This window comes from Mesorhizobium loti CJ3sym (assembly GCF_000472785.1).
Classification (GTDB): domain Bacteria; phylum Pseudomonadota; class Alphaproteobacteria; order Rhizobiales; family Rhizobiaceae; genus Mesorhizobium; species Mesorhizobium loti_E.
Genome location: NZ_AXAL01000015.1, coordinates 57,672 through 169,759 on the forward strand (window position 1 = coordinate 57,672; position 112,088 = coordinate 169,759).

General features: G+C 62.0%; 108 protein-coding genes and 1 tRNA gene (2 of these 109 cut by a window edge). 58 read left to right on the top strand and 51 right to left on the bottom strand.

Translation table 11 applies throughout. The features are described 5' to 3' along the window. The 9 genes from A3A9_RS44140 to A3A9_RS39210 all read left to right on the top strand — a co-directional run. Positions 1-70: the final stretch of a hypothetical protein gene (locus A3A9_RS44140; protein WP_152536149.1), read on the top strand. It extends 197 nt beyond the left edge of the window; 70 of the gene's 267 nt are visible here — the last part of the coding sequence; its start codon lies beyond the left edge, outside the window; the stop codon is at positions 68-70. Between the two features lie 7 nt (positions 71-77). Beyond that, complete coding sequence (locus A3A9_RS0121050; protein WP_152536150.1) at positions 78-350, top strand: hypothetical protein; 273 nt, start codon at positions 78-80, stop codon at positions 348-350. Positions 351-665: 315 nt separating this feature from the next. Further along, the gene (locus A3A9_RS0121055; RefSeq protein ID WP_343286135.1) at positions 666-1,151 is read left to right on the top strand and encodes a toll/interleukin-1 receptor domain-containing protein; all 486 of its coding nucleotides are present in this window, start codon (positions 666-668) and stop codon (positions 1,149-1,151) included. Between the two features lie 202 nt (positions 1,152-1,353). Next, positions 1,354-1,680 carry a hypothetical protein gene (locus A3A9_RS0121060; RefSeq protein WP_027060537.1) on the top strand — a complete coding sequence of 109 codons (327 nt, stop codon included), beginning with the start codon at positions 1,354-1,356 and terminating at the stop codon, positions 1,678-1,680. A gap of 207 nt (positions 1,681-1,887) precedes the next feature. Next, the gene (locus A3A9_RS0121065; RefSeq protein WP_152536151.1) at positions 1,888-3,066 is read left to right on the top strand and encodes a hypothetical protein; all 1,179 of its coding nucleotides are present in this window, start codon (positions 1,888-1,890) and stop codon (positions 3,064-3,066) included. A gap of 242 nt (positions 3,067-3,308) precedes the next feature. After that, positions 3,309-3,833, top strand: coding sequence for a hypothetical protein (locus A3A9_RS0121070; RefSeq protein ID WP_027060539.1), 525 nt, complete (start codon positions 3,309-3,311; stop codon positions 3,831-3,833). Between the two features lie 3 nt (positions 3,834-3,836). Further along, positions 3,837-4,418: a hypothetical protein gene (locus tag A3A9_RS0121075; protein ID WP_027060540.1), complete on the top strand. Its 582-nt coding sequence runs from the start codon at positions 3,837-3,839 to the stop codon at positions 4,416-4,418. Then, positions 4,411-4,608, top strand: a complete 198-nt coding sequence (locus A3A9_RS44145) for a hypothetical protein (protein WP_152536152.1) — start codon at positions 4,411-4,413, stop codon at positions 4,606-4,608. The genes A3A9_RS0121075 and A3A9_RS44145 overlap by 8 nt, the downstream gene beginning before the upstream one ends. Next, on the top strand, positions 4,559-5,155 hold the full coding sequence (locus A3A9_RS39210) for an HK97 family phage prohead protease (RefSeq protein WP_275451174.1): 597 nt from the start codon (positions 4,559-4,561) through the stop codon (positions 5,153-5,155). The genes A3A9_RS44145 and A3A9_RS39210 overlap by 50 nt, the downstream gene beginning before the upstream one ends. A gap of 77 nt (positions 5,156-5,232) precedes the next feature. On the opposite strand, the gene A3A9_RS0121085 is transcribed toward A3A9_RS39210, so the two are convergent. Further along, positions 5,233-5,838 (bottom strand): hypothetical protein, encoded by a 606-nt coding sequence (locus tag A3A9_RS0121085; RefSeq protein WP_027060541.1) that lies wholly within the window; start codon positions 5,836-5,838, stop codon positions 5,233-5,235. 355 nt (positions 5,839-6,193) lie between these two features. On the opposite strand from A3A9_RS0121085, the gene A3A9_RS0121095 reads away from it, so the two are divergent. The 5 genes from A3A9_RS0121095 to A3A9_RS0121115 all read left to right on the top strand — a co-directional run bounded on the left by A3A9_RS0121095 (position 6,194) and on the right by A3A9_RS0121115 (position 12,007). Next, on the top strand, positions 6,194-6,457 hold the full coding sequence (locus A3A9_RS0121095) for a hypothetical protein (RefSeq protein WP_027060542.1): 264 nt from the start codon (positions 6,194-6,196) through the stop codon (positions 6,455-6,457). Beyond that, positions 6,450-8,300: a hypothetical protein gene (locus A3A9_RS0121100; RefSeq protein ID WP_027060543.1), complete on the top strand. Its 1,851-nt coding sequence runs from the start codon at positions 6,450-6,452 to the stop codon at positions 8,298-8,300. The genes A3A9_RS0121095 and A3A9_RS0121100 overlap by 8 nt, the downstream gene beginning before the upstream one ends. Continuing rightward, positions 8,297-9,067, top strand: coding sequence for a hypothetical protein (locus A3A9_RS0121105; protein ID WP_027060544.1), 771 nt, complete (start codon positions 8,297-8,299; stop codon positions 9,065-9,067). Before A3A9_RS0121100 ends, A3A9_RS0121105 begins: the two co-directional genes overlap by 4 nt. 42 nt (positions 9,068-9,109) lie before the next feature. Next, the gene (locus tag A3A9_RS45265) at positions 9,110-11,011 is read left to right on the top strand and encodes a hypothetical protein (RefSeq protein WP_027060545.1); all 1,902 of its coding nucleotides are present in this window, start codon (positions 9,110-9,112) and stop codon (positions 11,009-11,011) included. Between the two features lie 690 nt (positions 11,012-11,701). Further along, complete coding sequence (locus tag A3A9_RS0121115; protein WP_027060546.1) at positions 11,702-12,007, top strand: hypothetical protein; 306 nt, start codon at positions 11,702-11,704, stop codon at positions 12,005-12,007. A 406-nt stretch (positions 12,008-12,413) separates the two neighbouring features. Here A3A9_RS0121115 and A3A9_RS0121120 read toward each other — a convergent pair whose 3' ends face one another. Together A3A9_RS0121120 and A3A9_RS0121125 are read right to left on the bottom strand one after the other, a co-directional pair. Next, on the bottom strand, positions 12,414-12,602 hold the full coding sequence (locus A3A9_RS0121120) for a hypothetical protein (protein ID WP_027060547.1): 189 nt from the start codon (positions 12,600-12,602) through the stop codon (positions 12,414-12,416). A 309-nt stretch (positions 12,603-12,911) separates the two neighbouring features. Then, complete coding sequence (locus tag A3A9_RS0121125) at positions 12,912-13,139, bottom strand: helix-turn-helix domain-containing protein (protein WP_027060548.1); 228 nt, start codon at positions 13,137-13,139, stop codon at positions 12,912-12,914. Between the two features lie 108 nt (positions 13,140-13,247). Here A3A9_RS0121125 and A3A9_RS0121130 point away from each other — a divergent pair, with 108 nt between their 5' ends. Both A3A9_RS0121130 and A3A9_RS0121135 read left to right on the top strand, forming a co-directional pair. Further along, positions 13,248-13,514 (top strand): hypothetical protein, encoded by a 267-nt coding sequence (locus A3A9_RS0121130; protein WP_027060549.1) that lies wholly within the window; start codon positions 13,248-13,250, stop codon positions 13,512-13,514. Between the two features lie 373 nt (positions 13,515-13,887). After that, positions 13,888-14,997, top strand: a complete 1,110-nt coding sequence (locus A3A9_RS0121135) for an integrase (RefSeq protein WP_027060550.1) — start codon at positions 13,888-13,890, stop codon at positions 14,995-14,997. A 65-nt stretch (positions 14,998-15,062) separates the two neighbouring features. Here the strand turns inward: A3A9_RS0121135 and A3A9_RS0121140 are convergent. Further along, positions 15,063-15,139: transfer RNA gene (locus A3A9_RS0121140), tRNA-Pro, on the bottom strand. A gap of 190 nt (positions 15,140-15,329) precedes the next feature. Here A3A9_RS0121140 and A3A9_RS0121145 point away from each other — a divergent pair. Then, complete coding sequence (locus tag A3A9_RS0121145) at positions 15,330-17,567, top strand: AGE family epimerase/isomerase (protein WP_027060551.1); 2,238 nt, start codon at positions 15,330-15,332, stop codon at positions 17,565-17,567. A 196-nt stretch (positions 17,568-17,763) separates the two neighbouring features. Here A3A9_RS0121145 and betB read toward each other — a convergent pair whose 3' ends face one another. From betB to betI, 5 genes are read right to left on the bottom strand one after another with little or no spacing between them, the layout of a single operon-like run. After that, positions 17,764-19,227, bottom strand: a complete 1,464-nt coding sequence (gene betB / locus A3A9_RS0121150) for a betaine-aldehyde dehydrogenase (protein ID WP_027060552.1) — start codon at positions 19,225-19,227, stop codon at positions 17,764-17,766. A 59-nt stretch (positions 19,228-19,286) separates the two neighbouring features. Continuing rightward, positions 19,287-20,939 carry a choline dehydrogenase gene (gene betA / locus A3A9_RS0121155; RefSeq protein ID WP_027060553.1) on the bottom strand — a complete coding sequence of 551 codons (1,653 nt, stop codon included), beginning with the start codon at positions 20,937-20,939 and terminating at the stop codon, positions 19,287-19,289. Further along, positions 20,932-21,936, bottom strand: coding sequence for a threonine/serine dehydratase (locus tag A3A9_RS0121160; protein WP_032926103.1), 1,005 nt, complete (start codon positions 21,934-21,936; stop codon positions 20,932-20,934). Before A3A9_RS0121160 ends, betA begins: the two co-directional genes overlap by 8 nt. Then, positions 21,933-23,462 carry a choline-sulfatase gene (gene betC, locus A3A9_RS0121165; RefSeq protein ID WP_027060554.1) on the bottom strand — a complete coding sequence of 510 codons (1,530 nt, stop codon included), beginning with the start codon at positions 23,460-23,462 and terminating at the stop codon, positions 21,933-21,935. Before betC ends, A3A9_RS0121160 begins: the two co-directional genes overlap by 4 nt. After that, a complete protein-coding gene (gene betI, locus A3A9_RS0121170; RefSeq protein WP_027034321.1) occupies positions 23,459-24,049 on the bottom strand; it encodes a choline-binding transcriptional repressor BetI in 591 nt (196 codons plus the stop codon). Before betI ends, betC begins: the two co-directional genes overlap by 4 nt. A gap of 192 nt (positions 24,050-24,241) precedes the next feature. On the opposite strand from betI, the gene A3A9_RS0121175 reads away from it, so the two are divergent. Together A3A9_RS0121175 and A3A9_RS0121180 are read left to right on the top strand one after the other, a co-directional pair. Next, a complete protein-coding gene (locus A3A9_RS0121175) occupies positions 24,242-25,408 on the top strand; it encodes an acetyl-CoA acetyltransferase (RefSeq protein WP_027060555.1) in 1,167 nt (388 codons plus the stop codon). A 28-nt stretch (positions 25,409-25,436) separates the two neighbouring features. Beyond that, positions 25,437-26,441: an asparaginase gene (locus tag A3A9_RS0121180; protein WP_027060556.1), complete on the top strand. Its 1,005-nt coding sequence runs from the start codon at positions 25,437-25,439 to the stop codon at positions 26,439-26,441. 10 nt (positions 26,442-26,451) lie between these two features. Here the strand turns inward: A3A9_RS0121180 and A3A9_RS0121185 are convergent, their stop codons facing one another. The 3 genes from A3A9_RS0121185 to A3A9_RS0121195 are packed head-to-tail and all read right to left on the bottom strand — an operon-like array spanning position 26,452 to position 28,573. Next, the gene (locus A3A9_RS0121185) at positions 26,452-27,075 is read right to left on the bottom strand and encodes an HD domain-containing protein (protein WP_027060557.1); all 624 of its coding nucleotides are present in this window, start codon (positions 27,073-27,075) and stop codon (positions 26,452-26,454) included. Positions 27,076-27,101: 26 nt separating this feature from the next. Further along, positions 27,102-27,488, bottom strand: coding sequence for a Rieske (2Fe-2S) protein (locus A3A9_RS0121190; protein ID WP_051371065.1), 387 nt, complete (start codon positions 27,486-27,488; stop codon positions 27,102-27,104). Next, positions 27,488-28,573, bottom strand: coding sequence for an amidohydrolase family protein (locus A3A9_RS0121195; RefSeq protein WP_027060559.1), 1,086 nt, complete (start codon positions 28,571-28,573; stop codon positions 27,488-27,490). Before A3A9_RS0121195 ends, A3A9_RS0121190 begins: the two co-directional genes overlap by 1 nt. Before the next feature lie 172 nt (positions 28,574-28,745). Between A3A9_RS0121195 and A3A9_RS0121200 the strand changes: the two genes are divergently transcribed. Then, positions 28,746-29,591, top strand: coding sequence for a LysR family transcriptional regulator (locus A3A9_RS0121200; RefSeq protein ID WP_027060560.1), 846 nt, complete (start codon positions 28,746-28,748; stop codon positions 29,589-29,591). Positions 29,592-29,718: 127 nt separating this feature from the next. On the opposite strand, the gene A3A9_RS0121205 is transcribed toward A3A9_RS0121200, so the two are convergent. After that, entirely contained in the window at positions 29,719-31,095 is a 1,377-nt protein-coding gene (locus A3A9_RS0121205; RefSeq protein ID WP_027060561.1) for a TIGR03808 family TAT-translocated repetitive protein, read from the bottom strand. Positions 31,096-31,235: 140 nt separating this feature from the next. Between A3A9_RS0121205 and greA the strand changes: the two genes are divergently transcribed. Then, positions 31,236-31,709: a transcription elongation factor GreA gene (gene greA, locus A3A9_RS0121210; protein WP_027060562.1), complete on the top strand. Its 474-nt coding sequence runs from the start codon at positions 31,236-31,238 to the stop codon at positions 31,707-31,709. A gap of 16 nt (positions 31,710-31,725) precedes the next feature. On the opposite strand, the gene A3A9_RS0121215 is transcribed toward greA, so the two are convergent. The 3 genes from A3A9_RS0121215 to A3A9_RS0121225 form a co-directional block, all read right to left on the bottom strand. Beyond that, on the bottom strand, positions 31,726-31,953 hold the full coding sequence (locus tag A3A9_RS0121215) for an AbrB/MazE/SpoVT family DNA-binding domain-containing protein (protein WP_027060563.1): 228 nt from the start codon (positions 31,951-31,953) through the stop codon (positions 31,726-31,728). A gap of 67 nt (positions 31,954-32,020) precedes the next feature. Then, positions 32,021-34,141 carry a methylmalonyl-CoA mutase gene (scpA, locus tag A3A9_RS0121220; RefSeq protein WP_027060564.1) on the bottom strand — a complete coding sequence of 707 codons (2,121 nt, stop codon included), beginning with the start codon at positions 34,139-34,141 and terminating at the stop codon, positions 32,021-32,023. Next, on the bottom strand, positions 34,138-35,580 hold the full coding sequence (locus tag A3A9_RS0121225) for a methylmalonyl-CoA mutase subunit beta (protein ID WP_027060565.1): 1,443 nt from the start codon (positions 35,578-35,580) through the stop codon (positions 34,138-34,140). Before A3A9_RS0121225 ends, scpA begins: the two co-directional genes overlap by 4 nt. A gap of 397 nt (positions 35,581-35,977) precedes the next feature. On the opposite strand from A3A9_RS0121225, the gene A3A9_RS0121230 reads away from it, so the two are divergent. Both A3A9_RS0121230 and A3A9_RS0121235 read left to right on the top strand, forming a co-directional pair. Continuing rightward, a complete protein-coding gene (locus A3A9_RS0121230; RefSeq protein WP_027060566.1) occupies positions 35,978-37,525 on the top strand; it encodes a helicase HerA-like C-terminal domain-containing protein in 1,548 nt (515 codons plus the stop codon). 137 nt (positions 37,526-37,662) lie between these two features. Continuing rightward, positions 37,663-38,445, top strand: a complete 783-nt coding sequence (locus A3A9_RS0121235; protein WP_027060567.1) for a hydroxypyruvate isomerase family protein — start codon at positions 37,663-37,665, stop codon at positions 38,443-38,445. Positions 38,446-38,500: 55 nt separating this feature from the next. Here the strand turns inward: A3A9_RS0121235 and A3A9_RS0121240 are convergent, their stop codons facing one another. Together A3A9_RS0121240 and A3A9_RS0121245 are read right to left on the bottom strand one after the other, a co-directional pair. Further along, positions 38,501-39,325, bottom strand: coding sequence for a L,D-transpeptidase (locus A3A9_RS0121240; protein WP_027060568.1), 825 nt, complete (start codon positions 39,323-39,325; stop codon positions 38,501-38,503). Positions 39,326-39,599: 274 nt separating this feature from the next. Further along, positions 39,600-40,262 (bottom strand): haloacid dehalogenase type II, encoded by a 663-nt coding sequence (locus tag A3A9_RS0121245; RefSeq protein WP_027060569.1) that lies wholly within the window; start codon positions 40,260-40,262, stop codon positions 39,600-39,602. A gap of 155 nt (positions 40,263-40,417) precedes the next feature. Here A3A9_RS0121245 and A3A9_RS0121250 point away from each other — a divergent pair, with 155 nt between their 5' ends. The 4 genes from A3A9_RS0121250 to A3A9_RS0121265 all read left to right on the top strand — a co-directional run bounded on the left by A3A9_RS0121250 (position 40,418) and on the right by A3A9_RS0121265 (position 43,560). Then, a complete protein-coding gene (locus A3A9_RS0121250; protein WP_027060570.1) occupies positions 40,418-41,296 on the top strand; it encodes a branched-chain amino acid aminotransferase in 879 nt (292 codons plus the stop codon). 107 nt (positions 41,297-41,403) lie between these two features. Beyond that, entirely contained in the window at positions 41,404-42,003 is a 600-nt protein-coding gene (locus A3A9_RS0121255) for a superoxide dismutase (protein WP_027060571.1), read from the top strand. Positions 42,004-42,166: 163 nt separating this feature from the next. Beyond that, entirely contained in the window at positions 42,167-42,604 is a 438-nt protein-coding gene (locus tag A3A9_RS0121260) for a c-type cytochrome (RefSeq protein ID WP_027060572.1), read from the top strand. 8 nt (positions 42,605-42,612) lie between these two features. After that, on the top strand, positions 42,613-43,560 hold the full coding sequence (locus A3A9_RS0121265) for a cytochrome c (RefSeq protein ID WP_027060573.1): 948 nt from the start codon (positions 42,613-42,615) through the stop codon (positions 43,558-43,560). 7 nt (positions 43,561-43,567) lie between these two features. Here the strand turns inward: A3A9_RS0121265 and A3A9_RS0121270 are convergent, their stop codons facing one another. From A3A9_RS0121270 to A3A9_RS0121280, 3 genes are all read right to left on the bottom strand, one after another. Beyond that, entirely contained in the window at positions 43,568-43,957 is a 390-nt protein-coding gene (locus A3A9_RS0121270; RefSeq protein ID WP_027060574.1) for an SET domain-containing protein, read from the bottom strand. A 165-nt stretch (positions 43,958-44,122) separates the two neighbouring features. Then, positions 44,123-44,749, bottom strand: coding sequence for a LysE family translocator (locus A3A9_RS0121275; protein ID WP_027060575.1), 627 nt, complete (start codon positions 44,747-44,749; stop codon positions 44,123-44,125). Beyond that, positions 44,746-46,869: a S9 family peptidase gene (locus tag A3A9_RS0121280; protein WP_027060576.1), complete on the bottom strand. Its 2,124-nt coding sequence runs from the start codon at positions 46,867-46,869 to the stop codon at positions 44,746-44,748. Before A3A9_RS0121280 ends, A3A9_RS0121275 begins: the two co-directional genes overlap by 4 nt. Positions 46,870-46,969: 100 nt before the next feature. Between A3A9_RS0121280 and A3A9_RS45270 the strand changes: the two genes are divergently transcribed. Both A3A9_RS45270 and A3A9_RS0121285 read left to right on the top strand, forming a co-directional pair. After that, on the top strand, positions 46,970-47,269 hold the full coding sequence (locus tag A3A9_RS45270; RefSeq protein ID WP_082222163.1) for a hypothetical protein: 300 nt from the start codon (positions 46,970-46,972) through the stop codon (positions 47,267-47,269). A gap of 206 nt (positions 47,270-47,475) precedes the next feature. Next, positions 47,476-47,901, top strand: coding sequence for a MucR family transcriptional regulator (locus tag A3A9_RS0121285; protein ID WP_027060577.1), 426 nt, complete (start codon positions 47,476-47,478; stop codon positions 47,899-47,901). Positions 47,902-47,987: 86 nt separating this feature from the next. Here A3A9_RS0121285 and A3A9_RS0121290 read toward each other — a convergent pair whose 3' ends face one another. Both A3A9_RS0121290 and A3A9_RS0121295 read right to left on the bottom strand, forming a co-directional pair. Beyond that, on the bottom strand, positions 47,988-48,416 hold the full coding sequence (locus tag A3A9_RS0121290; RefSeq protein WP_027060578.1) for a SufE family protein: 429 nt from the start codon (positions 48,414-48,416) through the stop codon (positions 47,988-47,990). 101 nt (positions 48,417-48,517) lie between these two features. Then, positions 48,518-48,868 (bottom strand): DUF5330 domain-containing protein, encoded by a 351-nt coding sequence (locus A3A9_RS0121295; RefSeq protein WP_027060579.1) that lies wholly within the window; start codon positions 48,866-48,868, stop codon positions 48,518-48,520. 533 nt (positions 48,869-49,401) lie between these two features. Between A3A9_RS0121295 and A3A9_RS0121300 the strand changes: the two genes are divergently transcribed. The 3 genes from A3A9_RS0121300 to A3A9_RS0121310 all read left to right on the top strand — a co-directional run bounded on the left by A3A9_RS0121300 (position 49,402) and on the right by A3A9_RS0121310 (position 52,358). After that, on the top strand, positions 49,402-51,150 hold the full coding sequence (locus tag A3A9_RS0121300; RefSeq protein WP_027060580.1) for a PAS domain-containing sensor histidine kinase: 1,749 nt from the start codon (positions 49,402-49,404) through the stop codon (positions 51,148-51,150). Then, the gene (locus tag A3A9_RS0121305) at positions 51,125-51,940 is read left to right on the top strand and encodes a peptidoglycan-binding domain-containing protein (RefSeq protein ID WP_027060581.1); all 816 of its coding nucleotides are present in this window, start codon (positions 51,125-51,127) and stop codon (positions 51,938-51,940) included. Before A3A9_RS0121300 ends, A3A9_RS0121305 begins: the two co-directional genes overlap by 26 nt. Positions 51,941-52,010: 70 nt before the next feature. After that, positions 52,011-52,358, top strand: coding sequence for a DUF1491 family protein (locus A3A9_RS0121310; protein ID WP_027060582.1), 348 nt, complete (start codon positions 52,011-52,013; stop codon positions 52,356-52,358). Here A3A9_RS0121310 and A3A9_RS0121315 read toward each other — a convergent pair. From A3A9_RS0121315 to A3A9_RS0121340, 6 genes are all read right to left on the bottom strand, one after another. After that, a complete protein-coding gene (locus A3A9_RS0121315) occupies positions 52,336-53,370 on the bottom strand; it encodes a hypothetical protein (protein WP_027060583.1) in 1,035 nt (344 codons plus the stop codon). The genes A3A9_RS0121310 and A3A9_RS0121315 overlap by 23 nt on opposite strands. Before the next feature lie 438 nt (positions 53,371-53,808). After that, complete coding sequence (locus A3A9_RS0121320) at positions 53,809-54,378, bottom strand: DUF1254 domain-containing protein (RefSeq protein WP_027060584.1); 570 nt, start codon at positions 54,376-54,378, stop codon at positions 53,809-53,811. Next, positions 54,371-54,955, bottom strand: a complete 585-nt coding sequence (locus A3A9_RS0121325) for a DUF1214 domain-containing protein (RefSeq protein WP_027060585.1) — start codon at positions 54,953-54,955, stop codon at positions 54,371-54,373. The genes A3A9_RS0121320 and A3A9_RS0121325 overlap by 8 nt, the downstream gene beginning before the upstream one ends. Before the next feature lie 103 nt (positions 54,956-55,058). After that, positions 55,059-57,212 carry a transglycosylase domain-containing protein gene (locus A3A9_RS0121330; RefSeq protein WP_027060586.1) on the bottom strand — a complete coding sequence of 718 codons (2,154 nt, stop codon included), beginning with the start codon at positions 57,210-57,212 and terminating at the stop codon, positions 55,059-55,061. Between the two features lie 221 nt (positions 57,213-57,433). Further along, on the bottom strand, positions 57,434-58,366 hold the full coding sequence (locus tag A3A9_RS0121335) for a dimethylarginine dimethylaminohydrolase family protein (RefSeq protein WP_027060587.1): 933 nt from the start codon (positions 58,364-58,366) through the stop codon (positions 57,434-57,436). A 39-nt stretch (positions 58,367-58,405) separates the two neighbouring features. Then, positions 58,406-59,992, bottom strand: a complete 1,587-nt coding sequence (locus A3A9_RS0121340) for a peptidase M20 (RefSeq protein WP_027060588.1) — start codon at positions 59,990-59,992, stop codon at positions 58,406-58,408. A 75-nt stretch (positions 59,993-60,067) separates the two neighbouring features. On the opposite strand from A3A9_RS0121340, the gene A3A9_RS0121345 reads away from it, so the two are divergent. The 5 genes from A3A9_RS0121345 to A3A9_RS0121365 all read left to right on the top strand — a co-directional run bounded on the left by A3A9_RS0121345 (position 60,068) and on the right by A3A9_RS0121365 (position 65,014). After that, complete coding sequence (locus A3A9_RS0121345; RefSeq protein WP_027060589.1) at positions 60,068-60,964, top strand: LysR substrate-binding domain-containing protein; 897 nt, start codon at positions 60,068-60,070, stop codon at positions 60,962-60,964. Between the two features lie 121 nt (positions 60,965-61,085). Then, complete coding sequence (locus A3A9_RS0121350) at positions 61,086-62,180, top strand: ABC transporter ATP-binding protein (RefSeq protein WP_027060590.1); 1,095 nt, start codon at positions 61,086-61,088, stop codon at positions 62,178-62,180. Positions 62,181-62,247: 67 nt separating this feature from the next. Continuing rightward, positions 62,248-63,363, top strand: coding sequence for an ABC transporter substrate-binding protein (locus tag A3A9_RS0121355; protein ID WP_027060591.1), 1,116 nt, complete (start codon positions 62,248-62,250; stop codon positions 63,361-63,363). A gap of 11 nt (positions 63,364-63,374) precedes the next feature. Beyond that, positions 63,375-64,208, top strand: a complete 834-nt coding sequence (locus A3A9_RS0121360) for an ABC transporter permease (RefSeq protein ID WP_027060592.1) — start codon at positions 63,375-63,377, stop codon at positions 64,206-64,208. Continuing rightward, entirely contained in the window at positions 64,208-65,014 is an 807-nt protein-coding gene (locus tag A3A9_RS0121365) for an ABC transporter permease (RefSeq protein WP_027060593.1), read from the top strand. Before A3A9_RS0121360 ends, A3A9_RS0121365 begins: the two co-directional genes overlap by 1 nt. A gap of 34 nt (positions 65,015-65,048) precedes the next feature. On the opposite strand, the gene A3A9_RS0121370 is transcribed toward A3A9_RS0121365, so the two are convergent. From A3A9_RS0121370 to A3A9_RS0121395, 6 genes are all read right to left on the bottom strand, one after another. Beyond that, complete coding sequence (locus A3A9_RS0121370) at positions 65,049-65,837, bottom strand: 2-keto-4-pentenoate hydratase (protein WP_027060594.1); 789 nt, start codon at positions 65,835-65,837, stop codon at positions 65,049-65,051. Between the two features lie 173 nt (positions 65,838-66,010). Continuing rightward, entirely contained in the window at positions 66,011-67,468 is a 1,458-nt protein-coding gene (locus A3A9_RS0121375; protein ID WP_033838708.1) for an aldehyde dehydrogenase family protein, read from the bottom strand. A 5-nt stretch (positions 67,469-67,473) separates the two neighbouring features. Then, entirely contained in the window at positions 67,474-68,454 is a 981-nt protein-coding gene (locus tag A3A9_RS0121380; protein ID WP_027060596.1) for an ABC transporter permease, read from the bottom strand. Further along, positions 68,451-69,983: a sugar ABC transporter ATP-binding protein gene (locus tag A3A9_RS0121385; RefSeq protein WP_027060597.1), complete on the bottom strand. Its 1,533-nt coding sequence runs from the start codon at positions 69,981-69,983 to the stop codon at positions 68,451-68,453. The genes A3A9_RS0121380 and A3A9_RS0121385 overlap by 4 nt, the downstream gene beginning before the upstream one ends. A 58-nt stretch (positions 69,984-70,041) precedes the next feature. Beyond that, complete coding sequence (locus A3A9_RS39215; RefSeq protein WP_161634522.1) at positions 70,042-71,190, bottom strand: substrate-binding domain-containing protein; 1,149 nt, start codon at positions 71,188-71,190, stop codon at positions 70,042-70,044. Between the two features lie 49 nt (positions 71,191-71,239). Further along, positions 71,240-71,974, bottom strand: coding sequence for a GntR family transcriptional regulator (locus tag A3A9_RS0121395; protein ID WP_027060598.1), 735 nt, complete (start codon positions 71,972-71,974; stop codon positions 71,240-71,242). A 263-nt stretch (positions 71,975-72,237) separates the two neighbouring features. Between A3A9_RS0121395 and A3A9_RS0121400 the strand changes: the two genes are divergently transcribed. The 10 genes from A3A9_RS0121400 to A3A9_RS0121445 all read left to right on the top strand — a co-directional run bounded on the left by A3A9_RS0121400 (position 72,238) and on the right by A3A9_RS0121445 (position 81,674). Beyond that, on the top strand, positions 72,238-73,431 hold the full coding sequence (locus A3A9_RS0121400) for an amidase (protein WP_027060599.1): 1,194 nt from the start codon (positions 72,238-72,240) through the stop codon (positions 73,429-73,431). Positions 73,432-73,731: 300 nt separating this feature from the next. Continuing rightward, positions 73,732-74,139: a DUF3168 domain-containing protein gene (locus A3A9_RS0121405; RefSeq protein ID WP_027060600.1), complete on the top strand. Its 408-nt coding sequence runs from the start codon at positions 73,732-73,734 to the stop codon at positions 74,137-74,139. A gap of 170 nt (positions 74,140-74,309) precedes the next feature. Then, positions 74,310-74,609 carry a hypothetical protein gene (locus A3A9_RS0121410; protein ID WP_027060601.1) on the top strand — a complete coding sequence of 100 codons (300 nt, stop codon included), beginning with the start codon at positions 74,310-74,312 and terminating at the stop codon, positions 74,607-74,609. A 124-nt stretch (positions 74,610-74,733) separates the two neighbouring features. After that, positions 74,734-75,399 carry a response regulator transcription factor gene (locus tag A3A9_RS0121415; RefSeq protein ID WP_019857144.1) on the top strand — a complete coding sequence of 222 codons (666 nt, stop codon included), beginning with the start codon at positions 74,734-74,736 and terminating at the stop codon, positions 75,397-75,399. Next, positions 75,383-76,810 carry an ATP-binding protein gene (locus A3A9_RS0121420; protein ID WP_027060602.1) on the top strand — a complete coding sequence of 476 codons (1,428 nt, stop codon included), beginning with the start codon at positions 75,383-75,385 and terminating at the stop codon, positions 76,808-76,810. The genes A3A9_RS0121415 and A3A9_RS0121420 overlap by 17 nt, the downstream gene beginning before the upstream one ends. Positions 76,811-77,018: 208 nt before the next feature. Continuing rightward, positions 77,019-77,471, top strand: a complete 453-nt coding sequence (locus tag A3A9_RS0121425; protein WP_027060603.1) for a hypothetical protein — start codon at positions 77,019-77,021, stop codon at positions 77,469-77,471. A 117-nt stretch (positions 77,472-77,588) separates the two neighbouring features. Next, positions 77,589-78,740: a c-type cytochrome biogenesis protein CcmI gene (gene ccmI / locus A3A9_RS0121430; RefSeq protein WP_027060604.1), complete on the top strand. Its 1,152-nt coding sequence runs from the start codon at positions 77,589-77,591 to the stop codon at positions 78,738-78,740. A gap of 8 nt (positions 78,741-78,748) precedes the next feature. After that, the gene (ccmE, locus tag A3A9_RS0121435; RefSeq protein ID WP_027060605.1) at positions 78,749-79,192 is read left to right on the top strand and encodes a cytochrome c maturation protein CcmE; all 444 of its coding nucleotides are present in this window, start codon (positions 78,749-78,751) and stop codon (positions 79,190-79,192) included. Positions 79,193-79,224: 32 nt separating this feature from the next. Continuing rightward, positions 79,225-81,216: a heme lyase CcmF/NrfE family subunit gene (locus tag A3A9_RS0121440; RefSeq protein WP_027060606.1), complete on the top strand. Its 1,992-nt coding sequence runs from the start codon at positions 79,225-79,227 to the stop codon at positions 81,214-81,216. Next, entirely contained in the window at positions 81,213-81,674 is a 462-nt protein-coding gene (locus tag A3A9_RS0121445; RefSeq protein WP_027060607.1) for a cytochrome c-type biogenesis protein, read from the top strand. The genes A3A9_RS0121440 and A3A9_RS0121445 overlap by 4 nt, the downstream gene beginning before the upstream one ends. Here the strand turns inward: A3A9_RS0121445 and A3A9_RS0121450 are convergent. Both A3A9_RS0121450 and A3A9_RS0121455 read right to left on the bottom strand, forming a co-directional pair. Beyond that, the gene (locus tag A3A9_RS0121450; RefSeq protein ID WP_027060608.1) at positions 81,671-81,979 is read right to left on the bottom strand and encodes a type II toxin-antitoxin system RelE/ParE family toxin; all 309 of its coding nucleotides are present in this window, start codon (positions 81,977-81,979) and stop codon (positions 81,671-81,673) included. The two genes, A3A9_RS0121445 and A3A9_RS0121450, sit on opposite strands and share 4 nt — an antisense overlap. Then, positions 81,976-82,245, bottom strand: a complete 270-nt coding sequence (locus A3A9_RS0121455) for a CopG family ribbon-helix-helix protein (protein ID WP_027060609.1) — start codon at positions 82,243-82,245, stop codon at positions 81,976-81,978. The genes A3A9_RS0121450 and A3A9_RS0121455 overlap by 4 nt, the downstream gene beginning before the upstream one ends. A 196-nt stretch (positions 82,246-82,441) precedes the next feature. On the opposite strand from A3A9_RS0121455, the gene A3A9_RS0121460 reads away from it, so the two are divergent. From A3A9_RS0121460 to A3A9_RS0121480, 5 genes are all read left to right on the top strand, one after another. After that, positions 82,442-84,001 (top strand): Do family serine endopeptidase, encoded by a 1,560-nt coding sequence (locus A3A9_RS0121460; RefSeq protein ID WP_027060610.1) that lies wholly within the window; start codon positions 82,442-82,444, stop codon positions 83,999-84,001. 330 nt (positions 84,002-84,331) lie between these two features. Further along, positions 84,332-85,006 carry a response regulator transcription factor gene (locus tag A3A9_RS0121465; protein ID WP_027060611.1) on the top strand — a complete coding sequence of 225 codons (675 nt, stop codon included), beginning with the start codon at positions 84,332-84,334 and terminating at the stop codon, positions 85,004-85,006. A gap of 7 nt (positions 85,007-85,013) precedes the next feature. Next, positions 85,014-86,486, top strand: a complete 1,473-nt coding sequence (locus tag A3A9_RS0121470) for a sensor histidine kinase (RefSeq protein ID WP_027060612.1) — start codon at positions 85,014-85,016, stop codon at positions 86,484-86,486. Continuing rightward, positions 86,486-89,446 carry a bifunctional [glutamine synthetase] adenylyltransferase/[glutamine synthetase]-adenylyl-L-tyrosine phosphorylase gene (locus A3A9_RS0121475; protein WP_027060613.1) on the top strand — a complete coding sequence of 987 codons (2,961 nt, stop codon included), beginning with the start codon at positions 86,486-86,488 and terminating at the stop codon, positions 89,444-89,446. Before A3A9_RS0121470 ends, A3A9_RS0121475 begins: the two co-directional genes overlap by 1 nt. Positions 89,447-89,495: 49 nt before the next feature. Beyond that, positions 89,496-89,966, top strand: coding sequence for a hypothetical protein (locus A3A9_RS0121480; protein ID WP_033838710.1), 471 nt, complete (start codon positions 89,496-89,498; stop codon positions 89,964-89,966). A 48-nt stretch (positions 89,967-90,014) separates the two neighbouring features. Here A3A9_RS0121480 and A3A9_RS0121485 read toward each other — a convergent pair whose 3' ends face one another. Both A3A9_RS0121485 and pepN read right to left on the bottom strand, forming a co-directional pair. After that, complete coding sequence (locus A3A9_RS0121485; RefSeq protein ID WP_027060615.1) at positions 90,015-92,336, bottom strand: PAS domain-containing sensor histidine kinase; 2,322 nt, start codon at positions 92,334-92,336, stop codon at positions 90,015-90,017. Positions 92,337-92,533: 197 nt separating this feature from the next. Beyond that, positions 92,534-95,179 (bottom strand): aminopeptidase N, encoded by a 2,646-nt coding sequence (gene pepN / locus A3A9_RS0121490; RefSeq protein WP_027060616.1) that lies wholly within the window; start codon positions 95,177-95,179, stop codon positions 92,534-92,536. Positions 95,180-95,327: 148 nt separating this feature from the next. Between pepN and A3A9_RS0121495 the strand changes: the two genes are divergently transcribed. Then, positions 95,328-96,350, top strand: a complete 1,023-nt coding sequence (locus A3A9_RS0121495) for a DMT family transporter (protein WP_245279091.1) — start codon at positions 95,328-95,330, stop codon at positions 96,348-96,350. A 39-nt stretch (positions 96,351-96,389) separates the two neighbouring features. On the opposite strand, the gene maiA is transcribed toward A3A9_RS0121495, so the two are convergent. From maiA to A3A9_RS0121515, 4 genes are all read right to left on the bottom strand, one after another. Beyond that, positions 96,390-97,001, bottom strand: a complete 612-nt coding sequence (maiA, locus tag A3A9_RS0121500) for a maleylacetoacetate isomerase (RefSeq protein ID WP_027060618.1) — start codon at positions 96,999-97,001, stop codon at positions 96,390-96,392. Positions 97,002-97,056: 55 nt separating this feature from the next. Further along, on the bottom strand, positions 97,057-97,863 hold the full coding sequence (locus A3A9_RS0121505; protein ID WP_027060619.1) for a helix-turn-helix domain-containing protein: 807 nt from the start codon (positions 97,861-97,863) through the stop codon (positions 97,057-97,059). A gap of 117 nt (positions 97,864-97,980) precedes the next feature. Then, the gene (locus tag A3A9_RS0121510) at positions 97,981-98,844 is read right to left on the bottom strand and encodes a uracil-DNA glycosylase (protein WP_027060620.1); all 864 of its coding nucleotides are present in this window, start codon (positions 98,842-98,844) and stop codon (positions 97,981-97,983) included. Between the two features lie 51 nt (positions 98,845-98,895). Beyond that, positions 98,896-99,540, bottom strand: coding sequence for a hypothetical protein (locus A3A9_RS0121515; protein ID WP_027060621.1), 645 nt, complete (start codon positions 99,538-99,540; stop codon positions 98,896-98,898). Here A3A9_RS0121515 and A3A9_RS44860 point away from each other — a divergent pair. From A3A9_RS44860 to A3A9_RS0121525, 3 genes are all read left to right on the top strand, one after another. After that, entirely contained in the window at positions 99,539-99,697 is a 159-nt protein-coding gene (locus A3A9_RS44860) for a hypothetical protein (protein WP_161634523.1), read from the top strand. The two genes, A3A9_RS0121515 and A3A9_RS44860, sit on opposite strands and share 2 nt — an antisense overlap. A 63-nt stretch (positions 99,698-99,760) precedes the next feature. Beyond that, entirely contained in the window at positions 99,761-101,440 is a 1,680-nt protein-coding gene (locus A3A9_RS0121520; RefSeq protein ID WP_027060622.1) for an electron transfer flavoprotein-ubiquinone oxidoreductase, read from the top strand. Positions 101,441-101,590: 150 nt separating this feature from the next. Then, positions 101,591-102,103 (top strand): DUF922 domain-containing protein, encoded by a 513-nt coding sequence (locus tag A3A9_RS0121525; protein WP_343286136.1) that lies wholly within the window; start codon positions 101,591-101,593, stop codon positions 102,101-102,103. 59 nt (positions 102,104-102,162) lie between these two features. Here the strand turns inward: A3A9_RS0121525 and A3A9_RS0121530 are convergent, their stop codons facing one another. The 5 genes from A3A9_RS0121530 to A3A9_RS0121550 all read right to left on the bottom strand — a co-directional run bounded on the left by A3A9_RS0121530 (position 102,163) and on the right by A3A9_RS0121550 (position 105,827). After that, entirely contained in the window at positions 102,163-103,197 is a 1,035-nt protein-coding gene (locus A3A9_RS0121530) for an endonuclease/exonuclease/phosphatase family protein (protein WP_082222172.1), read from the bottom strand. 102 nt (positions 103,198-103,299) lie between these two features. After that, complete coding sequence (locus A3A9_RS0121535) at positions 103,300-104,763, bottom strand: AMP nucleosidase (RefSeq protein WP_245279092.1); 1,464 nt, start codon at positions 104,761-104,763, stop codon at positions 103,300-103,302. 116 nt (positions 104,764-104,879) lie between these two features. Continuing rightward, on the bottom strand, positions 104,880-105,074 hold the full coding sequence (locus A3A9_RS0121540; protein ID WP_027060626.1) for a hypothetical protein: 195 nt from the start codon (positions 105,072-105,074) through the stop codon (positions 104,880-104,882). 39 nt (positions 105,075-105,113) lie between these two features. Beyond that, entirely contained in the window at positions 105,114-105,266 is a 153-nt protein-coding gene (locus tag A3A9_RS45275) for a hypothetical protein (protein ID WP_202596399.1), read from the bottom strand. Positions 105,267-105,485: 219 nt separating this feature from the next. Next, positions 105,486-105,827 carry a DUF2147 domain-containing protein gene (locus tag A3A9_RS0121550; RefSeq protein WP_027060627.1) on the bottom strand — a complete coding sequence of 114 codons (342 nt, stop codon included), beginning with the start codon at positions 105,825-105,827 and terminating at the stop codon, positions 105,486-105,488. 450 nt (positions 105,828-106,277) lie between these two features. On the opposite strand from A3A9_RS0121550, the gene A3A9_RS0121555 reads away from it, so the two are divergent. Beyond that, positions 106,278-106,544: a sel1 repeat family protein gene (locus A3A9_RS0121555; RefSeq protein ID WP_027060628.1), complete on the top strand. Its 267-nt coding sequence runs from the start codon at positions 106,278-106,280 to the stop codon at positions 106,542-106,544. A gap of 423 nt (positions 106,545-106,967) precedes the next feature. Next, entirely contained in the window at positions 106,968-108,089 is a 1,122-nt protein-coding gene (locus tag A3A9_RS0121565) for a branched-chain amino acid ABC transporter substrate-binding protein (RefSeq protein ID WP_027060629.1), read from the top strand. Between the two features lie 78 nt (positions 108,090-108,167). On the opposite strand, the gene A3A9_RS0121570 is transcribed toward A3A9_RS0121565, so the two are convergent. The 3 genes from A3A9_RS0121570 to A3A9_RS0121580 form a co-directional block, all read right to left on the bottom strand. Beyond that, the gene (locus A3A9_RS0121570) at positions 108,168-110,150 is read right to left on the bottom strand and encodes an acetyl/propionyl/methylcrotonyl-CoA carboxylase subunit alpha (RefSeq protein WP_027060630.1); all 1,983 of its coding nucleotides are present in this window, start codon (positions 110,148-110,150) and stop codon (positions 108,168-108,170) included. A 49-nt stretch (positions 110,151-110,199) separates the two neighbouring features. Next, positions 110,200-110,574, bottom strand: coding sequence for a hypothetical protein (locus A3A9_RS0121575; protein ID WP_027060631.1), 375 nt, complete (start codon positions 110,572-110,574; stop codon positions 110,200-110,202). A gap of 131 nt (positions 110,575-110,705) precedes the next feature. Further along, on the bottom strand, positions 110,706-112,088 hold the 3' portion of the coding sequence (locus A3A9_RS0121580) for a carboxyl transferase domain-containing protein (protein WP_027060632.1). 225 nt of this gene lie beyond the right edge of the window; only the last 1,383 of its 1,608 coding nucleotides appear in the window; the start codon falls outside the window, past its right edge; it ends in the stop codon at positions 110,706-110,708.

Sequence of the window (112,088 nt, forward strand, 5' to 3'; positions counted from 1 at the left end):
GGCCAGCGCCGACGAGCCGTGGGCACTAGGCGAGTATGGCCTGCCAGGGAGGACCAAGCATGCCCGTTAGGAGACGCTTGGATAGACGCAGAAAAAGCAACATCCCGATCGTGGACGCCGACTTGCTCATGCGCGCCGGCCGCGATTACTTCGAGTGCTTGGCAAGCCACGGCTTCGATCCAGCGCCGCGGCCCGGCCTGATTGAAGACTCGACGATGCTGGCCATTTGGGCTGACTACGCCCGCGAACTTGAAGCCGAATGGTGCGATCGACGGTCGAAGTTTTACATGTGGCCAGAGCAAGGTACTCCGTATATTTACGAAGTACTGTCGCGGGCAGATACAAAATAGTTGTGGGAAACCTCTTGCGGCGACAAGTCAGAACAGCCATTTCAGGGTAATTTGGGATTGTGGTTCATTTGCGAGGGGAATTGAATGGCTAGATGCACAGCACCGGTAAGAGGCCATATACGCGGAGGCGGAGCGGATTGCCCGGCATGCGGTAGCCGCTATGGGCGCAGTTATGGTGGCTACAGCAGCTATAGTAGCCACTCATCTTATTCGCCGCCGCCCTACTCTTCGTCCGGTGGTAGTGGCGGCGGGAGCAGCGGTGGCGGGTCGGGGCGCCGCACCTCAAAGCCTCGCTGGTCAGGAGCCAGTTCGTCCGTGTGGTATACGCCTGAACAAGTGCAGGCGCTCACCCCGGTTCGGGAAAACGTGGAGAACCTAGCGGCCTCGCAGCCGGACCTTCGCGACGTGTTCCTTTGTCACGCATGGGACGACAGACAGGGCTCCGCCAAAGAACTGCATGACCTATTGGAAGCGCGCGGTGTTCGCGTGTGGTTCAGCGAGAAGGATCTTGGGCTCGGTGTGCCGATGATGCGGGCGATCGACAAGGGTCTGGTGAATTCGCGCGTCGGCATCGTTTTGGTAACTCCTGCTATGTTGGCACGTCTGCCGGCCGAAGGCATCGCAGACAAAGAGCTTTCGGCGCTCCTCCGGCGTGAGCGGCTCGTCCCGGTCGTTCATGGAACGACCTATGAAGCCCTTGAGAAGGTCAGCCTCTTGCTAGCCTCCAGAGCCGGGCTGAACACCGCCGAAGAGTCGATGGCAAGCGTAGCTTCTAAAATTGCCGAGCTAGTCGCCATCTAATCCGGCAAGGTTGGAAAAACGCGGTTGGCCCACACGGCTTCAACCCAATTACAGAATTTCCCCTCGCGCGTGCGCAAGTGCGCGCGATCGAGCGTAACGCGCGCGAGGGACGATGAAAAAAATGGTACCTAGGCTGCCGGAAGAACTATCTGCTACTTTAGCCGGAGATGCTGGAAGTAAGAACTCGATGAGGAGTGGTTCAATGCGCGCTTTTCTAGCAATCTCAATCTTGCTGGCGACAACCATGTTCGCCTCCTCTGACGACTTCAGCGACAGCATAAAGGCATTTGATCGCTGTTACGTTCAGCAGCTTGACATGTTCCGCCACCTTTGCGATCCGGCGGACAAAGTGGCGACCAACATAGTCAACGGTTGTCCGAAAGAGATGCGCGATTTTATCGACGCCGCCTCGAAAACCTGGGGCGCGCCGAGAGCCTACGAGTTAGCTGCCCAACTCGGCAAAAAACGGCAGGACCAAGCGATCGCTGCCTTGATGCGGGAACGGCTGCAGCACCCGTGCCCGAAGTAACGCGCCCTTGACGGATGCCAACGCGCCTCCTCTTATGACCCTGTGCCGACTGGAATAAGTTAGCCTGGAACACTATATTTAGTGTTTTCAGGGCGTTTCGGCGCTAGATAGTGTGAATGCCGCCTGAAAGCGGCCAGGCCGCCGGCAATGCCGGTAAACACGGGAATACCGGACTGGCATCCGGAAAATCTGGGGAAACTTCAACAAATGGCAACCTTCAACCGCAGCGCGGCGATTTCGCGCGGCCATCAACTTTACACGTCATCTAGGACCCTGAAGGATTTGGCCGCCACTCATGCGGCAAACAACAGTTACTCTTCCCGCGGGAAGCCATGCACCTGGCCCGCTGAGCCTGGCAATTGGCTCACATCGAACAGCATCCGATTGGCCAAGGTCGACAAGGAACAGCCTGCAGATTGGGACATCTGGATTGGAGCGCGACTGGCGGCGGCCAACGACAACGCACCTCCGCGGCGCTCTGTGCCGCAAGAGAATGATGGCCCGGACGCGGACTATCACGAGCGGCAAGCAAGCCCTGGCACGTCGCGCGATTACGAGGGCGATATTCCTTCGCGACTGCTTGCTGAGAATGACCTTGAGTCGTACTTCGTGCTTCGCGCTGTCCGAGCGCTGATGTCACCTGCCGGGTTGCTGGCTGCCAATGACAACTCTGCAGAAGATGCAGACGTCGAGATGGACGACGGCTTCGGGCTGGACTATGCGCTTGACCAAGACGAAGCCGGCGATGTGGTTGAGCAGTATTGCGCCACCGGTCGTCTACCGAACGGAACCTTCAAATTCCGACAGCGCAGCGGCGCAGGTGGATGCAAACTTGCGGCCGAGCATCGGAAGCGGGAAAAGGAAGGGCGCCACGTCGACCGGTACCTCATGCTTAGGGGCGTGGCCACTCTGCCTCCGCAGGAATACACCAGTGACGGAGAAACGCCGTGGTGGCGCTCGCATGCGCCGAAGAATGCAAAAGCACTGGTCGACTTGGCTGAAGCGTGCGACCGAACCGATTGGAGCAGGGTCACATGGACGCGCTACGCTGCACTGCCGGCACGCGTGTACGGTGCGCTTGGCATCTGTTCCGAGATGACGGGAAGCGGAGAGGGCAAGACCACAGCCTCCGCGCACGATACCACCCATGAACTCTGCCGGCGGGCAGCCGAGAAGGAGTTTCGCGCGCGACTGCCAGAGCGATTCCTGCGCATCATTGACGCTGCATTGGAGCGGAAAGGATACGGGGCCATTGGCGAAGCGGAACGTATTTCGGGCAATGGCGCCAAGAACGCCGTCAAGACGGCGCTTCGCGAGGCGTGGCATGTGCTTTCCGACATAACGGAAGAAAAACTTCCGGAATTCGAGAAAAAGTTGGCTGCGTAGTGCGATTTTCGCCATCGCCATTCCGGTAGACATAGGAAGACAACTCAATGGGCGCTCCGGCGCCCTTTTCCTTGCGCCGCGCCTCCCCAGACGCTGCGCCGCCGCCATGTCGCCAGCCTTGGCGGCAACCCGTCATTGCGGAAGACCGCAGGCGGGACCAATTAGCCGCCACTTCCGTTGCGCATTTCGGAGGTGGCGGCTCTTTTTGATCTCAACAATCCAAAAATCTAGGAGTTACCTGAATGGCCAATCTCGCCGCGACTACCGCGGCTATCGAAAAATATTGCGGATTTTCCGCCGGCCGCATCCGGACTGTCGCTGAGCGCTTGCTTGAGGCGAAGCTACTTGAGCCTGGCGCGCCTGGCGTTGCCGTTGCGATCAAACAGGCTGACTTAGCGCTGCTACTTCTTGCGCTGGCATCTGGCGCGCCGTTGCGCGCTGTGGCGGATGCTACAGCAAACTTGGCATCCTGCATTCCGGATGGCGCAGACGTCAGTGTAATGCCGGAGGCAATTAAGCCGGTGCAACGCACCGCGTTTGACGTGCTGCACGACATTATCTGGTCGCCGGATGCTTTGTCCGTAACCGCTATCGAAATTTGCGAGACTTGGCCTGAGGTCACCTTTCGCACACCAGACGGTGTCGCACGCTTTGTGTCAGCCGGAACGCTTGCGAGCCATTGGCAAGGTGGAAAGCAACGCCGCGCCACGACCATACCCACCAGCGCCATCTCGCTCGCGGCACGCAACCTATTTGGAGAAAGATAACCCATGGCTTCCATCTTTAAGAAAACCGTCGCCGCACCAGCCGCCGAACCATTCCGCGTACCTAACCTGGCCGAGGCTGATCCAGAAACCTATGGCGCTCTGGTGCAAAAGCGCGATGACCTGACCGTGCGACTACGGGCATTGAAAGCCGAAGCGGCCAATCTGACTCAATTGATTGAGGCGGATACGTCTCGGGACGTTCGGCCTGCTCTTGCGGCGTTGCTCGGCGATGAGCCAGGTACGAAGTCCATTAATCGCGGCAAACTTGCCGAGACACAGAAGCTCTCCTCAGATCTCTCAGAGGCGATCGGCGTGATTGAGCAGCGCATTCGCGATGCGAAATCGGGTGCCGTTAGGCGGCTTGTTGCGCTAGCGCGACCGGAATGGGATAGGCGCTTTTCCGCCCTGACTGAAGGGCTGAAGATTGCTGCCGTTGCTTACCGTGATCTCGACAAGTTGCGAGAGGATCTCGACGCCGAAGACGCAGCTTCGCACTTCACGAATTCCGTGAATTATCCGAGTTTTCTGGGTAGCGCTCGCGATGGCCATCTGACCCGGTTTCTGAGGGAGACCGACAATGCGTGAGACCGCAGTAAGCGAACGAAGCGACAAGCGCAGACGCGTCACTTATGCGGGCAAAACGTCGACGCGAAGCGACTTCGATCCCAAGAAGTTCGCACTTTCATTGATCGAAAAACGCGTGAAGAAGCCTGGAATTGAGGAGCGTGAGGCTCGCTTGCGTAGAGCGGAGGCGGCCGTTGCTGCAGCCAATTGAGATTCGCACTGGCGACGTGGCCTTCGCGGGGACCACCGCTCGAGGCCATGCCGCTGTATTTAATACTTGGACGCGGATTGCGGGGCTTTTCGATGAGCGCCTAGACCCGTCGTGCTTCACTCGCACCCTAAAGCAGCAGCCAGACGTTCTGGCTCTCTGGAATCATTCGCCTGACGCACTTCTTGGCAGAACGACGGCAGGAACCCTGCGATTGGCAACAGACAGTAAGGGCCTTAGCTTCGAACTGGATCTTGACCCGAGGTCGCCGACTGGCGCCCTTGCTCTCTCGGCAATAGAGAGAGGTGACGCGCACGGCTGTTCGTTCGGCTTCAGCGTCTTAGGCGAAAGCTGGGAAGACGATGACAGTTGGGAGCGTCCGCGGCGTACTATCACCGACGTGGCTTTGTACGAAATAACCGTCACACCAACACCGGCCTACGAAACGACAACCGCCAGCTTGCGGTCGGACAGCCCGAACGCCGCAAACGCCCGGCGCCGAGTCATAGAAAAAGCCGAGGCGGCGATGAGGCTGCGCGGCATCAGGTAGGGGTGTCCCGCAGCCTAACCCGTCTGCCGGCGGTACCGGCGGGGGCGATGCGGCGGGCAGATCAGATCTCCCGAAAATCACGGTCGATTGCTCTGGTATGGGTGGTTCGGTGGCGGGGGATACGATATCTGCTCGAGAAATATTTCATGCCATGGCCGCATCTTGGGGTTACCCAAAGATGAGAGAGATGGGTCTTTCATATGAATAGCGAAACGGTAGGCCAGTACGGCGAAGAAATCCGCTCTTCTGGTGAAATCTAATATTTCGTGCTTATAAAACTCACCTCCGGCGAATACGTCTGGATGAGACGTCAGCAAAATGTCCCTTTCAGGATTGAAATCCTTACCGCCTGTATGAGAGTGAACCGCAATCCAATGGACGATCTTATTTCTAGTGCTGCTGATACCCTTAAGACTCTCAATTAAGGAGTCGAAGAATTTGTTGTACTTGTCGCCGTGAGTTAGATTGAGCAATTGTTTCATGGTGCTCATTCTTACCTGGTTGGTGGCGAAAGACGCGAACATTGCGTAGGCTTTTTGAATGTCGGTTCCAGAAATGGCCGCGAAAATCATAGCAAGATGGCTTTCAAGGCGGGCATATTCGTTGATCGCTTTAGATCGCGCGATAGAGAACACGTCGTCGGCCTCTTTACGGGCTGCATTCTCTATCTGTGGGTCGGTCATTTCATACCTTTAAAGGTGGTGGCCCGGATGTGTGGGACTCATCAGCTTGCAGGAGGCGCGAGACTCGCCGAATAACCCCGCGCCTCCCGTTAGGCACTTACTGCTTAGTCATCATAGTGTGTGTCTGGACGATCATCAAAAGTATGACCGCCATCTCGTAGTACGTCAGGAAGAACACCCTCCCTTCAGCCTTGGGAAATTTCCTCCGCCTGCCTCAAACAGGCGGGGGATGGCTGCAAAATTCGGATCGACGCACCCCGGCCTGCGCTTTTCTCCTCACCGTCCTTAGCCCCTCAGCAATTACGATACTGGACCTATTGGCGTCCGGGTCAATGCCACTCCCAAAGGAATCCCCATGACCAAACCACGCGCAACCGCGCGGCGCACCCGCGCGCCCAAAATCGACCCAGACCAAGCGCTGCTAGACGCGCTCGAAAACGCCATCACCTCCACCGCAACGGCCGGTCACATCGCCGCCTTGCGCGGCTACGGCTTCAGCGACCCGTACATCGCGGCCAGCCTATTGGCCGGCGTGCAGACCCTGATCCGGGGGATGCCCAACAAGGCGCCCTGGTCGACGCTCCTGTCCCAAATGGCGGAGGATATCCGCGGTGAGTGACAGGACCGACGACCTTATAATCTCCGTAAGCACCGACGTCTCAACGGTCAAACGCCAACTGACGCAACTCGGCCAGGATATCGGCCAAGTCACCAGCAAAATCTCGAACCAATTCGAGGCGATGAGCAAGGGCATCGATCAGTCGTTCTCGCCAGTGCAGCGGCGGATCAATGACATGGTGGGCATTCCATACACCGGCAAGGTGAAGGAATGGACTGGCGCCCTAGCTGGCTTCGGCAAGGAATTGGACCATGCCGGCGGACATGCTGCCGGTAGCGCCACGCAGATGATGGCGCTTCAGCACTCTGCCCGTTCGATGATCGAACAGCTTGCGCTTGGCACGTCGCCCTTACAGGCGCTTACCGCGCAGTTTAGCCATCTGTCCTTCGTCGCATCACAGCCAGGCGGTCTAACTGGCGCACTGAAGACGGCCGGCACAACCGCATTGGGGTTGGTCACAAAATTCCCCTATGTAACTGCCGCTATTGCCGCAGCTGGCGCAGCGTTTGCGGCTTACGAATTGATTGGCGGCAAAAGCGTTGAGACGCTTGATGAAATTATCAAGAAGCATGCCGACAACATTCTTCTTCTGGGGGATGCCTACGACCAAGTTGTAGGCAAGCAGCAGAAATACGCGCTTGTCAGCGGCGCGACCGTCAACCTGCTCAATGATAGCGATGCAGCCAAGGTTAAAGCGAAGCTACAGGCCGCGATAGGTGACATCTTTGCGTCAGCCACAACCGGCAGCGTGGCCGGCGGCTACCGATCCTCGGTAAAGACGGCATTCGAGCCGTTTCAGGACGCGATTAAAGACCTTCAGAATAGCGCTCGAGATACAAGCGCACTGCAAAAATTCTTGGCCGCAGTCACTGCAATTTCGGCGGTCAACCCGGACTTCAAAGACATTGGCGCACAGCTTGCTGAACTGTCGAGAGGTGCTCTGCTAGCGGCAGGCGAACTGCCAGGAGTCACCGCAAAAGTCACGCCGCTTGACGATGCGTTCGGTCTTTTGAAGGCAGCGATCGACGACATTAAGTCCGACGATCTTCGCAAACAGCTCCAAGCGATGATGGACGACGCCAAGAACGGCAAGGGGAGCATCGACGATGTTACGGCCGCGCTTGCCACGCTGAGCGGCGCAAATCTCGACCTCGCTGGCCCCATGTCCGCGCTCCAAGCTCTGTTCAAGGCGGCTGTGCAAGCCCGTGATGCGGTCGGGAACGTTCAGGTTCTGTCACCACTTGGAACCATTCCGCCAGTCTACAGCGGCGGCGGAAAGTTCCAGAACGAAGACCAGGTCCAGACCGATCGCGCCAACGCGACCAAGTCGCAGTACCAAATAGAACTTGAAAAAGGAGCCAAACACAGCGGCTCCAAAGCCCCCAAGAAAACCGCAGCCGACCAGTTCGACAACGACCTTCAGGCAATCCAAGATCGCACGGCCGCGCTTACTCAAGAGCAGGCTTCACTCGGTTTGACTTACGAAGCCCAGCAGAAACGCCAGATCAGCCTGCAACTTGAGCAGACTGCACTGAAGCAGGTGCGCGAAGAGGCCCGCAAAAAGGGCGATACTGACTGGCAGAATGCGCAGTTGACGCCAGACCAGATCGCGAAGATCGATGCCGTTTCCGAGGCGTACGCGCGTGAGGCCGAGGCGCTTAAGAAGGCGCAGGCAATCCAACAACTGCAGCGCGATGTGCTGCAGACAGCGTTCGACGATCTTCGGAGCTCGCTTGAGCAAGGGCAACTGAATTGGAAGACGTTCGGCAAGGTCGCCGAGGACGTGCTCGACCGCATTACCGCCGACGTTTTCAAAATCGATTTTGAAGGGATCTCACAATGAGCGCATTCATCGCCGGAGTCGGCGAGCACTCCGCCATCCTTATAACCGACGCCGCCGCCTATGATGCTGGCGGCACTGTGGTTGCAATCGCCCCAAAGGTCACAACGGGCAAGGTGTCTCCTATCGCCGTAACGACGCGCGGCGCGCACGTTCTGGGAATGAGGTTACAGCAGGCAATATGCGACCAGGCCGACCAGTTCGGCGTCGACTATGCGCTAGAGAACTTCGCCCGCGAGTTCCCCCGAGTTGGCATCGCTCGTCACGGCAGCGTGGACATGGTTCATGTCCACATCATCGCCTGGTCCCTGACGCATGGCGCCATCCAACTGTCGGCACATAACTGCCCGCACGCTTTCGGCGACGGGCAAGAGCCGCTTGTCGTCACGGCGCCGGCCGGCCACTACATCGCAGGCACCCACATTGACCAGGCCGGCCTTACCGCCTCTGGCATGCGCAAGCGGCATGAAGGTGAGGACTTGGTGCCGTACCTGACCGTCGAGGGCGTAAAGCTCATGGAAGCGATGCGGCTGGCGCCAGCGAAGCCCATAGAGGGCGATTCATGGGCGGGCGAGCAATATCTAATCGGCGGCCATATCGACGTAACTGTCGTGGAAATGCTTGGCGCCAAGACGGAGACGGTTAGGACGTGGCCGGATGTGGTCGGTCAGAAGATCGTGCCGTCCGTGGAAGCCGCGCTGTCGAACATCAACGCATTGCTCGGCGCCTTCGTGGCGCGCACTGCCGCGCGTAAGTCGCGCAAACAATAAGGACTTCTCACATTGTCATACTATTCAACGGGCACCGTAACGGTGACCGCCGGCAGCGCTGCGTTTGTCGGCGCCGGAACAGCATGGGCGGTGGCGCTTGTGGCCGGCGGTACGCTATGCATCGAGGCGGCAGGCAACCCAATGCCTATCGCGTCCATAACGGACGATACGCACGGCACTGCATCGGTCAAATGGACCGGCGCGAGCGGCACTTACAGCTACTCGATTGCATTAGAGAACGCTAACGCAGCCGCGATGGTGAATGTTAATACCACCCTCTCGCGCGTGCTCGTGTCGCTCAGCCTTGCCGGCATCCATCCGGACTCGTCCGGCACACTTACGCAGCGCAATGCGCTTACGCTTAACAACACCAATGACGGCTATCTGTTCCTGCGCGCAGAGATTGGCGTCGAGTTCGCCTTCTATCGGTGGAATGGTAACACGCTCGCCTGGGAAGGCCCGTACATCTGGACGGGGCTTGCCGGCTCGGCGAGCGTTGTCGGCACCTCCACGACAAGCTTGGCAATCGCCACGGGCGCCAAGACCTTTACTGTGGTGGAATCAGCCAGAGGTTGGGGAGCAGGCGCGCGCTTGCGCGCTTCGTCAAATGCGAACGCCGCAAACTTCATGGAGGGCACGGTCACCTCCTACAGCGCAAACACGCTGGTGATGAATATTGACCTGATTGGCGGATCCGGCACGAAGACCGATTGGACCATTAATCTCGTCGGGCAGCCGGGCGCCGTCACCAGTGTCAATGGCGCGACGGGCGCGGTGTTTATTGAGGCTGTCACCCACGCAGCAACCAGTAAAGCGACGCCGGTTGATGCTGACGAACTGCCTCTGGTAGATAGTGCTGCGTCTAATATTCTGAAAAAGCTGACTTGGGCTAACCTGAAGGCGACGCTTCTCGCGGCCGCAACGTTTACAACTTCCTTGACCGGGCCGCTTTTGGTTGGCGGCACAGGCACTGGTTCTTCGCTTACTTTGCAGTCGACATCTGGTGTCGGAGCGACCGATTTTATCAGGTTTATGGTTGGCAACAACGGCGCGACGGAAGCGGCGAGGTTCGATACTTCTGGACACTTCGTTCTCGGCTCAACGACAAGTCAGGCAACAATCGCTGGCGGCCAGCCACCGTTTCAGGTCCATTCGCTAGGCCCGTTCACCTCCACATTCTACACTTGGGCCAACGCTCCAGCCGGCCCAATTTTCACCTATGCGAAGAGTCGCGGCGCTACGGTAGGTGCTCACACTATCGTCCAGAGTGGTGACACACTCGGCATAATGATCGGTGCGGGCAGCGACGGCACGCAGTTCATATCTGCTGGAGAAATCCGGTTCCTGAGCGACGGAACGCCAGGCACCAACGACATGCCGGGGCGCATCGCCTTCAGTGTCACACCAGATGGCACGGCAGCCGTTGTCGAAGCGCTGCGGATTTCGAACAATGGAGCTCTTGCTCACCGCAACAATGCACAAACGATCTTCGACCAGAACTCACATCTCGGCCTTCGCCAGTATGCCGCTGGTTCACTTCCTGCTCAATCGGCAGGCTTCTTCATCCAGTCGTCAGACGTTCTTGGCGGGGAGCTTGCATCCGATGGAGTGCAATGGATTTCGCCGGGTATGCTAGTCAAGAATGCCGTCACGGCGAACACGACAATCAGCGTTCCGGCCGGCTGGTATATTGCCGACATTGTCTTTGCAAATACGACGGCCAACGCTGTCACAGGCGGCGTAAAGATCGGAACGACTTCTGGCGCGACCGATGTTGTCGCTGCTCAAGCCATCGCAGGCAGTGCTATCGGAAAAGTGCCCGATGCCTCAATTTTGAAGACCCTGTTCTCCCGTACCGCTGCACAGACTCTCTTTATCCAGACCGTCACCTCGTGGAACGGCGCCAGTGTCGAACTCTCATTCAAACTTCGGAAGGCATTCTGATGACCGCTATTACCCGCGAGGTGTCTTAGAGAACTAAAGCGACGGCAGGACCAGCGCCCGCCCGCCTGGCAAACCACTGCTGTACGCCTGTGATGATTACGGCAGCCGAATGCCGTTAGTTTCGCGTTGGTCGAAGTTGGCCGGCGTCGTTGCCTGAAATGACGCCGGCCAGACGGTCCTGCAGGTCCGCCGCGCGAGCATGGGTATATGAGATCGCGACTTATGTTCGATGTTGTTATCACTCATCGCGTATGGTTTTGGTCCGTCGTTGTGATCGATGCGTTTCGGTGTCGCAGATTTGCGATGCTCAAAATGATGACCACCAAAATGGTGTGATTTAAAAATTGGGTGGTTGCGAAAAACGCAACGTGGCACCAAAATGGTTACACCTCCTTAAGTCGGAAACGGGAGATGGCTGTAACCATCTCCCGTCCTCCGGGGAGCCATCTGGTAAGACGGGGTTTGCGGATTAAGTCACTTGTTAGGAGACACCGCAAACCCCAACCAGTGATGTGCAATATACTGCCAATCCGATCATGCCGCCCGCCAAGGCTGGCTTTTCCCACAAGGTTTTTGTTCCCTTTGTGTTCTTTTGGGAGTAAGGGCATGCAAGCGGCAGTAGCCGATTTACAATTGCCTATCATCGTAGGACTATATTCCTTGGGTCGGGCGAAAACGCTGGTGGGCGCCATGAAACCGATCGCGATTGCAATTCCGTTACTCTTCCTCGTGGTGCAGGCTCAAGCGCAAGAGCGCAGGGATATCGCCGGCCGGAGTTGCGCCGAAGTTCAGGCACTACTGAAGCAGGACGGCACCACCGTCATTCGCTACCGCTCCATATTCAACCTCAGCCTGACGCGCTACGACCTCTATGTCAGCGGTCAGAAACAATGCGGTCCCGGTGAGGTGGCTTCCGGCGCAGGGGTGCCGACGACCGACACAGATTATTGCCCGGTCCATAAATGCATTGCGAGCAATCTCTTCGTGGCAAGGTAGCCGGTCAGGTCGAGCCAATGATCGCCGAAAGGTGGCCCGGCTTTTCTTTCACCGATCAGACTGCGTAGCGCCATTTACCGTTTGTTGACGATATTAGCGCGGGCTTACATACGGACATGCCTAGTAGCTCGTACATGGCTAAAGCCCCCGGCGCCCCCCCAGCGCTAGGGGCTTTTTGTCAACGGAACCATTTCCTGTCACCTGCCGTTAGGTCAGTTGGAAGGGTATGCGCGCCATGATGATTGAAGATGTAGGCAAACAAGCCGCGCCCGGATAACGGCTTTGTGGTGCGTCGTCTGGTCGTTGAAACTGGCATCACCGCACCACAAGCTATCGAGCTTATCGCCTTACTGGGGCTCAACTGGTCATCGCTAGTGCGAGAGGCCAAATTGTTGAACCCCGGACATTAGAGCCGCACGAACTCATCCAGCCCTAAGCGTATCCGCTGGCCTTCCGCGAAGGCTAGGGCATAGGATTCCAGTTCGTAGGTAAGGGTGGTTGCCTTGCCGTCCTCAACCACTCGGACGTGCCATTCGCCGCATGCTTCGACCACTTCAACGCAAGGGTGGACCTTGCCGTTCGTCTCGCTATCCATCGCCGTTGCCTTGTAGCAAATGGTAACCAGGCGATTTTTATAAAGTCGTCGAGAGCGGTCTTTCAAGCGGAATCAATTGTACATTTCATACCAAAGCCCGGCGCCGGTGGCTTCTCGTCTTGGAACTTTAGCCAGCGCTAATGGTTTTTGATTTGCGGCAGTTGCTTCCCGCTCCGGCCGCGACCGAGTGGGCACTTGGTCGGCCCGCGCTTCCCCGAGTAGCGCGGGCCACAAGCAATTTGTTCACTCGCGTTCTCCTGTTGACGCGCCGCGTAATGAATAAGAAACCCTCGTAAGCTGTTTGGCCTGCTAACCGCGCTTTACGGTAACGCCAATGCGTTCGTTATCGTCCACGAACTCAACACCAGCGGCGCGTAGCGCACTCTCTATGGCGACCAGGGTGGATGCCTTAGGGTCCGCATAACCCTTCTCAATATTGCTTAAGCCTGTGAGCGACATTCCAGCGGCTTGCGCCAGGTCTGTCTGCTGCCACCCAACAAGCGCACGGGCGGCCCTGATCTGTTTGGGCGTTATCATAACCTCGTTTATAGCGCTCTTGAATTTTTTACAAGTGTCACTTGATTCCAACTTCAGTTGGTATTATTATATTCTTGCTTGAATTTTTTTCAACGAGGAGACGCCAGCATGCTTAACGACAGCGAACAATGGAAGTTCAAGATCGGCGCCATGATCACGCACGTGGACCATCCGATGCCGTCACTGGTTGTCGATCGACAACGAGGAAGGCCCAAGCGCGGGCCGACTATAGAGGTGTACGGCGTGCGATCGTTCGCACACGTAGATGCGCAGCGCGACAGGCTCATCCTTGGCGACTACCTAAAGCCGATAGATGATGCCGCCTGGGACATCTGCATACTTAAAGGTCTTTGGATGGTCGACGGGCCAGCCTGACCCTGTGTTCCGGCCCTCGCAAAGACAAGGCCCACCCGCCGCGCCAACGGCAGGCGGGTGCTTGACGATATCCGTATCGAATCCACTGAATGAAGTGCCGCCTGGCGCGGCGGCAACCGTCCGGCCTTACGTCACCATGTAACCCATGGTCGTGGTGTCGGACGGCGCACCTATTGGAGGGGGGAAGTGTGAAGGCAGACAACGATAACCAGGCTCCGATGCGGCTTGCTGACGCTATACCATTGGCCTTCCCTCACGGCGGGATGACCGTCAGTGGGCTGCGCCGCGAAGCCGAGCGTGGGCGATTGACCATAATGCGCATCGCCAACAAGGATTTCACCACGCTCTCTGCAATCGAGGAGATGAAGCAAAAATGTCTCGTTCCCGCAAACCAGCGCGGCTCTGGCTCCGGCCTGCCAGCACCGACAGGGAGGCTGTCTGGATCATCCTCGATGGAAAACAGTTCAGCACGGGCTGCGGTCTCCATGATCGCGAACAGGCTGAGCAAGCGCTCGCACAGCACATCGCCAAACGCTTCTTAGAAAAGCCAACTGAGAAACATAGGGCCGCTTCCGAAGTATCGGTGGCGGAGGTGATTGCGCACTATCTCCTCGTGAAGGAAGACGGCGCACGTCGGCCCAAAGAACTGGCAGCGCGTGCACTCGCGTTGGACGCCTATTGGGGCGACAAGACCCTCGACGACATCACCACCAGCACATGCGCGGCTTACGCAAAGCAACGTTCGTCGCAGACGATGGCTCGGCGTGAATTGGAGGATCTTCGGGCCGCTTGTCGCATGGCGATTGCAGACAAGGTGACTCGGCATGCGGTGACTGTGACTCTGCCGCCTAAGCCGAAGGGCCGCATCAATCACCTAAACCGCGATCATGTGGCCAAACTGATATGGGCTGCTTATCGCAAACGCGAGGTCCAGCGTGGTGTGCCGACCGCTAAGAAGGCCACACTGCACGTAGCTAGATTTCTAATCACATCGCTGTACACGGGCAGCCGATCGGCGCGGGTCTGGCAGGCTTCATTTACACGCCAGCCAGGAAGGCCATACGTCGACCTAGAGGCTGGCGTCTATTATCGTGCCGCGGAAGGCGAGAACGTTGCTGCAAACAAACAAGCACCACCTGTACGCCTGCCTGGCCGATTGCTAGCCCACTTGCGTCGTTGGCATCGGCTCGGCGCCAAGTACGTGGTTGAGTATCATGGACGACCTGCAGACCCCAAGCGAGCCTTCCGCAACCTGGTGGACGACGTACTTGGCGACGAAGGCCAAGGCATTGTCCGACACACGATGCGGCATACAGCAACCACGTGGCTGATGCAGGCAGGCGTCGATATGTGGCAAGCGGCCGGTTATCTTGGCATGACCAAAGAGACGCTCGAAAAGACATACGGCCATCACCATCCGGACCATCAAAGCGACGTCGGCGATGCTTTCACAAGCGGTCGAGCGGGCAGGCTACGCCAGTGATCTTCAATCATTGCCGTATTCGTTGCCGTGGAATTTCGGGAAGGCAACGAAAGCCTTGGAAACACTGGTCGGAGTGGCAGGATTTGAACCTGCGACCCCCTCGTCCCGAACGAGGTGCGCTACCAGGCTGCGCTACACTCCGTGACCAGACGCGGGCTTATAGCCGCCACACTTCATTCCTGCAAGCGGCAATGGCAGCACTTCTGTCGCATTTGTTTGCTTTCCCGAAGCTTCTCCGGATGGCTTGGGATTTAGCAGTCGGATAAAGGTGAGCTTAAGCGCCGAGTTGATAGATCGGGGCAGACTGGGGCCAGACTTTTGACGAGACTTCCATGAGCCAGCGCATCGTCGGTTTCGTCATGAGCGGCGGCGTCGGCTCGCGGCTATGGCCGCTGTCTCGCGAGGACAATCCCAAGCAGTTTCACGATTTTTCGGGCGATGGTTCGATGCTGGCCAAGACCTTGCGCCGGCTGACGGCGCGGCCGGCTGGCGAGACACCAGTTTTCCTGATCGCATCGGAGCGCCATGCCGAGCGCGTCCATGCCGACCTTGCCGGCCTCGATCTCGCCGGCGGCGGCCCATTGTTCGAGCCCACGGGGCGCAACACCGCCGCGGCGGTGGCGCTGGCGACGCTGCGAACCTTGTCCGAATTCGGCGACAGCCTGGTGCTGGTGGTGCCTTCGGACCACGAAATATCAACCGCGGCGCAATTCTGGCTAAGCGTCGAGGCAGGCGTCGAGGCGGCGCGTGCCGGCCGGCTTGTGGTGTTCGGCGTCAAGCCGACGCAGCCCGAGACCGGCTATGGCTATATCGAGGTGGTAGGCGCGCATGCCGGCATCTTCGACGTCACGCGCTTCGTCGAAAAGCCGGACCTCGGCACCGCGCAGAGCTATCTCGAGGCGGACAACTTCTACTGGAACACCGGCATCTTCCTGTTTCGCGCCGGAGCCATGCGCGACGCCTTCGCGACGTTCCAGCCCGACATCTGGCAGGCCACCGAGGCCGCCTACAAGGCGGCGACATCGGTTTTGTCTGGCCTCTATATGCCGCTGGAACTCTATGCCGCCATCCCATCAAATTCTATCGACTACGCCATCATGGAACGGGCGCAAGGCATTGCCATGGTGCCGGCCGGCTTCCGCTGGAACGATCTCGGCTCCTGGCAATCGCTGCTAGATGTCGGCCCCGCCGACGACCAGGGCAATGTCCTCATCGGCGATATCGTCGCCATCGATTGCGAGAACTCCTACATCCGTAGCGACGGCCGCCTGCTGTCGGCAATCGGCATGAAGGATGTCGCCATCGTTTCGACCGCCGACGCCACTTTCGTCGCGCCGGTCAGCCACAGCCAGCACGTCAAGAAGATCGTCGAGCAGCTCGAAAAATCCGGCCGGCTGGAAACCAGGTTCACACCGGCGCATGACCGTGTCATTGAAACCGGTGCCTGGCGGCGACGCGTCCATCACTGGCTGTTCCAGGAAACCTTGCCGCTGTGGTCGACATCGGGCGTCGACGAGCGCCATGGCGGCTTCCACGAGGCGCTGGGCTTCGACGGCACGCCGCTGATGAAACCCAAGCGAATGCGCACAATGGCAAGGCAGGTCTACGCCTTCGCGGTCGCCAGCGCGCGCGGCTGGGATGGTCCGGCCGACCGGCTGATCAGCCACGGTATCGAGTTCATGGTCAGAAATGGCCGCACCGACAGAGGCGGCTGGGCTCGCACCCTGCATGTCGACGGCTCCGTCGCCGACGCCACCGAAGACGCCTACGATCATTCCTGCGTGCTGCTGGCGCTGGCGCATGCGCATATGTCGGGCAATCCCGATGCCTTGCGGCTCGGCAAGGAAACCTTCGCCTTTCTCGATGCCCATCTCGAGGATCGTCGCATGACTGGCTTCCTCGAAACATCGGACGGCGAGGGCGAGCGGCGCTCCAACCCGCACATGCATTTGCTCGAAGCCTTCCTGGCCTGGCACCAGGCAACCGGCGAGCGGACCCATCTGCGCCGCGCGGCGCGCATCATCGATCTCTTCCGCAGCCATTTCTTTGACCGGGAAAGCTGGACGCTGGGCGAATATTTCGATGCCGAGTGGACGCCGTCAGCCGGCGAGAAGGGCGCCTGGACCGAGCCCGGCCATCACTTCGAATGGGCGTCGCTGCTGGTCGATTTCGCCGGACGCAGCGGCCAGGCTGAGTTGAACGGCTTCGCCAGGAAACTCTATGCCTCGGCCATCGCCAATGGTCTAAACCGCGCCACCGGCCTCGCCTATGGCGCGGTCTCCCGGCAAGGGCTGCCGCTTGACCTGATCTCGCGCAGCTGGCCTCAGGCCGAGGCGGTCAAGGCCGCGATTGCGCTGAACGGCGTTGGCGGACCGGATCTTAAACCGGAGATCGAGGAGCGTGTCGGCCGGCTGTTCCGCTGGCACATCGACCCGGCGCCGCTCGGCCTGTGGATCGACCGCATCGACGAACGCGGCCGCTCGCGGGCATCGGACGTGCCGGCCAGCATCTTCTATCATCTGGTCTGCGCGCTGACGCAGTATCTCGATGGGACGGCCGGGGAGGGGTGAGGCCTCTTGAGGAGTCGGCGCGACAGCACCCCCTCTGGCCTGCCGGCCATCTCCCCCTCAAGTGGGGAGATGGGCTACTTTGGCGTCGGCCCTTCTCTTGCAACGTCGAAAATTAGCGAAAGCGTTTAAGTGCGTGATCTCCCCCCTTGAGGGGGAGATGCCCGGCAGGGCAGAGGGGGGGTGCTTCGCGACGGCCTCAATAAGGCGACGCCACATCCCCCGTCTCGACATAGATCGACTTCAGCTGCGAATAGAGCGCCAGCGCCGCCAGCGAGTTCTCGCGGCCGATGCCGGACTGTTTGAAGCCGCCGAACGGGATTTCAACCGGAGTCAGATTGTAGGCATTGATCCAGCAGGTGCCGGCCTGCAATTCGGCGATGACACGATGGGCACGCGGCAGGTCGCGGGTGAAGACGCCGGCGGCAAGGCCGAATTCGGTGTCGTTGGCGCGGTCAATCACCTCGTCCTCGCCATCGAATTTCAGCACGCTCATGACCGGCCCGAAAATCTCCTCGCGGGCGATCCGCATCGTGTCGGAGACACCGGTGAAGATCGTCGGCTCGACGAAGAAGCCGCCGTCGAAACCCTGTAGCGAGGGCACGTTGCCGCCGCAGGCGAGAACAGCGCCATCCTGCTTGCCTATCGCGATATAGCCAACCACCTTCTCATGCTGTGCTTTCGACACCAGCGGCCCCATCTGGGTCTCGGGGTCGAGCGGATCGCCGATGCGGATCTTTTTCGTCCGCTCGATCAGGCGATCGACGAAACGATCGTGAATGCCGCTCTGCACGAAGACGCGCGTGCCGTTGGAGCAGATCTGGCCGGTGGAGTAGAAATTGCCGAGCATGGCGCCGCCGATGGCGTTTTCGATGTCGGCGTCGTCGAAGACGATCAACGGCGACTTGCCGCCGAGTTCCATCGTCGCATGTTTCATCTTCGAGCCGGCAAGCGATAAAACCTTGCGGCCGGTAGGGACCGAGCCGGTCACCGAAACCTTGGCAACGACATCATGGCCGACGAGGCCTGCGCCGACATCGCCATAACCCTGCACGACGTTGAACAGCCCGTCCGGCAGACCGGCCTCGCTGTAGATCTCGGCCAGGGCCAGCGCTGATAGCGGGGTGTTTTCCGACGGTTTGAACACCATGGCATTGCCCATGGCGAGCGCCGGTGCTGATTTCCAGCCGGCGATCTGGATCGGATAATTCCAGGCGCCGATGCCTACGCAGACCCCCAGCGCCTCACGCCGCGTGTAAGCGAAAGGTCCGCCTAGGTCGACGGATTCACTATTGTAGGCGGCGACCGCGCCGCCGAAATATTCAAGGCAGTCGGCGGCCGAGGGCGCGTCCGCGACCAGCGTCTCCTGGATCGCCTTGCCGGTGTCGAGCGTCTCGATGCGGGCGAGATCGGCATTGCGGGCGCGAAGAATGTCGGCGGCGCGGCGCAGGATGCGCCCGCGCTCGACCGGCTTCAGCCGCGCCCAGGCCGGTTGCGCGGCTCGTGCGGCCTCGACGGCGAGTTCCAGCACATTCGGCGTCGCCGAATGCAGGGTGGCGATGACCTCGCCAGTTGCCGGATAGATCACCGGCAGCGGCGCGCCGCCTTCATCCTCTATGTAGCGTCCGTTGACATAGTGCGATGCCGTTGGCTGGGCGCGCATGGGGAAGTCTCCAAATTGTCTTTCGCGGCATGCGGATCGTGCAGTCTCACGATCATGGCCTATCTGTCGGATAGCTGCCAGCGCGGATTGATCCATGGTTCCTGGTTCGACGGCGCCAGCGGCGTGCGGCCAAGGATGTGGTCGGACGCCTTCTCGCCGGTCATGATCGACGGCGCGTTGAGGTTGCCGTTGGTGACACGCGGGAAGATCGAAGAGTCCGCGACCCGCAATCCGTCGACACCGATGACCCGGCATTCCGGATCGACGACACTCATCGCATCGTCGGCGCGACCCATCTTGCAGGTGCCGCAGGGATGGTAGGCACTCTCGGCATGGTCGCGAATGAAGACATCGAGATCGTCGTCCGACTGAACATGGCTGCCCGGCGAAATCTCCTTGCCGCGATAGGCGTCGAAGGCCGACTGGCCGAAAATCTCGCGGGTCAGCCGGATGCAGTGGCGGAACTCTGTCCAGTCGTCCGGATGTGACATGTAGTTGAAGCGGATCACCGGTGTCGCCTTTGGGTCGGGCGAGCGCAACGTCACCGAGCCGCGCGACTTCGAGCGCATCGGTCCGACATGCGCCTGGAAGCCATGCGACTTCGCCGCCGCCTTGCCGTCATAGCGGACCGCCGCCGGGATGAAGTGGTACTGGATGTCTGGATAGTCGACGCCGTCGCGCGAGCGCACGAAAGCGGCCGCCTCGAAATGGTTGGTGGCGCCGAGCCCGGTCTTGAAGAACAGCCACTGCGCCCCGATCAACGCTTTCGAGAATGGATTCAGCACCGAATTCAGCGTGATCGGCTTGGTCGATTCCTGCTGGATATAAAGCTCCATATGGTCCTGCAGGTTGCGGCCGACGCCGGGCCTATCGGCAACGACGGCAATGCCGTTTTCGCGCAAATGCTCGGCCGGTCCGATGCCCGACAGCATCAGGATCTTGGGCGAATTGATCGACGATGCGGCGATGATCACCTCACGTCGTGCCTTAACGACTTGAATCTGTTTGTGAGCTTCGATCTCGACGCCAACAGCGCGTTGATTCTCGATGACCACCCGGCGGGCGAAGCCCTTGAGCAGGCTAACATTCCCACGTTTGAGAGCCGGCTTCAGATAGGCCGATGCCGCCGACCAGCGGCGGCCGCCACGGATGGTCTGCTCCATCGGCCCAAAGCCTTCCTGCTTGGAGCCATTGTAATCGTCGGTCAGTTCGAACCCGGCCTGGCGGCCTGCCTCGACGAACGCGCCGTAGAGCGGATTCTTACGCGAGCCGCGTTGCACATGCAGCGGGCCGCCGTGCCCGCGCCAGCCGTCCTCGCCGCCGTCATTGTCTTCCATGCGCTTGAAATAGGGGAGCACGTCGGCAAAGCCCCAGCCTGCTGCGCCTTCTTCGGCCCAATGGTCGAAATCACGGGCATGGCCGCGCACATAGACCATGCCGTTGATTGAGGACGAGCCGCCAATCACCTTGCCGCGCGGCGTAGCCAGCACACGGCCGCCGAGATGCGGCTCCGGCTCGCTGGCAAAGCCCCAGTCGTAGAGGCTCATATTGAGCGGGATCGACAGTGCCGACGGCATCTGGATCAACGGTCCCATATCGGTGCCGCCGAATTCGATGACGATGACCGAATGCTTGCCGTCCTCCGACAGACGATAGGCCATGGCCGAGCCGGCCGAGCCGGAGCCGATAATGACGAAATCCGCTTCAAGCATGGTTCATATGCGCCATAAAATCGGCGAGCGAGACGTTGCCGCCGGTTGCCACAACAAGGACGGTCTTGTCCTTCACATCCACCTTGCCGCCGAGCAGCGCCGCCAGCGACGCCGCCCCAGACGGCTCCAGCACCAGCTTCATGCGCTCGAAGGCGATCTTCATTGCCCGCCGCACCGACTGGTCGTCGACGGTGATGCCGCGAACGCCAGCGGTCTTGACCGCCGCGAATGGAGCGTCGCCCGGCCGTCGCGACATCAGCCCGTCGCAGATCGACTTCGGACCGATCGGCATGGTCTCGATGGCGCCATGCGCCAGTGACGAGCCCATGCCATTGAAACCTTCCGGCTCGACGCCGATGATCTCGGTTGCCGGCGACAGATAGTGGAAGGCGAGCGAAACGCCACCGATCAACCCGCCACCGCCGACCGAACAGAACAACAGGTCGGCGCTGGCATCCTTGGCGGCAAGCTGGTCGAGCGCTTCGAGCCCGGCGCCTGCCTGGCCGGCGACGATCTCCGGGTCGTCGAAGGGATGCAGCAGGGCCAGCCCTTCGGTCTCGGCGATCTCACGCGCCTTGGCGGCGGCGACTTCCTCACGCGCGCGATCGCCGTGGTCGGTCAGCACGACACGGGCGCCATAGCCTGCCGTGGCATCGCGCTTGGCCGCCGGCGCGTCGATCGGCATGACGATGGTGACCGGAATGCCGAGCGCCTGGCCGGCGGCGGCCAGCCCTTGCGCGAAATTGCCGGAGGAATAGGCGACGACGCCCTTTTTCGCCTCATTGGCCGAAAGCTGCTTCAAACGCCAATAGGCGCCGCGCACCTTGAAAGATCCCGCCCATTGCAGCGATTCTGGCTTGATGAAGACGCGGGCCGCGCCGGTCTCGCGAGCAAGTGCCGCCGATTCCAGCAGCGGCGTGATCTGCGTTGCCCTGGAGGTGACGGCATATGCCTGTTGGAGGTGGTCTAGGGAGGGAACGAGAAGGTCTGCCATCATTCGCCTCGCGGGAACCGTTTCTGCTCTTCGAGCACGTTCAAATCCATATGGTTGCGCATGTAACGTTCCGAAGCCTTCTGCAGCGGCTGGAATTCCCAGGGGTAGTGCGTGCCGTTGCGCAGCGCTGGATAGACCACCCAGCGCCGCGCCTGGCTGACCCGCACGGCGGCGTCGAAAGCCGCCATGTCCCAGCGCGCGCGGACCTTTTCCATGAAGGCCGCCACCAGACCGGCGTGCGCCGGATCGGCGGCGAGATTGTTCAACTCATGCGGATCGGCCTCGATATCATAGAGTTGTGACGGATCGATCTCGCAATGGACGAACTTGTAGCGGCCGTCGCGGATCGCCACCAACGGCGCATTGGAGCCTTCGGCGACATACTCCATCAGCACCGGTGCTGTACGTGGCTTGCCATTCAGCAGTGGCAGCAGCGACTGGCCGTCGGTCCATGGCGCGATCGCGCTCATATCGATGCCGGCGAGATCGCACAGCGTCGGCGTCACGTCGAGATTGGAGACCGGCGCCTCGATCAGTCCGGCCGGTATGCCCTTGCCGGCAATCATCAGCGGCACCCGCGCCGAGCCCTCGAAGAAGCACATCTTGAACCACAGGCCGCGCTCGCCGAGCATGTCGCCGTGATCCGAGCAGAACAGGATGATCGTGTCGTCAAGCATGCGCGTGCGCTCTACCACCGACAGCAGCTCGCCGACCTTGTCGTCGAGATAGGAGATGTTGGCGAAATAGCCGCGCCGCGAGCGGCGGACCTGCTCGGCCGTGATGTCGAAGCTGTCATAATCGGAAGCCTTGTAGAGCCGCTGTGAATGCGGATCTTGGCTGTCATAGGGAATGAAGCCAATCTCAGGCTCGAGCGCCGGGCAATCCTCGTAGAGGTCCCAATATTGCCGCCGCGCCACATAGGGGTCGTGCGGATGGGTGAAGGAGACCGTCAGGCACCAGGGTCGGTGCGCGGCATTGTCGGAGACGCGGGAGAAATCGTAGAGCTTCTGCACCGCATGGAAGGCGACCTCGTCGTCATACTCCATCTGGTTTGAGATCTCGGCGACGCCGGCGCCGGTCACCGAGCCCAGATTGTGATACCACCAGTCGATGCGCTCGCCGGGCTTGCGGTAGTCCGGCGTCCAGCCGAAATCGGCCGGATAGATGTCGGTGGTCAGCCGCTCCTCGAAGCCATGCAACTGGTCGGGCCCCACAAAATGCATCTTGCCCGAGAGCACGGTGTGGTAGCCGTCGGCGCGCAGATGATGGGCAAAGGTTGGGATCGACGAGGCGAATTCGGCGGCGTTGTCATATACCTCGGTGCGCGACGGTAACTGGCCGCTCATGAACGAGGCGCGGCCCGGCGCGCAGAGCGGCGAGGCCGTGTAGTTGTTGGCAAAGCGTGCCGATCGTGCGGCCAGCGCCTTCAGATGCGGCGCGTGCAGAAACGCGGCCGGCCCATCTGGGAAAAAAGTCCCGTTGAGCTGATCGACCATGACGATCAGGAAATTGGGTCGCTTCGTGGTCACTGTTTGCGCCGCTCGCCGAGTTTGGTTTCAAGATAGTCCTCGACCAGCGCAATCGCGGTCGCGGCGTCAGGCACGCCGTCCTTGAGCGCCCGCCTGATATAGAGCCCGTCGATCATCGCCGCCGTCGCTTCGGCGGCCCGGTCGGCCTCAGCCCTGGGCAGGATGCCGGTCAGCCCGCTCATCAGGTTCGAATGCAGCCGTCGCGCATAGACCCTGAGCAACCGGCGAAGCGCTGACGATTTCTGCGCCTCGACATAGAAGGCGAGCCAGGCGGCGATGGTTTCCGGCTGGAACTGGATGTCGGAGAAGTTGACGGCCACCACCGCCGAGACGCGCTCGCGCGGGGAAGTGGCGGATTGCAGGGCGCGGCGCATGTCGATGGTCAACTCGGCAAGGATGTGCCGCATCGTTGCCAGCAGCAGCTCGTCCTTGGCGCCGAAATAGTGATGGGCAAGCGCCGAAGACACACCAGCGCGCCCGGCGATCTCGGACATGGTCACGTCAAGCGAACCGCGCTCGCCGATCGCTGAGATCGTCGCGTCGATCAGCGCCTTGCGGCGCAGTGGCTCCATTCCAACTTTCGGCATGTTGTTCCCGATTTTTGCGCGGAGATTATTTTTTATTGACGGGTCAATCAACAAAAAATTCGACACTGGGACAGCCTGTACCAAGCGATTGTCTTGTTTCGGCCCTTTCCGAGGCGAGGGCGATTGTTTATATTTGAACAATACCAGCGAACTGCGCCATGTCATAGGCTGGCGCCAAGGATGGAGACCGCCATGACCGCATGCATCGTTGGCTGGGCGCATTCGCGCTTTGGCAAGCTTGAAGGTGAGACGCTCGAAAGCTTGATCGTCAAGGTCGCGACGGACGCGCTCGACCATGCCGGGATCGGTCCGGACGAGGTCGACGAGATCGTGCTCGGCCATTTCAACGCCGGCTTTTCGGCGCAGGATTTCACCGCCAGCCTGGTGCTGCAGGCCGACGACAGGCTGCGCTTCAAGCCGGCGACGCGTGTAGAGAATGCTTGCGCCACGGGATCGGCGGCGGTCCGGCAAGGCATCCGCGCCATCGACGCCAACGCGGCCCGCATCGTGCTGGTGGTCGGCGCCGAACAGATGACGACGACGCCTGGACCGGAGATCGGCAAGAACCTCTTGAAAGCATCCTATCTGCCGGAAGATGGCGAGACACCGGCGGGCTTCGCCGGCGTCTTCGGCAAGATCGCGCAGGCCTATTTCCAGCGCTATGGCGACCAGTCGGACGCGCTCGCCATGATCGCCGCCAAGAACCACAAGAACGGCGTCGACAATCCCTATGCGCAGATGCGCAAGGATTTCGGCTACGAATTCTGCCGGCAGGAGAGCGAAAAGAACCCCTTCGTCGCCGGCCCGCTGAAGCGCACCGACTGCTCGCTGGTCTCCGACGGCGCTGCCGCCCTTATCCTTGCCGACACGGCGACCGCGCTGAAGATGCGCCGTGCCGTTGCCTTCCGTGCCAACGAACATGTGCAGGATTTCCTGCCGATGTCGAAGCGCGACATCCTGGCCTTCGAAGGCTGCGAGCAGGCTTGGGGCAAGGCGCTGAAGAACGCTGGCGTGACACTCGACGATCTCTCCTTTGTCGAAACGCATGACTGTTTCACCATCGCCGAACTGATCGAATATGAGGCGATGGGCCTGGCCAGGCCGGGTGAGGGCGCCAGACTGGCGCTGGACGGCACGACGGCGAAGGACGGCCGCCTGCCGGTCAATCCTTCAGGCGGCTTGAAGGCCAAGGGCCATCCGATCGGGGCCACCGGTGTCTCCATGCATGTCTTGACCGCCATGCAACTCGTCGGCGAAGCCGGCGGCATCCAGGTGCCGGGCGCAAAGCTTGGCGGCATCTTCAACATGGGTGGAGCGGCCGTCGCCAACTACGTTTCCATTCTCGACCGGATCAGGTAAACCGCCCCTGCATTTTGCGGGAGGTGACATGACAAATCCGGTTCTGATCGAAGTTCTGCGCGGCGCGATCGTCGAGAGCGTGCATCGCGGTGCCGTCGCGGTCTTCGACGCCGACGGCAAGCCGGTCCTGGAGATCGGCGATACCTCGAAGCCTGTCTTTCCGCGCTCGGCTGTCAAGGCGATCCAGGCCTTACCGCTGGTCGAAACGGGTGCTGCCGATGCCTATGGCTTCGGCAGCCGCGAGCTGGCGCTCGCCTGCGCATCCCATTCGGGCGAGCCGGCGCATGTCGAACTGGCGCGGTCCATGCTGGCCAAGGCTGGGCTCGATGAGCGCGCACTCGAATGCGGCACGCATTGGCCTTCGAATCATGAGGCAGAGATTGCGCTGGCCCGTGCCGGCGGCTTGCCGAACGCGTTGCACAACAATTGCTCCGGCAAGCATTCCGGCTTCCTCTGCACCTGCGTCCATTCCGGCATTGCACACGGGGGCTACGTGAAGGCCAGGCACGGTCTGCAGGAGATGGTGCGCGACGCCATGCAATCGGTCACCGGCGCCGTCCACAGCGCGGATGAGCGGGCGACCGATGGCTGCTCGATCCCGACCTATGCGGTGCCGCTGAAAAGTTTCGCGCTCGGCTTTGCGCGCATGGCCACGACATCAGGTTTTGGCCCCGAGCGCGCAAAGGCCGCCAAGCGACTGCTTTCGGCCTGCATGGCAGAACCATTCTTCGTTGCTGGCACGGGTCGCGCCGATGTCGCCTTGATGGAAGCGGCACCGGGCCGGATTTTTGCGAAAGGCGGCGCCGAAGGCGTCCACTGCGCCGCAATCCCGGAACTTGGCCTCGGCATCGCGATCAAATGCGATGATGGCGCCGGGCGCGCTGGCGAGGCCATTGCAGCCGCCGTCCTTTCCGGGCTGTTGCGTGCCGACGAGGCCTTGGCGGCGAAGCTACTCGAAATGGCAAACGCGCCGATCCAGAGTCGGATCGGCGCCGAGGTCGGTGCATTGCGGCCGACCTCAGCCCTCGGCTGAAGAGCACCGTCTAGATCGCCGCGCGTGCCGCGGCGACAGCAGGGTTCGACATGGCTTCTCGTTGGTTGGCTCTGACGACAGCTGGGTCATAGCTCTTGCGGGCGAAGACTTCCCTCACCATCGGCGCGAAGAATTCCAGCGGCCGGGTCGAATAGTCCGGGTCAAAGCTCGACTGGTCCCATTTTTCGCAGAACTCGGTGCAGTCGTCGAAATAGGCGCTTTCCCGGAACGCGTCGCGCTTGTGCGGATTGGCCCCGACATGCTCGCCATAATAGACAAGCTGGAAATCGCCATGCTTCTCGACCACCCAGGCGCATTGCTCGCGCACGAACGGTCGTATGATGGCGGCGGCGTATTCGTCGTGGTTATAGGGCGCGTAGATATCGCCGATATCGTGCATTAGCGCCGACACCACCCAGTCTACGTCGGCGCCAGCATTCCAGGCCCGCGTGGCGGCCTGCAACGAATGACCGAGCCGCGTCACCTTGTAGCCTGACAGCGATTTGTCGAGTTCGACCATGGCCGCCAGTAGCCGATCGGCCGTGCCTGCGGCATATTCGATTTCATGCGCGGTCAGGAAGGCATAATCCTCGCGGTCGCCATCCTTCATCTGGGTGAACTTTACCGCTTCCATCGTCGTCACCTTCCGCAACCAGAAACCTAGCGGCCGAGCTCAAGATAGAGGTCGTCGCCCACGACCTCGACCGGAAATGTCCGAGCCTTCAGCCTGTCATCGACGAGGCATTTTCCCGACCTGATCTCGAATTCCCAGCCGTGCCAGGCACAGCGGACGATTTCGCCTGCGCGCTCATAGACGAATTCCGCCCTGTCGGTCGGCCTGGTGGTTCCACAAACCGGCCCTTCGCAAAGCCGGCCTGCCCGGTGCGGGCAGATGTTGAGCAAGGCGGCATAGCCATCGTCGAGCTGGAATATACCGATGCCGATGCGGCCGAAGGCGACGATCCTGGGTTGCCCGATCGCGACCTCGTTGACCTTGCAGGCAAAGGTGCGGCCTCGGACTGGCACGGCTGCTGCATTGGCCGTCATCACGCAACCCTCGCGCTGGCGGCAGGAGCTTCGATGCGCTTGTAGACCTCCAGCGCATTCAGCCCCATCACCTTGTCGCGCCAGGCCGGCGGGATGTGGATGTTGGTCGGCGCGTCGAAATCCCAGTGCGGATAGTCGGACGCGAAAAGCAGCGTGTTCTGGCCATCCATGTGCTCGAGCGTCTCCCAGAGATGCTTCACATTTTGTGGCTGCTCAAGCGGCTGGGTGCTGAAGCGAATGTTGCGCCGGCAATAGTCCGACGGCAGCATCTTCAGCCACGGCGTCTCCTTGCGCAGCGCCTTGAAGTTGGCGTCGAGGCGCCACATCAGCGAGGGCACCCAGGACACGCCGCATTCGATGACGACGAAGTAGAGGTCGGGATATTTTTCGAACACGCCGTTGGAAATCATGCTGACGACATGGGTCATCGCCGGCTGGCTGAGCAGCGCATGTGTTTCCCAATAATAGGTCGTCGGGCCGCTAGCGATGGCATTGTGGTTGACGCCGCCCTGGCCCCCGAAATGGATGGCGAAGGGCAACCCGACTTCGGCGCAGGCCTCGAAGATCGGATGATAGAACGGGTCGCCGTAAGGACGTTGCGAGCCGTGGCTGGCCAGCACCTGGACGATGTCCTTGTGGCCGCCAAGCCGGCGGATTTCGGCGGCGGCGCCATGGGGATCGGTCGGCGAGATGATGATCGATCCCTTGAAGCGCCTGTCCTTGGGCAGCCACCAGTCGATCATGTAGTCGTTGTAGGCTTTCACCAGAGCGTTGGCGTAGTGGTAGTTGGCCAGCGTCGAGGCTTCCAGCGGCTCGTCGGCGGTGAGGATTGCCACGTCGATGTCGTAGAGATCGAGGTGCTTCTCCTTCATGATCAAATAGTTGTCCTCCTCGGTCTGCGGCCTGATGTCATGCCGCGAGAACCCCTCCGGATGCAGCCATGGGCGGTGTCCGTGCGGAAAGCTTCCCGCGGGACCTGGCTTTTCGCCACGAACCAGGAAGTCGCGCCAATAGGGTTCGAGATAGGGGAGCAGGACCTCGGCACTGGACCAGTAATTGTGGACGTCGGTGTCGACGATGAACATGGATGGATGACCTGCCGTAGCCGATGTCTGAAAGATGCAGCAATTCTGCGCGTGAAGGGGATATCCGGCAACGCAACCCGGGATGGGATGTTAATCGAAGAATCCGATTAGCCATTGTCGAAGCGGGCCAAAAAGCGGTAGCCGTTGCGGGCGTTTTCCGTAGGTGGCCAAGATGCAGATCGAATTGCTCGACACGTTCCTGGACCTGATCGAAACGCGCAACTTCAACCGCACCGCGGAACGGTTGGGCATCACCCAGTCGACCGTTTCGAGCCGCATCCGCACGCTCGAGGCGCTGCTGGAAAAGCAGCTCTTCATCCGCAACAAGAGCGGCACGGAGCCGACCGTTGCCGGCCTGAGGTTCGAGGAGCATGCGCGCGCGGTCAAACTGCGCTGGCTCGACGCCCGCCGCGAAATCCAGTCGGTCGGCAAGTTCGACCGCCTGATCCGCATCGGTATCCAGTTCGAGCTTTACGAACGCGTGCTGGAAGGGTGGCTGGAATGGGTGCGGGCGACGATGCCCAAGCTCGCGATCTATGTCGAGATCGACTACTCCAACCAGATGATCCTCGATCTGACTACAGGCAGCCTCGATCTGGCGGTGCTCTATTCGCCGCAGCATCTTCCGGACATGCACTACGAGCAGATCGCCGAGGAGAATTTCGTCATGGTTTCGACGCGCGGCGTTGCCTTCGGCGAGGTGGTGCCGGCGGACTACATCCGCGCCAATTACTCGGCCTTCTTCAACCGCGCCCACAAACAGATGCTGCCGGAACTGGAAAACAGCCCCGTATCGACGGGAAATGGTGGTGCGGTTGCCTATCTGCTGCGAAGCCGGGGCGGCACCGCCTTCGTCACCGAAACGGTGGCGACAAAATTGCGGCAGGAAGGTGTGGCACAACTCGTTGCCGATGCGCCGAAGATCTCACATCCCATCTATTCGGCCGTACATGTCAGGCATCATCATTCCCACACGCATGTGCGCCTGCTCAAGGCGCTTAAACTGATGACCGCGTAAATTAGAGGTCGAGCGAGATGTTTCCCTCTGGCGTGCTGCTGCAGGCAGGATGAAGCCATGCTGGCGCTCTATCTCCGACAGCCCGCCCATGTCGCCTCATTGATCGCCAAAAGCGTTCAGGCCATCTTCAGCTGACGCGGTTCCGCTCAACCGTCAGATGCGCAAAGCCACTGTTGGTCACCTGCGTCAGGTCAGCGGTCACCGGCTCAGCCCAGCGCTGGCCGATGACGGCGCCGTTCAACGCGCCGTCGATGACGTTGTCGGAAATGACGGCTGTGCCGGCACCCTCGACCACGCTGACGACGATGCCCGTGCCTGCCTTGCGGATGATGTTGCCCGTGGCCACGACATTGCGCAGATACGGCCCCCAGCCGATCGACATGCCGTAGAGCGGCGCGTTCTCGATGACGTTGTTGGAAGCGATGGTGTCTGCTTCGACGGCGATGCCGACGCCGAAGCCGGGCGGATCAGCGGTGTAGGGGCCACTGGACGACAAATTGCGAACGATGTTGCCGGAGCAGACACCCATGCGGCCGCCTTCGTTGAAATTGACGATCGAGATGCCGTTGGCCGCGCCATCGACGATGTTGTTGCTGATGACGGCGCCCTCGAACGAGAATTCGGAATAGACCGCGGTCTCGCCCGAGCGCGAGCAGGTATTGCCGGAAATCTGCAGATTGCTGGAACTGTTGGCGCGGATTGCCGAGAAGGCGCAGTCCGAAACGACATTGCCCGAGATGATAACATTGCCGGCGCGAAAGGCATTGATGCCATTGCCGTTCTGCCCGGTCCCGCCGCTGCGCGCGCCGATGCGTTCGACACGGTTGCCGGTGACCATCGTGCCGTCTTCCGCCGCCTGCCAGCGATGCACGAGGATGCCGCCATTGGCGCAGTCGGAGACGGTGTTGCCCGTGATCGCCAGGCCGCCGGCTTCGACTGAATAGATACCGGCATCGGCGGCCCCCGATATATCAGAGCGTTCGATGCGGCCTGTCGCACGTTCCAGCGCCAGTCCGTTCTTGCCGCTGCCGGTTATCTGGCAATTGTCGACCACGAGATGACCGACCCGGCGCAGATCGAGCAGCCCTTGCGCATAGTCACCCATCGAGCGGTTCGAACCGTCGAAGACCAGCCCGCTCAACTCGATATGGTCGGCCTGTTCGGCCATGAAGAGGTGGCCGTCGCCGCCATAGACGATCCGCGTCGCACCGGGCACGCCGGAAAGCCGTACGCGGCCGGGCAGCGACAGGTTGGACACCACATAGGTACCCGCCGGCAGGAACACCGGCATATCCCGGCTGTTCGCATCGCGCAGCAGCTTGGCAAAGGCCTTGCTCTGGTCGTCGAAGGTGCCGGGCTGCACGCCAAGTTCGGTGGCATTGATCGAGCCGCGTATCGAGGCCTTTTCGATGCCGGTCAGGCCGGCGGCCGCCGCTTTGCCGAGCGCAAGGCCCATGACGGCAAAGCCGGTGGTCCCGGTCAGCAGTGTTCGCCTGTTCAACATCGGCACAGTTTCCCAGCGTTCAGTACTGCCACCGCAGTGTCAGCCCTGACACCGCAGGAATCGTGCCAGACGTTCTGTTCCCCTTCACGAACTGTCGACGATGGCTTGTCGAGCAACCACTCGAGGCCTAGGTTTAGGGAATGAGCAGAGCTTTTACCCGCGAAGAAGACAGCGAAAACGCCATCGCCGGCGTCGGCGAGCGGCCGATCAGCACGCACCGCAATCTGGTGACCGAGCACGGCCTCGCGCAGATCGAGGACAATCTGGCCGATCTGCGCGATATCCTGGCGAAAGCCGAACGGAAAGCCGACCGCGAGCGCATCGCGGTCGTGTCGCGCGACCTGCGCTACTGGACGGCCCGGCGCGAAAATGCGGAGCTTTCCGTGCCGGAGCCCGGCAGCGATCTGGTGCGCTTCGGCATGGGCGTCACGCTGGAAGGCGATGACGGCAAGAAGGTGCACTGGAAGATCGTCGGCGAGGACGAGGCCGATCCGGCCAAGGGCAGCATTTCGCACGTTTCGCCGATGGCTGTGGCCCTGTTCGGCAAGAAGGTCGGCGAGGTCGTCACGGTCAACGGCAAGGAATGGGAAATCGTCAAGCTGTCGGACGCCTGACGCCAACTGGCTTCGCCTACTTGGCCAGCCTTTGCAATGCGGCCTCATACTTGTCCATGACATCACGAGCGGCGCGCATCTGCCGTTCGACTTCGTCACTCCCCAGCGGTCTTAGAATGACGCCATCATCGATTTCGATGACCTGGAGTTGATCGCCCACCTGCAGGTTCAAGCTGTCGAGCATTCCCCGTGGCAAGATCACGGCGCCTGATCCGTCGTCGAGCTTGTGAATGATAGTCTTCACGGCTGTCACCTGCGGTTGTGTCCGGGATTGTGACATAACGTTTTCCAGCAATACAGCGATGTTTCGCTCAGCCCGCCAGCAGCCGGTCCAGCAACCGATCTGCCGCCTCCGGAATGACAGTACCCGGCGGGAAGATTTCCGCCGCACCGGTCTGCAGCACCGCTTCGTAATCCTGCGGAGGAATTACGCCTCCGGCAACGATCACCATATCGCCTCGGCCGAGCTTTTTCAGCGCGTCGCGCAGTTCGGGGATCAGCGTCAGGTGTCCCGCCGCCAGCGATGAGGCACCGATGATATGGACGTCCTGCTGGACGGCCAGTTTCGCGATCTCTTCCGGTGTCTGGAACATCGCGCCGACCGTGACGTCGAAGCCGAGATCGGCGAAGGCTGTGGCGATCACCTTTTGCCCACGGTCGTGGCCATCCTGTCCCATCTTGGCAACGAGAATGCGTGGTCTGCTGCCGTTTTTCTTCTCGAAGGCGTCGAGCTTGTCCTGCAGCCCGTCGACCACTGGATTGTCGCCAAGCGCCTTGCGATAGACGCCGGAAATGGTCTGCACAGTCGCGACATGCCGGCCAAAGGCCCTTTCCAGGGCGAATGAGATTTCGCCGACTGTCGCATTGGCACGTGCGGCGCGGATGGCGAATTCCAGCAGGTTTTCATTGCCATGCGCGGCACGGGTCAGTGCATCGAGCGCGCTTTCCACCGCAGCGACCTCGCGAGTGCCTTTCAGCCGTTGCAGCTTCGACAATTGCCGGGCCCTGACCTCGGCATTGTCGATCTTCAGCACATCGACCTTGATGTCGTTCTCGGGGCGATGCACGTTGACGCCGACCAGCATCTGCTCGCCGGAATCGATGCGTGCCTGCGTGCGTGCTGCAGCCTCCTCGATGCGCAGCTTCGGAATACCTTGTTCGGTCGCAGCCGCCATGCCGCCGAGAGCCTCGACTTCCTCGATATGGGCAAGCGCGCGCGCCGCCAGATCATGCGTCAGCCGTTCGAGATAGGCCGAGCCACCCCACGGATCGATGATCCGCGTGGTTCCGGATTCCTTCTGCAGGATGAGCTGCGTGTTGCGGGCGATGCGGGCCGAATGGTCGGTCGGCAGCGCCATTGCCTCGTCGAAGGAGTTGGTGTGCAGCGACTGGGTGTGCCCCTGCGTCGCCGCCATCGCCTCGATCATGGTGCGGATGATGTTGTTGTAAGGGTCTTGCGCCGTCAGCGACCAGCCGGACGTCTGGCAATGGGTGCGCAGCGACAGCGAGCGCTCGTCCTTTGGCGCAAAATTCTTCTTCATCAGGGTTGCCCAGAGCAGGCGCGCGGCTCTGAGCTTGGCGACTTCCATGAAGAAGTTCATGCCGATCGCCCAGAAGAACGACAGGCGTGGCGCGAAACGGTCGATATCGAGCCCAGCCGCAACGCCTGCACGGGCATATTCGATGCCGTCGGCGATCGTATAGGCGAGCTCCAGGTCGGCGGTCGCCCCGGCTTCCTGCATGTGATAGCCGGAGATCGATATCGAATTGAACTTCGGCATGTTCTTCGACGTGTAGGAGAAGATGTCCGAAACGATCCGCATCGAGGGTTTCGGCGGATAGATGTAGGTGTTGCGGACCATGAACTCCTTCAGAATGTCGTTCTGAATCGTCCCGGCCAGATCCTTCTGCGCAACGCCCTGTTCTTCCGCCGCGACGATGTAAAGCGCCATGATCGGCAGCACCGCGCCGTTCATCGTCATCGACACCGTCATCTCGCCGAGCGGAATGCCGTCGAACAATTGCCGCATGTCGAGGATGGAATCGATGGCGACGCCCGCCATGCCGACATCGCCGGCAACACGCGGATGGTCGCTGTCATAGCCGCGATGCGTGGCGAGATCGAAGGCGACCGACAGGCCTTTCTGGCCGGCGCCAAGATTGCGCCTGTAAAAGGCGTTGGACTCTTCGGCTGTAGAGAAACCGGCATATTGCCGGATCGTCCAGGGCTGCTGGACATACATGGTGGGGTAGGGGCCGCGCACGAAGGGCGGCAGGCCTGGATAGGTATCGAGATGCGGCAGGCCCTTGAGGTCGCCCTGATTGTAGAGATGCTTGACGACAAGGCCTTCCGGCGTCGTCCGCTGGCCCTTGACTTCGACCGGCGCGCGGCGTGGCGGCACCCAGCCGATCTGACTGAAATCCGGAATCAAGAAGCGGCCCCGATGGATTGGTCGATGCGGGCCGCAAACAGCGGTTCGCAGAGCACGACACCTTCGGTGAAGGCAGGCCGCCGCTCGGCGTCCAGCGTCTCGACCGGCCGCTCGTTTTTCACGGGATAGAGCGTGGTGCCGATGATGGCCCGCTCGCCGGCCTTGAAGGCGGTTTCGCGTTGAGCCGCAGCAGCGCGAACGCGTCCCTGGATATGCCCGTCCCGAAGGCTGGACAGCACACCCCCTTCGGCCTCGATCGCCTGCAATTCCGCCCATGCGGCTTCGCAAAGGTCAGATGTCAGCGCCTCGACTGCGCCCGAACCATAGGCAGGATCGGCAACATGATCGACATGGCTTTCATTGGCCATGATCAGCTGCGCGTTCCGCGCGACGCGGCGGGCAAAAGCCGCCGGCAGGCCGTGCGCGATCGTGTGCGGCAGGATGGAGATCGAATCGGCTCCCCCCGCAGCCGCGGCGAAGCAGCCGATCGTCGTGCGCAGAATGTTGGTTTCCGGGTCCAGGGTCGTCATCATCCGGAATGATGTCTCGGCATGGATGTTGGCCGTCGAGTTGGGGATCGAGCAGGCCTCCTGCACCCGCGCCCACAACCTGCGCAGGGCCCGCACCTTGACCATCGACAGGAACTGATCCTGGTCGACGCTGAGCGCGAAGCCGATGTGCGGTGCGGCATAGACGAGCGGCTGCCGCGCCTTCTCGAACATTCTGAGATACGAGACCGCCGAAGCCAGCATGATGCCGAGCTCCTGCGCCTCGGTGGCCCCGGCATTGTGGAAGACGCGACCGTCCGCCTCCAACAGCACGCCCGGAACACCCATCGAGAAGAAATGCGCCAAGGATTGCGGCATCGATTCCTGCAGCGCCTCGATCGACATGCGCAGCCGGCCGGTGCCGGCAAGGATCGCCGCCGGGTCGATGCCGAAGGAGAGGTTGAGCTTTGCCGGATCGGAGCGGCGCTTGCTCAGGAACGCCACCAGCCAATCGGCCATGGGGCGGCTCCAGGGATGGGTATCGATGCGGACCTGGACCCGGTTGAGGGGCACGCCCTCCAGCACCGTCTCCAGCGCCTGTGCTGTCCTAGGCAGGCCGTAGCCAAATGCGTTCGGTGCGCCTTCGAAGACGAGCGACAATCCCGTCGCGCCTTGGGCGATGTCGTCCAGGACCTGGGCCTTGGCACGATCGATATCAGGGTCGTCGACGCGCTGGCTGACGATCCAGGGCGACCGGGGATTCGCGCGCACGATCGGCTCAGTCCCGGTTGCACGGTCGTAGAGTGGCTCGACGCGGATGTTGTCGTCGGTATGCGAGACCAGCTTTTCCTCGAAGGATGCACCAGCCAGCGCCTTTTCCGCCAAGGCCAGCCAACGCTGGCGTTCCGCGCTTACAGGTTCAGCACCCCTAGTCAAGGCTCCGGCGCCCATCGATCTTCCTCGTTTTATGCGGCCGCATCAGCCGGTGCGGTTCAGTCTACGGTTCCCAGTCGGTTATCGCAATGCGACGTGCCTCCAAGGTCAAAATTCGATCATCGAGATATAGGGCGGCTTGCGTGGACGAACCATGAACGATTGGCAAACACCAGCAAAATCCGCAAGCTTCAAAATCCGATTTCCGAGATTGGCGCGCTTTGGACGATTGGCCCCCGCTTTGGACGATTGGCCCCCGCTTTGGGCAATTGGCCCCCGCTTTGGGCAATTGGCCCCCGCTTTGGGCAATTGGCCCCCGCTTTGGGCAATTGGCATTGTCGCTGCGCAACAGCCTCACTATACCTTCGGGCAAAGGCTGGCTTTTTAAACACATCAGTTTGCGGAGACCCTGGATATGGCTGACGACACCAGTATTTTCATCGGCGCCAGCCGCAAGCCCGACGACAGCTATCAGCGCCCCGAGCAGCTGTTGCTGCTGTATGGGAATCGCCATGGCCTGGTGACCGGCGCCACCGGCACCGGCAAGACCGTCACCTTGCAGATCCTGGCCGAAGGGTTTTCGAATGCCGGCGTGCCGGTGTTCTGCGCCGACATCAAGGGCGACCTGTCCGGCATCGCCATGATGGGCACGGCGCAGGATTTCCTGGTTAAGCGGGCCGAACAGGTCAAGCTCGACCCCTACGATTTCCAGGAATTTCCGGTCATCTTCTGGGACCTGTTCGGCGAGCAGGGCCATCCGATCCGCGCCACCGTCTCGGAGATGGGGCCGTTGCTGTTGTCGCGGCTTATGAACCTGACCGAGGCGCAGGAAGGCATCATGAACATTGCCTTCCGTATCGCCGACGAGGAAGGCTTGCTGCTGCTCGACATGAAGGATTTGCAGGCGCTGCTGGCCAACGTCGCCGAGCGTGCCGACGAGATCGGCTCGCGCTACGGCAATGTGACCAAACCTTCCGTGGGCGCCATCCAGCGCACGCTGCTGATCCTGGAGCAGCAGGGGGCGGCCCATTTCTTCGGTGAGCCGGCGTTGCGGATCTCCGACATCATGCGCACTACGCGGGACGGCCGTGGCGCCATCAGCGTGCTCGTCGCCGACAAGCTGATGATGAGCCCACGGCTCTACGCCACCTTCCTGCTGTGGCTGATGTCGGAACTGTTCGAGGTGCTGCCGGAAGTCGGCGACCCTGACAGGCCGAAGCTGGTGTTCTTCTTCGACGAGGCACATCTTCTGTTCGACGAAGCGCCGAAGGTGCTGATCGATCGCGTCGAACAGGTCGTCCGCTTGATCCGCTCCAAAGGCGTCGGCGTCTATTTCGTCACGCAGAACCCCTTGGATATCCCTGAAAAGGTTCTGGCCCAGCTCGGCAATCGCGTCCAGCACGCGTTGCGCGCCTATACACCGCGTGAGCAGCAGGCGGTCAGGACAGCGGCCGAAACGTTCAGGCCGAATCCAGACTTCGATTGCGCGACGGTGATCACACAACTGGGGACCGGCGAAGCGCTGGTCTCGACGCTTGAAGCCAAGGGCATTCCGTCGATGGTGCAGCGCACGTTGATCCGTCCGCCGTCGTCGCGGCTCGGGCCGATAACCCCCGCCGAGCGGCAAAAGCTGATCGCGGAAAGCCCGGTCTCCGGCCTGTACGACGAGGTCATCGACCGCGAATCGGCCTTCGAGATGCTGCAGAAGAAGGCCAAGGAGGCGCAGGACGCCGAAGCGCAGGCACAGCAGGCGGGCACCGGCGGTTCGCGCTGGACCATTCCGGGTTTTGGCAATGACGATCCGCCGCAGCAGTCGAGTGGCCGCCGCGCGCCGGCGCCGCGCCCCTCCAATCGCCAGACGGTGACCGAGGCCGCGATCAAGTCGGTGGTGCGCTCGGTCGGCTCGTCGGTCGGGCGTGCGATCGTGCGCGGGATCCTGGGGAGCCTGTCGCGGGGGCGTTAAGCCACGCCCAGGGCCGATAGCTCTGCTAGCTCGAATGTCCAAAACATAGCGGCGTGTTGATTCCCGAACCGGCGAAGCGCACGCTAAAACCTACATCACGAAGGTCGAGAACGGCCGCGTGTACATCGAGGTCTGACATGTCCGATACTTTTGCGCTTGCGGCTTGCGCCGAAATGCTGTGGCGCGACAAGCCGATGGAATGGCGCGTCAAGCGGCTTACCGAAATGGGCTTCCAGGTCGGCCTCTGGAACTGGCCCGATCACGACCTTGCAATGCTGGAGAAATCCGGCGCGACCTTCTCGATCATGAACGGCTATCTCAGCGGCCGGCTTGCCGATGACGAGGGGGCCACCGAACTCCTAGAGACGGCGAAGGAGACCGCCGCGATCGGCAAGCGCCTCGGCGTCGCGCGGCTCAACCTGCATGGTACCGGGCTCGGCGACGGCGGCCTACCGGTCATGCCGTGCGAGACGGTCACCGGTGCCATGTGGCTCAAGGCGCGCGACACGCTGAACCGCATTGCCGACCTCGCCGAGGCGGAAGGCGTGACATTTACGCTGGAGAATTTGAACCTGCCGGTTGACCATCCCGGCGTGCCGTTCGGGCGCGCGCAGGATACTCTGGCGCTGGTCTCGAGCATCAACCGGCCGGGGCTTCGCCTCAATCTCGATCTTTACCACGCGCAGATCGGTGAGGGGAATTTGATCGAGCTGTGCCGCGCCTGCCTGCCCTGGATCGGTGAGGTCCAGGTTGCCGATGTTCCCGGACGCATGGAGCCCGGCAGCGGCGAGATCAATTACCGGGGCATCGCCCACGCGCTGAAGGACATGGGCTATCGCGGGCCTGTCGGCATGGAGGCGTTCGCCTCCGGAGACCCTGAAGCAGCCCTGCGGGCTTTCCGCGAAGCTTTCACCGTCTGAGGGAACAAACTTAGCCGCCAAGAAGCGACGGCTGCCCGCCGCTCCATCAACCAGTTCAGAAAATCGCGTTCGTCACTGCCTTGACCGGTCCGAGCAGGACCGATCCGTCCGGCACGCCGGCGTCGATCGGGATGGCTTTGCGATTGGCCGTCGCCGCCGCGGCCTGACTGATATCGGCGGTGACAATGACCGGGGTCTTCGACGGCACGCGATCATAGAGATCGATGATGTCCTGGTTCATGAAGCGCACGCAGCCTGACGAGACCGACTTGCCGATCGATTTCCATTCCGGCGAACCATGCAGACGGTAGAGCGTGTCGACGTTGCCCTGGAAAAGATAGAGAGCGCGCGCGCCGAGCGGGTTCTTCAGGCCGCCGGGCATGCCGCCATTGTCGGCGCTGTATGGCTTCAATTCCGGCTGACGGGCGATCATTTCATCCGGCGGCGTCCACTTCGGCCATTTCTGCTTCCACTGGACGACGGCATCGCCGGACCATTCGAAGCCGGCGCGGCCGAGACCGACGCCGTAACGAATCGCCTGGCCGCCCGGACGTACCAGATAGAGATGATGTCCGGTCGTATCGACGATGATGGTGCCGGGCTTCTGCCCCGTCGGATCGGGCACGATCTGACGCAGATACTGCGGATCGATCCTTTCGAACGGGATGGCCGGAAGGTCGAAACCGCCATCGCTGACGGCTGCATACATCGTCGCGTAGTCGGGCAGAGGCGGCTCGACATAGGTGGGCGGCGGTGGCTCGACCGGCCCGGGTCCGGTGGTGGCGCATGCCGAAACCGCAATCGAGGCTGCGCCCAAGGCTGCGGCATTGAGGAAGCCGCGACGGCTCAGGCGAAAGGATTCGATTTCGGTTATGGACATGACTGCCTTCTTTAAGTCGGGAATCGCAACAAAGCGTGAATTCACCGACCGCTATTACCGGTGCCTGACAACACCTGGGGCGATAGGCGGTTCCGATTCTGGCCCGAACGTGGACAAACAAAGGCGAAGCTGTGACCACGCCGCCACTGTGGCGCCAGGGCCACAGCCTGTTGCTGGAGCAATGCCAGGAAAAGTGTGAAGCGGTTTTCCGTCCGGAATTGCATCAAACGAATAGCTGAAGCAGTTCACCGTTTCCGTGAAACGGTGAACTGCTTCAGATGCCAGGCACCAGCGCTTCGAGGGTCGGCAGGATCAGCGCCGGCGGGAAGTCCCGGTATTCCTCGGGTTGGTTGGAGCGGTTGATCCAAACCGTGCGGAAGCCGAATTTGGTGGCGCCCGCAATGTCCCAGCGGTTGGAAGACTGGAAGGACACCGCGCCGGGATAGAGGCGCCAGCCGGTGGCAACCATGTCGTAAACCGCCGGATCGGTCTTGAAACGCCGCACGGCATCGACCGAATAGATGTCGTCCAGAACCTGGTCGAGCGCGGCGGACTTGACCGCTGCTTCCAGCATTTCGGGCGAGCCGTTGGAGAGGATTGCCAGCCGGGCTCCCGAGGCCTTGAGCGCCTTCAGCACGGCTGGCACTTCCGGGTAGCAATCTAGGCGCCAGTAGGCTTCCAGCAGCCTGGCCTTGAGACTTGGATCGGCGGAAGGGACCTTGCGCAAGGCGAAGTCGAGCGCCTGTTCGGTCAGCTGCCAGAAATCTGCATAGGCGCCCATCAGCGTGCGCACCCAGGAATATTCGAGCTGCTTGGCGCGCCAGATTTCGGACAGCAGTTGGCCGTCAGGCCCGATCCGGTCGGCATGGCGGCGCACGGCGGCGTGCACGTCGAACAGCGTGCCGTAGGCGTCGAAGACATAGGCGGCGTATTGCATGGCAACAGTTTTGAGGCGAGGCGGGGCAAGGTGCAAGCCTTGATTGCAACGCGCCCGCCGCTGGCCTCAACAAAACTCCGCGATGCCCGTTGACGGCAGCGGCCAAAGCATCATCCAATGTTGTCACACAAGATTGATCGGAACGGGACAACGCGATGACACTGGCGGCAGCGGCGCAATCCGCGACATGGACTTTCGTCGACGGCGACTGGTACGAGGGCAATGTCGCCATCCTGGGGCCGCGCAGCCACGCCATGTGGCTTGGCACCAGCGTGTTCGACGGCGCGCGCTGGTTCGAGGGCGTGGCGCCCGACCTCGACCTCCATGCCAAAAGAGTGAACGCCTCGGCGATCGCGCTTGGCCTCAAGCCGAACATGACGCCCGAAAAGATCGTCGGGCTGACCTGGGACGGATTGAAGAAGTTCGACGGCAAGACGGCGGTCTATATCAGGCCGATGTACTGGGCCGAGCATGGCGGCTACATGGGCGTGCCGGCCGATCCGGCCTCGACCCGTTTTTGCCTCTGCCTCTATGAATCGCCGATGATCCCGCCAACCGGCTTTTCGGTGACTGTGTCGCCATTCCGGCGTCCGACCATTGAAACCATGCCGACCAACGCCAAAGCCGGCTGCCTTTATCCCAACAATGGCCGTGCCATTCTCGAAGCGAAGATGCGCGGCTTCGACAATGCGATGGTGCTCGACATGCTGGGCAATGTCGCCGAAACCGGGACCTCGAACATCTTCCTGGTCAAGGACGGTCATGTCTTTACGCCAGCGCCGAACGGCACCTTCCTGTCCGGCATCACGCGCTCGCGCACGATGACGCTGCTGGGCGAGTATGGCTTCAAAACCACGGAAAAGACGCTGTCGGTGCGAGATTTCCTCGAAGCGGATGAGATTTTCTCGACCGGCAACCATTCCAAGGTGGTGCCGATCACGCGCATCGAGGATCGCAACCTGCAACCCGGGCCGGTGGCCAAGAAGGCGCGCGAACTCTATTGGGATTGGGCGCATTCGACTTCCGCCGCGTGAGCGGATAAAAAGGCGACCGACGCTTCATTCCGGAGTTGTCCAAATCCATTCCAGACCTATCTTAAATCGGTATCCACACCGGACTTTTCCACGAGGGAGTACTACCCATGGCTTTTGAATTGCCCGCTCTGCCCTACGACTACGAGGCCCTGCAGCCTTACATGTCGAAAGAGACGCTGGAGTATCACCACGACAAGCACCACAAGGCCTATGTCGACAACGGCAACAAGCTGGCCGCTGAAGCCGGCCTTGGCGATCTGTCGGTCGAAGAGGTGGTCAAGCAGTCGTTCGGCAAGAATGCCGGCCTCTTCAACAATGCCGCGCAGCATTACAACCACATCCATTTCTGGAAGTGGATGAAGAAGGGCGGCGGCGGCAACAAGCTGCCTGGCACGCTGCAGAAGGCGGTCGACGCCGATCTCGGCGGCTACGACAAGTTCAAGGCTGATTTCATCGCTGCCGGCACGACGCAGTTCGGTTCGGGCTGGGCCTGGGTTTCCGTCAAGGACGGCAAGCTGGCGATCTCGAAGACCCCGAACGGCGAGAATCCGCTCGTCCATGGCGCCTCGCCGATCCTCGGCGTCGACGTCTGGGAACACTCCTATTACATCGACTACCGCAACGCCCGCCCGAAATATCTCGAGGCGTTCGTCGACAGCCTGATCAACTGGGATCATGTGCTGGAACTCTACGAAAAGGCGAAGTAATCGATCGTCAGAAAGGCCCCGGCAATCCCGGGGCTTTTCTTTTTCTGCATCGACGTCAGTGGCTGCGAAGGCTCGGCAAAAATCGTCGGAGGAAAGGGAATATTCCCCTCGTCGCATCCGTTAACGTCCTGTCCTGAAATGCCTTCATCATGGAGCCAAATGAATGAGAAAGCTTGTCATCGCCATCTCAATGCTCGCCTTCGCCGGTTCGGCCGCCTTTGCCGATCCGATCCTCGACAGGCAGGCTCTGATGAAGGAACGCGGAAAGATCGTAGGCGGCCTGGCAAAAGTGGCCAAGGGCGATGACCCGTTTGATGCCACTGCCGTGCTGACGCAGTTGCAGGCGTTGCAAGCAAATGCCGAGAAGTTCGATGTCGACGCGTTGTTTCCGAAAGGCAGTGATACCGGCGACACCACGGCAGGACCGAAAATCTGGGAAGACATGGCTGGCTTCAAGGCCGTCGAGGACAAGTATCTGGCCGACGTCAAGGCAGCTGTCGCGGCGGCTCCCGCCGATGTCGGCGCGCTGAAGGCGCAAGTCGGCGCGATCGGGTCGGATTGCGGCACCTGCCATCAGGGCTACAGGGTCAAGAAAAGCTGATTTCAGCCATGGCATGGCTGAAGAAACTCGTCGGCGTAGCCCTCGTTCTGGGCGGCGTCGGCGCGGCTGCTGGTTGGCTGCTGTCGGCGCCGGTCAGGCTCGACACGACGGTCCTGGCGCAACTCGGACCTGGCGATGCCGCCAAGGGCAAGCGCATTTTCTATGCCGGCGGCTGCACATCCTGCCATGCGAAGCCGGGTTCGCAGGGCGATGCGCGGCTTCAACTCGTGGGCGGCCTCGAACTCAAGACACCGTTCGGAACCTTCGTTCCGCCCAACATCTCGCAAGACCCGAAGGACGGCATCGGCGCCTGGTCGGTCGAGGATCTCGCCAACGCCATGCTGAAGGGCGTCTCACCGTCTGGCCAGCATTTCTATCCGGCCTTTCCCTACGCGTCCTACGCCCGCATGAAGCCGTCGGACATTGCCGATCTCTATGCCTTCCTGAAGACGCTTCCTGCGGTCGCCGGCAAGGCGCCGGATAATTCGCTCGTTTTCCCCTTCAACATCCGTCGTGGCATCGGCATGTGGAAGTTACTCTATCTCAGCGACCAGCCTGTTATTCCCTTGCCAGCCGGCACGCCTGATCCGGTGATGGCCGGCCGCTATCTGGTCGAAGGGCCGGGCCATTGCGGCGAATGCCACACGCCGCGCGACTTCGCAGGCGGTACCAAAAAAGGCGAATGGTTGGCCGGTGCCGTGGCCGCCGAAGGCAGTGGCGTCGTGCCGAACATCACATCGGGCGGGGGTGGTTTCGGCAACTGGTCGCAAGCCGACATCGCCAACTATCTGGAGACCGGGTTCACACCCGAATTCGATTCCGTCGGCGGCGCGATGGTCGACGTGCAACGGAACATGGCTGAGCTGACACCAGACGATCGCGCCGCGATTGCCGCCTATCTCAAGGCTGTACCGCCGCACCCGAACGGCTATCCCACACGCAAGCCGGCGAGCTGATTATCAATTACAGGTGGCGATCGCCGAGGAAATCAAAACCCGTCTCGAAGAAATGATTGTAGTTGCAGGTCATCTCCTCGCCCGCTGCGATGTCGCGTAAGGCGTAGGTTTCCTCGGGCGAGGAGACATCGCAATTCGGCTCGTCGTCATGGTTCATGTAGCGGGCGTCGTCCGCTTCGAAGACGATATAGGCCGGATCGCGCCGGTCGGGATAGGAATAGCGATCGAGATAGTTCTTCACCGGTCCGCTCTCGCCCTCATAGGTCTCGACGTCGATGATGCGGTCAAACCGGGGGTCGAGCTTCCAGACTAGCGTGCCCTTGGCAATGTGGCTCTTGGCAAACACACCGATGCCCTGGATCGGCGATTTGTCGAGATAGACGTCGACGAGCAACATGGTACACCCCGGTAAAAAACGTGGCAGGCACGGCTCGCGAAAAGCCGCGCACTGGTTAGCGCGCGGCTGGTGCAATTGCGAGCGGAAATGAGCAGTGCGGAATTCAAAAAGTCATGATCGCAATGTCTTCCGGAAGATGTCCGTCCGAAGCCGGCCTCTCCAGCGTCAGCGTTGTTGCAAGGCCAGGCGGACGCCAAGGGCACAATAGATACCGCCGACCACCTTGCCCTGCCATTTCAGCGCTGTCGGATTTCTGCGCAGGAAACTGCCAAGCCGACCTGCGCTCACCGCAAAAATGACTGTGCTGAAAAGACCCAGCACGACGAAGACAGTTCCCAATACCGCCAGTTGAAGCATCGCCGAACCGTTTTCGGGCCGCACGAACTGAGGCAGGAATGCCAGGAAGAAAGGCGCGGTCTTGGGATTGAGCACCTCGGTGAAGACAGCCTGTCGAAACGCCTTGCCGGCAGGGATCGCGAGCGCGCCGGCGGTCGGATCGGTCGGCGTCTTCTCGAGGATGGCGCGAATGCCGAGGTAAACAAGGTAGGCCGCGCCGATATACTTTACGACGCTGAACAGCGTCGCCGACGCGGCGATGATGGCCGAGATGCCGATCATCGCCATGACCGTGTGAAACATGTCGCCGGCCGCGATCCCGGCACCGGTTGCGATCCCGACCTTCGTTCCAGAACCCGTTGCCCGGGCGATCGTCAACAGCGTCGCCGGACCCGGGATAAAGACAAAGCCGAGCACGACGGCGATGTAGGCGATCAATGTCGACAGATCGATCATCGGAGGGTCTCCTCGGCAAGCTGCGCCTTGCCCGTCACCTTCAGTGCGAAGGAATAGGTATAGGCAATCTCTTCCAGGCGTGAAAACCGGCCCGACGCACCGGCATGGCCGGAATCCATGTTGATCTTGAACAGCACCGGATTGTCGCCGCTCTTGCGGTCGCGCAGCCGTGCCACCCATTTGGCCGGTTCCCAATAGGTGACGCGCGGATCGGTGAGGCCGGCAAGCGCCAGGATCGGCGGATAGTCGAGTGCCGCGACATTGTCATAGGGGGAATAGGCGGCAATCGTCTGGTAGTCGTCGGCCGACGCGATCGGATTGCCCCATTCCGGCCATTCGGGCGGCGTCAGCGGCAAGGTCGCGTCGAGCATGGTGGTGAGAACGTCGACGAACGGCACCTCGGCAACGATGCCGCCGAAGCTTTCGGGCGCCATGTTGGCGATGGCGCCCATCAGCATGCCGCCGGCCGATCCGCCTTGCGCGACAATGCGGTCATGCGCGGTATAGCGCTCGGCGACGAGGTGGCGCGCGCAGGCGATGAAATCGGTGAAGGTGTTCATCTTGGTTGCCCGCTTGCCGTCATCGTACCAGCCATAACCCTTGTCCTTGCCGCCACGGACATGGGCGATGGCGTAGACGAAGCCGCGGTCGACCAGCGACAGGCAGTTGGTGTTGAAGGCCGCCGGCACGGTGATGCCATAGGAGCCGTAGCCGTAGAGCAGGCAGGGTGCTGATCCGTCGAGCGGCGTGTCGCGATGGTGCAAAAGCGATATCGGCACCAATTCGCCATCGGCGGCGGGCGCCATCAGCCGCCTTGTCACATAGTGGTCCGCATCATGGCCGGACGGCACTTCCTGGGTCTTGAGCAACACGCGCTCGCGGGTGCGCATGTTGTAGTCGAACACCTGCGCCGGCGTCGTCATCGACGAATAGGAAAAGCGCATGATCTCGGTATCGTATTCATAGGAACCCGACAGGCCGAGCGAGAAGGCCTCCTCGTCGAGAGACAGAAGATGCTCTTCACCGCTGGTGCGGTCGTGCAGGACGATGCGCGGCAGGCCCTCCTTGCGTTCAAGCCGCACCATGTGGTCCTTGAAACCGATCACCGACAGGATCAGCCGGCCCGGCTCGTGTGGCACCAGTTCCTGCCAGTTGGCGCGGACCGGATTGCTCGCCGGCGCCGTCATAATTTTGAAATCCTTGGCGCCGTCAGCATTGGTGAGGATGAAGAAGATGTCGCCGCCTTCCTCCAGCTCATATTGCAGGCCGATCTCGCGCGCTGAGACCAGCCTGGGTTCGGCAAATGGGTCGCTCGCGCTCAACAGGCGATATTCCGAGGTCTCGTGATCGTTGATGCCGATCATGATCCATTCGTTGTTGCGGGTGCCGTCGACATTCATGAAGAAGCCGGGGTCGGTTTCCTCGTAGATCAGGCGGTCATTTTCAGGGTTTTGTCCAAGTGCGTGGAACAGCACTTTCGATGGTCGGTGGTTGGGGTCGAGACGCGTATAGAAGAACCCGTCATTGCCCCCGTCCCACACACCTGAACCACCGGTGGCGGGAATCTGGTCCGCCAGTTCCTTGCCATCGGCAAGATCGCGCACGCGCAGCGTGTAAAATTCGGAACCCTTGTCGTCGAAGGCCCACAACAGCTTGCGATGATCGGCCGAATGATCGACACCGCCCAGCCGGAAATAGGCCTTGCCTTCGGCTTCCGCGTCGCCGTCGAGCAGGATCTGCTCAGCCCCGCCGTCACGTGGCATGCGGAAATAGCGTGGCTGCTCGCCGCCGAGCTTGAAGGAAGAACCGTAGGCATAGGGCCCGTCCTGCATCGGAACGGAAGAATCGTCTTCCTTGATGCGCGCCTTCATTTCCTTGAAGAGTTGCTTTTGCAGGCCTGATGTGTCGGCCATCAGCTTCGACTGGTAGGCATTTTCCGCTTCGAGTTCGGCGCGGATCCCTGCATCGAGCAGGGAAGGGTCCCGGAACATCTCCTGCCAGTTGTCGGCCCGCAGCCAGGCATATTCATCGGTCCGCGTGATGCCGTGATGTGTGTCGAAGACCGGCCGCTTTTCGGGTGTTGGCGGGCTGGCGATCGGAAACATGGAAGTCTTGGTCATTGCGTCTCGCTTGGGAAATATCTTGAGTGGGCAGTGAATACGCCGGTCAGGGCGGGTTCAAGGGCCGCAGCCTCATGCGACCGTATTCGCGGCTTGGCAAGTGGCCAATGTGCTGGTCGGCGACACGCTCAACGTGGGCCTATGGCAAAATACATCACCTATATTGATTGACCGCCATCGATTGGCCCCAGGCCGGCGGCAGGCAGCTCTCTTGTTTGTGTGTGATGCGCGGCAACCTGTGGTTTTGTGGACAGATGTGAACAACCAAGACTGTCGGCGCGATAGCAAAGCAAACCAGAGCATTGAAACCTGCTTTGTGAGTTATCGCGAATGTAACGAGGGACTGACGTTACGTCAGGCTTTGCCGGTTTGGCGTGCGAAATATCGAAAAATTACATGATGCACGAAAGATTGAAGCTGATCCGCGAATAGTTGATCAACATCCTTAAATATAATGCAGAGACCGAATTGACTTACTTGCTTTATGGTCGCATTGATGTGCCCGCGATACGAATCGCAGGAAATCTACCTGCACAAAATTCGTGCAATGCCCTGTCTGTAAAAAAGGGCGCAGATCGACGTAACTCTTGTTGGGGCCTGAAGATCATGGATATTGTCGAAACACCTTCCAGAAACAACGATGCGCTGATCGAGTTGACCGCCGATGTGGTGGCCGCCTATGTCAGCAACAATCCCGTGCCGGTCGGCGAACTGCCGAACCTCATATCCGATGTCCATGCCGCTCTCGGGCGTGTGGGCGGAACCACCGAACAGCCCCCTGCCGACAAGCAGAAGCCGGCTGTCAACCCGAAGCGCTCGGTTCATGACGACTATATTGTCTGTCTTGAAGACGGCAAGAAGTTCAAGTCGCTCAAGCGTCACCTGATGACCCACTATGACCTGACGCCGGACCAGTATCGCGAAAAGTGGAATCTTGACCCGAGCTATCCGATGGTTGCGCCGAACTACGCCGCGGCCCGCTCGCAGCTCGCCAAGAAAATGGGCCTTGGCCGCAAGCGCAAGACGCGGTAATCGCTGCTTTGTCAGGTCAAAGCTGAATCAACGGCGCTTTCGGGCGCCGTTTGATTTTGTGAGGGCCGTTGGCCGGCCGGAGGGCGTCAGGCGGTCTGCGCGAGTGCCACTTCGGCATCGCGCTTGATGCGCTTGACCATCGAGCGAAGGCCATTGGCGCGCTGCGGCGACAGGTGCTCGTCCAGGCCGAGCTCTTTTAGCGTTGCTTCGGCATCGGTTTTCTGGATTTCGCTGGCGGTCTTTCCGGAAAACAGCGCCAGCATGATAGCGACCAGCCCGCGCACGATATGGGCGTCCGAATCGCCGGTGAAGGTGATGACCGGATCGCTGCCCGGCCCGCGTTGGGTGGTCAGCCAGACCTGACTGACACAACCTGGCACCTTGTTGGCGGCATTGCGCTGCTCATCGGGAAATGGCGGCAGCGCCTCGCCCAGTTCGATCACATAGCGGTAGCGGTCTTCCCATTCATCAAGGAACGAAAAATCGTCGCGGATCGTCTGGATCGTGGTCGTCATGATCCCGGATATAGTCACGCGGCAGCGCCGCGTCACGAGAAAAACAAAGACACCGCGGGCGTCGAGAGGGCAGACGGCCCGCGGTGTGCCGTCGAGACGGCTTAATTCCTTATCGGCAGGTTGACGGTCTCGGGCAGGACGATTTCTTCCGGCACGCTGCCTGTCGTTGTCGAGGTGTCTGGGCCGGCGGACTTGTCGTCCAGCATGGCTGCCGCGATCTTGGCCGTCTCCTTGGCACGCGCGGTGATGGTGTGCATCGCCGACTTGCCGGTTTCACAGACATCGGGTTTGCGCTCGCAGATGCCGGCAATATCGCCCACCGCATCGCGTGCCGCGAACAGGGCCTGGATCGGCCCGACGCTTTCCTGCCCCGGCTCGTCGGAACCGACACTCAGCGGCAGCGCCAGCAGCACAAGTGAAAACCAGAAAGCCATTCTTATCAGGAAGAACATGCCTTGCCTCTCGTCGTGACCGGATCATGCATCACATGGCATGACCTCTTTTATGGGCAGGATGTTGGCACACAGGCACAAAGGACGGCTTGCAAGTTAGACGAGAATTTTCCTCAAATTTTAGGCAAATCCGAAAGGAAGCGTGTTGCAACCGATTTGTTTCATATCGGGACCATTCGCGTTACCATCCGATAACCATTTATCTGGTTGTTTGCATTGCAGTTTTCTTGAGTTCGGGCGGCTCTCTTCCCGCCCATGGTCCGCCGACGGCAGGCGTTGGCGGATAACGCTCCATTTACTATGGCGGCATTTGCACGGGTTTTCGGCAGCGAGCGTCCCGATATTTGCCGCAGGCCGGGCGTTGGTCGGCCCTGCCTTATCCATTCCTTAAACGCTGGATGAGAGTTTCAGAGGCAATCAAAAGAATCTGCAAAAGCAGTGCTGTTCACGACGAGTGCGAGTGCGTTGAGTTGAGTTTGATCAAGGCCAGATACGCTGAATTGCCTGGCGCGATTGCCGCCGGTTGCGAACGTATGGTCCATCCCTCCATTCTTGGGCAGAGCGACCGCGAGCGCCAGCGCCGCTTCATCGGCGTCATGCTGGCGGCGCCGTTCTTTGCCGCCGGCGCTGCGGTCACGCTGGTCACATCGGGCATGGGTGCCGCGGTCACCATGGTGGCCATCTTCTCAGCCTTCGGCCTGTGCTGGTTCGTCGCCTTGCTGGTGGCAGCGACCGGCAAGATGGCCGTGGCGGCGCGGATCGCCCTGGCGATGGCGGCTGTTGCTCTTGGCGGTCTCATCGCCGCCGCCGGCGGGTTGAGTTCTCCTGTCGCCATGCTCGCCGTGGCGCTGCCCTTCGAAGCCTGGTGGATCGGCGCCTCGCGGCGTACGGCCCTGTGGGGGGCTGTTTCGGCCATTGTCGCCATTGCTCTTCAGCCGCTGGCCGCGGCCTTTATGCCAATCGCGGGCGCGCAGATCGCTGCCTGGCACTGGCTGGTGCCATTGGCCTGGGCGTTGACGATGGTCCCGCGCCTGTCGGCGTTTCGCCACACCGCCGGTGCAGCCGACACGCTGGATAGCGTTGATAGGCTGGAAGACATCATCGATGCGGTGGTTTTTCGCGTCGCCCGCCAAGGCGAGGTGCTCGATGCGTCCGCCAGGGCGCGCACGCTTTTGAAGTTGCCGCCGGAACTGCTTTGCGGAACCGGCTTCTTCGACCGCGTCCACCTGTCAGACCGCGTCTGCTATCTCAGCGCCCTGGCCGACATGCGTGATGGCGCCCTGTCGCGCCGCCTCGAGTTGCGCATCAGGCTGCCTCAGAATGGCAACGGCCAGAATGACAATCGCCTGGCGGCCGACAATTACCGGCCATTCCTGCTGGAACTGGTGCGCGGTGTGGAACATAGCGACGTCTTCACGCTGGTCCTGCGCGAGAATGACGAGACTGCCCGGCTGCGCGAAGAACTGGCAGAAGCCAATGAGGCAGCGGTCGCCGCTGAAGTGGCCAAGGGACGGTTCCTGGCGGTGGTAAGCCATGAGCTGCGCACGCCATTGAACGCGATCATCGGCTTCTCGGACATGCTGCTGCATGAGATGTTCGGCGCCTTCAAGGATCCGCGCCAGAAGGAATATGTCACCCTGGTGCGGGATTCGGGCCAACACCTTTTGGCCGTCGTGACATCCATACTCGACGTATCGAGGATCGAATCGGGCGCCTACGCGACCGAACCGGAGCCGTTCCGGTTCATGGAAGCTGTCGACATGTGCCAGTCGATGATGCGGCTGCAGGCGCAGGCAAAGAACATCGACCTGCAGGCGCAGATCGCTCCCGACGCCGGCGACATCAATGCGGATCGCCGCGCCGTGCAGCAGATCCTGATCAACCTCGTCTCCAACGCGATCAAGTTCACACCCGACGGCGGCGATGTCGTCGTCGGCGCCAAGCGGATAGGCTCGCGCCTGCATTTCTGGGTCAGGGATACCGGCATCGGCATTGCCGAGGAGGATTTCGCCAATCTCGGCAAGCCCTTCATGCAGATCCAGAACGACTATACCCGCCGTTTCGAGGGGACCGGTCTTGGCCTGTCACTGGTGAAGGGTCTGGTGGCACTGCACGAAGGCACCATGTCGATCGAAAGCATGCCGGGTGAGGGCACCACGGTGACCATCAGCCTGCCGGTCAACGGGCCGAAAGGGCGCCCGGCCAACCAGGCAGGGGTGCTGACGATGCCGGTGACGAGGGCGAAAGGGGACAGAAATGGCTCGCTCCGCAAAACAGCCTAAGGCGGTCAAGCGCCGCAGCAACGCTTTTCAGGACGGCGCCATCGCCGTCGGCGGGATGATTTCGCGCAATCCCGTCCTGGTGGGCGGATCGACCGCATTCCTGGTGACGCTGTTCTATGTCTCGGCCAATGCGCTGTGGTATCAGCCTTTCCCGCATGCTGGGGCGTTCTTCGCCACCCGCACCTTCCAGGGTGTTCCGCACGCCGCCGCCGACGAGCCGGAGACGACGATCAACATCGAGCGGCCGAATGCGGCACCCGCACCGATGAAGGGCGATCCGGTGGTCGAGCAGGTGCAAGGCATCTTGAAGGATCTCGATTTCTATCCGGGCACGGTCGACGGCATTTCCGGCCCCAACACGCGCAAGGCCATCCAGGCCTATCAGCAGAAGGTCGGGCTCAACGCTTCCGGCGAGATCGACGCGCTGCTGCTGGATCAGCTTGGCGCAAGGCCGAAGACTGCTGCCGTGCCGAAACCGCAGCCACGTCCCGACGTATCGCCAGCCGCTGTTCCGGTGTCGTTGCAGACGAATTCCGGGCAGACGAATTCCGGCCAGACGAATTCGGGGCCGACGAACGCCGCCCCAATCGAGGGACCCGATCCCCGCATCGTCAAGATCCAGGCCGGTCTGAAGGCATTCGGCAATGACGACATGCGGCTGGACGGTGTCGTCGGTACCCGCACCAAGGCGGCGATCAAGGAATTCCAGTCACTGTTCGGCCTGCCGCAGACCGGTGAACCCGACGAGATCGTCTACGTCAAGATGCGTGAGATCGGCCTGACCAACTGAGGCCCGAAACGACGGCTCGCCCAGTAGCTGAAATATAGATACATAGCCCGCACACTTTGCGGAGTTTCCCATGCGCGTCACATCGGATTTATGGGTTTCTGCCTTGGTGCGCCGGGTTTTCGGCGCCGGCGGCTTTGCCGCCGTGGTCAACCGTGGCGCGACCGAGGCCGGCGCCGTTTTCGTACTGGCGCGAGGCAGGCTGGGCGAAATCACCCTCTACGGACCGGCGCCGCAGACAAGTTATGATTCGGCCAAGCCGGACGATCGCTTCTTCAGCCTTCTCGCTGCCAGTGATGATCCAGCCGTGCTCGATGCCCGCCTTGAGAGGGAAAAGAAGTTTGACCCCGACATCTGGGTGGTCGAGATCGAGGCTGGCACCGTTCCCGTCGAGGAACTTATTTCCGTGAAGACGCCCTGAGGCCGGGAGCAGCGGCTTCGTCGCTGTTCGAGGCCTCGCGGCTATCGCTATTTGCGGGAGAAGCGTCGCGAACCATCCTGGACAGCGTCTCGGCTTTCCATCCCCGCACCCTGTCCAGAGCCACATCGCGATGCAGCAGACGGTAGCGGTCGAGATAGGTGCGGATGGCCTGCGGATGCGGGAATAGGCTCGGATAGATGGCGACCGTGATCAGGAATGCCCTGTCTTCGCTGAAGTCGAGCGAGCGCAGCGCCGCAAGCAGTGAGGCGTAGTTCTGGTTGGCGGTCAGCGAGCGGGCGGTCGAGAAATCGATGTCGAGGGCGTCGGCAAGCGCGGTCTGGAAGAACGCGGCGTTTCCCGTCAGCGCCGTCTCGCGCAGCTTGACATAGGTATCCGAACCGGGGAACGCATCGACCTTCGCCGCTGATGCTTCGTCGCCGGTGCGCATCATGGAGCGCAGCCTGCGCCGCGCATTCTCGGCGGCAATGCCGGAGGATTGTTGCTCTGTCGCGCTGTCTTCGGTCGCTTCGGCTTTTGCGGTTGCAACGGTTTGTGCGGTAGGGGCTTGCACCTCCGGTTCCCGCACCCGCACCAGCGTCGGTCTTTCGAGCGCCCTTATCAGATCGGCGATGGTCGGGTTCAGGTCCTTGCGGCGCGCGATGGCGCGCGCATGCGGCAGCCCATGCCGGCCGATCAGCGCGATAAGGTCGATATCGCTGACGGCGCGCGAGCGGATCAGCAGCGGCGCGGCAATATCGACCGGCTCCTCGCACAGGCGCCGCACAAGTGCTGCGGGGGCATATTCGCATTCGGAAAGGGCGGCGGCCACGTAGCGTCGCGATTCGACGGACACATCATCGAACAGCGGCAGCGTCAGGTCCTCGAGCTGGCCGATCTCGCGGCGTGACGGGCGGGTGAGGCAACAGAACGCCGATACCGCGGCGCGGAACAGCCTTTCAGCCCGACCCGATTCCGTTCGTACAGCGATTTGCCTGAAGTCCGAAGATGACACGAAGGATACGCCTGACAACAGATACACAACCTTGGTCACGCTCAACCGGGAGTTATGTCGGTTTCGCGATCGCCAAGAACAAAGATCAAGTTAGCGACGATCCGTTAGCGCTCCGTTAACCCTCTGCCGGCCTTAATAACATTTGGAGGCGTTGCGTTGTGCTCCGGGGAAACCGAGAGGAATGCGCGAATCATGGGCATGGTACTGTCTTTCGTGCCGCGAGCGGCACCAACCAATCGAGCCAAGCAAACCGCTGAAATACCGGCGGCGGTGATCATCTTTCCTGGCATCCGCTATGAGCGGTCCAGCGCCGCTGATGCGCGGCCTGCCGGGCCAGACAAGCCGGGATCGCCACGGACGCCGATGCCGCATCACTGAGCCTGCTGAAGCCGCGGCCTGGCCCGTCAGGTTGACAGCTCGCGACCGTTGTTTAGCGGCCTAGGAATCCTGCAGCTCGCAGGAACTCTCATCGAGGAAGCGCGACACGATCGGCTTCCAGCTGTCGTCCGGCACGAAGCTGCGGATGACAAAGATGCCCTCGTCGATGGGTGCTTCGACGAAGATGGCGCCCTGCAGATCCTCAGGCAAGTCCTTGCGCACGTCGATCATCTGCGCCGGTGTCAGCACCACGGCATCCAGCTTGCCGCCGGTCGCCGTATGGTCGTTGAAGGAATAGATGTTGTGGCCGTTGCGGTCATAGACCGAAACCGACCAGAAGGGCACGTTTCCCGGCGCCTTGATGCGGACCATGCCTTCCTCGAGGTCGAACCGGCAGGCCGTGGCGTAGAACAGCGGGTCGACCGATTTCACCACCGGCGCGCCGCCCGCCTCGGCATCGAGACGGTTCATCCGGTAGAGATCGGACGCCATCGACAGTCGCGACCAGGCGTCGCGTTCCGAAAATTCCGGTACCAGAAGCAGCACCACGATGTGCACGATGCCGGCGCCGACCAGGCCGAGTAGGACGGCATGGAAAAGACGGCGCAGCGCTGCCAGGACATTACGCATCGCAGCCGGCCTTCACGATCCGGGGCAGCGAGACGTCCGACAGGCCGGTGCTGCTGGCGATCGGCGTGTCGTAGAAGGTCAGGACGAAATACATCCGCCCCGAACCGTCGGTCAAAAGCCAGTTGCCTTGCATGGGGTGGTGGCCGACAGAAATGATCACCGAATTGTCGGCTTGGCGTAGCACCTCATAGGACTGAAGCGCGGCAAGTCGCGGCTTGCCTGTTTCGACGACGCCAAGCGATTGATCGGCGGCATAGAGCGTCCAGAAGCGGGCCGTCGGAAATCCGCCCTCTATCCTGTACGTGCATTCCCGCTTGAGCTGATCGCCGGCAGCGTCATTTTCCGCGACGAAGGACAAGCCTTCGGCGCGGCCTAGTGCAAGCACGCCCTCGCGTGCCACGCGCGCCTTGGAATAGGGGTCGGCGGCCGGCGTGCCGATGTCGGGAAAGGCGGTCCATTGGCCGATCCGGATCGCGCCGACGCCGTCCTGGATCTTCAGCGCATACCAGACGCTGGCGCCGCCGCCGCCAATGGCTATGGCAAGCGAAAGCAGCATCAGGAAGGCGTTCTTGAGCATCAAAAGCCGGTCATGTGGAGAATTGCAGCTCGGGGATATCGCGGCGCGGGGCCTTGTGGCAAGCCGGCGTGATGGAATTGCCCATCCTGCTGCGCTGCGGCAATCACAGCGCCGAAAGCGTTTCGGGCGGGGCGGGGGCGTCGAGCCGGGGCGCTGTCTCGAACAGCCGGGTCATGTCCCTCAAAGTCTGCGTGGTCCGGCTGGACAGCACCGGCGGGCGTTCGGCAGCGGCATCGGCTGCTGCCTGTTCCTCGCTCTTCTTCTGCGCTTCAGCTGCCTTGGCCGCGATCTCCTCGTCGACAAACGGTTTGTCGATGCCGGGGATCGGCTTCAGGTCGATGTTCTGGTGTGCATAAACCATCAGCCGTTGCCAGACCATTGCCGGCAGTGTGCCGCCCGTCATGTTCTTGGTCGGGGTGAAATCGTCATTCCCCAGCCACACCGCGGCCGTGTAATTCCCGGTAAAGCCGACAAACCAGGCGTCGCGGTAGGATTGCGTCGTGCCGGTCTTGCCGGCGACGACGATGTTGGGAATGAGCGCGCGCCGCCCCGTGCCCATCACGGGCACAGCGGCCAACATGGTGTTCATCGATTTCAACGCCTGCTCGGACAGCACGCGGTGCGGCGGCGGCGCGTCCTTGGCGAAATCGTAGACCACCTCGCCGGTACGGGTGACGAGCTGCGTGATGCCGTGGCGGGAACCGACGAAACCGTTCTGGGCGAACACGCTGTAGCCTGTCGCCTGGTCCATCACCGTCATGCCCGAGGTGCCCAGCACCATCGTCTTGTGTGCCTCGAGAGGGGACTCGACGCCGAAGGAAACCGCCGTCGCCTTGATAGGGTCGATGCCGAGATATTCTTTGGCAAGCCGCACAGGCACCGTATTGATCGACTTGGCCATCGCCATGATCAGCGTGATGTTGCCGGCGGATTCACCGGCATAATTGTGCGGTGACCAATTGCCCCAGCTGATCGGGCCGCCCGATATGATCGAGTTCGGCGTAAAACCGTGTTCCATCGCGGTGGCATAGACATAGGGCTTGAACGACGAGCCGGTCTGGCGCAGCGCCTTGGTGGCGCGGTTGAACTGGCTGGCGCCGTAGTCGCGGCCGCCGACGATCGCCCGCACCGCGCCATTGGTCTCGATGACCACCACGGCACCTTCGGTGACGTTGTACTCCTTGCCGAACTGGCGCAGGTGGAACTCGACCGATTCTTCCGCCGCCTTCTGGATGTTGGCGTCGAAGGTGGTGTGAGCAACCAGCGAGTGCTGCCCCGGCTTGGCGATCTTCTTGACCTCGTCGAAGGCCCAGTCGAGGTAGTAGTCAGGGCTCTTCTGTTCGCCGCGGTCGACGACGTCGGCCGGATGCAGCCTTGCCTGCAGCACCTGGCCCTCGGTCATGAAGCCGGAATCGACGAGGTTGGACAGCACCACATTGGCGCGGGCGCGCGCTGCCGGCAGGTTGTTGTGTGGCGCGTATTTGGTCGGCGCCTTGAACAGGCCGGCCAGCATCGCCGCCTCGGCGAGGTTCAAATCCTTGACACTTTTGCCGAAATAGAAGTCGGCCGCCGCTTCGATGCCGAAGGTGCCGCCGCCCATATAGGCGCGGTCGAGGTAGAGCTGCAGGATTTCCTTCTTCGACAAATTGGCTTCGAGCCACAGCGACAGGAAGGCTTCCTTGATCTTGCGCTCGAAGGTGCGCTCATTGGTTAGGAACAGGTTCTTGGCCAATTGCTGGGTGATGCTGGAACCGCCCTGGACGACCGAGTTAGCCCGCACATTCTCGAAGATGGCGCGCGAAAGGCCGAGCACATCGATGCCGTAATGCTCGAAAAAGCGGCGATCCTCCGTGGCAAGCACCGCCTTGATGACGTGGTCGGGCATCTCGTCGACCGGCACGGAGTCGCGCTGGATGATGCCGCGCTGGCCGATCTCGTTGCCGTAGCGGTCGAGGAAAGTGACGGCGAAATCGCCCTGGGCGCGCCAGTCGCCAGTCGTATCGTGGAAGGCCGGGATCGCCAGCGCCAGCAGCACCACTATGCCGCCGGCGCCGAGCGTAAAACCTTCGCTCAAAACTTCGATGATGCCGCGCCGCCAGCCCTTGAGCCGGAAGCGCCGCGAGAAGATTGTGGCGCCTTCCCAGAACTGGCGCGCCTTGAAACCGATCTCGTAGAGCGAGGAATCGACCCAGGCATCCACCGCCAGAAGGCGCGACGCGATCGGACCTCTTCTTTTGCGCGGTTCAGGGCTGACCATTCAAAAACCCGGCTCGGCTGTGGCGTGACCTGAAAACCGCAAGCGGGCAATTTCAGGGCGGCGCCCTGCCGCGACTATTCATCCATTTTTCGGACGCTCACAAGGGCAGTGAGGACACAGCTGCGTGGTTTGTCGATGGAAAAGGCAGTCAACAGCCGACATGGCTGCCTGCTCGCCGGATTTTCGATCCGGCGGGCAGGGGAGTTTCCGCTATCGGGCTATCAGGCCGCTTCGCGCTTCAGCGCCTGCGCCATGCAGTGGATGCCGCCGCCGGTCTTGGAGATTTCGCTCATGTCAACGGCCGCGACCTCGAAGCCGCGCGCCTTGAGCTGCCCGATCAGAGACTGGCTCGACGTCGGTGCGATCACCCGGTCCTTGCCGAGCGACATGAAGTTACAGCCGAGCGCCATCGTGTCCTGGAACGGCACGTCGATGATCTCGTGGCCCTTGCCCTTCAGCCAGTCGACGATGCCGGGCTCGGTGCAGGCGAGGCAGACGGCGGTGAGCTTTTCGGCGATCGGCACCACCATCAGGTCGATATGGACATAGTATTCGTCGATGAAGGCGAGACGCGTCTCCCAGCCCTCTTTCTCGAACCAGGACTGCACCTGGCGGGCACCTTCCTCCTGCGTGCGGGCACCGCCGCAGCCGATCAGTACCACGCCCTCCTCGATGACGTTGAAGTCACCGCCCTCGAAAGTACCTGCGGTGACCATGTCGTAGATCGGGATGCCGAGCTTTTCGTAGGTGCGGATGGCGGCGTAGTTTTCGCCGCGCCGCCACCAGTTGGCCATCGCGGTGATGAAGGCGCCGTAGGGGGTCATGACGCTGGAATCGCGGGAATAGACCTGCATCGGCAGTTCCGGCGTCGGCTCGTGCCAGTGGATGTTGACGCCGAAATGCTCATAGGCCGCGACCAGGTCCTTGTGCTGCGCCTGCGCGATCTGAACGTTGCAGGGTGCCTCGCGCAGATGTTTTCGCGACAGCGAACTGGTCGACAGATGGCGCAGGAAATTGGGTGAGCCGAGCAGCACGTCGGTCAACACGTCGGTCTCGTTGGCGAAGCCCCATGATGTCAGCGGCTTGGTGCCGCCGGCCGGATTGCGGCGCTGCAGCGAAAACGGCTCGGCGACGATGCGATCATGAACGGTCATGGAGTTCTCCTCGTGGGCTTGTTCTCAAGAGTTGGTCGGTCATGCATTGCTTGGGATCCACCAGTCGCGGCCGCGCGCGGTGGTGACATATTCCGGCCAGCGGAAATTGATCGGCGGTTCGTAGTCGCAGAGCGGCGCGATCCAGTTCGTGCCACCAACGCCGCCTCCGGTGCGGGTGACGAATTCGTCCATCGCCGCGTCGCGGGCGGTCTTGTCCTCGAGCAGGCGCAGCGCCGCCAGCGCGACGGTCTTGGCCGCGCAGGTCACCATCGGGTCTATGGTGGCGGAAATACCGCCCAGTGCATTCATCACCCAGGATGGATAGGCGTGGCCATTTGCCGAGCGCAGCGCCGGGCGCGCGACATAGAAGCGTGCCGTCGGCGCATGCCAGCTTATGTCGGTGTAGTCGTCGGAGGTCGAATTCACCTGCGAGGGTGGCAGGTCGCGTCGCAGGATCGCCTCGGCGTCTTGTGGCGAAATCAGCCGCTCCAGCTCGTCGATGAACGGGTTCTCGGTCGCGGTAGCTCCGGCATTGACCTGGATTTCGCGCGCGATCGCCCTGGCGGCCTCGTCCCAGCGCGGCGGGCCGACCGTCGACAGCGCTTCATAGGCGATCTCGGCCATGGCATGGTTGGCCAGCCCTGGCCGCGACTTCGACACCCAGTGGCGCTCATAGCGGCAGCCGCTCATGCTGGCGGCGGCGGCGGCATTGCGGTCGAGCACTGATGTGACCTGCTCAGCCATGGCAATGGTCGGTACGCGGATCATGTACTGGATCTCGGACAGGCCCGCCGGCAGATTGTCGGCGGTTGCCTGGCCAGCGGTCAGGATCGCCTCGCTGATCGACCATCCACCTTGATGCGGTAACATGGAATCGCGCAGCGCCTTGGAAGCCATGTACATCGTCATCAGCGCATCATTGGCGCCGGGGGCGCGGACCGCCGAATGCGCCTGCGGGATCGGTGCGCCATCGCCTGCGCGAACCCAATTTTCGGGTTCGTCGCAGATGAAGCGGTAGATCATGGCGTAGGCGGCACCGCAATGCGTATCCCAGCGCGCCGTGTTGCAGAGCGGCAGCATGTAGAAGGGATGGAAGGAAATCATGCCGGCAAGGCCATCATAATAGCCCCTTGTCGCATGGATCGGCTTCGAGCCGCGAACCTTCTCCGCCGGCTCGCCGGTGAAGCGCAGTGTGCCTGGAATGCCGTGGCGCTGCATGGCGGCCTTGGTGGCCAACAGGCCGCCGACGCTTGCCATGCCGAGCCCCGAATGCGGATCGGTGTGGCCGCCGGCCTCGACGCCAAGGCCGGGCCGCGGCTGCTTCACCGTCACCGCGTCCTGGCAATTGCCGGGCACCGCGTCATATTCGGCATACATTCCGATTGTCGGCCCGGCGCCATTGGTCCAGTGGGCACAGAACGCAGTCGGCATGCCGCCCGAGCCTTCCTCAACGGAAAACCCCTCATGCTTCAGCCGCGCTACGTACCAGGCGGCCGACTGGTATTCGCGCCAGGCGGTCTCGCCGAAATCGAAAATGGTGCGCGTCCATGCCGACAGCGACGGCTGGATGCCGTCGATGCAAGCGAGCGCAGTCTCTTGCGCGGATGTCGTCACCGCTTTGTCCATGTGTCAAAGAAAGCAGTGAAGCGCCTCGCCAAAAAGTGATATGTTTTCCCGGTTCGTGCAAATTCGGTTCACCTCTTGAGAATTCCGTCCACGCAAGCGCTGCGCGCCCTCGACAGTTTCGCCCGCCACGGCAGCGTCTGGCGTGCCGCCGACGAACTGCACCTCACCCGCAGTGCGGTCAGCCATCAATTGCGGCTGCTTGAACGCGATCTCGGCTTCGATCTGCTGGAGCGCATCGGCAAGGGCGTTGCACTCACCCCGCGTGGTCAGCGCTACGCCAGCGATGTGCGCAAGGCGCTGACCGTGCTGGGTGACGCGGTGACGCGCGATGCCGGCACCGGCGTCGGCGGCTCGTTCGCCGTTTCCTGCACGCCAGGCTTCGCTTCGCTGTTTTTATGCACCCATATCGGCGAGTTCCGGCAGATGTATCCTGACGTGGCGTTGCGCATCCTTACGCCCAGGCGGCTCGACGATGTCAGCAATGCGGAGGCTGACGCCTTCATCGCTTTCGGTGTCGGCAATTGGCCGAACCGCTTGGTCGAGCCACTCTGCGAGATCTCGTTCACGCCGCTCTGCAGCCCGACGCTGCTCAACAAGGTCGGTGGCTTTTCCAAGCCGGCGGACGTGCTGCGCGCCAATCTGCTGCATCTCGACGACACCGAGGATTGGGCGCGCTGGCTGGCGCTGTCGAAGGTGGAAAACCCCGACACTGAGGGCGGCATCTTCTTCTCCGACATGAACCTCGTTTTTTCGGCGGCGATTGCCGGCCAGGGCATTGCCATGGGCGACGAATTGACCAGCCGGCGCGCCCTCAGCGAAGGCCGGCTGGTCAGGCCGTTCGACATCGCCATCAAGTCGCCGCGCTCTTATTTCCTGGTGTCCGAACATGCCAAGGCCTCGCATCCGGTGCTGGACGCCTTCGCGGGATGGCTAAGGTCGAAGCTGTCGGAAAATCGCATTCAGCCCTATTGAGGGCAGGGTGGCGCCAGCTCGCCATAGATGAATGAAATTTGCCGATCAGGCGAAAACTATTCGGTTGCGGTGAGCCGCCAGCCTGCCTACGATTTCCTCTTGGCACTGAGGAAGAGGCAGGATGCAGCAACCCGGCCGGGCCGCGGAGATCAAGGCAATCGGGATCGGCAAGAGCTTCGGCTCGTTCCGTGCGCTGGACAATCTGTCGCTCAACATCGGCCGCGGCGAGTTCCTGACGCTGCTCGGTCCCTCCGGTTCGGGCAAGACCACCTTCCTGATGATCCTGGCCGGCTTCGTGCAGCCGACCGAAGGCAAGCTGTTCAGCGACGGCACCGACATCACCGACCGCCCGGCCGAACAGCGCGCCGCCGGCATGGTGTTCCAGGGCTATGCGCTGTTCCCGCATATGAGCGTCGAGGCCAACATCGCTTTCCCGCTCAAGGTCCGCAAGAAATCGGCCTCCGAGATCAAGAAGCGTGTCGGCGAGATGATCGAGCGCGTCGGTCTGATCGGTCATGAGAAGAAACTGCCGTCGCAGCTTTCCGGCGGCCAGCAGCAGCGCGTGGCGCTTGCCCGGGCGCTTGTGTTCGAACCGGGCGTGCTGCTCCTCGACGAGCCGTTCTCGGCGCTGGACAAGAGCCTGCGCGGCCAGATGCAGGCCGAAATGAAGCGCCTGCACCAGGAAACCGGCACTACCTTCGTTTTTGTCACCCATGACCAGAGTGAGGCGCTGGCGCTGTCATCGCGTGTCGCCATCTTCAACCATGGCAAATTGCTGCAGGTCGGCGCGCCGGACGAAGTCTATGACCGGCCGGACAACCGCTTCGTCGCCGAGTTCCTCGGCGAGATCAACATGCTGCCGCTGAAGGGGGTCCAGCCCGCCGACAATGGCTCCACGGGCCTCTGCGAGGACCGCGCGGTCAACATGCACTGCAAGGCCGAGAAAGTCCTTGGTGACGCGATCCTGGCGATCCGGCCCGAACACATGTCGATCGCGCGCGAAGCGGCGGTCGGCGAGAACGGCATTGCCGCGACCGCCACCGCCTCGACCTATCTGGGCGCCGCGACCAAGCTTGATCTCACCACACGCCAGGGCGCCAAGGTGACCGTCTCGGTGCCCAATGAGGTCGCGGCGGCAGCGCTGAGCAAAGGCAATTCCGTCTGGCTGACCTGGCCGGCGGAAAAGGGTTTCCTCCTTCCGGACGGAGGACAATGACCGCCAGCGTGGACCGATGGGACACACAGGCTTCCGGGAACGATCAACGACAAAAAGGGGAACTGACATGACAAACGATACCAAGAAACAAGCCATCGACGGCCTGTCGGCCAGGGCAGGCCGAGGCGAGATCTCGCGCCGCCAATTCACGCAGCTCGCGGCCCTCGTGCTCGCCGGCACGCCAATGCTGCTGCGCTCGACCGGTGCCTTCGCGCAGGCCAAGGAACTGGTGCTGGTCAATTGGGGTGGCGACGCCATCACGGCTTACGATGCCGCCTACGGCCAGGCCTTCACCAAGGACACCGGCATTACCGTGAAGATGGACGGCTCGGGCCCGACCGAAGGCGCCATCTCGGCGCAGTTCAAGAGCGGCGCCCCGACCTGGGATCTGGTCGACGTCGATCCGTTCTCGGCCATCACGCTCGGCGCCCAGGGTGCGCTGGAGCCGATCGACTACAACATCGTCGACAAGAAGAAGATGCGGCCGGGCTTCGGCTGGGACTATGCCGCCTCGACCTATTTCTTCTCCTACATCATCGCCTATGATTCGGAGAAATACGGCAAGGAGGCCCCGACCGGCATGGCGGACTTCTTCGACGTGAAGAAATTCCCCGGCAAACGCTCGCTCTACAAATGGGGTGTATCTAGCTGGGAGGCAGCCCTTCTGGCCGACGGCATCGCGCCGGCTTCGCTCTACCCGCTCGACCTCAAGCGTGCGCATGACAAGATCGCCGCCTTCAAGGAAAACGTTGTCGCCTATTGGGGCGGCGGCGCCGAGAGCCAGAGCGTGCTGCTCAACGGTGAAGCCTCGATGGCTATCGTCTGGTCGACGCGCGCCTCGCTGATCGAGCAGGACTCGGGCGGCAAGATCAAGTTCATCTGGGATCAGGGCCTGATCTCGCCCGGTGCGTTGGCCGTGCTCAAGGGCAACCCTGGCGGCAAGGATGCGGCGATGAAATTTATTGCGAGCGCCCAGGATCCGCAAAAGCAGCTCATCATGTTCGACAAGCTCGGCCAGGGCCCGGCCAATCCGGCCACCGACGCACTGATCCCCGCTGACAAGAAGCGCATCAACCCCGTCGATCCGGACAATATGAAGAAGCAGATCGCGCTCGACATGGATTGGTACGCCAAGAACTACGGCGCGGCGCTCGACGAATACACCAAGATCATCTCCGCCTGATCTGGGCAGGGATGCGGTCCTATCTCTCCGACAGGATGGGCGCGGCGCTGTTGATGGCGCCGCTGCTCCTGTTTCTCGTCCTGGCCTATGCCTGGCCGTTTCTCGGCGTGGTGAAGTGGAGTTTTACGCTGCCGACGCCTGGGCTTGGCCAGTATGAAGCATTGCTCACCGACGATCTGGTGCAGTCGGTGTTCATCCGCACGCTGCGCATCGCCGCCATCGTTACCGTCGTCTCGGTCTGCGCCGCCTACGCCATCACTGTCGTCTGGGTGCGCGGCACGCCGGCACAGCGCCTTATCGCCGAATTCTGTATCCTGGTGCCATTCTGGATCTCGGTACTGACACGCGCCTTCGGCTGGGTGGCGCTGTTGTCCAATCGCGGCCTGATCAACACCTGGCTGCAGGCGATCGGCTTCATTTCAGAACCGCTGGCGCTGGTGCGCAACGAGTTCGGTGTCATCGTCGGCATGACGCACTTCCTCATTCCCTTCGCCGTGTTTCCGCTGGCGTCGGCCATGCGCAGCCTCGACGACCGCGTGCTGCTGGCGGCGCGCGGCCTCGGCTCAAGCCGCATGCGCACCTTCTGGACTGTGTTCGTGCCGATGACGCGCTCCGGCATCATCGGCTCGGCCATGATCGTTTTCGTCTTCTCGCTGGGCTTCTTCGTGACGCCGGCGATCCTTGGCGGCGGCCGCAGCGTCATGATCGCTGAACTGATCTATCTCAGGATTTTCCAGAGCCCGGACTGGGGGCTGGGCGCCGCGATCAGCGTCGTGCTGGTGCTGTTCGTCAGCGTGCTGATGGCAGTGCTGTTCCGCTACGTCAAACCGAAGCAGCTGATCTGATGCCGACCTATCGCCCCGGTCCCGTCTCTCTGATCATCGCAGCCCTGGTGGCGCTGTTCCTGCTGATGCCGCTGCTCGCCGTCATCCCGGTGTCGCTGACACCGAGCCGCATGCTGGCGATGCCGTCAGGCGAACTGTCGCTGCGCCACTACAGGGCATTGATCGAGGATCCGCGTTGGATCGATTCGATCCTGCTTAGCATCCGTATCGGCATCGTCAGCAGTGCCTTCTCAACCGTGCTCGCACTGTGCTTCAGCCTCGGCGTCTGGATGTTCCAGCCACGCTTCACGGCAGCCCTCGTTGGTTTCGTGCTGCTGCCGATGGTGGTGCCGCCCGTGGTGTCGGCCATCACGCTCTACTTCCTGCTGACCTCGGTCTCGGGGATGAGTTCGTTCTTCGGCTACGACACCTGGCTCGGCGTTGCTATGGCGCATTCGGTGATGACGGTGCCCTTCGCCACGGTGCTGATTCTGGTTTCGCTCAGCCAGCTCGACCGCCGCATCGACCTTGCTGCGCGTGGTCTCGGCGCAACTGTCTGGGAGCGCGCCACCCGCATCATCATGCCCAACATCAAATTCGGTATCGTCACCGCGGCACTATTGTCCTTCGTGCTGTCCTGGGAAGAGATCGGCGTCACCCTGTTCATCACCTCGGTCAATGCCATCACCTTGCCGCGCCTGATGTGGATGGGCCTGCGCGACAACATCGACCCGGCGATCGCGGCACTCTCGGTGATCCTGATCATCATCACGGTGCTGGTGTTGGCGGTGAGGAGTGTGGTCACCAGGCAGCGCGCGTTGCATTAACTCCTGTTTGGGACGGAAACTCGCTCAACTTTTTCTACACAAACCGCACCGAGACGCGGCCAAACCGGCCCAGATCGCCGATGACTTCGTCACCGGCCTCGACGCTGATCGGCGTCACGCAGGTGCCTGTAATCACCACTTGTCCGGGCTCGAGCGCTATGCCGAGCCCGGACAGTTCATTGACGATCCATGTGAGCGCGATACGGGGGTCGCCCATCACAGCCGCACCCGATCCATTGTGCTGCGACTTGCCGGAAACCAAACCGACCACCGGATGCTCCGCGAGGTTCACGTCGCGCCATTCATCTTTTACCGCCTCGCCGATGACAAACAGATTGGCACAGGCATTGTCCGCGATGAGTTGTGGTGCCCCGACAGCGCAGAAATCATTGTAGCGCGAGTCCGGTATTTCGATCGCCGGGTGCAGGCTCGCCACCGCATCCATTACCTCGGTGATGTCATAGGGCGCCGGACGTGGCGGCAGCAGGCGGCCGAAACAAAAAGCGAATTCGATCTCGGCAACGCGCATCCTGCTCGTCGCCAGGGAAACGGTGCCGCCAACCTCGACCGATCTCTCGGCGATGAGACGACCAGCCATCGGGCCGTCGACGTTGATATGCCTTTGTCCGGCGAGGCTGGTCGCGGCAATCTTCCAACCGAAAAGCGGAGCTGACGAACGATCCATCACATGCGACTGGATGGCGTAGCCTTCGATCCGTGTTTGTGGCCGCAACTCCTGGGGTATGGCGTCGAGACGGGTACCGTTGTCCCAATGGCCTACCAGCAACCGCGACGCGGCCCCAGCCTTTTCTGGATCGAGCATCATCAGCTCCGGAATGTGGACCCGCACAAATGAGGCAAGGTTAGGGGACTGGGAATCGAGAGTCCACTTCCGCGCTCTGCTTGCCCCGGCATCTTGGTCAGGTCGCGTGATCGCCGCCGACTGGCCAAGCCGCTGCAACGCGGACACGCGACATGTGGACGTGCAACCGCAGCTCAAGCCGCGACATAAGCAGTCTTCTTGCGCAAATAGGCATCCAAACCATATTTGCCGTCCTCGCCGCCAAGCCCGGAGTTTTTCCAGCCGGAATGAAAACCCTGGACCATCTCGCCGCAGGTGCGGTTGATGTAGAGCTCACCGAAGGCGCTTTCGCGATTGAAGCGCATGACACGGCTGAGGCTGCCGGTGAACAGATAGGCGGAGAGGCCGAATTCAGACTCGTTGGCCAGGCGTAACGCTTCGTCGAAATCGGCGACGCGCATGACCGGCACGACCGGCCCGAAAATCTCCTGCTGCATGATCGGCGTCGTATTCGAAGGGGCCATCATGACGGTTGGCTCGAACCAGTGTCCCTTGGCAAAGGCATCCCCCTTCGGTCGATGGCCGCCGGTCAGCAGATCCGCGCCGCCTTGCACGGCCTCGGCCACCATGGCTTCGACCTTTTCGAGCTCGGGCCGGCTGATCTTGGGGCCAAGATCGACCGCGTCCAGCGGGTTGCCGATCCGCAGTGCCGCTGCCCGTGCAACGAAGCTGTCGAGGAACCGGTCGGCGATGGCTTCGTGCAGGTACATGCGCTCGTTGCAGGTGCAGATCTGGCCGCAATTGGTGAAGCGCGCAATGATCGCCGCATCCACCGCCGCATCGATATCGGCATCGTCCATGACAATGAACGGCGCCTTGCCGCCCAGTTCCAGGCGAATGACCTTGAGGCTGTTGGCGGCGGCGGCATAAATCTCGCGCCCGGCGCGCACGCTGCCGGTCATGGTGACGAGATCGGAAAGCGGGCTGCGCACCAGCGCTTCGCCGACCTCGCGGCCGCGACCGCTGACGATGTTGACGACACCCGCCGGAATGCCGGCTTCCTCGCAGAGCCGGCCGATCTCGAGCAGGGAAAGCGGCGTCAGTTCGTGCGATTTGAGCACGATGGTGTTGCCGGTCGCCAGCGCCGGGCCGAGCTTCCTGCCTGCCAGCGCCACCGGATAGTTCCAGGCCGTCAGGCCGACCGCGACGCCGTAGGGCATGCGCCGGATCCAGATTTCCTCGCCCGCCGCATCGGAGGGGATGATGTCGCCTTCGATGCGCCTGGCATTGTCGGCGGCGAATTCGATGAAGCCGATGGCGCCGCCGACTTCTCCACGTGCCTGGGCGATCGGCTTGCCCTGTTCCAGAGTGATCAGCCGGGCAATGGTTTCGCGATCGCGGTCGAGCAGGGCGCAAAGCCGGCGCAGCAACCTGGCCCGTTCGATCGGCGGCAGCGCTGCCCAGGCCGGTTGGGCGGCGCGGGCCGCCCTCAGTGCGTCCTCGGCATCGCCGGCGACACCTTCCGGGACGGAGCCGACCAGTTCTTCCGTCGCCGGGCTGTGCACGGCAATCGTTCGGGTCGCCCGACCTGATGTCCAGCGGCCGCCAATATACATCTTGCCTTCGACCGGCAGCCCGGTTTGCGCGGTCATGGCTGTCATCTCCGGTTCAATGAGACGGCAAGGATGATGATGACGCCCTTGACGATCTCCTGGATGGTCGTCGAGAGGCCGATCACCACCAGGCCGAAGGCCAGGATGCCGATGAAGATGGCGCCGATCACGGAGCCGATCACCGAGCCGCGGCCGCCGAACAGGCTGGTGCCGCCGATGATGACGGCGGCGATGACGTTGAGCTCGAGCCCGACGCCGACGCTTGGGTTGCCGGCCGAGGCGCGCGCCGCCAGCATGTAGCCGGCGAATGAGGCGCAGGCGCCGCAGACGGCAAAGGCCACCACCTTGGCGCGATCGACATCGATGCCGGAAAACCGTGCTGCCGCTTCATTGCCGCCGGTTGCCGCCATCTGCCGGCCGATCACCGAGAGATGCAGCACATAGATGCCGGCCAGCGCGAACACCACCGTCCACCACACCGCCGCTGGCAGGCCGATCAGCGTGCCATTGGCCATGATCTTGCCGAGCGTCCGGTCGCCGATCGGCACCGGCAATGAATCGGTCAGCGTGAGTGCCGTACCGGACAGGATGCTGAGCATGCCCAGCGTCACCAGGAAGGAGGGGATACGCAACCGGGTGACGATCAGGCCGTTGACCAGCCCGATCAGCGCACCGAAGGCCGTCATGACCGGGATCGACAGCCACGGCGCGATGCCGGTCTGCATCAGCATGGCGCCGACCATCGCCGAAAGGCTGGCCAGCGCGCCCACCGACAGGTCGATCTCGCGGCACATGATCACCATGGTCATGCCGACCGCCATGATCGACACCACTGCCGTGATGCGGCCGATGGCGTTTGCCGTCGCCAGCGAGGCGAAGTTGGGCGCATGCAGGATGAAGAACAGCGTGATCAGCCCGAAGACGATGAATGTGATGTGGTCGCGCGCCAGGCGCTTCGCCTTGTGCCAGCCCAAGGCATGTCTGGCGGCCGCGATCGGGCTTGAAGTCAGGATCGAATTGCTCATGCGGCCTCGTGTGTGACGGCGAGTTGTTGCAGGACCGTGCGGATTTCTTCCTCGCCGCGCGCCGTGGCCTCGCCCGCCACGAGCTGGCCGTCGACCATATAGATCAGCCGGTCGGCGAGACCTGCGAGTTCATCGAGCTCCGAGGTGATCAGCAGTACCGCCATGCCCTTTTCGGCGGCCTGCAGCACAAGGGCGCGCATTTCCGCCTTGGCGTTGACGTCGACACCCGCCGTCGGCTCGTCGAGGATCAGCAGTTTTGGATTGCTGGCGAACCATTTTGCGAACACCACCTTCTGCTGGTTGCCGCCGGACAGCTCCGAGGCTGGCTGGGCCGGCTCGCGGCAGGCAATGTGCAGCGCTTCGCGAAAACCGAGGAACATCTCGGTCTCGCGTCGCCACGACAGGACGCCAGGCCAGCGCGATGTCAGTTCGGCGAGATTGGGCAGCGCCACATTGGCGGCCAGGCTGTGTTGCGCGACCAGCCCCTCGGCGCGGCGATCCTCCGGCACCAGCGCCATGCCGGCGCGGATGCGCGGCGGCGTCGCCAGCGCGCCGATCTCGCGGCCGCAGAGCCGCACGTCGCCGCGCGCGTCCAGAAGCAGCCCGAACAGCGCCTTGGCAAGCGTCGAGCGGCCGCTGCCGACAAGGCCTGCGATGCCGACGATCTCTCCGGCGCGCACGGCCAGCCCGATATCGCGCAGCTTTCGCGCCGTGCTCAGCCCAACGACCTCGAGAACGATTTCGCCTGGTTCGCGCCGGGCCTGCGGTTTCATCACCACGACGGAGGCGGAGCGCGCCATCAGCCGCGACACTTCCGGTATGGTGATCTGGTCGGTGGCAAACGGTCCCTGGATCTGGCCGTCCTTGATGATGCTCAGCCGGTCAGCGACGCGAAAGATCTCTGACATGCGATGGCTGATATAGACGATGCCGATACCGGCGCCGCGCAACTGGGCGATGGTGGCGTGCAGCACCTCTTCCTCGCGCACGGTAAGCGAGGAGGTCGGTTCGTCCATGACGATCACCGAAGCGCCGCGCGACAGTGCCTTGAGGATTTCCACCTGCTGGCGCGCCGCGAACGGCAGGTCCTCGATGCGGGCGTCCGGATCGAGCGCAAAACCTTGCTTGGCGATCAGTTCAGCCGCCTCGCGCCGGATACGGCGGCGGTCGATACGCCCGCCGAACAGCACCGGCTCGCGGCCGAGAAACAGATTGTCGGCGACGCTCATCGCCGGCACCAGGCTCAACTCCTGGAAGATCATCGCCACGCCGGCATCGAGGCGCGCGCGTGTCGAAACCGAGGCCAGCGGTTCGCCGCGCACCAGGATCGTGCCTTCGTCGGGCTTGTGAATGCCGAGCAGCACCTTCATCAGCGTCGATTTGCCGGCGCCGTTCTCGCCAAGCAGCGCATGGACCTCGCCCGCCCGGACCTCGAAATCGACAGTGCGCAGCACGATGTTGGCGCCGAACCGCTTGACGATGCCGCGCATCGAAACCAGCGCGGGCAGGGGATTGTCGGCAGGGGACATGGCGGTTCCCGAAAGAGGCGGTATAGGCGGCGGGACGACCCGCCGCCCGGGATCACGATCAGTAGCAGGCGCCGGCACAGGCCTTGACGACATCTTCCGGCACATCCTGCTTGGTCACCTGCTTGAGGGCCGAAAGCAGATTGGCCTTCTTCACCCGCAGCGAGGGCAGCGAGATGTAAGGCGGCACCTGCTTGCCCAGCAGTGCGGCCGCACCGGCCTGGGCTTCGGCTATGCCAAGATCGTAAGGCAGTTGCGCGCCGATGGCGATGATCTGGTCGCGGGCGATGTAGAGGGCGCTGTCCGGGCCGAGATCGTTGGTGGTGACGACGAGGTCGTTGCGGCCGAGCGACTCGGCGCCGGCCAGCGTCTGCATGGCCGGGTCGCCCCACACCGCGAAAATGCCCTTGATGTCGGGATGCGCGGTCAGCATGGCGACAGCCTTGTCATAGGCCTCGCGCGGCTGGGTGAACTTTTCGCGTGCCGCCACGGTGACGCCGGGATGGGCGGCGACTGATTTCTCGAAGCCGGCAACGCGGGCGGCTATTGAATAGTAGGATTCCTGGATGTAGGTCATCAGGCCGACTTCGCCCTTGCCGCCGATTGCCTTGATCAACTCGTCGGTGGCGAACACCGCGTTCTGTTCGTTGTCGGATGCGACCACGGTGACATAGTCCTTGCCCGGCGCCATGCCGTAGGCGACGTTGTCCATGAACACGATTTTCACGCCGCTTTCGGACACCCGCTTGTAGGTGTCGGCCTGGCCCTTGGGGTCGATCGGCACCGAGAAGATCAGATTGACCTTCTGCGCGATCATGCCTTCGAGCTGGTCGGCCTGGGCGGTTGGCGCCTGCTTGGCGTCGGTGACCGCCACGACCTTGATGCCGTATTCATCGAGTGTCTTCTTCAGCGCCTCGACCTGCAGCGTGTTCCAGGGCGAGTCCATGGCCTGCATGGCGATGCCGGCGGTGAAATTGCCGGCCTTGAGTTTTGCCAACTCGTCGGCGGTGAAAGTCAATGATGCGGCCGGGCTCGCCGGTGCGCCGTCGGGAAAGCCGACCACCGGCTGGCCGGTCGGCGACAAGGGCAGCGGCACCATGAGTTCGGCGGCTTCGGGCGGCAGATCGGCGGCGAAGGCAGCCGTGGCCATGGGTGCGACCGACAGCAAGAGGGCAAGCGCGAGTGGACGAAGGCGAGACGATCTGGTCACGAGTGTTCTCCGTATTGTTCCCCTGAGCGGTTGATTCCGCTTCAGTTTATCAAAGAAAATATTGCGGTAAGTCCTTCTGGAGGCGGCGCAATTCGCCTTCGTTGTAGCGGATATGATGGGCGATGGTGTTGGCCGCCTTGCGCGGCCGCCCGGCTTCGATTTCGTCGACCACCATCGAATGCTCGGCATAGGAGATGGCGAGACGACCGGGGCGCGGCAGGCCGAGCCGGCGCACGCGCACCAGGTGCAGCCGTGCCGCCGCGATCTGGTCCCAGAGCCCTGGCAGTCCCGCGAGTTGCGCGAGCATGCGGTGGAAGGCGTCATCCGCCTCGTGGAATCCGTCGACGTCGCCGGCGGCGACGAGCTGCACCTGTTCCAGAAGCTGGCTGCGCAGCGCTGTTACGATCGCGCTTTTCGGATGCGACGCGAGCTCGTGCACGATTTGCGCCTCGACAGCGCTGCGCAGGAACGAGCTTTCGATGACGTCGGCCGGTGATATGCGCGAGACGTAGGAATTGACCTGCGGGATCACCGTGACCAGCCCCAGACCGGCCAGACGATTGATCGCATCGGTCACCGGCTGACGCGATACGCCAAGCTCCCTGGCGATGTCGTCCTTGAGCAAAAGATCGCCCGGCCGGCGGTCGACCCGTACGATCGTCTTCAGCAGCGCCTCGAACACGAATTCGGCGCGGCTCCGGCGAACCGAAGCATCGACCACGATGTCGTCATCATCTTCATTGGCAGCCATTTCGAAGCCCTTTGCCTGGGGGTCAGTCGCCATAGGCTAAACACCAACATTGCCGTCAATCAAGATAATTTTCGCTGATTTTTGGAACGCAGCCGATGCAATGTCATTCAATATACTGTTTTTATTGAATATTATTTTTTAGAGATAGGCATGTTAAATTTCAGTTTGCCGCCGATCGCGTTTCGAAATATGGATACCCAGTGACAAAAGCCAGCAAGATTCCAGCAATTAAGGGCTTTTGGCGGGTTGGTCGCTTTGAAAGAGGCGGTAACAAAAATTTTAGCTGCGAGGCGTCGATGCTGCTGCGGACTGATCCTGTGGGGGCCTTCGTGGATTACCCGCCAATCCCGGTTGCTTCGGCGGCAGGCGGGCCACTGGCCGGCCTGACGCTGGCAGTGAAGGATCTCTACGACGTCGCCGGCTATCCCACCGGCGGCGGCCACCCGCTGCGGCGCGACTGGAGCGGCGGCAAGCCCGCCACGGCGCCGGTGGTACAGACATTGTTGGATGCCGGCGCCCGGTTTGTCGGCAAGACCCATACCGACGAGTTCGCCTATTCAATGAATGGCGAGAACCCGCATTACGGCACGCCGGTAAACCCGCGCGCGCCGGGCCGCATCCCGGGCGGGTCGTCCTCGGGTTCGGCCGTGGCGGTCGCGGCCGGCCTCGCCGATATTGCGCTCGGCACCGACACGGGCGGCTCGATCAGGCTGCCGGCCTCCTACTGCGGGCTCATTGGACTGCGCCCAACCCATGGACGCATCGAAACCGCCGGGCTGCAGCCACTGGCGCGCAGCTTCGACACCGTCGGCTGGTTCGCGCGCGACATTGATGTCTACGAGGCGGTGGCGAGGTTGCTGCTGCCGCAGCCTGCCATTCAGCCGCCGATCACTCGCCTCGTCGTCGCGGCGGACATTGCCAGCTACATGTTGGGCTATGCCGAGCGCCGCGTCTTCGAAGATGCGCTCCAGCGGCTGTTCCGGATCATCGACATCGCCGGGGAAGTCAGGGTCGCGCCGGAGGGTTTCGATGCCTGGCGGCCTACCTTTCGCACCATCCAGGCCTACGAAGCCTGGTCCGATCATGGTGCCTGGATCACCGAGCACCGGCCGGCCTTCGGCGAGGGGGTGCGGCAACGCTTCGACTGGGCGGAGGGGGTGTCGAATTCCGAATACGAAGCGGCTCTCGCCATGAAAGCCGCCACACAGGACCGGCTGTCGTCACTGGTTGGCTCGGGAACCGCGCTGGTCTTCCCGACCGCCCCTTCCGTCGCCTTGCCGTTGGGCATGGCTGGAGAGGGGCTCGAGGCCTACCGCGGCCGTTCGATTTCGATGCTTTGCTCGGCGGGGCTGAGCGGCTTGCCGCAAATATCGATGCCGATCGCCGAGGTGGAGGGGCTGCCGTTCGGAATATCGATCCTTGGTCCTGGGAACTCCGACATGGCTTTGCTGTCCCTTTGCCGCAAAGCGCTCGCGCAATTTGCCGGCTGAGCAGACTGGTTCTCTAGAGCAATTCCAGGAAAAGTGTGAGCGGTTTCCGTCCGGAATTGCGTCAAAACAAAGAGTTGGAGCGGTTCGCCGTTTCCATGAAACGGTGAAACGCTATAGGGTTGCCCGGCATGGCAATCTGTTCATAACAGAGTCGTATTTTCGAGATGATCGGCGTTCAAGATCGCGGCGAGACGAATTATGCGATATGGCGCAGGCTTGTCGAGCCGGGTACGCTGCGCGCGAATTTGCCGGTATGGCGAACGGCTTGCACAAGGCGTGACAGGCGAGGGGGGACGACAAATGACCGCGCCCGGCGATTTGCAGCAGGCACTGTTTCTGAGACTGAAAAGCGACAAGTCGCTGTCGGCGTTGCTCGGCGGTGCCGGGCTGTTGGAAAGTCCAGCCGCAAATGCCGCTTTTCCCTATGTGACCTGCGGTCAGACCTCGGCCTTTGACTGGGATACGGGCGCCGAGAACAACGACGACCAGCTGATCACGTTGCATGTTTGGTCGAAAGCCCATGGCGAAGCCGAGACGCTTGCTATCATGGACGCCATCAAGGCACGCCTCGCCAATGCGGCGCTGACGATTGGCCCGCGCGGCCAGACGCGGCTTACGCTTGAATTCACCGAGGCTCGTTACGACGAGGATCTCCTTGTGCACCATGGGCTGTTGCGGTTTCGTGCACTGACGCAGGAAAATGCCTGACACGCTTTCAATGTGACCGGAACGGAGTCTAGACTGGCCTTCCGGGATTTCGCCGAGTGGGCGTCGAAATCGCGATCTGCCGTCTCGCGTTTCAGGGGTATAGCGGACATGGTTTTCGCATCGATCACCGTTCATTTCACGTTCAGCACCGATGCGTTACAACGCCGACCATGAAAACGCTTCGCTCCCACTTCCGAACCGCGACCCTGGCGCTCTGTGCCGCCGGGCTGTTTGCGTCTCAGGCAAGCGCCATTTCGGTCGCGGCGTCCGGCCAGGACGATCCGATCGTTGTGGCCGGGAACGACTGCTACGCGATTGGCCAACAAGTGGCCGAACAGAATGGCGGAACGCTGGCCAAGGCCTCGCAGTCGACGCGCGGTGGCCAGGCGGTCTGCGTCATCGTCGTTCTGGTGCCTGGCAAGGATGGGCAGCGCCCGCGCCGCTCCGAGATCGTCGTTCCGCAGAACTGAGCCAGCCTTCCGTCTTACGGGCTACGTTTCCCTGGCCGTCGGAATCGGCCTATATCTGACCCAGACTTCAACCCGACCAAGTTCTTCAATCTAACCAAGCTCTTCAACAGGTATCGATCTCCGCATGCGCGTACTCGTCGTCGAGGATGACAAGGATCTCAACCGGCAGATAGCGGATGCGCTGGTCGACGCCGGCTATGTGGTCGACCGCGCCTTTGACGGCGAGGAGGGCCATTTCCTCGGCGACACCGAGCCTTACGACGCCGTCGTGCTCGACATAGGCCTGCCGCAGATGGATGGTATCAGCGTGGTCGAGCGCTGGCGTCGCGGTGGCCGCAAGATGCCGGTGCTGATCCTGACCGCGCGCGACCGCTGGAGCGACAAGGTCTCCGGCATCGATGCCGGTGCCGACGACTATGTCACCAAGCCGTTCCATATCGAGGAGGTGCTGGCTAGGCTCCGGGCCTTGATCCGCCGCGCCGCCGGCCATGCCTCGTCCGAACTCACCTGCGGGCCGCTGCGCCTCGACACCAAGGCCTCGAAGGCGGATGTCGATGGCGTGCCGCTGAAGCTGACCTCGCACGAATTCCGCCTGCTTGCCTATCTGATGCACCATATGGGCGAGGTCGTCTCGCGCACCGAACTGGTCGAGCATCTCTACGACCAGGATTTCGATCGCGATTCCAACACCATCGAGGTGTTTGTCGGGCGGCTGCGCAAGAAGATGGGCATCGACATGATCGAAACCGTGCGTGGCATGGGCTACCGCATGCGTGAGCCGGAGGCGTAACTCGGAACCGCTCAAACCAACCGCAAAGGCGCCGCTTTCGCTGCGTTTGTGGCCGCGTTCGCTGACGTTCCGCGTCATCGCCTTTTCCACGGTCTGGGCGATCCTGACCCTTGTCGTCATCTTCACGCTGATCACCACGCTCTACCGCCAGGCCAGCGAACGCGGCTTTGACAGCCTGTTGTCGGCGCATCTTTTCAACCTGATCGGCTCCATCGGCATTTCCGATGCCGGAGCGCTCACCGGCTCCCCCGACCTTGGCGATCTCCGGTTCTCGGAGCCGAATTCTGGCTGGTACTGGTCGGTGGAGCCCGCCTCTGAAGGCGTGCATGGCGACCTGCATTCCTCTTCGATGACCAAGACCATTCCGTCGCCAAGCGTTGCCGCAGTGCCTTTCAATGCCAGCTTCCAGCGCAGTTATGCAACCGAAGGCATCGATGGCGAGCAACTCCAGGTGTTCGAAAGCGAGTTCGTGCTCGATGCCAAGAACCGCGCCGCGCGGTTCCGCGTCATGGGCAACCAGAGCGAACTCGAACAGGAAATCTCCACCTTCCAGCGCCGCTTGCTGACCTATCTCAGCCTGTTCGGCGTCGGCATGATCGCCATCAACGCGATTGCCATTTTTCTTGGCCTGCAGCCGCTGCGCAGGGTCCGGAACGCACTGGCCATGGTTCGTGAAGGCACCGCGCAGAGGCTTGACGGCCGCTTCCCGGCCGAGATCGAACCATTAGCCAACGAAACCAACGCGTTGATCGAAAACAACAAACGCATCGTCGAGCGCTCTCGGACTCAGGTCGGCAATCTTGCTCATTCATTGAAAACACCGCTCGCGGTGATGCTCAATGAGGGCCGCGCGCTTGGCGGCGCCAAGGGCCAATTGATTGCCGAACAGGCCGCCTCCATGCAGAAGCAGGTCGAGCATTATCTGCAACGCGCCCGTGTGGCGGCGCAGCGCGACAGCGTCGTTTATCGCACGCCGGTGGCGCCCCTGGTGCAGCGCATGGTGCGGGTGTTGCAGAAGCTCAATCCGCAGACCAGCCTGTCGCTGACACTGCCGCCTGCCGAGATTGTGTTCGCCGGCGAGCGCGAGGACCTCGAGGAACTGCTCGGCAATCTGCTCGAAAACGCAATGAAATGGGCCAAGGGTGCTGTCGCGATCTCAGTCGTGCCCGTGGTCAGCAAGGATGAGAGCCTCTTCGAGATCAGCATCGACGACGACGGCCCGGGCATTCCCGAGGACAAGGCGCGCGATGCGCTGAAGCGCGGAAGACGCCTGGACGAGACAAAACCGGGAACAGGTTTGGGGCTTGCCATTGTCGCCGACCTCGTCAACGAGTATGGAGGCGTTCTCGCGCTCGAACGGTCCAGTATGGGCGGATTGAAGGCGGTGGTGCGGTTGCGGAGCCTTCAGTGACGCTTTCCCAGGCCAATCGACAGCGGTGGACGGGCCATGTTATGGCGACATATCAATTGCTCCCGGACCAATATCTATTGCTCCCGGCGTTGCCGGCAGCGGCCAAATTTCCGACAAATATCAATACTATGGCCACGCCTACTTCTCCGATGACGCGGCCCCCGGCGCATCCATGGCAGGCTCCAACTCAAGAAAACCGGTTGTTGGCATGAAGATTCGCGTCGCGCTCGTTTCCGCCTTGCTGGCCGTGTCCGGGCTGGCTGTATCCGGCTGCACCACCTTGGGCGGCAAGGGGCCAACCATTGGGGCTACGCCGGCCTCGACGCCTCCTTCCGCCGGCAAGGTCACCACCTCGATCATTTCCGCGATGGACGGTGGCCTGATTGGCGGCTCGATCGGCAGCAGCCTCAGCGCAACGGAGAAGCGCAGCGCGCTCGAGGCCGAATACAAGGCGCTCGAATATACGACCAGCGGCCAGAAGGTGACATGGAAGGGCGACCAGGCTTCGCGTTACGGCGAGGTGGTTCCGGCGCAGCCCTATCGCGTCGGTTCGCAGGACTGCCGCCAGTACACGCAGACCGTCTTCACCGGCGGCGCCGGCGTCACGGCCCGCGGAACCGCTTGTCGCAACGCAGACGGCAGCTGGACGCCGCTGACCTGATATCCAGACCGGCTCCGGCCGGTTGATGTCGATCAAGAACGTCTGGCGCGGCGGCCGTCAAAGCGTCGCAGGATGCCCGTGTTGGCAGGGCAGGGCTCTGCCGTTATTGGAAGAACCATGCTGTTCTGGGTCATAGCCGCGATACTGACGCTCGGTGCGAGCCTGGCGGTGCTGTTGCCCCTGGCCGGAGGCGCCAAGGGCGCGTCGTCGAGCAGCGATCACGATCTGGAAGTCTATCGCGATCAATTGTCTGAGCTTGACCGCGACGCCGCGCGCGGCTTGATCCAGCCTGCGGAAGCGACGGAGGCCCGCGCCGAAATCGCGCGCCGCATCCTTCGCCTCGACAATGCCGATACGGCCGGCAAGACCTCGGCCAAGCAGGCCTCGATGACGGCACGGCTTGTCGCGACCGTGGCCGTGCTGGCCGTGCCGCTGGTCAGCTGGGGTCTTTACAGCCAGATCGGCTCGCCTGATTTACCGTCGCAGCCGCTTAGCGAGCGGCTGGCCAAGAACCCGACCGACAGTTCGGTCGACGAGTTGGTGGCGCGGGCCGAGGCCCATCTTGCCGCCAACCCTGCCGACGGCAGGGGATGGGAGGTGCTGGCTCCGGTCTATCTGCGCATGCAACGCTTTTCCGATGCCGTGGCCGCCTATCGCAACGCCATTCGTCTCGACGGCGACAGTGCCGCCCGCCAGGCCGGCCTCGGCGAGGCGATCGCCGGTGCGGCAGGCGGCATTGTCTCGGCCGATGCCCAGGATGCCTTCGAGGCGGCGCTGAAGCTCGATCCGGCCAATGCGAAAGCCAACTTCTATCTGGCGATGGCCTTGGCGCAGGAGGGGCGAAACAAGGAAGCGGTGACGGCCTGGCAGGCAATGCTGGGCACTTTGCCGCCGGACTCGCCATGGCGCGGTGCGGTCGAGCAGGCATTGGCCAAATCCGGTAACCCGGAAGTTGCTTCCGGCGCGGCAGCGAAAGGCCCCGATGCCGGGCCCGATGCAGGGGATGTCGACGCCGCGTCCTCCCTATCGCAACAGGATCGCGAAGCCATGATCAATACGATGGTCGCCGGCCTCGACGAAAAACTGCGGCAAAATCCGCGTGACCCGGAAGGATGGATGCGGCTCGTTCGTTCCTATGTCGTGCTGGGCAAGGCCGACCAGGCGCGCGATGCGCTGGGTCGTGCCATCGCCGTCTTCGGCGCCGGCAGTGACGAAGCCAAGAAATTCACCGCCTTTGCCGCCTCGCTCGGCCTGACGGCGACGGAGTAGAATCGGATATGACGCGCAAGCAGAAACGGTTGTCGGTCATTGCAGGTGGGTTGGCTTTCCTGGGCGCCGCCACCGGGCTGACCTTCTACGCGCTTGGCCAGAAGGCCTCGTATTTCTACATGCCGGCCGATCTCACCACGGCAAGCGTCCAGCCCGGCCAGCGTATCAGGCTGGGCGGTCTCGTCGAAAAAGGCACCATCCAGCGCGGGCAGGGTGCGACGGTCGCTTTTTCGGTCACCGACACCCACAAATCGATCAAGGTGACCTATACCGGCATCCTGCCCGACCTGTTCCGCGAAGAGCAGGGCGTCATCACCGAGGGTACTTTCGGCCCTGACGGCGTCTTTGTTGCCGACAGCGTGCTGGCCAAGCATGATGAGCGCTACATGCCCAAGGAAGTGGCCGACGGCCTGAAGGCCAAGGGCGTCTGGCAGGAGAGCAAGAGTGAATAGCCCTGGCATGAGAGCAAGAGTGAATCACGGGCATGGTTGAAACCGGACATTTCGCCCTGGTGCTGGCGTTTGCGCTTTCGCTGGTGCAGATGACCGTGCCGCTGTTCGGCTCGCGCCTCAACAACCAGCGGCTGATGGCTGTCGGCGGTCCGGTCGCGGTGACCGGCTTCGCGCTGACCGCGCTGTCCTTCGCGGCGCTGGCGAGTGCCTACGCGAACTCCGATTTCTCGGTGGCGAGCGTCTGGGAAAACTCGCATTCGCTGCAGCCGATGATCTACAAGATCACCGGAACCTGGGGCAATCATGAAGGCTCGATGCTGCTCTGGGTGCTGATCCTGACTTTCTTCGGCGCGCTGGTAGCCGCTTTCGGCTCCAATTTGCCAGCGACGCTGCGCGCCAATGTGCTGGCGGTGCAGGGCTCCATTGGCGCTGCCTTCTTCCTGTTCATCCTGGCGACATCCAACCCCTTCATCCGGCTCAATCCAGCGCCCATCGAAGGCCGTGACCTGAACCCGGTCCTGCAGGATCTCGGCCTCGCCATTCATCCGCCGCTGCTCTATCTCGGCTATGTCGGCTTCTCGATCTGCTTCTCCTTCTCGGTCGCCGCGCTCATAGAGGGCCGGATCGACGCCTCCTGGGCGCGCTGGGTGCGGCCATGGACGCTGGTCGCCTGGATGTTCCTAACCGGCGGCATCGCCATGGGCTCTTACTGGGCCTATTACGAGCTCGGCTGGGGTGGCTTCTGGTTCTGGGATCCGGTCGAGAACGCCTCCTTCATGCCGTGGCTGGCGGGCACCGCGCTCCTGCATTCGGCCATCGTCATGGAAAAGCGTTCGGCCTTGAAGATCTGGACGCTGCTGCTCGCCATTCTCACCTTCTCGCTGTCGCTGCTCGGCACCTTCCTGGTGCGTTCCGGCGTCCTGACCTCCGTCCATGCCTTCGCCACCGATCCGACGCGTGGTGTCTTCATCCTGTGCATCCTGACGCTGTTCATCGGCGGCTCGCTAGCGCTGTTTGCGCTGCGCGCCTCGCGGTTGACGGCCGGCGGCCTGTTCCACCCGATTTCGCGTGAAGGCGCGCTCGTCCTCAACAATCTGTTCCTGACCACGGCAACCGCCACCGTGCTCGTCGGCACGCTCTATCCGCTGGCGTTGGAGGCGCTCACCGGTGACAAGATCTCGGTCGGGGCACCCTTCTTCGACCTGACCTTCGGCCCCTTGATGCTGCCGCTTCTGGCCATCGTGCCGTTCGGGCCGCTGCTGGCCTGGAAGCGTGGCGATGTCTTCGCCGCATCGCAACGCCTGATGGCGGCCTTCGCCGTAGCGCTGGCGGCGATGCTGGTCGCCGGCCTGTTTATCGACGGCGCGTCGGTCTTCGCCGCCCTCGGCATCGGCCTTGCCGTCTGGCTGGTTGCTGGCGCGCTCACCGACCTTGCCGTCAAGTCCGGCGTCGGATCGGTCGCACCGGCCGTCATGTTCAGGCGCTTCGCCGGCCTGCCGCGCTCGGTCTTCGGCACGGCATTGGCCCATCTCGGCCTCGGCCTGACATTGCTCGGCATAGTCGCCACGCTCTCCTTCGGCACTGAGAAGATCCTCAGCATGCGTGCCGGCGAGACGGTCGAATTGTCAGGCCATACGCTACGTTTCGTGGGGCTTTATCCGGCGCAAGGGCCAAACTACAGCGAGGACCGTGGTCGCTTCGAACTGATCGGCGCCGACGGAAACGCGGCTGGCGAAATCACCTCGGCCAAGCGCTTCTTCCCCGTGCGCCAGATGACGACGACAGAGTCCGGCATCAGGACACTCTGGTTCAGTCAGCTCTACCTCTCGCTCGGTGATGAGAACAAGGATGGCTCGGTCGTGGTGCGCCTGTGGTGGAAACCGCTGGTAACGCTGATCTGGGGCGGCGGCCTGGTGATGATGGCGGGCGCTGCGATGTCGCTGATGGACAGGCGCCTGCGTGTCGGCGCGCCCTCGCGCCGGCGCAAGCAGGCGAGCGCAGTGGCGCCCGCGACTCTGCCATGAGCGCACGCCTCTCATTGACCTCGATTGTCCTTTTGCTGGCGCTGTTGTTCGCCGGCACGGCAATGGCGGTGAAGCCTGACGAGATGCTGGCGGATCCGGGGCTCGAGGCGCGGGCGCGGGCCCTGTCGGAAGGCCTGCGCTGCATGGTCTGCCAGAACCAGTCGATCGACGAATCCGATGCCGACCTTGCCCGCGATTTGCGCATCCTGGTGCGCCAGCGCCTCGTCGCCGGCGACACGGACCAGCAGGTTATGGACTATGTCGTGTCGCGTTACGGCGAATTCGTTCTGCTGAAGCCGCGTTTCGACCTGCGCAACGCACTGCTTTGGGGCACGCCAGTCATGCTGCTTTTCATTGGTGGCATTTTCATAGCGCTCAGCGCGCGATCTCGCAGCACGGCATCGACTGCACTTTCGGCCGAGGAGCAAGCCGCATTGGACAAGATGCTGGGCAATTAATTCGGCCACTCCTCCGGCGGCCAGTCTCGCGAGGTATGAAGAACGCGCAGGATGACGATGCTCTCGCGCCCGGCAATCGGCCGCAACTCGTAGGCGATGATGTAGGGCAGGCGGGCCAGTGGCTTTTCATAAGTGCCTGTTACCCGGCCAGGTCTACCCGTCGCCATCTCACCGAGACTCCTTCCCGTGTCGCGAATGCAATCTGCGAGGCGTCTTGCTGCGGTAGGGTTGTCTTGCGCGATGAAGGCGATTTGCTGTTTAATGTCGTCCAGTGCGTCTCTCGACCAGGTGACAAGCCGCTTCACGCGTTGCCCGTGCGCTCGGCTTCCACGCTCTCGATAACAGCGGCGATTTCCGCCATCGCATCGTCGTGAGACACGATACGGCCAGCCGCTACATCGGCCATGCCGCGTTTGATGCCCTCAATGATCTCAAGCTCACGGTCGACATAGGCGGAAATCGCCTCGGCGGCGAGGAAGGATTTGCTGCGACGGGTGTCGGCGGCGATCCTTTCAAGCTTCAGCTTGGTTTCGGACGAGACCCGAATCGTCATGGTGGTGCTGTCCGTCATGTTGAAAGCCCTATGCTGAGTTGTGTACAACATAGGCTCTCGAAAGGCTGTTACCAAGAAGTTTGTGACCGCTTCCTGTCGGAACATTACCAAAGATTCATGTGTCGGAAATGGCGCTGTAATGTGCGCCTCTCTAATTCTCTCTTCCCGAGGATGCCGATCAAGCAGCGTCCGTTTGAAAGAGGATAAGAGACCCATGAATATTGCCCCCAATTCATATTCCCGAACCCGCAGCCGTCTCCTGGCTGCTGCCGCTTCCGTCGCCGTTGCCGGCGTGATCGGCGTTGGCGCGCTGACCAGTGGAACCAGTCCTGTTCTGGCCGATGCCGTACGCGTCGAGGCGCCTCAGGTGCAAGGCTTTGCAGACGTGGTCGAGCGCGTTTCGCCTGCCGTCGTCAGCGTCAAGGTGAAGGCCAAGATCCAGCCGACCGCCGATGATGGCTCCGATGATCAGGACGGTCTGGATAATCTTCCCAACAATCCGCAGTTGCGGCGCTTCTTCAAGGAGTTCCGCGGCTTCGGCGACCAGAACAGCCAGAACGGCCAGAACGATGACGGTCATCGCCGCTTCGGTAACCGCGACCGCAACAACGACCAGCCGCGCCCGGTGGCGCAGGGCTCCGGCTTCTTCATTTCCGACGACGGCTACCTCGTCACCAACAACCACGTCGTCGAGGAAGGCACCGCTTTCACCGTGGTGACCAGTGACGGCAAGGAACTCGATGCCAAGCTGGTCGGCACCGACCCTCGCACCGACCTCGCCGTGCTCAAGGTCGATGGTGGCGGCAAGTTCACCTATGTCGACTTCGCCGACGATTCGAAGGTTCGGGTCGGCGACTGGGTCGTGGCGGTCGGCAATCCGTTCGGGCTCGGCGGCACCGTCACCGCCGGCATCGTCTCGGCGCGCGGCCGTGACATCGGCGCCGGACCTTATGACGATTTCCTCCAGATCGATGCCTCGGTCAATCGCGGCAATTCGGGTGGCCCGACCTTCAATCTCAACGGCCAGGTGGTCGGCATCAACACCGCGATCTTCTCGCCTTCCGGCGGCAGCGTCGGCATCGCCTTCGACATTCCGGCCTCGACCGCCAAGCAGGTTGTCGAAGACCTGATGAAAAGCGGTGCGGTTCAGCGCGGCTGGCTCGGCGTCGAGATCCAGCCGGTCACATCAGACATCGCCGAATCGCTCGGTCTGAAGTCCAACAATGGGGCGTTGGTGTCGAGCGCCCAGGACGACGGCCCAGGCAAGAAGGCCGGCATAACAGCCGGTGACGTGATCATCCAGGTCGAGGGCAAGGACGTCGCTTCGCCGAAGGAACTCGCCCGCTTGATCGGCGCTTATTCGCCAGGCAAATTGGTCGACGTCACTGTCTGGCGGGACGGCAAGAGCCAGACCATCAAGGTCGATCTCGGCAAGCTGCCGGCAAGTGACAAGCAGGCCTCGAACGACCAGCAACAGCAGCCCGCCGCTCCGGCAAAGCCCGACACGCTGGCAGATCTCGGCCTCAAAGTCACCAAATCTGAAAACGGCAAGGGTCTTGTCGTGACCGATGTCGACCCCGACAGCGATGCCGCCGATCGTGGCATCCAGCCAGGCGACATCATCACCGCGGTCAACTCGAACGAGGTGAATGGCGCCGACGACATCACCAAGGCGATGACCGAAGCGGTGAAATCCGGCCGCAAGGCAGTGCTGATGCAGATCACCCGCGACGACAACAACCGCTTCGTCGCGCTGCCGGTCGCCAAGGGCTGACAACGACTTTTCCGATGCGGCGGTTTCAAACACCCCCGAGCCGCCGCATGGGAAAGCATGGAGCCGGGTACGTTAGTCAGTCATCGTGCTCTCCTCCAGCGGCAGCGGGCCTCCCATCGCCCGCTGCCGCACATTTTGAAGGCCGCCGAAGACGTTCCCTCGGATTGCAGGATCATGCCCCGAAACAGGCATGACCGCGATGAAGACAATCAGAGAACAAGATTTTATCGCGCGCGGTCTCGATCATCTTGATCGCGATGCGCTTTGGCAAAGGCTAAAATGCAGATGCCGACTACTCAACCTTCCAGCGAAATCGCGTATAACGGTCCTATGAAGATTCTCGTCATAGAAGATGACCGCGAGGCTGCGGATTATCTGCAGAAAGCCTTCGCCGAGGCTGGTCATACCGCGCATGTCGCCGGTGACGGAGAAACCGGCTTCGCGCTTGCCGACGCCGGTGACTATGACGTGATGGTCATCGACCGGATGATGCCGCGCCGAGACGGCCTGTCGGTCATTGCCGGTCTTCGCTCGCGGGGCAACACCACGCCGGTGCTGATCCTGTCGGCACTGGGTGAGGTCGATGACCGGGTGACCGGCCTGCGCGCCGGCGGCGATGATTATCTGACCAAACCCTATGCCTTCTCCGAACTTCTGGCCCGCGTCGAGGTGTTGAACCGCCGCGCCAGCGCCAAGGAGACCGAAACCGTCTACCGGGTTGGCGATCTTGAACTCGACAGGCTGTCGCATTCGGTCCGCAGGGCGGCGCGTGAGATAACGCTGCAGCCGCGCGAATTCCGCCTGCTCGAATATCTGATGCGTCATGCCGGCCAGGTGGTGACGCGCACCATGTTGCTCGAAAATGTCTGGGATTATCATTTCGATCCGCAGACCAATGTCATTGATGTTCACGTCTCCCGGCTGCGCGGCAAGATCGAAAAAGGCTTCGACAAGCCGATCCTGCATACGGTTCGCGGCGCCGGCTACATGCTGAAAAGCGGCTAGCAACAGCATGGCTCTTTCCGTGCCCGCCATCATGAAGACGACGGCAGCGCGGCTTTCGGCGCTCTATTTCCTGCTTTTCGCGCTGTGCGCCGTGCTGCTGGTCTTCTATATGACCTCGCTGTCAGCGAGCATGCTGACCGGGCAGACGCAGGACACAATCAATGATGAGGTAATAGGCTTGGCCCGCGCCTACAAAAAGGGCGGCCTGCCGTTGCTGGTGCGCGTGGTCGAAAACCGCTCCCGTCAGCCTGGCGCCAACCTCTACCTGATCGCTGACGCCAATGGCCAGATCCTGACCGGCAATGTGCAAGCCCTGGAACCAGGTGTGATCGATACCGAGGGCTGGACGACCGAGCCGTTCTCCTACAAGCGTTTCGGTGAAGGTGAGCTTGATCGTCTACGCAGCGGGACGTCCGACCCGACGCCATCCCCTTCAAACGATGCGGCGCAAACAGAGGGCGAGAAAGGTCACAACGCCATTGCGCTGGTGCTGCGGCTGCCCAATCAGATGATCCTCCTGGTCGGCCGCGACCTTGGCGAACCGGAGCGTTTTCGCGCCGTCATCCGCCGCGCCCTGATGCTGGCGCTCGGCATGATGGGGCTCGGCGGACTGCTGATATGGTTCTTTGTCGGCCGCGCCGCGCTGAAGCGCATCGACAGCGTGTCGGAGGCGAGCCGCCGCATCATGGGCGGCGACCTCTCGGGCCGGCTGCCGGTGACCGGCGCCGGCGACGAGTTCGACCGGCTCTCGGAAAACCTCAACGCCATGCTGGCCAGGATCGCAACGCTCAACGAAGGCCTGAAGCAGGTTTCCGACAACATCGCGCATGACCTTAAGACGCCGCTGACCCGGCTGCGCAACCGCGCCGAAGCGACACTTTCGGGCAAGCACAGGCCCGCCGATTACCGCCAGGCGCTGGAAGGCACGATCACCGAGTCCGATCAGCTGATAAAGACCTTCAACGCCATCCTGATGATCTCCCGGCTGGAGGCCGGATATTCTTCCGAGCACACCAACCGCGTCGACTTGGCGGCGGCCGTTCGGGACGTCGTCGAGCTCTACGAGCCGGTGGCGGACGAGGCAGGCGTTTCGCTCGAAGCCGAAGTGAATGGTGCTTTTCTCGTCGACGGCAACCGCGAATTGATTGGCCAGGCGCTGTCCAACATCGTCGACAATGCGATCAAATATTCGACGGACTCCACGTCCAAACCCACGGTCCGTGTGGCGCTCGATCGGACCCATGGCGAGATCAGGCTTTCCGTCGCCGACAACGGCCAGGGCATTCCCGACGATGCTGATCGGGCCCGGGCGACAGAGCGTTTCGTGCGGCTGGAGAAGAGCCGTTCGCAGCCCGGCTCCGGCCTTGGCCTCAGCCTCGCCAAGGCGGTGATGACCTTCCACTACGGCCGGCTTGATCTCCTGCCTGGCAATCCGGGACTATCCGTGGTCATGAGTTTCCCCGCGCGGGAGGATCATTGATGGCCGTGGTCGCGAAACGGACGGCTACGGACTGGCTGCTGAAGCCGGCGGTTGGGCTTGTCCCTCTCGACGAAGCCCGTGCGCGGCAGGAGCTGGCCGAAATCGCTGCGGCGGCACGCGAAGAAGGGCTGACGCGGCTTGCCAGGTTCCTGGGCGGCAAGGGGGAGGGTCAGGATTTCCTCGCCGCCGTCTTTGACCTCTCCCCATTCCTGCGGGATATGGCGCGGCGCCGGCCTCGGATTCTGGATGCTCTTTTCGACCAGCCGGTAGAGGTTCGCCTCAAAGCGATCGCCAACGCGATCGATAAGGCGCCTTTGGCTGAGACGGTTTCCGAATCCAGCCTGATGATGGAGCTGCGTCAATGCAAGGCCGAGGCGCATTTCCTGATCGCGCTCGCCGATCTCGCTGGTGAGGCAGAAACATCTCTTACGGTGCGGCGGTTGAGCAACCTTGCCGATGCCTGCACCCGTGCAGCCGTCGACTTCCTGCTGCGTGATGCGCATGGCCAAGGCAAGCTCAAACTGCCGGACCTCGACAACCCGTCGCGGCAATCGGGCTGGATCCTGCTCGGGATGGGCAAGCTTGGCGCGCATGAGCTGAATTTCTCCTCCGACATCGATCTCGTCGTCTTTTTCGATCCGGAAGCGCCTGCCGTGGTCGATCCCCTCGACGCCACCGAACTGTTTTCGCGGCTGGCGCGCCGTCTGGTCCGCATCCTGCAGGACCGCACCGAGCACGGCTATGTCTTCCGGACCGATCTGAGGCTGCGCCCGGATCCCGGTTCGACTCCGTTGGCAATCCCCGTCGAAGCAGCACTGCGCTACTACGAGGCGCGCGGCCAGAACTGGGAGCGCGCGGCGATGATCAAGGCGCGTCCGGTGGCCGGCGATCTGGCCGCGGGTGCCGCCTTCCTCAAGGAGCTTCAGCCCTATATCTGGCGCAAATACATGGACTACGCGGCGATCGCCGACGTCCATTCGATCAAGCGCCAGATCCACGCCCACAAGGGGCATGGCGAGATCGCGGTGAAGGGCCACAACGTCAAGCTCGGCCGTGGCGGCATCCGCGAGATCGAGTTCTTCGTCCAGACCCAGCAACTCATCGCCGGTGGTCGCTTCCCCGAACTGCGCGGCCGCGAAACCGTGCCGATGCTCGGCCAGCTCGCGGCGCGTGGCTGGATCACATCAGATGCTCGTGACGCGCTCGCCCGCCAGTACTGGTTCCTGCGCCGCGTCGAACACGCCGTGCAGATGGTGGCCGACGAGCAGACGCACACGCTGCCGCAAGACGATGAAGGGCTGGAGCGGATCGCCCGCATGCTGAGTTTTGCCGATGCGGCTGCCTTTTCGCTGGCGTTCCGCGCCTCGTTGCAGCAGGTCGAGCGCCATTATGCGGCGCTGTTCGAGACGGCGCCGGAGCTTTCGGCGGGCATCGGCAATCTGGTCTTCACCGGCGATGTCGATGATCCAGACACGCTGCAGACCTTGCATGGTCTCGGCTTCCAGCGGCCGAGCGACATCTGCCGCGTCATCCGCGGCTGGCATTTCGGCCGCTATCGCGTCACCCGGTCGGCGGAGGCGCGCGAGCGGCTGACGGAGTTGACGCCGGCCCTGCTGCGCGCTTTCGGCCAGACACGCCGGGCGGACGAAGCCTTGATCCGCTTCGACGAGTTCCTTGGCGGTCTGCCCGCCGGCATCCAGCTGTTCTCGCTGCTCCAGTCCAACCCGGCTTTGCTCAAGCTGATAGCGACGATCATGGGCGCCGCGCCCCGGCTGGCGGCGATCATCACCCGCCGCCCGCATGTCTTCGATGGCCTGCTTGACCCGGCCTTGCTGACAGAGTTGCCGGACCGCGCCTATTTGTCTGCGCGACTTTCCGCCTTTCTTGAGGGCGACCGGCTCTATGAAGACGTGCTCGACCGGCTGCGCATCTTTGCCTCGGAACAGAAGTTCCTGATCGGCGTGCGGCTGCTTGCCGGCTCGATCGACCCGGCCAGGGCTGGCCGCGCTTTCTCCGATCTCGCCGATCTTACCATTGAGGCGGCTCTAGGGGCGGTGTCGGCCGAATTCGCGGCGCGCCACGGCACGATCGCCGGCGGCGTGGTTTCGTTGCTCGGCATGGGCAAGCTCGGCAGCCGCGAATTAACCGCGGGGTCGGATGTCGACCTTATCCTGCTCTACGACCACGCTGCGGACGCCGAGGATTCCGATGGCGACAAGCCGCTGGCGCCTTCGCACTACTATACCCGCATGACGCAACGGCTGATCTCGGCCGTATCCGCACCAACGGCGGAAGGGGTGCTCTACGAACTCGACCTGCGGCTGCGGCCGTCGGGGAACAAGGGGCCGGTGGCCACCCACATCGATGCCTTCAAGAAGTACCAGCGCCAGGAGGCCTGGACCTGGGAGCACATGGCGCTGTCGCGGGCGCGTGCGATCGCCGGCGATGGCGATCTGTGCGCTGAGGTCGAAGCGGAAGTGGCGGCCGTGCTTGGCCAGCCGCGCGACGCCGCAAAAGTGAGGGCGGAAGCCTCGGACATGCGTGCCATGATCGAGACGGAAAAGCCACCGCGCGATCTCTGGGACATCAAGCTGATCCCCGGAGGACTGATCGATCTCGAATTCATCGCCCAGGTGGCTGTCATCACCGGGCAGGTCGAGGCTGGGCCGCGCGTCACCGGTACGGCCGAGATCCTGTCTCGCCTGACACCTCGCTTCGCCGATGCCGGGGTCAGGCAGGAACTTGCCGATGCCTATGCGCTCTATCTGGCGCTGACCCAGATGACGCGGCTGTGCCTTACCGGCGCCTTTGAGCGCGACGATGTTCCGCCAGGGCTTTCGGATCTGCTTCTGGCGGTCACCGACCTGCCGGATTTCGGTGTGCTGGAAGCGCACCTCAAGGAAACGTCGCAAAAGGTCAGGAAGGATTTTGATCTCTTGCTTCGTGCCGGACGACCGTGAAATAGCGGGTCCGGCCGCATCGGGGGTGACGATGCAACAGGAGAAGACCATGAGAAAGTCAACCAAACTCGCCTTTGCCTTCATCGCTCTCGCCGGCGCCGTCGGCAGCGCGGCGTACGCCGAAAACATCGACAGCGCAAAGATTCGCGAGCGCACGATGATGCGTCTCGACAGGGCGCTGAATGATAATGGCGGCACTATCACCTTCGACCAATTCTCCGATGCCATGAACGCCCGGCTGAAGAAGCTCGTTGCTGCCAATGGCGGTAAGCTGACCGTCGCCCAACTGGCCGACGCGCTGGAGAAGGCCCGTTTCGAACGCTTGGCCAAGCGCATCATCGCCCGCTACGACACCAGGGGCGATGGCACGCTGACATCAGACGACATTACCAGTAGCGAGAAAAAGGTCTTCGCCGCGCTCGACAAGAACAATGACGGCAAGATCGAGAAGGGTGAGTTGCCGAAGGGCGGGCGTTTTGGCCATCACCGCCAATCAGATGACGACGGCGGCGTGCAGTGAAGCTGCAGAAGACAGCAGGCTCCGGCAACATTAACTGGGGCCTGCTGCTCAAGCCGCGACTTTGACCGCCTGGGTCGCCCTCTTCACCGGTATGCGCACCGACACGATCGTGCCGACGCCTTCAGTCGAACGGATCTTCAGCGCGCCGCCCTGGAGCTCGGCGAGCGAGCGCGAGATGGCGAGGCCAAGGCCTGATCCGGCGTGGTTCTTGGAAAACTGGTTCTGCACCTGTTCGAAGGGCCGCCCGAGCTTGCCGAGCGCCGCTTTCGGGATGCCGCAGCCATTGTCTTCGATCGTCAGCACCAACGCGCCTGATGTGTTGCGGGCCCGGACCGATATGTGTCCGCCCTGGCCGGTGAACTTCACCGCGTTGGACAGGAGGTTGATGACGATCTGCTTGATCGCCCGGCGATCGGCGAACAAAGTCAGCGCGTCGGCGATACGCGTTTCGACGGTGATTGCCTTTTGCGCGGCCTGAAGCGAGACGACGCGCACCGTCTCGCTGATCAGCGGCCCGAGGTCGATCTGCTCCTGGTCCAGCGAGAACTGGCCGGCTTCGATCTTGGACATGTCGAGAATGTCGTTGATGACGCCGAGCAGATATTTGCCGCTGCTGTTGATGTCGGTGGCGTACTCCTCGTAGCGCTCCGAGCCGAGCGGGCCGAACAGCCCCTGTTCCATCAGTTCGGAGAAGCCGATGATGGCGTTCAGCGGCGTGCGCAGTTCATGCGACATGTTGGCCAGGAATTCGGATTTGGCCCGGTTCGCCGCTTCGGCGCGTTCGGTTTCCTTCATGTATTTGCGGTTGAGGTCGACCAGCTCACTGGAGCGCTCCTCTTCGGAGCGCCTGGCGAGGCTGAGATCGTGGATCGTTGCCATCAGCCTGCGTTCGCTGTCGACCAGCTTTTCCTGATGCAGCTTGATCTGGGTGATGTCGGATCCGACCGAGACGATGCCGCCGTCCCTGGTCCTGAGTTCGTTGACCTGCAGCCACCGGCCGTCACTCAGCTGGCGCTCGAAAGTGGCGCCGCCTTGCGGACCATTGGTGTTGGCGAGCCGGCGCTCGGAAGCAAAGGCAAGCATCCGCTCTTCCAGGAACGCCCGCGTCACGCCTGGCATCACGTCGCGATCCGAGAGCCCGTTGTCCTGCTGGTATTTGGAGTTGCACATGATCAGGCGCTGGGCCGAATCCCACAGCACGAAAGATTCATTGATGTTCTCGATCGCGGTCCGGAGGCGAAGATCGGCCGCCTCGGACCGCAGCGCCAGATGGCGCTGCTCGGTGACGTCGACGGCGATGCCGATCAGCTGGATTTCCGGCGCTTCCGGATCCATGACCTGTGCCCGGGCACGCATCCACACCCATTGGCCATCGGCATGCCGCATCCGGAACACCTGGTCGATATGGTCGATCTCGCGGGCGACAATTTTGTTGGCGAGCTCGAACAGGTCGCCATCCTCGGGGTGGATGATCTCATCGACCTCACCGAAGGACAGCATTGTGTCGCAGGGCTCGTAGCCGAGCATGTCGTACATCGAGCGCGACCAGTACATCTTGCCGCGCACCATGTCCCAGTCCCACAGGCCGCAGCGGCCGCGAACCAGCGCCATGTCGATGCGCTGATGCGCTTCGACATAGATACGGTCGGCGGCCTGCGCACGCGCCGCCTGCCCGAAATAGGCATAAAGGATGATGATCAGCACGCCGGCGGTGAGCACGAACAGGGTGACGTTCAGCGAGACAGTCTTGCGCCAGGCGTCGAAGACCGCGTCCTGCGGTACCAGAGCCGCCGCGGCCCCCTTCTGGTCCTTGGCCACGCTGACCGCGGCGTACCAGTCCTGCCCGCCGATGCTGACCTCCATGACGCCGGCACGATCACCGAACATGAACAGGGGCTGACCGCCTTCGACGAGTCCGTCGAGGGCATGGCCTTGCCAGGGCATCGAGCGCGGCGTCACCGCGGTGATCTTGAAGGCGCTGTCGGTGATGACGAGCACATGGCTGCGGCCCATCGCGCCCTGACGGCTGGTGGTTTCCAGCAGATCCTGAACGGCGCCAGGCACGGTATCCGAGGTCGTGGCCAGAGCACTGGCGAGCTGTGCCGCCGCCAGCGTCAGGATCGCCTTGGCATCGCGCTCGACATCGTCGCGCTCATTCATCAGCGACAGCACACGCAGCGCCGCGATGACGAGCAGGAAGATGATGATGAGGGCCGGTATCGACCGGCGCAGCAGCGGTTCGGCGGCCAGAAGCCGCTTGTAGGCCGGTTCGGCAATGAGCCGCGTATTCCCGGCAAGGCCATCACTGCGCATCTCGCGACGCGCAAAAGCCATCCCACCGGGCGCGCCCCACGCGTCCGCCTTCGCCATAAATGGCACTCCCCGAATTTGCCTATGCTGCTTGGTGATCCGGCAAACACCGCACTTCCGAATCGTCAGTAAAGAATCAAACGTGATTCGCCTTGTCCAGTGGTCCGGCGAAAAAAGATTAAAAATCGACTAAAATAATGGGCTTTTGGAGCTCCAGTGGCTCGGGCCTTCCCCCTCGCGGGAGAAGGCAAGGACGCCTAAGCCAGCGTTCGCTCGACAATATCCCTCAGATCCGCTGACTGGTTTTCGGCATTGGCGATCGAAAGCAGCGCTTCCCGGGCCTTGGCTTGCCGGCCCGGTTCGAGCGAACGCCATGACCTCAGCGCTGTCGCCAGCCTTGCCGCCACTTGCGGATTGCGTTTTTCGACCTCGAGCACCGTTTGCGCAAAGAACCGGTAGCCTTCGCCGTCAGCGCGGTGGAAGCCGGTCTGGTTGGCGCTGGAGAATGTGCCGATCAGCGAGCGCACCCGGTTTGGATTGCCCATCGAGAAGGCCGGGTGAGCGGCCAGAGACCGCACGGTGTCCACAGCCTGCGGTCCCGGCACGCTGGCCTGGATCTGGAACCATTTGTCCATGACCAGCGGATCGGACCCATAAGTCGCCTCGAATGCCGCCAGCGCCTTGATGGCCTCGGGCGAACCGTGGTGGCGATGAGCAAGCGCGCCAAGCGCCGATGCGCGGTCGGTCATGTTGGTCGCCGACTGGAAATGTTCGGCCGCCAATGCCGCTCCACCCGGCTGTAGCGCGAGATAGTCGAGCAGTGTGTTGCGCAAGGCTCGCCGTCCAGCACTCGCCGCATCGGGGCTGAACGCGGCTTGGTCGGCAAGGCCGCCATAGAGGTCCAGGAAAGCCTCGCGGTTTGCATTGCCGATTGCGCGCGCCAGCGCTTCGCGGGCCGCATAGATGGCATCGGGATCGATGTTCTTGCCGATGTCGCGGGCGATGTCGGCCTCGCCGGGCAGCGCCAGCGCCAGCGCCCTGTAGGCGGGCTCCAGCGTCTCGTCGGCGGCGATGCTGCCGGCGAGCTCGGTCAGCCGCGTCGCAAAGACCGACTGCTTGCCGCCAAGGATTTCTCGGAAGGCAGCGATCAGCGCATCGGTAAGCAGCGTGTTGAAGGCCTGCCAGCGCGAGAAGGCATCGCTGTCATGGCGGGCGAGGAAGAACTGGTCGTCGGCCTTCTGCTCGACCGACAGCGTCACCGGCGCCGAAAAGCCGCGGTTGAGTGACACAGCTGGGCGCTCGGTCACACCCGAGAACCGCACCACATGGCGACGCTTGCGGACATGGATGACGCCATCCTCGACGCTGGCGCCCTCGACGCTGCTATACTCGACGGGCTTGCCGCCGGCGCCGATCAGCCCAAAGGCAAGCGGAATATGCATCAGCCGCTTGCGGCTTTCGGAGGGTGTCGGCGGTACCGACTGCTCGATCTCGAGCGTGAATTCCTGCGCGGCCGCATTGTGTGTCGAACTGACCGTCAGATTGGGCGTGCCGGCTTGATGATACCAGAGCGCGAACTGCGACAGGTCGCGGCCCGAGGCATCCTCGAACACCTTGATGAAATCCTCGATCGTCGCCGCGTCGCCGTCATGCCGTTCGAAATAGAGGTCCATGCCGGCGCGAAAGGTCTCGGCCCCAAGGATGGTGCGGATCATGCGCACCACTTCGGAACCCTTTTCGTAGACCGTCGCCGTATAGAAATTGTTGATCTCGCGATAGCGACGGGGCCGCACCGGATGCGCCAGAGGGCCCTGGTCCTCGGGGAACTGATGTGCGCGCAGCAGGCGCACCTCGGCGATGCGCTTGACCGGCCGCGAACGCTGGTCGGCCGAGAATTCATGGTCACGGAAAACCGTCAGCCCTTCCTTCAGGCAAAGCTGGAACCAGTCGCGGCAAGTGATTCTGTTGCCTGTCCAATTGTGGAAATACTCATGCGCGATGATCGCCTCGATATTGGCGAAATCGGCATCCGTCGCGGTCTCCTGGTCGGCCAGCACATATTTGTCGTTGAAGATGTTGAGGCCCTTGTTTTCCATCGCGCCCATGTTGAAGTCGGACACGGCGACGATGTTGAAGACGTCGAGGTCGTATTCACGGCCAAACGCCTCCTCGTCCCATTGCATCGACCGCTTCAGGGCGTCCATGGCGTAGCCGGCGAGCTTCTCCTTACCGGGCTCGACATAGATGCCGAGCTCGACCTTGCGGCCGGATAGAGTGACGAAATTGTCGGCAACCTGGCCGAGATTGCCGGCCACCAGCGCGAACAGATAGGACGGCTTGGGGAAGGGGTCGTGCCAGACGGCATAATGCCAGCCGTCGCCGAGATCGCCTTTTTCTCCGGGATTGCCGTTGGAAAGGAGCAGCGGCGCCTCGTCGCGCTGCGCCTCGACACGCACGGTGTAGACCGACAGGATGTCGGGGCGATCGAGGAAATAGGTGATGCGGCGAAAGCCTTCGGCCTCGCATTGCGTGCAATAGACGTTGTTCGAACGGTAGAGGCCCATCAGGGCTTCGTTACCGGCTGGCGCCAGCTCGGTTTCGATGAGCAACTGGAAACGGCGGGCGGCCGGTGGCTTGAGAATGGTCAGCTGGTCAGGTGTCGCCAGCAGATCCGCCGGTTTTGCCTTTTTGCCGTCGATCTCGATGCGCTTGAGCGTCAGCCCGTCGCCGTCGAGCACCAATGGCGCCCCCGCGGATACGCCGTCGCGGCGTTCGACCGTCAGCATTGCGGTGACGATTGTGGCCTCGGGCGAAAGGCGAAAGGTGAGATTGGTCTGCGGAATGAGATAATCGTTGGGGCGATAGTCTTCGAGCTTGAAGACCTGGCCGGTGTCCGTGCGCATTCCGTTGTTTTTCCTGTCGATTGCGTTGGGAGCGGACTTTCCCGCCGGTCCAAGAAATTGAAGTCCGCGCTCTTTACACGAAACAGTCCCTCGACAAAACTGCGAGAGGGTCTATCGAGGCCTTACTTTGCGGCATCGCGGCTAAAGCATGTTGAATGCCGGGGTCGCCGGACATACAGGCAACGATCAGGGACTCATCGCCAGAGTGACATCAGGAGCCGGGGCTCAACCAGAAACAACCGGTGGCCACGATACGCTGAGGGGCATCGCTCTGAAGATCGTGTCGGTGGCGGTCTTTGTCGGCATGCAAACCTGCATCAAGGCGGCCGGTGACGTGCCGGCCGGGCAGATCGTCTTCTTCCGCTCCTTCTTCGCTATCTTCCCGATCATTGCCTTCCTGGCCTTGAAGGGACATCTGGCAACGGCATTCGTCACGAAGCGGCCCTTCAACCACGTCGCGCGCGGCGTCGTCGGCGTAGGCGCCATGGGGCTTGGTTTTTTCGCGCTCACCAGGCTGCCGCTGCCGGAGGCGATCACGCTGAACTATGCACAACCGCTGCTGGTCGTGGTGTTCTCCTCGGTCTTCCTTGGCGAGACGATCCGCGTCTATCGCTGGAGCGCAGTCGCGATCGGTCTCATTGGCGTGCTCATCATTTCCTGGCCGGAGCTGACCCTGCTCAACTCGGATGAAGGGCTCGATGATCAGGAGGTCCTAGGCGTCATGGCCGCGCTGGTGGCCGCGGCGATCTCGGCTGTCGCCATGCTGCTTGTGCGCAATCTCGTGCAAACGGAGAAGACGGCGACCATCGTGCTATGGTTCTCGTCTACCGCCAGCGTGCTCTCACTGCTGACGCTGCCTTTCGGCTGGCAATCGCTGACGCCGACGCAAGCCGCGCTGCTCGTCATGGCCGGCTTCTGCGGCGGCCTCGGCCAGATTCTGATGACCTCGGCCTATCGCCATGCCGAGGCCTCGGTGGTGGCGCCGTTCGAGTACACGTCGATGATCCTTGGCGTTGTCGTCGGCTATTTTGTTTTCGGCGACGTGACCTCGTTCAGGACGCTGGTCGGCGGCGTGATCGTGGTGGCCGCCGGCATCTTCATCATCTGGCGCGAGCGGCAGCTCGGTCTGGAGCGCCAGCGAGCACGCAAGGTGACGCTGCCGCAGGGGTAAGAAGAGGCCCTCGACCGCTATTCAGCCAGGAAAATCGGACTACGCTTCGGACCGTGACAGGCGGAAGGCGTCGACCTGGTTGCAAAGATGATCCACGGAAACCAGCAAAGGGTAGGGCGAGAGATCGACGCCGAAACGACGGGCGTTGTTCATTTGAGGGACAAGGTGCAGGTCCGCCCACCCCGGTGCGTCGCCGAAACAAAATGGGTATTTGGTTTCGCGTTGGGTCAGCGTTTCCTCCAAAGCGGCGAAGCCCAGGCTCAACCAGTTTTGTACCCAGCGATCGATACCGGCTTCGTCGATGGAAAATTCGGATTGCAGAAATCGACGAACCCTCTGGACCGTGATGGCATGCATTTCTGAGGCAATGTGCGCCCCGAACGCCCGAGCTTGCTCGCGCGTTACGGGGTCCAGAGGCAACAGGCTTGGCTTCGGGTAGAGTTCCTCAAGATATTCGAGAATGGCGGGCGATTGGGCGATAATCCGGCATTCGATGTCGAGGGCGGGCAGTAAGCCTTGCGGATTGAGGGTTTTGTATTCGCCCGGCGCCAGGGATCGCACCGGCACGTAGGTGAACTGCAATCCCTTCAGTCGAAGCGCAATTCGAACACGTTCACCGGCCGAATTCTGCCAGCGGGATAGTAGACGCATGTGGTTTCTCCTACTCCGCGAACGGTAACAGGCTGCGCGGCAAGCCCGTCAGGGGTCAGCCAGCCCGCTCCTTAGCCAGCCGCACCAGCACCGCCCTTGTCTGTTCATCCGCCGGGAAGAAGGATTCGATTGCCAGTTCCGACAAGGTCACGTCGAGCGGCGTGCCGAACACGGTGATGGTGCTGATGAACGACAGCACCTGATCGCCATGGGCAAGCCTGAGCGGATGCACGATGGCATTCGGCTCGACGGGGGTTGGCCTGCTGCCCTTGAGGCCGGAAGGATAGCCGCGCAATTCGCGTTCCAGTTCGACCAGCACCGGGTCGCCGGCGGCATCGTTCTGGTGCTTCAGGCGCTCGAGCAGGTGCGTGCGCCATTCCTGGAGATTGACGATGCGCGGTGCGATACCGCCGGGATGCAGGCTGAGGCGAAGCACATTGACTGGTGGCGTCAGCAGCGAAGCCTCGCTGACATCGGCAAGGAACGGAGCGATCGCGGCATTGGCCGAAACCAGGTTCCAGTGCCTGTCCACCGCCAGCGCCGGGAACGGCTCATGGCCCTTGAGCACAATCTCGACCGCCGCCATCGCCGGTGCCAGCGTCGTGTCGGTAAGCGGCCGTTCGCCGAAGCTCGGCGCAAAGCCCGCGGCCAGCAGCAACTGATTGCGTTGCCTCAACGGGATCGCCAACTGCTCGGCCAGGTGCAGGACCATGTCACGCGAGGGCGCGGCACGCCCGCTTTCGACGAAGGAGAGATGCCGCTGCGAAATCTCGGCCTCCATGGCGAGGTCGAGCTGGCTCATGCGGCGGCGCGTGCGCCATTCGCGGATGAGGCTGCCGGCGGAGGTTTGGGCTGTTGTCATAGCAGGATGGTTAGGCCGACAGGGACGGCATTTCAATTACCTGCGAGGTCATAGGCAGAGCAATTCCAGGTAAAGTGCGAAGCGGCTTTCCGTCCGGAATTGCGTCAAAACAAAGAGTTAGAGCGTCCGCAGCTTCGCCTTCACCTCGAGAAAATCCCGCCATGCCAGCTTCTTGTGGGCGGGTGTCCGCAGCAGATAGGCCGGATGAAGCGTCGGCATGGCCGGAATGGCGATGCCGGAGGCGGTGGTGTGTACACGCCAGTCGCCACGAAGCCGCAAAATGCCTTCCGAGGTGTTGAGCAAGGTCTTGGCCGACGGCCCGCCGAGATTGACCAGCACCTTTGGATTGACCAGTTCGATCTGCCGTTCGATGAACGGCCGGCAGATTTCGGTTTCGTGTGGCGTCGGCGTGCGATTGCCCGGCGGCCGCCATGGAATGACATTGGCGATGTAGACCGAAGTGCGGCCGAGCCCGATCGCCGCCAGCATGCGGTCGAGCAGCCGGCCGGAACGGCCGACGAAAGGCAGCCCCTCGATGTCCTCGTCGCGACCGGGCGCCTCGCCGACCAGCATCACGGCCGCCTCCGGATTGCCGTCGGCGAACACCAGATTCTTGGCGGTGGTCTTGAGATTGCAGCCGTCGAAGGCCGCCATATGCTGGCGTAGCTCGTCCAGGGTCGTTGCCGTCGTCGCCAACTGACGCGCGAGCGCCGCTTGTGCTTCGTCTGGCACCGCGGCGACCGACGAACGCGCCGGTGGCGCATCCGGCACCCGGCTCGCATCCAGTCCAGGAGCCGCCGCTGGTCGCTCCGGCACCTTGTCTTCGCGAGGCGCCGCCGCTGGTGCGCGCTCGACAGGCCTCGGCGCCTCGGCGAAGCGGTTCACCGGGGCGTCTTCCAGTGCCTCGTCGACACCGGCGCTGGCATAGAAGGCCAGGATGTCGGCAATTTCCGTCGGGCTGTTGGGGGAGGCGGCGGTCATGGCACGCACATTCGTCCGCATGACTGCAATTTGCAAGGCTGGCGGCTCGCCCTATCCCGTCGGTATGCGCGGATCCTGCACGACATAGAAGGTCCATCGGGGCGTGTAGTCGGTCATCAGGAACTCGAAGCGGGCCGTTTTCAGTGGGTCGACCTTGCCGTTCTTGAACAGCAGCCGATCATAGGGCTCGAACTCCCGGTCGAAATCGGCAAAGTTGCTTGACCAGAGATTGTCCGGCGTCTTGTTGCGCTGATCGAACGAAAGCCCGTCGCCAAACACACTTGGCTGATCCAGTATCTCCTGAAGCTCGAACTGGAATTCGATCCAGGCTTGGCCGCTGTTGTTGAGCACGTCGATGCGCATGTACATGATGCCATTGGCGAACTCGCCCGCCTTGCCGAACGCCTGGATTGGCTTGGTGGTGCGGATGGTCAGCGTTACCGGTGTCGCCGAATTCAGCTCTTCGGTGATCACAAGCGGATCGTCCTTGGTCCCGATGCCGGAGGCTCCGGTGATGCGAAAGCCGCCAAGCTCATCGGAGAAGGAGTAGGCGCCTGTTGCCCAGACTTTCACCTCGTCCGCCGCGGCGTGACCCGGTGCCGATATCAGAAGGGCCAGAAGAATCGCCCGGCAGGCCCGGCCGGACGGGAAAAGAAAGCGCGTCGAAGGAAAGCCGGCTGGCCCAGGAATGCGCATGGCGGGAAGTATGGCCGATAAGCAAGCCGCCGAACAATTAAAAAACGCAAGCGCGGCAGGGCGCATCGGGCATAAACGGTTGCCTTGCCACAGGATGCGCGACTTTTTGGCCAAATCCGCATTGTCACGTATGCGCCGGTTTCCTGTCGCCGATTGATGCGCTATGCAGCGCAGGAGCCAGCAAGATACGCAACAGCGGCAAGCCAGTGCGGAGGGGTTGATGAGCGACATCGAACGCGAAAGCATGGAATTCGACGTGGTTATCGTCGGCGCCGGACCGGCCGGCCTCGCCGCGGCCATCCGCCTCAAGCAGGTCAATCCAGAGCTTTCCGTCGTCGTGCTGGAAAAGGGCGGCGAGGTCGGCGCGCATATCCTTTCCGGCGCCGTCGTCGACCCCATCGGCATCGACCGGCTGCTGCCGGGTTGGCGCGAGGAGGAGGGCCATCCGTTCAAGACACCGGTCACGGCGGATCATTTCCTGGTGCTGGGCCCTGCCGGCTCGTTCCGTCTGCCCAACATCTTCATGCCGCCACTGATGAACAATCATGGCAATTACATCGTCTCGCTCGGCAATGTCTGCCGCTGGCTGGCTGGTAAGGCCGAGGCGCTCGGAGTCGAGATCTATCCGGGCTTTGCCGCCGTCGGCCTGCTCTACAATGAAGAAGGTGCTGTCACCGGTGTCGTCACCGGTGACATGGGCGTCGAGAAGGACGGCACTCACGGCCCAGGCTTCGCACCGGGCATGGCGCTGATGGGCAAATATGTGCTGATCGGCGAGGGTGCCCGCGGTTCGCTCGCCAAGCAGCTGATCGCCAAATACAAGCTGTCCGATGGCCGCGAGCCCGGCAAATACGGCATCGGCCTGAAAGAGCTATGGCAGGTCAAGCCGGAGAACCACCGGCCCGGCCTCGTCCAGCACTCCTTCGGCTGGCCGCTCGACCTCAAGACCGGCGGCGGCTCGTTCCTGTACCATCTGGAAGACAACCAGGTGGCGGTCGGCTTCGTCCTCCACCTCAACTACAAGAATCCCTATCTGTCGCCCTTCGAGGAGTTCCAGCGTTTCAAGACGCATCCAGCGATCGCAGGCACGTTTGAAGGTGCCAAGCGGCTGGGCTATGGCGCGCGCGCCATCACCGAGGGCGGCTGGCAGTCGGTGCCGAAATTGTCCTTCCCGGGCGGCGCGCTGATGGGCTGTGCTGCCGGCTTCGTCAACGTGCCGCGCATCAAGGGTTCGCACAATGCAGTGCTGTCGGGCATGCTGGCTGCCGAGCATGTCAGTGAAGCAATTGCCGCCGGCCGCGCCAATGATGAGCTCACTTCCTATGAGGAAGCCTGGCGGGCGACCGACATCGGTAAGGATTTGAAGAAGGTGCGCAACGTCAAGCCGCTGTGGTCGCGCTTCGGCACCATTGTCGGCATTGGCCTCGGCGGCCTCGACATGTGGCTGAACACGCTGTTCGGCGTCTCGCCCTTCGGTACGCTGAAGCACGGCAAGGCCGACTATGCCGCGCTGGAGCCTGCGGCGAAGCACAAGAAGATCGTCTATCCCAAGCCGGATGGCGTGCTGACCTTCGACCGCCTGTCATCCGTGTTCCTGTCCAACACCAATCACGAGGAAAACGAACCAGTCCATCTGCTGGTCGGCGACATGGAGCTGCAGAAGCGCTCCGAACACGATGTCTTTGCCGGGCCTTCGACACGCTATTGCCCGGCCGGCGTCTACGAATGGGTAGACAAGGATGGAAATGCCGCTGCCGATCCGGCGGCCAAGGACGTGCGCTTCGTCATCAACGCGCAGAATTGCGTCCACTGCAAGACTTGCGACATCAAGGATCCGAACCAGAACATCAACTGGATACCGCCACAAGGCGGCGAAGGCCCGGTCTACCAGGGAATGTGAATGCCCTCAGGGTCGGTGGTATGCTACCGTCGATCCCGGCGTCATCTTTGAAGGGAAGCGTGGATGTGCTTGCTCGCACGTTCGGTTCTGGCAACCATCACCGCGTTGTGCAGCTTGACGTCCGTTGCCTGGGCGGATGTCAAAGTCCTGGTGAAGACGCAGACATACGATATCTCCGGCACGACGGGAGAGGCCTTGATCGAGTCCATGGACCGCAATGGGCCAAGGCATGGTTTCATGGCCCGCGCCATCGCGCAGACCAGCTATACCAAGGATTGGGATTTCGACTTTGTCCAGACCAAAGGCTCCTGCCGCATCAAGCAGGCGAATGGGACGCTCAACCTGAATTTCACCTATCCGCATGTGGCTTCGGTGCTGCCGCCGGCGCTTAACACGCGCTGGGCGCGTTTCTTCACAGGTGTTCGCACGCATGAGGAGACGCATGGCGACATCGCCAGGCAGATGATGGCGGCGACCGAGAAATCGCTTACCGGCCTGACCACCGCGAACGATGCGCAGTGCTCCAAAACACGACGCGAAGCGCGCCGGCGGATCGACGCTGTCTTTGACGAGTATGAGGGCAAGCAGAACGCCTTCGACGCGCGCGAGCACCGGGAAGGCGGCCACGTGGAATATCTGGTAGATGCCCTGGCGAAATCATAGCGCTTTATCAGCGCTTCCCCGGCGACTTCGATGCTCGCACCATGCGATGGTGGCAAAACTCAGCTTTGTGGTTTGAACGGCTGAGACAAGGAGACGGTTGCGGTTTCATGCTCGTCGACTGGTTTCTGCTCCTGCGGCCTGAGCGTGAACTCGACCAGCACCGGCAGATGGTCGGAGCCGGTATCCTCCAGCCGCGTCGAGGACAGGATCGTCAGCCCGCCCTTGCTGAACACCTGGTCGATCGGCAGGCCTGCATAGCGGCGCAGGAAATCGGGCAGTGTCCGGTGGATCCAGGTCGGGCCGGCTGAAGGCATAAGAGTCAGCCCGCCGAGAGCCGCGACCCGCCGCACCGCGGCACTCCACGGCACGCCATTGCAATCCCCGGCCATGATCGCGGTCTCGCCGAGCGTGGCCAGTGGCTGCGCCAGTTCGCCAACCTGCCAGTATTGTTCCTTCGGCCACGGCCAGCTCAGATGGATTGCCGCGACATCGACGCTTATCCCACCGAAGTCGACTGTGGCGATCGCCATCGCGCCGCGCGGCTCGCAGTGCGGCGTGCTGCCGGCGGCAAAGGGCCGCCGCGACAGCAGCGCCACGCCGAACATGCCGTTCGGATACGGGCACAGGATACGGTAGGGATAGGCGCTGGTGATGGTGCCAAGCTCGGTTGCCCACATGCCAGACACTTCATCGAGGGTAATCACGTCCGGATTGGTGCGGCCGATCAGCGAGAGCACTTTCTTCGGCGTCGGGTTGTTGAAGCGCAAATTCATCTGCAGCAGGCTGTAGACAGCCTGGTCGGCGGGCTTGGCGACCGCCGGCTGCGACCAAAGTGTCGACAAGGTGCTTGCCGTCGTGGCCAGGCAGGCGACGGCGAAGAGCAGCCCCGCCGCCGCTTGCAGCCGAAACGAGCTGGCGAGCAGCGGCAGTGCCAGAAGCGCCATAAGCACGCTGAAGTGAATGCGGAAATGCGAGAAGGAATCGAACGCCGGATGCAGCGTGCCGAAGAACCCGGCCAACAAGGCGGCCGACAATCCCGTCATTGCCAGGAATGCTAGCCCAGCCACCATGTTCGAGCGCGCGCCTTTTGTCATTGAGGTCGTGTCTGCTGAATGCCGCCTGCGTTCGATCTGCTTATCGGCCAAATTGCGGCATGGGCAAGACGACGAATCGCTTCGCCGCGGCGTCGCGGCCGCCTATTGGAACGCTGTCTCCGAAAAGCTCCTGAGCTTGCGCGAATGCAGCCGTTCCATCGGCATTTCCGAGAGCTTCTCCATCGCCTTGATGCCGATGGTCAGGTGCTGCGCCACCTGCCTCTTGTAGAACTCGGTCGCCATGCCGGGCAGTTTCAACTCGCCATGCAAAGGCTTGTCGGAAACGCACAGCAGCGTGCCGTAGGGCACGCGGAAGCGGAAACCATTGGCAGCGATGGTCGCTGATTCCATGTCGAGCGCTATGGCGCGCGACTGAGACAGGCGTTGCACCGGTCCGCGCTGGTCGCGCAGTTCCCAGTTGCGGTTGTCAATGGTTGCGACCGTGCCGGTGCGCATGATGCGCTTCAGATCATAGCCGGACAGGCCGGTGACTTCGGCAACCGCCTCCTGCAGCGCCACCTGGATCTCGGCCAGCGGCGGGATCGGCACCCAGACCGGAAGATCGTCATCCAGCACATGATCCTCGCGCACATAGGCATGTGCCAGCACATAGTCGCCGAGCGCCTGGGTGTTGCGCAGGCCGGCACAGTGACCAAGCATCACCCAGGCATGCGGCCTCAGCACGGCGATATGATCGGTGATCGTCTTGGCGTTCGAAGGACCGACACCGATATTGACCATGGTGATGCCGCCATGGCCGGGCTTCTTCAGATGATAGGCCGGCATCTGCGGCAGGCGCGGCGCTGCCACACCTGAACTGGGTGCGCTTTCTCCGGCCTTGGTGATGACATTGCCCGGTTCGACGAACTCGGAATAGCCACCGCCGCCTTCCGCCATCTGCACGCGAGCGCGGGCGACGAATTCGTCGATGTAGAACTGGTAATTGGTGAACAGCACGAAGTTCTGGAAATGCTGCGGCGTGGTCGCGGTATAATGCGACAGGCGGTGCAGCGAATAGTCGATGCGCTGCGCCGTGAATGGCGCCAGCGGCCTCGGTTCGCCGAAGGGCACTTCGAACGTGCCGTTGGCGATCTGGTCATCGGTGCCGTCGAGGTCCGGCACGTCGAACAGGTCGCGGATCGGCCGTTTGATGCGCTCGGCCGCGGCGCCGTCGACATGGGTACCTTCGAGAAAGGCGAAATGCAGCGGGATTGGCGTGGTTGATTCCGAAACGGTGACCGCGACACCATGATTGCGCATGATCAGGCGCAACTGCTCGATCAGGTAGCTCTCGAACAGGTCTGGCTGGGTAACCGTGGTCGAAAAATGTCCCGGCGTCGGCATGTGCCCATAGGCCTGCCGCGAATCGATCTGGGTGAACGAATTGGTAGTGACGCCGATCTCTGGATAGAAGGCGCGGTAGCGCTTGCCGTTGTCACCGCCGGCTGCGGCCAGCTCCGCGAAGGAGTCGCGCAGGAACTTGGTGTTGCGATCGTAAAGCACTTGCAGTGCGGCAACGGCTTTTTCGGCGTTGTCGAAGCTTTGCCGGCCAAAAGGCTCGGGCATGACGACAGATTCGATGGCTTGGGGGTAGATTCGCTTTTCCATGGCTCAATATAGAGACTCGGATGAGCGGTTGGGAGGGGGCTCGCGGCCGAAGGCGCCCAAAGCGCCATTTTTCTTTATCCCCGCTGCAGGCTGACCAGCAGAACGAAACCCACGCCGGAGTTCTTCAAGGCCGGCGCCTCGATCGTCGAGCCGGTATCGGCGCGCATCATCGGAACGGCCAGCACCGGAGCGGCCAGAAGCATCAGGACAAGCATCGCCCGCGGCAGGAGCCGGAGGGTCTTGAGGGTGTTGGCGGCGATGCGGTCCATGGCTTTTGCTTTTCTCTTTGGATCTGTGTCTTTGTCGCTTCAGCGGCGAAAGTGGTTCACGCAATCGAATTGGCAGGAACTGGCTTTGTCCCAGGCGCGGGCAGGACGGCCCGCTTCGGCGACGAGGATGGCGAAAAACATCCCAAACAGGCTCATCAGCAGGCAGACGATGGTGAAGCGGCGAGCAAGCATTGGGGTCGTGTCTCCTTCAACACGAACGAGATTGCCCCAACGCCTCTGAACCGGCTCTGATGCCTGCGTTCATCTGCGGTTCAAATTGATTGACGGGATCTGACCGGGTCGCCCGAGCCTGTATGGCAGCAGGGCAAGAGCATTGGTGCTCGACATGTCGATGAAACGAAAACGGGGCCTGCTGGCCCCGCTTTGAGATTACTTACAAGGAATGGCCGATCAGAGCTTGTGCCAGGTCTGGCTCTTGCAGATCAGCCCGCCGAGCACGCAACCGCTCATCTTGAGTGAGGTGCCCGACAATGTCGCCTTGCCGGAATAGGTCTTGTCGTTTGCCGGATCGGTGATGTTGCCGGTGTATTTGTTGTCGCCGGCAGCCTTCAGCGAGCCGATGGTCTTGCCGGCATACTTGCCTGATTTGAGCGTGATGGAAAACGAGCTGCTGCCTGAAATGGCAGCGGTGTCGCCGGCTTGTGTCTTCCAGTTGCCCTCGATTGGATCGGCCGACGCCGCACCGGCCATGATCAATGTGGCTGCAATAGCCAGGCTTACTTTTCGAAACATGTCTTCCTCTCTTTGGATAACCGGTCGGATGCTCCGCCTCGCCGGTCTGCCGCTTACGCAAACGTAAGCTAATCCAGGTCCCGGCAAAACAAAAGCGGTGCCGCAACGGAAGAGTTTGGGATTTTGAAAGCGCCTGAATCCGCACTGTCGGCCGCGAAATGAAAACGATCGGCGCATCGTGTTTGTTTCGTAGGGTTAGCGGAGTGTTGATTGCGCCTCCGAAAATTTTCGTCAAATTTAGCGAAAAACCGCTCAATCGCTGGCTTTGTATCCTTAATGAATTTCAGCGTTTACCTCTTGTTTTAGCTTTGTTTTCCTCAAATTAAGCACGCCATTTAACGACGGATTCAAGCCTGCACGGCATTCTCGAAAGCATCGGAAGAGCAGCCGACGAGAACGAAAGAAGGCAGCTCTCGGGAGCCTGACAGGGGCCACAAACAGGGGACTGAAATGGCACGTTTTGAAATGCTTGAAGCAGGTTTCGGCGCCATGGGGGCAACTGCCCAGGCCGACATTCTTTTCGAACTGGGCATGATGTATGCGACCGGCCGCGACTGCGAGACCGACGTCGTTGCCGCCCACAAATGGTTCAACATCGCCGCCATCAAGGGTTCAGCCCGCGCCGCGGAACTGCGTTCGGAACTGTCGGCAGCCATGTCGAAGGTCGAGATCGCCAAGGCGCTGCGCGAAGCCCGCGCATGGATGACTATGCACTGAGTTTTCGTCAGACGGGACGCTCCGGCCAAGACCGCTCGAAGACGGTCGGGCCAAAAACAGGGACAAGGCTGCGCAGACAGCCAGGCCAAAGGCCATCAACGACAAGAACGCGGCAGGCCGACAGGTCCAGGCCGCGCGACGGAGCATGATCCCGAAAATCGGAAAAGATCATGGTCAACGGGAGACAGGGAAGGCGACGTTGGGTTCGCGGCGCGGGGGCGCTGGGGAGCAGCCCGACAGGCAAAAAAGCCACGACCAGCCGGAACAAGGCTGGCGTGGCTTTTTTGCGTGGATGACGCCTTGCAGGCCCAATCGAGCGGTGCCGATGCGCCTAGACAGGCCCAATGAAGGATGAAATTGTCCCGCCTCTCTGGAAGAAGCGCGGCCGGGACGGCCGCGCGTGAGTGGAGGAGTTCTATTGTCATGAAAAAAATGAGTATTTTGAGCGCGGCCATTTTTGGCCTGATGATGAGTGCGCCGGTCGCATTCGCCGACGACATCACTGTTTCGGTGGTCGGCCCGATGACCGGACAGCTCGCCACGATCGGCGATCAGTTCAAGCAGGGCGCACAGGCCGCCGCCGACGCCATCAACGCCGCGGGCGGCGTCAACGGCTCGATGATCAAGCTTGATATCGAGGACGACCAGTGCGATCCCAAGCAGGCTGTTTCGGTGGCCAACCGCATTGTCGCCAATGGCACCAAGTTCATCGACGGGCACGCCTGCTCGGGTTCGAGCATTCCTGCCTCGGCCGTCTATGCCGAAGCAGGCTTCCTGATGATGAGCCCGGCTTCCTCGAACCCGGTGCTGACCGACGCGGCCGCCAAGGCCGGCTGGCCGACGATCATGCGTCTCTATACGCGTGACGATGCGCAGGGCGCCTTCATCGGCCCGTGGATCGCAAAGAAATACGCTGGCAAGAACGTCGTCGTCCTGCACGACAAGAGCGCCTACGGCCAGGGTGTGGCTGACGCCGTCAAGGCAACCATGAATGCCGGCGGCCTCAAGGAAGTCTACTATGACGCCATCAACCCCGGCGAGAAGGACTATTCGGCGCTCGTCACCAAGCTCAAGGACCTGAAGGCCGACGTCGTCTATTTCGGCGGCTACCATCCTGAAGCTGGCCTGATCCTGCGTCAGTCGGCCGAACAGAACTTCAAGTTTCAGCTGATCATGCCGGATTCGATCGCTTCGCCGGAATTCTGGCAGGTTGCCGGCCCGGCTGGCGAAGGCACCATGTTCGTGTTCCCGTCGGATCCGCAGGCAAAGCCGGAAGCCAAGGCAGCCGTCGAGAAGATCAAGGCTGGCGGCTTCGTGCCCGAAGGCTTCACGCTGTTCTCCTACGCCGTGGTCCAGGCTTTCGCCGAAGGCATCAAGCGCGCCGGCAGCGAAGATCCGGGCAAGGTAGCCGAAGCGTTGAAGAACGGCACGCCGATCAGCACCGTTGTCGGCGACGTCACCTTCGACGAGAAGGGCGACCTCAAGAATGCCAGCTACGACATCAACCAGTGGCATGACGGCAAATACGCGCCGATCGCGCAGTAATCTCAGGCGATTAGATAATCCAGGAAAATGGCCGGGCTCGTCCCGGCCATTTTCTTTGTGATCGTTCGATTCCAGCGGTCAGTTGGTGACGGGCGTCGAGGCGCTCTGGTCCTCGACGAACCGCACCAGCACCGTCCCGTCGGAGACTTGCGCGCCTTCGGTCGCGACCTCGGCAATCACGCCATCATGCGGGGCGGCGATGGTGTGCTCCATCTTCATGGCCTCGAGGATCAGCAGCGGTTGTCCCTTGATCACCGCATCGCCCTTGGCCACCCGGACCAGCTTGATCAGGCCTGGCATCGGCGCGCGCAGGCTGCCGGAGGCGGCAGCCGCTTCATCCGCCCTTGCTAGCGGGTCTGGCACGGCGAAAGTATAGCCAACGGCGCCTTCGAACACCGTGACATGGCCTGGCCAGCGGGCAAGGCGGGGAGCGGCGCGAAAGTCATGCGAATTGCTGCTGTCATAGGGTGCGTCGAGCGCGATCTGGAAGCGCCCGTCCGGCCGCACCGAAACCTTCGCCAGAATATCGGCCTCGCCGAACTTCAGCCGCGTGCGCCGCGCCACACCTTGGAAATGCGCGTAGCCGGAAAGCGACGACCATGGGTCGTTCGACGGCGGCAATGCGTCTGCCCCGGAGGCGGCCAGCGCGGCGGCCGAGATGATCTCGCCGGTTGGTGGTGCGACCTCGGTCAGTGCCACCTGATGTCTGCCGATCAGGCCGGTATCGACGTCACCAGCACAAAAATCCGGATCGGCGGCAAGAGCGGCGAGAAAGGCGGTGTTGACGGTGGACCCGGCGATCTCGGTTCGCGATAGCGCCGCGCTCAGCGCCTCCAGCGCCGCTTGCCTGTCCCTGGCATGGACGACCAGCTTGGCGATCATCGGATCGTAGTAGGGCGAGATGGCATCGCCGGCCCGCACGCCGGTCTCGATGCGCATCGTGGCCGCGTCGGGTGCCGTCTCGGGGAACTTCAAATGATGCAGCGTTCCGGTAGCCGGCAGGAACCCTTTTGCCGCGTCCTCGGCATAGATGCGCGCCTCGAAGGCATGGCCGGCAAGCGTGATCTCGCTCTGCGTCTTCGGCAGCTTCTCGCCGCTGGCGACGCGCAACTGCCATTCGACCAGATCAGTGCCGGTGACCATTTCGGTGACCGGATGCTCGACCTGCAGGCGGGTGTTCATTTCCATGAACCAGAAGCGGTCGACTTGCAGGCCTTGCGAGGCATCGACGATGAACTCGATGGTGCCGGCGCCGGAATAGCTGATCGCCTTGGCGGCCTTGACCGCCGCATCCGTCATTGCCTTGCGCAGTTCCGGCGTCATGCCGGGGGCAGGCGCTTCCTCGATCACCTTCTGGTGGCGCCGCTGCGCCGAGCAGTCGCGCTCATAGAGATGCACGGCATCGCCGAAATTGTCGCCGAACACCTGCACTTCGATATGCCGCGGCTTGTCGACATATTTTTCGACCAGCACGCGGTCGTCGCCGAAAGCAGCCTTTGCTTCGCGCCGCGCACTGGACAGCGCCTCGGAAAATTCGTCGGGATGTTCGACGCGGCGCATGCCCTTGCCGCCACCGCCGGCGCGCGCCTTGATGAGCACGGGATAGCCGATCTCGCGCGCCTTGGAGGCCAGCAGCACGATCTCCTGCGCTTCGCCATGATAGCCCGGCACCACCGGCACACCGGCTTTCTCCATCAGCCGCTTGGCGGCGTCCTTCAATCCCATGGCGCGGATCGAAGCCGCCCACGGGCCGATGAAGGTGAGCCCTGCCGCCACCACCTGGTCGACGAAATCAGGGTTTTCCGACAGGAAGCCGTAACCCGGATGGATCGCCTGCGCCCCGGTCGCGAGCGCTGCCGCGACGATCTTGTCACCACGCAGATAACTTTCGCCGACCGGCGAGGGGCCGATATGAACAGCCTCGTCGGCCATTTCGACATGCAGGGATTTCGCGTCGGCGTCAGAATAGACGGCCACGGTGTGCACGCCCAGCTTGCGGGCCGTGCGAATGACACGGCATGCGATCTCGCCCCGATTGGCGATCAGGATTTTGCTAAACATGGAGCCTCCCGGGTCAGTCTCGGGCGGCGCCATATTGGCAGGCGCCGGCCTACTTGGACGCGGCGATCTCGCATGCGCCGCCGTTCGTCACCTTGTAGCGCGCACGTGTGGCCACGCAGGATTTCATTGCTGCCGCTTCGGCGACCTTCTGCGACGGGGCATTCAGGCTTGAGCCGCATATGATGTATAGTGACATCACCCTGGTATACGGCGTGGTGGCGTAGGCCGAATGGCCGCCGGCCGCGACATAGGCCTTGTAGCCTTTGTTGCATGGCGACTTGGCATCTCTGGTCAGCGCCGGCGGGAACCGCTTGTCTCCCTCGCTTCCCGCCAGCGACCCGGCCACGCCGGAGCCGCATGCCGAGACTATAAGAAGTGCCGAAAGTATTGAGGTGCATGCCTTCGGCAAATATTTCAGCTTCATTTTCAGAAAATCCCCATTGCACGACGCGCTTCAAGTATGAACAGTAGCGAATGTTCTCCATTGCTGCCAGTTCGACAAAGGCGGCTCGCAATTTTGTGAGCGGGTGGATGATCTCCCCCATGGCGTTCATCTCACATCCTGAACACGCCGAAGCGCGTGTCCTCGATCTCGGCGTTGAGCGCGGCCGACAGGCTGAGCGCCAGCACGTCGCGTGTCTTGGCCGGATCGATGATGCCGTCATCCCACAGGCGCGCTGACGAATAGAGCGGGTGGCCCTCATGTTCGTATTTCATCAGGATCGGTTTCTTGAATTTCGCCTCTTCCTCGGTGCTCCACTCCCCCCCCTTGCGCTCGATGCCTTCGCGCTTGACCATGGCCAGCACCGTTGCCGCCTGTTCGCCGCCCATCACCGAGATGCGGGCGTTCGGCCACATCCACAGGAAGCGCGGCGAATAGGCGCGGCCGCACATGCCGTAATTGCCGGCGCCGAACGAACCGCCGATGATGACGGTCACCTTCGGCACCTTGGCGGTGGCGACAGCCATCACCAGCTTGGCGCCGTCCTTGGCGATGCCGCCGGCTTCATATTTTCTGCCGACCATGAAGCCGGTGATGTTCTGCAGGAAGACCAGCGGGATCCTGCGTTGGCAGCACAGTTCGATGAAATGCGCGCCCTTCAGCGCGCTTTCGGAAAACAGAACGCCATTGTTGGCGATGATGCCGACCGGCATGCCATGGAGATGGGCAAAGCCGGTGATCAGCGTGGTGCCGTAGTTCTGCTTGAACTCGTCGAACTCGGAACCGTCGACAAGGCGCGCGATCACCTCGCGCACATCGTAGGGCTGGCGCAGGTCTGTCGGCACGATGCCGTAGAGTTCGTCCGCCGGATGAAGGGGCGGAATCGGCTTCTGTAAGCTCAGGCTTACGGTCTTGTTCCGATTCAGGTTTTTGACAATGCGACGGCAGATGGCGAGCGCATGGTCGTCGTCCAACGCATAGTGGTCGGCAACGCCGGAGAGCCGCGTATGCACCTCAGCGCCGCCGAGATCTTCGGCGCTGACATCTTCACCCGTGGCCGCCTTCACCAGCGGCGGGCCGCCGAGAAAAATGGTCGCCTGGTTGCGCACCATGATTGTCTCGTCCGACATCGCCGGCACATAGGCGCCGCCTGCGGTGCAGGAACCCATGACGCAGGCGATCTGCGGGATGCCGGCAGCCGACATGTTGGCCTGGTTGTAGAAGATGCGGCCGAAATGCTCGCGGTCGGGAAACACCTCGTCCTGGTTGGGCAGGTTGGCGCCGCCGCTGTCGACCAGATAGATGCAGGGCAGGTTGTTCTGCAGCGCGATCTCCTGCGCCCGAAGGTGCTTTTTCACCGTCAGCGGGTAGTAGGTGCCGCCCTTCACCGTGGCATCGTTGACGACGACCATCACCTCGGTGCCTTCGACACGGCCGATACCGGCGATCAGCCCGGCCGCCGAAATCTCCTCGCCATACATCGACCATGCCGCGAA

What these genes read in the sequence shown, in the direction of transcription:
- A3A9_RS0121060 (WP_027060537.1), top strand. Translation starts at nt 1,354, where the DNA reads ATGCGCGCTTTTCTAGCAATCTCAATCTTGCTGGCGACAACCATGTTC.
- A3A9_RS0121065 (WP_152536151.1), top strand. Translation starts at nt 1,888, where the DNA reads ATGGCAACCTTCAACCGCAGCGCGGCGATTTCGCGCGGCCATCAACTT.
- A3A9_RS0121070 (WP_027060539.1), top strand. Translation starts at nt 3,309, where the DNA reads ATGGCCAATCTCGCCGCGACTACCGCGGCTATCGAAAAATATTGCGGA.
- A3A9_RS0121075 (WP_027060540.1), top strand. Translation starts at nt 3,837, where the DNA reads ATGGCTTCCATCTTTAAGAAAACCGTCGCCGCACCAGCCGCCGAACCA.
- A3A9_RS44145 (WP_152536152.1), top strand. Translation starts at nt 4,411, where the DNA reads ATGCGTGAGACCGCAGTAAGCGAACGAAGCGACAAGCGCAGACGCGTC.
- A3A9_RS0121085 (WP_027060541.1), bottom strand. Translation starts at nt 5,838, where the DNA reads ATGACCGACCCACAGATAGAGAATGCAGCCCGTAAAGAGGCCGACGAC.
- A3A9_RS0121095 (WP_027060542.1), top strand. Translation starts at nt 6,194, where the DNA reads ATGACCAAACCACGCGCAACCGCGCGGCGCACCCGCGCGCCCAAAATC.
- A3A9_RS0121105 (WP_027060544.1), top strand. Translation starts at nt 8,297, where the DNA reads ATGAGCGCATTCATCGCCGGAGTCGGCGAGCACTCCGCCATCCTTATA.
- A3A9_RS0121115 (WP_027060546.1), top strand. Translation starts at nt 11,702, where the DNA reads ATGAAACCGATCGCGATTGCAATTCCGTTACTCTTCCTCGTGGTGCAG.
- A3A9_RS0121120 (WP_027060547.1), bottom strand. Translation starts at nt 12,602, where the DNA reads ATGGATAGCGAGACGAACGGCAAGGTCCACCCTTGCGTTGAAGTGGTC.
- A3A9_RS0121125 (WP_027060548.1), bottom strand. Translation starts at nt 13,139, where the DNA reads ATGATAACGCCCAAACAGATCAGGGCCGCCCGTGCGCTTGTTGGGTGG.
- A3A9_RS0121130 (WP_027060549.1), top strand. Translation starts at nt 13,248, where the DNA reads ATGCTTAACGACAGCGAACAATGGAAGTTCAAGATCGGCGCCATGATC.
- A3A9_RS0121135 (WP_027060550.1), top strand. Translation starts at nt 13,888, where the DNA reads ATGTCTCGTTCCCGCAAACCAGCGCGGCTCTGGCTCCGGCCTGCCAGC.
- A3A9_RS0121145 (WP_027060551.1), top strand. Translation starts at nt 15,330, where the DNA reads ATGAGCCAGCGCATCGTCGGTTTCGTCATGAGCGGCGGCGTCGGCTCG.
- betB (WP_027060552.1), bottom strand. Translation starts at nt 19,227, where the DNA reads ATGCGCGCCCAGCCAACGGCATCGCACTATGTCAACGGACGCTACATA.
- betA (WP_027060553.1), bottom strand. Translation starts at nt 20,939, where the DNA reads ATGCTTGAAGCGGATTTCGTCATTATCGGCTCCGGCTCGGCCGGCTCG.
- A3A9_RS0121160 (WP_032926103.1), bottom strand. Translation starts at nt 21,936, where the DNA reads ATGATGGCAGACCTTCTCGTTCCCTCCCTAGACCACCTCCAACAGGCA.
- betI (WP_027034321.1), bottom strand. Translation starts at nt 24,049, where the DNA reads ATGCCGAAAGTTGGAATGGAGCCACTGCGCCGCAAGGCGCTGATCGAC.
- A3A9_RS0121175 (WP_027060555.1), top strand. Translation starts at nt 24,242, where the DNA reads ATGACCGCATGCATCGTTGGCTGGGCGCATTCGCGCTTTGGCAAGCTT.
- A3A9_RS0121180 (WP_027060556.1), top strand. Translation starts at nt 25,437, where the DNA reads ATGACAAATCCGGTTCTGATCGAAGTTCTGCGCGGCGCGATCGTCGAG.
- A3A9_RS0121185 (WP_027060557.1), bottom strand. Translation starts at nt 27,075, where the DNA reads ATGGAAGCGGTAAAGTTCACCCAGATGAAGGATGGCGACCGCGAGGAT.
- A3A9_RS0121190 (WP_051371065.1), bottom strand. Translation starts at nt 27,488, where the DNA reads ATGACGGCCAATGCAGCAGCCGTGCCAGTCCGAGGCCGCACCTTTGCC.
- A3A9_RS0121195 (WP_027060559.1), bottom strand. Translation starts at nt 28,573, where the DNA reads ATGTTCATCGTCGACACCGACGTCCACAATTACTGGTCCAGTGCCGAG.
- A3A9_RS0121200 (WP_027060560.1), top strand. Translation starts at nt 28,746, where the DNA reads ATGCAGATCGAATTGCTCGACACGTTCCTGGACCTGATCGAAACGCGC.
- A3A9_RS0121205 (WP_027060561.1), bottom strand. Translation starts at nt 31,095, where the DNA reads ATGTTGAACAGGCGAACACTGCTGACCGGGACCACCGGCTTTGCCGTC.
- greA (WP_027060562.1), top strand. Translation starts at nt 31,236, where the DNA reads ATGAGCAGAGCTTTTACCCGCGAAGAAGACAGCGAAAACGCCATCGCC.
- A3A9_RS0121225 (WP_027060565.1), bottom strand. Translation starts at nt 35,580, where the DNA reads ATGGGCGCCGGAGCCTTGACTAGGGGTGCTGAACCTGTAAGCGCGGAA.
- A3A9_RS0121230 (WP_027060566.1), top strand. Translation starts at nt 35,978, where the DNA reads ATGGCTGACGACACCAGTATTTTCATCGGCGCCAGCCGCAAGCCCGAC.
- A3A9_RS0121235 (WP_027060567.1), top strand. Translation starts at nt 37,663, where the DNA reads ATGTCCGATACTTTTGCGCTTGCGGCTTGCGCCGAAATGCTGTGGCGC.
- A3A9_RS0121240 (WP_027060568.1), bottom strand. Translation starts at nt 39,325, where the DNA reads ATGTCCATAACCGAAATCGAATCCTTTCGCCTGAGCCGTCGCGGCTTC.
- A3A9_RS0121245 (WP_027060569.1), bottom strand. Translation starts at nt 40,262, where the DNA reads ATGCAATACGCCGCCTATGTCTTCGACGCCTACGGCACGCTGTTCGAC.
- A3A9_RS0121250 (WP_027060570.1), top strand. Translation starts at nt 40,418, where the DNA reads ATGACACTGGCGGCAGCGGCGCAATCCGCGACATGGACTTTCGTCGAC.
- A3A9_RS0121255 (WP_027060571.1), top strand. Translation starts at nt 41,404, where the DNA reads ATGGCTTTTGAATTGCCCGCTCTGCCCTACGACTACGAGGCCCTGCAG.
- A3A9_RS0121260 (WP_027060572.1), top strand. Translation starts at nt 42,167, where the DNA reads ATGAGAAAGCTTGTCATCGCCATCTCAATGCTCGCCTTCGCCGGTTCG.
- A3A9_RS0121265 (WP_027060573.1), top strand. Translation starts at nt 42,613, where the DNA reads ATGGCATGGCTGAAGAAACTCGTCGGCGTAGCCCTCGTTCTGGGCGGC.
- A3A9_RS0121270 (WP_027060574.1), bottom strand. Translation starts at nt 43,957, where the DNA reads ATGTTGCTCGTCGACGTCTATCTCGACAAATCGCCGATCCAGGGCATC.
- A3A9_RS0121275 (WP_027060575.1), bottom strand. Translation starts at nt 44,749, where the DNA reads ATGATCGATCTGTCGACATTGATCGCCTACATCGCCGTCGTGCTCGGC.
- A3A9_RS0121280 (WP_027060576.1), bottom strand. Translation starts at nt 46,869, where the DNA reads ATGACCAAGACTTCCATGTTTCCGATCGCCAGCCCGCCAACACCCGAA.
- A3A9_RS0121285 (WP_027060577.1), top strand. Translation starts at nt 47,476, where the DNA reads ATGGATATTGTCGAAACACCTTCCAGAAACAACGATGCGCTGATCGAG.
- A3A9_RS0121290 (WP_027060578.1), bottom strand. Translation starts at nt 48,416, where the DNA reads ATGACGACCACGATCCAGACGATCCGCGACGATTTTTCGTTCCTTGAT.
- A3A9_RS0121295 (WP_027060579.1), bottom strand. Translation starts at nt 48,868, where the DNA reads ATGTTCTTCCTGATAAGAATGGCTTTCTGGTTTTCACTTGTGCTGCTG.
- A3A9_RS0121300 (WP_027060580.1), top strand. Translation starts at nt 49,402, where the DNA reads ATGGTCCATCCCTCCATTCTTGGGCAGAGCGACCGCGAGCGCCAGCGC.
- A3A9_RS0121305 (WP_027060581.1), top strand. Translation starts at nt 51,125, where the DNA reads ATGGCTCGCTCCGCAAAACAGCCTAAGGCGGTCAAGCGCCGCAGCAAC.
- A3A9_RS0121310 (WP_027060582.1), top strand. Translation starts at nt 52,011, where the DNA reads ATGCGCGTCACATCGGATTTATGGGTTTCTGCCTTGGTGCGCCGGGTT.
- A3A9_RS0121320 (WP_027060584.1), bottom strand. Translation starts at nt 54,378, where the DNA reads ATGCGTAATGTCCTGGCAGCGCTGCGCCGTCTTTTCCATGCCGTCCTA.
- A3A9_RS0121325 (WP_027060585.1), bottom strand. Translation starts at nt 54,955, where the DNA reads ATGCTCAAGAACGCCTTCCTGATGCTGCTTTCGCTTGCCATAGCCATT.
- A3A9_RS0121330 (WP_027060586.1), bottom strand. Translation starts at nt 57,212, where the DNA reads ATGGTCAGCCCTGAACCGCGCAAAAGAAGAGGTCCGATCGCGTCGCGC.
- A3A9_RS0121335 (WP_027060587.1), bottom strand. Translation starts at nt 58,366, where the DNA reads ATGACCGTTCATGATCGCATCGTCGCCGAGCCGTTTTCGCTGCAGCGC.
- A3A9_RS0121340 (WP_027060588.1), bottom strand. Translation starts at nt 59,992, where the DNA reads ATGGACAAAGCGGTGACGACATCCGCGCAAGAGACTGCGCTCGCTTGC.
- A3A9_RS0121350 (WP_027060590.1), top strand. Translation starts at nt 61,086, where the DNA reads ATGCAGCAACCCGGCCGGGCCGCGGAGATCAAGGCAATCGGGATCGGC.
- A3A9_RS0121355 (WP_027060591.1), top strand. Translation starts at nt 62,248, where the DNA reads ATGACAAACGATACCAAGAAACAAGCCATCGACGGCCTGTCGGCCAGG.
- A3A9_RS0121360 (WP_027060592.1), top strand. Translation starts at nt 63,375, where the DNA reads ATGCGGTCCTATCTCTCCGACAGGATGGGCGCGGCGCTGTTGATGGCG.
- A3A9_RS0121365 (WP_027060593.1), top strand. Translation starts at nt 64,208, where the DNA reads ATGCCGACCTATCGCCCCGGTCCCGTCTCTCTGATCATCGCAGCCCTG.
- A3A9_RS0121370 (WP_027060594.1), bottom strand. Translation starts at nt 65,837, where the DNA reads ATGCTCGATCCAGAAAAGGCTGGGGCCGCGTCGCGGTTGCTGGTAGGC.
- A3A9_RS0121375 (WP_033838708.1), bottom strand. Translation starts at nt 67,468, where the DNA reads ATGACCGCGCAAACCGGGCTGCCGGTCGAAGGCAAGATGTATATTGGC.
- A3A9_RS0121380 (WP_027060596.1), bottom strand. Translation starts at nt 68,454, where the DNA reads ATGAGCAATTCGATCCTGACTTCAAGCCCGATCGCGGCCGCCAGACAT.
- A3A9_RS0121385 (WP_027060597.1), bottom strand. Translation starts at nt 69,983, where the DNA reads ATGTCCCCTGCCGACAATCCCCTGCCCGCGCTGGTTTCGATGCGCGGC.
- A3A9_RS0121395 (WP_027060598.1), bottom strand. Translation starts at nt 71,974, where the DNA reads ATGGCGACTGACCCCCAGGCAAAGGGCTTCGAAATGGCTGCCAATGAA.
- A3A9_RS0121400 (WP_027060599.1), top strand. Translation starts at nt 72,238, where the DNA reads ATGCTGCTGCGGACTGATCCTGTGGGGGCCTTCGTGGATTACCCGCCA.
- A3A9_RS0121405 (WP_027060600.1), top strand. Translation starts at nt 73,732, where the DNA reads ATGACCGCGCCCGGCGATTTGCAGCAGGCACTGTTTCTGAGACTGAAA.
- A3A9_RS0121410 (WP_027060601.1), top strand. Translation starts at nt 74,310, where the DNA reads ATGAAAACGCTTCGCTCCCACTTCCGAACCGCGACCCTGGCGCTCTGT.
- A3A9_RS0121415 (WP_019857144.1), top strand. Translation starts at nt 74,734, where the DNA reads ATGCGCGTACTCGTCGTCGAGGATGACAAGGATCTCAACCGGCAGATA.
- A3A9_RS0121425 (WP_027060603.1), top strand. Translation starts at nt 77,019, where the DNA reads ATGAAGATTCGCGTCGCGCTCGTTTCCGCCTTGCTGGCCGTGTCCGGG.
- ccmI (WP_027060604.1), top strand. Translation starts at nt 77,589, where the DNA reads ATGCTGTTCTGGGTCATAGCCGCGATACTGACGCTCGGTGCGAGCCTG.
- ccmE (WP_027060605.1), top strand. Translation starts at nt 78,749, where the DNA reads ATGACGCGCAAGCAGAAACGGTTGTCGGTCATTGCAGGTGGGTTGGCT.
- A3A9_RS0121440 (WP_027060606.1), top strand. Translation starts at nt 79,225, where the DNA reads ATGGTTGAAACCGGACATTTCGCCCTGGTGCTGGCGTTTGCGCTTTCG.
- A3A9_RS0121445 (WP_027060607.1), top strand. Translation starts at nt 81,213, where the DNA reads ATGAGCGCACGCCTCTCATTGACCTCGATTGTCCTTTTGCTGGCGCTG.
- A3A9_RS0121455 (WP_027060609.1), bottom strand. Translation starts at nt 82,245, where the DNA reads ATGACGGACAGCACCACCATGACGATTCGGGTCTCGTCCGAAACCAAG.
- A3A9_RS0121460 (WP_027060610.1), top strand. Translation starts at nt 82,442, where the DNA reads ATGAATATTGCCCCCAATTCATATTCCCGAACCCGCAGCCGTCTCCTG.
- A3A9_RS0121465 (WP_027060611.1), top strand. Translation starts at nt 84,332, where the DNA reads ATGAAGATTCTCGTCATAGAAGATGACCGCGAGGCTGCGGATTATCTG.
- A3A9_RS0121470 (WP_027060612.1), top strand. Translation starts at nt 85,014, where the DNA reads ATGGCTCTTTCCGTGCCCGCCATCATGAAGACGACGGCAGCGCGGCTT.
- A3A9_RS0121475 (WP_027060613.1), top strand. Translation starts at nt 86,486, where the DNA reads ATGGCCGTGGTCGCGAAACGGACGGCTACGGACTGGCTGCTGAAGCCG.
- A3A9_RS0121480 (WP_033838710.1), top strand. Translation starts at nt 89,496, where the DNA reads ATGAGAAAGTCAACCAAACTCGCCTTTGCCTTCATCGCTCTCGCCGGC.
- A3A9_RS0121485 (WP_027060615.1), bottom strand. Translation starts at nt 92,336, where the DNA reads ATGGCGAAGGCGGACGCGTGGGGCGCGCCCGGTGGGATGGCTTTTGCG.
- pepN (WP_027060616.1), bottom strand. Translation starts at nt 95,179, where the DNA reads ATGCGCACGGACACCGGCCAGGTCTTCAAGCTCGAAGACTATCGCCCC.
- A3A9_RS0121495 (WP_245279091.1), top strand. Translation starts at nt 95,328, where the DNA reads ATGTTGAATGCCGGGGTCGCCGGACATACAGGCAACGATCAGGGACTC.
- maiA (WP_027060618.1), bottom strand. Translation starts at nt 97,001, where the DNA reads ATGCGTCTACTATCCCGCTGGCAGAATTCGGCCGGTGAACGTGTTCGA.
- A3A9_RS0121505 (WP_027060619.1), bottom strand. Translation starts at nt 97,863, where the DNA reads ATGACAACAGCCCAAACCTCCGCCGGCAGCCTCATCCGCGAATGGCGC.
- A3A9_RS0121510 (WP_027060620.1), bottom strand. Translation starts at nt 98,844, where the DNA reads ATGACCGCCGCCTCCCCCAACAGCCCGACGGAAATTGCCGACATCCTG.
- A3A9_RS44860 (WP_161634523.1), top strand. Translation starts at nt 99,539, where the DNA reads ATGGCGGGAAGTATGGCCGATAAGCAAGCCGCCGAACAATTAAAAAAC.
- A3A9_RS0121515 (WP_027060621.1), bottom strand. Translation starts at nt 99,540, where the DNA reads ATGCGCATTCCTGGGCCAGCCGGCTTTCCTTCGACGCGCTTTCTTTTC.
- A3A9_RS0121520 (WP_027060622.1), top strand. Translation starts at nt 99,761, where the DNA reads ATGAGCGACATCGAACGCGAAAGCATGGAATTCGACGTGGTTATCGTC.
- A3A9_RS0121530 (WP_082222172.1), bottom strand. Translation starts at nt 103,197, where the DNA reads ATGACAAAAGGCGCGCGCTCGAACATGGTGGCTGGGCTAGCATTCCTG.
- A3A9_RS0121535 (WP_245279092.1), bottom strand. Translation starts at nt 104,763, where the DNA reads ATGCCCGAGCCTTTTGGCCGGCAAAGCTTCGACAACGCCGAAAAAGCC.
- A3A9_RS0121540 (WP_027060626.1), bottom strand. Translation starts at nt 105,074, where the DNA reads ATGGACCGCATCGCCGCCAACACCCTCAAGACCCTCCGGCTCCTGCCG.
- A3A9_RS45275 (WP_202596399.1), bottom strand. Translation starts at nt 105,266, where the DNA reads ATGCTTGCTCGCCGCTTCACCATCGTCTGCCTGCTGATGAGCCTGTTT.
- A3A9_RS0121550 (WP_027060627.1), bottom strand. Translation starts at nt 105,827, where the DNA reads ATGTTTCGAAAAGTAAGCCTGGCTATTGCAGCCACATTGATCATGGCC.
- A3A9_RS0121555 (WP_027060628.1), top strand. Translation starts at nt 106,278, where the DNA reads ATGGCACGTTTTGAAATGCTTGAAGCAGGTTTCGGCGCCATGGGGGCA.
- A3A9_RS0121565 (WP_027060629.1), top strand. Translation starts at nt 106,968, where the DNA reads ATGAAAAAAATGAGTATTTTGAGCGCGGCCATTTTTGGCCTGATGATG.
- A3A9_RS0121570 (WP_027060630.1), bottom strand. Translation starts at nt 110,150, where the DNA reads ATGTTTAGCAAAATCCTGATCGCCAATCGGGGCGAGATCGCATGCCGT.
- A3A9_RS0121575 (WP_027060631.1), bottom strand. Translation starts at nt 110,574, where the DNA reads ATGAAGCTGAAATATTTGCCGAAGGCATGCACCTCAATACTTTCGGCA.